The organism is Niveibacterium sp., assembly GCF_041909475.1.
In the GTDB taxonomy this organism is placed as follows: Bacteria; Pseudomonadota; Gammaproteobacteria; order Burkholderiales; family Rhodocyclaceae; genus Niveibacterium.
This window is the reverse complement of sequence record NZ_JAYRDJ010000017.1, coordinates 1-104,566: the sequence shown is the minus strand read 5'-3', so window position 1 is coordinate 104,566 and position 104,566 is coordinate 1. Positions and strand designations below refer to the sequence as shown.

General features: G+C 66.3%; 103 protein-coding genes. 39 read left to right on the top strand and 64 right to left on the bottom strand.

Annotated features, from left to right (window positions below):
* The first annotated feature begins 318 nt into the window (after positions 1–318).
* Genes ACE3P0_RS12725 through ACE3P0_RS12695 form a run of 7 tightly spaced genes read left to right on the top strand, consistent with a single transcriptional unit; the run spans position 319 to position 13,395 of the window.
* Complete coding sequence (locus ACE3P0_RS12725; RefSeq protein ID WP_374403009.1) at positions 319–1,989, top strand: hypothetical protein; 1,671 nt, start codon at positions 319–321, stop codon at positions 1,987–1,989.
* Entirely contained in the window at positions 1,986–3,299 is a 1,314-nt protein-coding gene (locus tag ACE3P0_RS12720; protein ID WP_374403008.1) for a hypothetical protein, read from the top strand. Before ACE3P0_RS12725 ends, ACE3P0_RS12720 begins: the two co-directional genes overlap by 4 nt.
* Before the next feature lie 10 nt (positions 3,300–3,309).
* Positions 3,310–4,494, top strand: coding sequence for a hypothetical protein (locus ACE3P0_RS12715; RefSeq protein WP_374403007.1), 1,185 nt, complete (start codon positions 3,310–3,312; stop codon positions 4,492–4,494).
* A 2-nt stretch (positions 4,495–4,496) separates the two neighbouring features.
* Complete coding sequence (locus tag ACE3P0_RS12710; protein WP_374403006.1) at positions 4,497–6,422, top strand: hypothetical protein; 1,926 nt, start codon at positions 4,497–4,499, stop codon at positions 6,420–6,422.
* A complete protein-coding gene (locus ACE3P0_RS12705; protein ID WP_374403005.1) occupies positions 6,419–8,386 on the top strand; it encodes an AAA family ATPase in 1,968 nt (655 codons plus the stop codon). Before ACE3P0_RS12710 ends, ACE3P0_RS12705 begins: the two co-directional genes overlap by 4 nt.
* Complete coding sequence (locus ACE3P0_RS12700; RefSeq protein WP_374403003.1) at positions 8,383–12,051, top strand: DUF4157 domain-containing protein; 3,669 nt, start codon at positions 8,383–8,385, stop codon at positions 12,049–12,051. Before ACE3P0_RS12705 ends, ACE3P0_RS12700 begins: the two co-directional genes overlap by 4 nt.
* Before the next feature lie 24 nt (positions 12,052–12,075).
* Positions 12,076–13,395 carry a patatin-like phospholipase family protein gene (locus ACE3P0_RS12695; protein ID WP_374403002.1) on the top strand — a complete coding sequence of 440 codons (1,320 nt, stop codon included), beginning with the start codon at positions 12,076–12,078 and terminating at the stop codon, positions 13,393–13,395.
* Between the two features lie 28 nt (positions 13,396–13,423).
* Here ACE3P0_RS12695 and ptsP read toward each other — a convergent pair whose 3' ends face one another.
* The 12 genes from ptsP to ACE3P0_RS12635 form a co-directional block, all read right to left on the bottom strand.
* Entirely contained in the window at positions 13,424–15,172 is a 1,749-nt protein-coding gene (gene ptsP / locus ACE3P0_RS12690; RefSeq protein WP_374403001.1) for a phosphoenolpyruvate--protein phosphotransferase, read from the bottom strand.
* Complete coding sequence (locus ACE3P0_RS12685; protein ID WP_374402999.1) at positions 15,172–15,441, bottom strand: HPr family phosphocarrier protein; 270 nt, start codon at positions 15,439–15,441, stop codon at positions 15,172–15,174. The genes ptsP and ACE3P0_RS12685 overlap by 1 nt, the downstream gene beginning before the upstream one ends.
* On the bottom strand, positions 15,428–15,835 hold the full coding sequence (locus ACE3P0_RS12680; RefSeq protein WP_374402998.1) for a PTS sugar transporter subunit IIA: 408 nt from the start codon (positions 15,833–15,835) through the stop codon (positions 15,428–15,430). Before ACE3P0_RS12680 ends, ACE3P0_RS12685 begins: the two co-directional genes overlap by 14 nt.
* A 78-nt stretch (positions 15,836–15,913) precedes the next feature.
* Complete coding sequence (locus ACE3P0_RS12675) at positions 15,914–16,966, bottom strand: FAD:protein FMN transferase (protein WP_374402997.1); 1,053 nt, start codon at positions 16,964–16,966, stop codon at positions 15,914–15,916.
* A 154-nt stretch (positions 16,967–17,120) separates the two neighbouring features.
* A complete protein-coding gene (gene gshB, locus ACE3P0_RS12670; protein WP_374402996.1) occupies positions 17,121–18,056 on the bottom strand; it encodes a glutathione synthase in 936 nt (311 codons plus the stop codon).
* On the bottom strand, positions 18,053–19,345 hold the full coding sequence (gene gshA / locus ACE3P0_RS12665; protein ID WP_374402995.1) for a glutamate--cysteine ligase: 1,293 nt from the start codon (positions 19,343–19,345) through the stop codon (positions 18,053–18,055). The genes gshB and gshA overlap by 4 nt, the downstream gene beginning before the upstream one ends.
* 61 nt (positions 19,346–19,406) lie before the next feature.
* Positions 19,407–20,675, bottom strand: coding sequence for an Eco57I restriction-modification methylase domain-containing protein (locus tag ACE3P0_RS12660; protein ID WP_374402994.1), 1,269 nt, complete (start codon positions 20,673–20,675; stop codon positions 19,407–19,409).
* A gap of 46 nt (positions 20,676–20,721) precedes the next feature.
* Positions 20,722–21,228 carry a nitrous oxide reductase accessory protein NosL gene (locus tag ACE3P0_RS12655; RefSeq protein ID WP_374402993.1) on the bottom strand — a complete coding sequence of 169 codons (507 nt, stop codon included), beginning with the start codon at positions 21,226–21,228 and terminating at the stop codon, positions 20,722–20,724.
* Positions 21,225–22,103, bottom strand: coding sequence for an ABC transporter permease (locus tag ACE3P0_RS12650; protein ID WP_374402992.1), 879 nt, complete (start codon positions 22,101–22,103; stop codon positions 21,225–21,227). The genes ACE3P0_RS12655 and ACE3P0_RS12650 overlap by 4 nt, the downstream gene beginning before the upstream one ends.
* Entirely contained in the window at positions 22,100–23,005 is a 906-nt protein-coding gene (locus ACE3P0_RS12645; protein WP_374402991.1) for an ATP-binding cassette domain-containing protein, read from the bottom strand. The genes ACE3P0_RS12650 and ACE3P0_RS12645 overlap by 4 nt, the downstream gene beginning before the upstream one ends.
* A complete protein-coding gene (locus ACE3P0_RS12640; protein WP_374402990.1) occupies positions 22,986–24,260 on the bottom strand; it encodes a nitrous oxide reductase family maturation protein NosD in 1,275 nt (424 codons plus the stop codon). Before ACE3P0_RS12640 ends, ACE3P0_RS12645 begins: the two co-directional genes overlap by 20 nt.
* Positions 24,261–24,270: 10 nt before the next feature.
* On the bottom strand, positions 24,271–26,424 hold the full coding sequence (locus ACE3P0_RS12635; protein WP_374402988.1) for a 4Fe-4S binding protein: 2,154 nt from the start codon (positions 26,422–26,424) through the stop codon (positions 24,271–24,273).
* A gap of 219 nt (positions 26,425–26,643) precedes the next feature.
* Here ACE3P0_RS12635 and ACE3P0_RS12630 point away from each other — a divergent pair, with 219 nt between their 5' ends.
* Positions 26,644–27,054: a hypothetical protein gene (locus tag ACE3P0_RS12630; protein WP_374402987.1), complete on the top strand. Its 411-nt coding sequence runs from the start codon at positions 26,644–26,646 to the stop codon at positions 27,052–27,054.
* Positions 27,055–27,076: 22 nt separating this feature from the next.
* On the opposite strand, the gene ACE3P0_RS12625 is transcribed toward ACE3P0_RS12630, so the two are convergent.
* Entirely contained in the window at positions 27,077–27,538 is a 462-nt protein-coding gene (locus ACE3P0_RS12625) for a hypothetical protein (protein WP_374402986.1), read from the bottom strand.
* Positions 27,539–27,640: 102 nt separating this feature from the next.
* Positions 27,641–28,879, bottom strand: coding sequence for a glycerophosphodiester phosphodiesterase (locus tag ACE3P0_RS12620; RefSeq protein ID WP_374402985.1), 1,239 nt, complete (start codon positions 28,877–28,879; stop codon positions 27,641–27,643).
* 187 nt (positions 28,880–29,066) lie between these two features.
* On the opposite strand from ACE3P0_RS12620, the gene thiL reads away from it, so the two are divergent.
* The 6 genes from thiL to ACE3P0_RS12590 all read left to right on the top strand — a co-directional run bounded on the left by thiL (position 29,067) and on the right by ACE3P0_RS12590 (position 33,551).
* Complete coding sequence (thiL, locus tag ACE3P0_RS12615) at positions 29,067–30,023, top strand: thiamine-phosphate kinase (RefSeq protein ID WP_374402984.1); 957 nt, start codon at positions 29,067–29,069, stop codon at positions 30,021–30,023.
* The gene (locus ACE3P0_RS12610) at positions 30,020–30,886 is read left to right on the top strand and encodes a DMT family transporter (protein WP_374402983.1); all 867 of its coding nucleotides are present in this window, start codon (positions 30,020–30,022) and stop codon (positions 30,884–30,886) included. The genes thiL and ACE3P0_RS12610 overlap by 4 nt, the downstream gene beginning before the upstream one ends.
* Before the next feature lie 18 nt (positions 30,887–30,904).
* Positions 30,905–31,387, top strand: a complete 483-nt coding sequence (locus ACE3P0_RS12605) for a phosphatidylglycerophosphatase A (RefSeq protein ID WP_172202612.1) — start codon at positions 30,905–30,907, stop codon at positions 31,385–31,387.
* Positions 31,384–31,881 carry a nicotinamide-nucleotide amidase gene (gene pncC, locus ACE3P0_RS12600; RefSeq protein WP_374403014.1) on the top strand — a complete coding sequence of 166 codons (498 nt, stop codon included), beginning with the start codon at positions 31,384–31,386 and terminating at the stop codon, positions 31,879–31,881. The genes ACE3P0_RS12605 and pncC overlap by 4 nt, the downstream gene beginning before the upstream one ends.
* A 9-nt stretch (positions 31,882–31,890) precedes the next feature.
* Positions 31,891–32,379: an N-acetyltransferase gene (locus ACE3P0_RS12595; RefSeq protein WP_172201352.1), complete on the top strand. Its 489-nt coding sequence runs from the start codon at positions 31,891–31,893 to the stop codon at positions 32,377–32,379.
* Between the two features lie 119 nt (positions 32,380–32,498).
* The gene (locus ACE3P0_RS12590; RefSeq protein WP_374402982.1) at positions 32,499–33,551 is read left to right on the top strand and encodes a two-component system response regulator; all 1,053 of its coding nucleotides are present in this window, start codon (positions 32,499–32,501) and stop codon (positions 33,549–33,551) included.
* A gap of 15 nt (positions 33,552–33,566) precedes the next feature.
* Here ACE3P0_RS12590 and ACE3P0_RS12585 read toward each other — a convergent pair whose 3' ends face one another.
* From ACE3P0_RS12585 to ACE3P0_RS12555, 7 genes are all read right to left on the bottom strand, one after another.
* Complete coding sequence (locus ACE3P0_RS12585) at positions 33,567–33,821, bottom strand: hypothetical protein (protein ID WP_172201349.1); 255 nt, start codon at positions 33,819–33,821, stop codon at positions 33,567–33,569.
* A complete protein-coding gene (locus ACE3P0_RS12580; RefSeq protein ID WP_374402981.1) occupies positions 33,818–34,438 on the bottom strand; it encodes a flavin prenyltransferase UbiX in 621 nt (206 codons plus the stop codon). The genes ACE3P0_RS12585 and ACE3P0_RS12580 overlap by 4 nt, the downstream gene beginning before the upstream one ends.
* Before the next feature lie 327 nt (positions 34,439–34,765).
* On the bottom strand, positions 34,766–35,626 hold the full coding sequence (purU, locus tag ACE3P0_RS12575) for a formyltetrahydrofolate deformylase (protein WP_172201345.1): 861 nt from the start codon (positions 35,624–35,626) through the stop codon (positions 34,766–34,768).
* Positions 35,627–35,673: 47 nt separating this feature from the next.
* Positions 35,674–36,282 (bottom strand): bifunctional phosphoserine phosphatase/homoserine phosphotransferase ThrH, encoded by a 609-nt coding sequence (thrH, locus tag ACE3P0_RS12570; protein WP_172201343.1) that lies wholly within the window; start codon positions 36,280–36,282, stop codon positions 35,674–35,676.
* Between the two features lie 71 nt (positions 36,283–36,353).
* The gene (locus ACE3P0_RS12565) at positions 36,354–37,049 is read right to left on the bottom strand and encodes a head GIN domain-containing protein (RefSeq protein WP_374402980.1); all 696 of its coding nucleotides are present in this window, start codon (positions 37,047–37,049) and stop codon (positions 36,354–36,356) included.
* A gap of 100 nt (positions 37,050–37,149) precedes the next feature.
* A complete protein-coding gene (locus ACE3P0_RS12560; protein ID WP_374402979.1) occupies positions 37,150–38,283 on the bottom strand; it encodes a PilT/PilU family type 4a pilus ATPase in 1,134 nt (377 codons plus the stop codon).
* A gap of 151 nt (positions 38,284–38,434) precedes the next feature.
* Positions 38,435–39,478, bottom strand: coding sequence for a type IV pilus twitching motility protein PilT (locus tag ACE3P0_RS12555; RefSeq protein ID WP_172201337.1), 1,044 nt, complete (start codon positions 39,476–39,478; stop codon positions 38,435–38,437).
* A gap of 89 nt (positions 39,479–39,567) precedes the next feature.
* On the opposite strand from ACE3P0_RS12555, the gene ACE3P0_RS12550 reads away from it, so the two are divergent.
* The 6 genes from ACE3P0_RS12550 to ACE3P0_RS12525 all read left to right on the top strand — a co-directional run bounded on the left by ACE3P0_RS12550 (position 39,568) and on the right by ACE3P0_RS12525 (position 43,522).
* Positions 39,568–40,275, top strand: coding sequence for a YggS family pyridoxal phosphate-dependent enzyme (locus tag ACE3P0_RS12550; RefSeq protein WP_374402978.1), 708 nt, complete (start codon positions 39,568–39,570; stop codon positions 40,273–40,275).
* Positions 40,276–40,283: 8 nt separating this feature from the next.
* Complete coding sequence (gene proC / locus ACE3P0_RS12545; protein ID WP_374402977.1) at positions 40,284–41,096, top strand: pyrroline-5-carboxylate reductase; 813 nt, start codon at positions 40,284–40,286, stop codon at positions 41,094–41,096.
* A 16-nt stretch (positions 41,097–41,112) separates the two neighbouring features.
* Positions 41,113–41,679, top strand: coding sequence for a YggT family protein (locus ACE3P0_RS12540; RefSeq protein WP_374402976.1), 567 nt, complete (start codon positions 41,113–41,115; stop codon positions 41,677–41,679).
* On the top strand, positions 41,676–41,966 hold the full coding sequence (locus ACE3P0_RS12535) for a DUF167 domain-containing protein (protein ID WP_374402974.1): 291 nt from the start codon (positions 41,676–41,678) through the stop codon (positions 41,964–41,966). The genes ACE3P0_RS12540 and ACE3P0_RS12535 overlap by 4 nt, the downstream gene beginning before the upstream one ends.
* A gap of 27 nt (positions 41,967–41,993) precedes the next feature.
* Complete coding sequence (gene pdxH, locus ACE3P0_RS12530; protein ID WP_374402973.1) at positions 41,994–42,584, top strand: pyridoxamine 5'-phosphate oxidase; 591 nt, start codon at positions 41,994–41,996, stop codon at positions 42,582–42,584.
* A gap of 332 nt (positions 42,585–42,916) precedes the next feature.
* A complete protein-coding gene (locus tag ACE3P0_RS12525) occupies positions 42,917–43,522 on the top strand; it encodes a response regulator (RefSeq protein ID WP_374402972.1) in 606 nt (201 codons plus the stop codon).
* A gap of 15 nt (positions 43,523–43,537) precedes the next feature.
* On the opposite strand, the gene ACE3P0_RS12520 is transcribed toward ACE3P0_RS12525, so the two are convergent.
* Genes ACE3P0_RS12520 through ACE3P0_RS12490 form a run of 7 tightly spaced genes read right to left on the bottom strand, consistent with a single transcriptional unit; the run spans position 43,538 to position 48,175 of the window.
* Positions 43,538–43,864 carry a nucleotide pyrophosphohydrolase gene (locus ACE3P0_RS12520; protein ID WP_374402971.1) on the bottom strand — a complete coding sequence of 109 codons (327 nt, stop codon included), beginning with the start codon at positions 43,862–43,864 and terminating at the stop codon, positions 43,538–43,540.
* Positions 43,861–44,463 (bottom strand): cyclopropane-fatty-acyl-phospholipid synthase family protein, encoded by a 603-nt coding sequence (locus ACE3P0_RS12515; RefSeq protein WP_374402970.1) that lies wholly within the window; start codon positions 44,461–44,463, stop codon positions 43,861–43,863. Before ACE3P0_RS12515 ends, ACE3P0_RS12520 begins: the two co-directional genes overlap by 4 nt.
* A 5-nt stretch (positions 44,464–44,468) precedes the next feature.
* Positions 44,469–45,743, bottom strand: coding sequence for a dihydroorotase (locus tag ACE3P0_RS12510; RefSeq protein WP_374403013.1), 1,275 nt, complete (start codon positions 45,741–45,743; stop codon positions 44,469–44,471).
* Positions 45,744–45,753: 10 nt separating this feature from the next.
* A complete protein-coding gene (locus ACE3P0_RS12505) occupies positions 45,754–46,713 on the bottom strand; it encodes an aspartate carbamoyltransferase catalytic subunit (protein WP_374402969.1) in 960 nt (319 codons plus the stop codon).
* A complete protein-coding gene (gene pyrR / locus ACE3P0_RS12500; protein ID WP_374403012.1) occupies positions 46,706–47,206 on the bottom strand; it encodes a bifunctional pyr operon transcriptional regulator/uracil phosphoribosyltransferase PyrR in 501 nt (166 codons plus the stop codon). Before pyrR ends, ACE3P0_RS12505 begins: the two co-directional genes overlap by 8 nt.
* Positions 47,187–47,624 carry a Holliday junction resolvase RuvX gene (ruvX, locus tag ACE3P0_RS12495; RefSeq protein WP_374402968.1) on the bottom strand — a complete coding sequence of 146 codons (438 nt, stop codon included), beginning with the start codon at positions 47,622–47,624 and terminating at the stop codon, positions 47,187–47,189. Before ruvX ends, pyrR begins: the two co-directional genes overlap by 20 nt.
* Entirely contained in the window at positions 47,624–48,175 is a 552-nt protein-coding gene (locus ACE3P0_RS12490) for a YqgE/AlgH family protein (protein ID WP_374402967.1), read from the bottom strand. Before ACE3P0_RS12490 ends, ruvX begins: the two co-directional genes overlap by 1 nt.
* 117 nt (positions 48,176–48,292) lie before the next feature.
* On the opposite strand from ACE3P0_RS12490, the gene ACE3P0_RS12485 reads away from it, so the two are divergent.
* From ACE3P0_RS12485 to nosZ, 3 genes are all read left to right on the top strand, one after another.
* Positions 48,293–49,534, top strand: coding sequence for a hypothetical protein (locus ACE3P0_RS12485; RefSeq protein WP_374402966.1), 1,242 nt, complete (start codon positions 48,293–48,295; stop codon positions 49,532–49,534).
* Positions 49,531–50,061, top strand: coding sequence for a response regulator transcription factor (locus ACE3P0_RS12480; protein WP_374402965.1), 531 nt, complete (start codon positions 49,531–49,533; stop codon positions 50,059–50,061). Before ACE3P0_RS12485 ends, ACE3P0_RS12480 begins: the two co-directional genes overlap by 4 nt.
* 137 nt (positions 50,062–50,198) lie before the next feature.
* Positions 50,199–52,136 (top strand): TAT-dependent nitrous-oxide reductase, encoded by a 1,938-nt coding sequence (nosZ, locus tag ACE3P0_RS12475; RefSeq protein WP_374402964.1) that lies wholly within the window; start codon positions 50,199–50,201, stop codon positions 52,134–52,136.
* A gap of 75 nt (positions 52,137–52,211) precedes the next feature.
* Here nosZ and ACE3P0_RS12470 read toward each other — a convergent pair whose 3' ends face one another.
* The 7 genes from ACE3P0_RS12470 to ACE3P0_RS12440 form a co-directional block, all read right to left on the bottom strand.
* On the bottom strand, positions 52,212–52,598 hold the full coding sequence (locus tag ACE3P0_RS12470) for a hypothetical protein (protein WP_374402963.1): 387 nt from the start codon (positions 52,596–52,598) through the stop codon (positions 52,212–52,214).
* A 174-nt stretch (positions 52,599–52,772) separates the two neighbouring features.
* Positions 52,773–53,909, bottom strand: a complete 1,137-nt coding sequence (locus ACE3P0_RS12465; RefSeq protein ID WP_374402962.1) for a type IV pilus twitching motility protein PilT — start codon at positions 53,907–53,909, stop codon at positions 52,773–52,775.
* Positions 53,910–54,070: 161 nt separating this feature from the next.
* Positions 54,071–54,643: a GNAT family N-acetyltransferase gene (locus ACE3P0_RS12460; protein WP_374402961.1), complete on the bottom strand. Its 573-nt coding sequence runs from the start codon at positions 54,641–54,643 to the stop codon at positions 54,071–54,073.
* Complete coding sequence (gene nusB, locus ACE3P0_RS12455; protein ID WP_374402960.1) at positions 54,640–55,116, bottom strand: transcription antitermination factor NusB; 477 nt, start codon at positions 55,114–55,116, stop codon at positions 54,640–54,642. Before nusB ends, ACE3P0_RS12460 begins: the two co-directional genes overlap by 4 nt.
* Complete coding sequence (ribH, locus tag ACE3P0_RS12450) at positions 55,113–55,586, bottom strand: 6,7-dimethyl-8-ribityllumazine synthase (RefSeq protein WP_374402959.1); 474 nt, start codon at positions 55,584–55,586, stop codon at positions 55,113–55,115. Before ribH ends, nusB begins: the two co-directional genes overlap by 4 nt.
* A 45-nt stretch (positions 55,587–55,631) precedes the next feature.
* The gene (gene ribBA / locus ACE3P0_RS12445; protein ID WP_374402958.1) at positions 55,632–56,729 is read right to left on the bottom strand and encodes a bifunctional 3,4-dihydroxy-2-butanone-4-phosphate synthase/GTP cyclohydrolase II; all 1,098 of its coding nucleotides are present in this window, start codon (positions 56,727–56,729) and stop codon (positions 55,632–55,634) included.
* Entirely contained in the window at positions 56,726–57,358 is a 633-nt protein-coding gene (locus ACE3P0_RS12440) for a riboflavin synthase (protein ID WP_374402957.1), read from the bottom strand. Before ACE3P0_RS12440 ends, ribBA begins: the two co-directional genes overlap by 4 nt.
* A gap of 179 nt (positions 57,359–57,537) precedes the next feature.
* Between ACE3P0_RS12440 and ACE3P0_RS12435 the strand changes: the two genes are divergently transcribed.
* On the top strand, positions 57,538–61,062 hold the full coding sequence (locus ACE3P0_RS12435; protein ID WP_374402956.1) for a transporter substrate-binding domain-containing protein: 3,525 nt from the start codon (positions 57,538–57,540) through the stop codon (positions 61,060–61,062).
* A 36-nt stretch (positions 61,063–61,098) separates the two neighbouring features.
* On the opposite strand, the gene ACE3P0_RS12430 is transcribed toward ACE3P0_RS12435, so the two are convergent.
* Together ACE3P0_RS12430 and ACE3P0_RS12425 are read right to left on the bottom strand one after the other, a co-directional pair.
* Positions 61,099–61,701 (bottom strand): 1-acyl-sn-glycerol-3-phosphate acyltransferase, encoded by a 603-nt coding sequence (locus tag ACE3P0_RS12430; protein WP_374402955.1) that lies wholly within the window; start codon positions 61,699–61,701, stop codon positions 61,099–61,101.
* Positions 61,702–61,790: 89 nt separating this feature from the next.
* Positions 61,791–64,286, bottom strand: coding sequence for a PAS domain S-box protein (locus tag ACE3P0_RS12425; RefSeq protein ID WP_374402954.1), 2,496 nt, complete (start codon positions 64,284–64,286; stop codon positions 61,791–61,793).
* Positions 64,287–64,464: 178 nt separating this feature from the next.
* On the opposite strand from ACE3P0_RS12425, the gene ilvA reads away from it, so the two are divergent.
* Complete coding sequence (ilvA, locus tag ACE3P0_RS12420) at positions 64,465–65,736, top strand: threonine ammonia-lyase (protein WP_374402953.1); 1,272 nt, start codon at positions 64,465–64,467, stop codon at positions 65,734–65,736.
* Positions 65,737–65,781: 45 nt separating this feature from the next.
* Complete coding sequence (locus ACE3P0_RS12415; RefSeq protein ID WP_374402952.1) at positions 65,782–66,330, top strand: hypothetical protein; 549 nt, start codon at positions 65,782–65,784, stop codon at positions 66,328–66,330.
* 6 nt (positions 66,331–66,336) lie between these two features.
* Here the strand turns inward: ACE3P0_RS12415 and ACE3P0_RS12410 are convergent, their stop codons facing one another.
* The 3 genes from ACE3P0_RS12410 to ACE3P0_RS12400 are packed head-to-tail and all read right to left on the bottom strand — an operon-like array spanning position 66,337 to position 68,982.
* The gene (locus ACE3P0_RS12410) at positions 66,337–67,560 is read right to left on the bottom strand and encodes a class I SAM-dependent RNA methyltransferase (RefSeq protein WP_374402951.1); all 1,224 of its coding nucleotides are present in this window, start codon (positions 67,558–67,560) and stop codon (positions 66,337–66,339) included.
* A 10-nt stretch (positions 67,561–67,570) separates the two neighbouring features.
* The gene (locus ACE3P0_RS12405; protein ID WP_374402950.1) at positions 67,571–68,014 is read right to left on the bottom strand and encodes a CopD family protein; all 444 of its coding nucleotides are present in this window, start codon (positions 68,012–68,014) and stop codon (positions 67,571–67,573) included.
* Positions 68,011–68,982, bottom strand: a complete 972-nt coding sequence (locus ACE3P0_RS12400) for an NAD-dependent epimerase/dehydratase family protein (RefSeq protein ID WP_374402949.1) — start codon at positions 68,980–68,982, stop codon at positions 68,011–68,013. The genes ACE3P0_RS12405 and ACE3P0_RS12400 overlap by 4 nt, the downstream gene beginning before the upstream one ends.
* 38 nt (positions 68,983–69,020) lie before the next feature.
* Between ACE3P0_RS12400 and ACE3P0_RS12395 the strand changes: the two genes are divergently transcribed.
* From ACE3P0_RS12395 to ACE3P0_RS12385, 3 genes are read left to right on the top strand one after another with little or no spacing between them, the layout of a single operon-like run.
* Positions 69,021–70,043: a CDP-6-deoxy-delta-3,4-glucoseen reductase gene (locus ACE3P0_RS12395; protein WP_374402948.1), complete on the top strand. Its 1,023-nt coding sequence runs from the start codon at positions 69,021–69,023 to the stop codon at positions 70,041–70,043.
* Positions 70,044–70,055: 12 nt separating this feature from the next.
* Positions 70,056–71,195, top strand: a complete 1,140-nt coding sequence (locus ACE3P0_RS12390; protein WP_374402946.1) for an EAL and HDOD domain-containing protein — start codon at positions 70,056–70,058, stop codon at positions 71,193–71,195.
* 5 nt (positions 71,196–71,200) lie between these two features.
* Positions 71,201–71,422 carry a zinc ribbon domain-containing protein gene (locus tag ACE3P0_RS12385; RefSeq protein ID WP_374402945.1) on the top strand — a complete coding sequence of 74 codons (222 nt, stop codon included), beginning with the start codon at positions 71,201–71,203 and terminating at the stop codon, positions 71,420–71,422.
* Positions 71,423–71,481: 59 nt separating this feature from the next.
* On the opposite strand, the gene ACE3P0_RS12380 is transcribed toward ACE3P0_RS12385, so the two are convergent.
* Positions 71,482–71,796, bottom strand: a complete 315-nt coding sequence (locus tag ACE3P0_RS12380) for a c-type cytochrome (RefSeq protein WP_374402944.1) — start codon at positions 71,794–71,796, stop codon at positions 71,482–71,484.
* A gap of 62 nt (positions 71,797–71,858) precedes the next feature.
* Here ACE3P0_RS12380 and ACE3P0_RS12375 point away from each other — a divergent pair, with 62 nt between their 5' ends.
* The 5 genes from ACE3P0_RS12375 to ACE3P0_RS12355 all read left to right on the top strand — a co-directional run bounded on the left by ACE3P0_RS12375 (position 71,859) and on the right by ACE3P0_RS12355 (position 75,876).
* Positions 71,859–72,092 (top strand): hypothetical protein, encoded by a 234-nt coding sequence (locus tag ACE3P0_RS12375; RefSeq protein WP_374402943.1) that lies wholly within the window; start codon positions 71,859–71,861, stop codon positions 72,090–72,092.
* 98 nt (positions 72,093–72,190) lie between these two features.
* Entirely contained in the window at positions 72,191–72,349 is a 159-nt protein-coding gene (locus ACE3P0_RS12370; protein ID WP_374402942.1) for a hypothetical protein, read from the top strand.
* On the top strand, positions 72,343–74,025 hold the full coding sequence (gene leuA / locus ACE3P0_RS12365) for a 2-isopropylmalate synthase (protein ID WP_374402941.1): 1,683 nt from the start codon (positions 72,343–72,345) through the stop codon (positions 74,023–74,025). The genes ACE3P0_RS12370 and leuA overlap by 7 nt, the downstream gene beginning before the upstream one ends.
* A 146-nt stretch (positions 74,026–74,171) precedes the next feature.
* On the top strand, positions 74,172–75,395 hold the full coding sequence (locus tag ACE3P0_RS12360) for an MFS transporter (protein WP_374402940.1): 1,224 nt from the start codon (positions 74,172–74,174) through the stop codon (positions 75,393–75,395).
* A gap of 4 nt (positions 75,396–75,399) precedes the next feature.
* The gene (locus tag ACE3P0_RS12355; protein ID WP_374402939.1) at positions 75,400–75,876 is read left to right on the top strand and encodes an N-acetyltransferase family protein; all 477 of its coding nucleotides are present in this window, start codon (positions 75,400–75,402) and stop codon (positions 75,874–75,876) included.
* Here ACE3P0_RS12355 and ACE3P0_RS12350 read toward each other — a convergent pair.
* From ACE3P0_RS12350 to ACE3P0_RS12280, 15 genes are all read right to left on the bottom strand, one after another.
* Entirely contained in the window at positions 75,873–77,243 is a 1,371-nt protein-coding gene (locus tag ACE3P0_RS12350; RefSeq protein ID WP_374402938.1) for an EAL and HDOD domain-containing protein, read from the bottom strand. The genes ACE3P0_RS12355 and ACE3P0_RS12350 overlap by 4 nt on opposite strands.
* A gap of 170 nt (positions 77,244–77,413) precedes the next feature.
* Entirely contained in the window at positions 77,414–77,989 is a 576-nt protein-coding gene (locus ACE3P0_RS12345) for a HupE/UreJ family protein (protein WP_374402937.1), read from the bottom strand.
* 19 nt (positions 77,990–78,008) lie between these two features.
* Positions 78,009–78,626 carry an urease accessory protein UreG gene (gene ureG / locus ACE3P0_RS12340; protein WP_374402935.1) on the bottom strand — a complete coding sequence of 206 codons (618 nt, stop codon included), beginning with the start codon at positions 78,624–78,626 and terminating at the stop codon, positions 78,009–78,011.
* A 931-nt stretch (positions 78,627–79,557) separates the two neighbouring features.
* Positions 79,558–80,241: an urease accessory protein UreF gene (locus ACE3P0_RS12335; RefSeq protein WP_374402934.1), complete on the bottom strand. Its 684-nt coding sequence runs from the start codon at positions 80,239–80,241 to the stop codon at positions 79,558–79,560.
* Positions 80,238–80,711: a GNAT family N-acetyltransferase gene (locus ACE3P0_RS12330; RefSeq protein ID WP_374402933.1), complete on the bottom strand. Its 474-nt coding sequence runs from the start codon at positions 80,709–80,711 to the stop codon at positions 80,238–80,240. The genes ACE3P0_RS12335 and ACE3P0_RS12330 overlap by 4 nt, the downstream gene beginning before the upstream one ends.
* Complete coding sequence (gene ureE / locus ACE3P0_RS12325; RefSeq protein WP_374402931.1) at positions 80,708–81,190, bottom strand: urease accessory protein UreE; 483 nt, start codon at positions 81,188–81,190, stop codon at positions 80,708–80,710. The genes ACE3P0_RS12330 and ureE overlap by 4 nt, the downstream gene beginning before the upstream one ends.
* 3 nt (positions 81,191–81,193) lie before the next feature.
* Positions 81,194–81,673, bottom strand: a complete 480-nt coding sequence (locus tag ACE3P0_RS12320; RefSeq protein ID WP_374402930.1) for a GNAT family N-acetyltransferase — start codon at positions 81,671–81,673, stop codon at positions 81,194–81,196.
* Positions 81,674–81,675: 2 nt separating this feature from the next.
* The gene (ureC, locus tag ACE3P0_RS12315) at positions 81,676–83,376 is read right to left on the bottom strand and encodes an urease subunit alpha (protein WP_374402929.1); all 1,701 of its coding nucleotides are present in this window, start codon (positions 83,374–83,376) and stop codon (positions 81,676–81,678) included.
* Positions 83,376–83,681 (bottom strand): urease subunit beta, encoded by a 306-nt coding sequence (locus ACE3P0_RS12310; RefSeq protein ID WP_374402928.1) that lies wholly within the window; start codon positions 83,679–83,681, stop codon positions 83,376–83,378. The genes ureC and ACE3P0_RS12310 overlap by 1 nt, the downstream gene beginning before the upstream one ends.
* On the bottom strand, positions 83,678–84,208 hold the full coding sequence (locus tag ACE3P0_RS12305; protein ID WP_374402927.1) for a GNAT family N-acetyltransferase: 531 nt from the start codon (positions 84,206–84,208) through the stop codon (positions 83,678–83,680). Before ACE3P0_RS12305 ends, ACE3P0_RS12310 begins: the two co-directional genes overlap by 4 nt.
* A gap of 2 nt (positions 84,209–84,210) precedes the next feature.
* Positions 84,211–84,504 (bottom strand): hypothetical protein, encoded by a 294-nt coding sequence (locus tag ACE3P0_RS12300; protein ID WP_374402926.1) that lies wholly within the window; start codon positions 84,502–84,504, stop codon positions 84,211–84,213.
* Positions 84,505–84,527: 23 nt separating this feature from the next.
* Positions 84,528–84,830 (bottom strand): urease subunit gamma, encoded by a 303-nt coding sequence (locus ACE3P0_RS12295; RefSeq protein WP_374402925.1) that lies wholly within the window; start codon positions 84,828–84,830, stop codon positions 84,528–84,530.
* Between the two features lie 16 nt (positions 84,831–84,846).
* Positions 84,847–85,755, bottom strand: a complete 909-nt coding sequence (locus tag ACE3P0_RS12290) for an urease accessory protein UreD (protein ID WP_374402924.1) — start codon at positions 85,753–85,755, stop codon at positions 84,847–84,849.
* Positions 85,756–85,912: 157 nt separating this feature from the next.
* The gene (gene queF / locus ACE3P0_RS12285) at positions 85,913–86,755 is read right to left on the bottom strand and encodes an NADPH-dependent 7-cyano-7-deazaguanine reductase QueF (RefSeq protein WP_374402923.1); all 843 of its coding nucleotides are present in this window, start codon (positions 86,753–86,755) and stop codon (positions 85,913–85,915) included.
* Positions 86,756–87,591: 836 nt separating this feature from the next.
* A complete protein-coding gene (locus ACE3P0_RS12280; RefSeq protein ID WP_374402922.1) occupies positions 87,592–88,188 on the bottom strand; it encodes an ester cyclase in 597 nt (198 codons plus the stop codon).
* 393 nt (positions 88,189–88,581) lie between these two features.
* Between ACE3P0_RS12280 and fhuE the strand changes: the two genes are divergently transcribed.
* Genes fhuE through ACE3P0_RS12265 form a run of 3 tightly spaced genes read left to right on the top strand, consistent with a single transcriptional unit; the run spans position 88,582 to position 92,116 of the window.
* The gene (gene fhuE, locus ACE3P0_RS12275) at positions 88,582–90,759 is read left to right on the top strand and encodes a ferric-rhodotorulic acid/ferric-coprogen receptor FhuE (protein ID WP_374402921.1); all 2,178 of its coding nucleotides are present in this window, start codon (positions 88,582–88,584) and stop codon (positions 90,757–90,759) included.
* Between the two features lie 5 nt (positions 90,760–90,764).
* A complete protein-coding gene (locus ACE3P0_RS12270) occupies positions 90,765–91,907 on the top strand; it encodes a PepSY-associated TM helix domain-containing protein (protein ID WP_374402920.1) in 1,143 nt (380 codons plus the stop codon).
* The gene (locus ACE3P0_RS12265; protein WP_374402919.1) at positions 91,904–92,116 is read left to right on the top strand and encodes a hypothetical protein; all 213 of its coding nucleotides are present in this window, start codon (positions 91,904–91,906) and stop codon (positions 92,114–92,116) included. Before ACE3P0_RS12270 ends, ACE3P0_RS12265 begins: the two co-directional genes overlap by 4 nt.
* Positions 92,117–92,165: 49 nt before the next feature.
* On the opposite strand, the gene urtE is transcribed toward ACE3P0_RS12265, so the two are convergent.
* The 6 genes from urtE to urtA form a co-directional block, all read right to left on the bottom strand.
* On the bottom strand, positions 92,166–92,858 hold the full coding sequence (urtE, locus tag ACE3P0_RS12260) for an urea ABC transporter ATP-binding subunit UrtE (protein WP_374402918.1): 693 nt from the start codon (positions 92,856–92,858) through the stop codon (positions 92,166–92,168).
* A gap of 85 nt (positions 92,859–92,943) precedes the next feature.
* On the bottom strand, positions 92,944–93,393 hold the full coding sequence (locus ACE3P0_RS12255) for a hypothetical protein (protein WP_374402917.1): 450 nt from the start codon (positions 93,391–93,393) through the stop codon (positions 92,944–92,946).
* A gap of 62 nt (positions 93,394–93,455) precedes the next feature.
* Positions 93,456–94,220, bottom strand: coding sequence for an urea ABC transporter ATP-binding protein UrtD (gene urtD, locus ACE3P0_RS12250; RefSeq protein ID WP_374403011.1), 765 nt, complete (start codon positions 94,218–94,220; stop codon positions 93,456–93,458).
* A 74-nt stretch (positions 94,221–94,294) separates the two neighbouring features.
* Positions 94,295–95,503, bottom strand: a complete 1,209-nt coding sequence (gene urtC / locus ACE3P0_RS12245; protein WP_374402916.1) for an urea ABC transporter permease subunit UrtC — start codon at positions 95,501–95,503, stop codon at positions 94,295–94,297.
* Positions 95,504–95,505: 2 nt separating this feature from the next.
* On the bottom strand, positions 95,506–97,107 hold the full coding sequence (gene urtB, locus ACE3P0_RS12240) for an urea ABC transporter permease subunit UrtB (protein ID WP_374402915.1): 1,602 nt from the start codon (positions 97,105–97,107) through the stop codon (positions 95,506–95,508).
* Positions 97,108–97,211: 104 nt separating this feature from the next.
* Positions 97,212–98,483, bottom strand: coding sequence for an urea ABC transporter substrate-binding protein (urtA, locus tag ACE3P0_RS12235; RefSeq protein ID WP_172201226.1), 1,272 nt, complete (start codon positions 98,481–98,483; stop codon positions 97,212–97,214).
* Positions 98,484–98,693: 210 nt separating this feature from the next.
* On the opposite strand from urtA, the gene nudC reads away from it, so the two are divergent.
* Together nudC and ACE3P0_RS12225 are read left to right on the top strand one after the other, a co-directional pair.
* Positions 98,694–99,557, top strand: a complete 864-nt coding sequence (gene nudC, locus ACE3P0_RS12230; RefSeq protein WP_374402914.1) for an NAD(+) diphosphatase — start codon at positions 98,694–98,696, stop codon at positions 99,555–99,557.
* A gap of 111 nt (positions 99,558–99,668) precedes the next feature.
* Positions 99,669–99,902: a hypothetical protein gene (locus ACE3P0_RS12225; protein ID WP_374402913.1), complete on the top strand. Its 234-nt coding sequence runs from the start codon at positions 99,669–99,671 to the stop codon at positions 99,900–99,902.
* 57 nt (positions 99,903–99,959) lie between these two features.
* On the opposite strand, the gene ACE3P0_RS12220 is transcribed toward ACE3P0_RS12225, so the two are convergent.
* Both ACE3P0_RS12220 and ACE3P0_RS12215 read right to left on the bottom strand, forming a co-directional pair.
* The gene (locus ACE3P0_RS12220) at positions 99,960–100,898 is read right to left on the bottom strand and encodes a response regulator (protein WP_374402912.1); all 939 of its coding nucleotides are present in this window, start codon (positions 100,896–100,898) and stop codon (positions 99,960–99,962) included.
* Positions 100,885–104,322, bottom strand: a complete 3,438-nt coding sequence (locus ACE3P0_RS12215; protein WP_374402911.1) for an ATP-binding protein — start codon at positions 104,320–104,322, stop codon at positions 100,885–100,887. Before ACE3P0_RS12215 ends, ACE3P0_RS12220 begins: the two co-directional genes overlap by 14 nt.
* Between the last annotated feature and the right edge of the window lie 244 nt (positions 104,323–104,566).

Here is a 104,566-nt window from a genome sequence, read left to right as displayed (position 1 = left end):
GAGCACGCGAGGGGAGTCAGGCGCTCTGAGCCTGACCGCGAACGCCGGGTCGCCTTTTCTTGGTTACTTCTTTTGGCGAAGCAAAAGAAGTAACACGCCCGCCGGGGGCGGGACCCCGGCCAAAGCACGTCAGCAAACCGCTAGCGCCAATCTCAAGCCGCGCCCGTCAAAGGTCGGGTCTTCCAAAGTCCGGCCCAACCGGCGCGCGCCAGACCATACACAGTGCGGCGCGCCTGAGTGCCGCACATCGGATATCCAAAACCCTGAGGCCCGACCGGCCTCCCCGTTCACCACAATCCCTCTCCGGGAGAATCGCTCATGAGTGATGCCGCCTTCTCCACTGCCGCCACGCCGTCGACGCCGGAAGCCGACAAGCGTGTGCGCTACAGCCTGGGCCAGATTCTTGGCGCCGATGAATTCGAGCAGGAGCAGTTCTACTTCCTCGAGCGCGATCGCCAGCACAACCGTGTGCTGCACGGCTACGGCACTGCGCTGGGCCTGGCGGTGTCGCTGTCGGGCAGCGAGGTGCGGGTCGAGCCCGGGCTGGCGCTGACGGTCGCCGGCAAGGTGGTGCGGGTCGATGCGCGGCAGTGCGCCGACTTTGCCGCCTGGGTCGGCGCGAATGCGGCGACGCTGCTGCCGGCGGACGACGCCGGTTTCCAGCGCGCGCATGTCGTGCTCGGCTACCACGAGTGCGATACCGACCGCCTGCCGCTGCCGGTCACGCCCTGCTGCGGCGAAGGCGAGGGCGTCGCGACGCGGATCGCGGAAACCTTCCATCTCGCCTTCGTCGCCGAACCGCCGGCGCAGGTCGAGGAATGGCTGACGGATCGCTTCGGTCGCCTGATCCGCGCGATCCGTCCCGCGCCCTCGGCGGGTACCGCGCTCGCGCTGGTGGATGTGCCGCCGCTGGTGCGCACGCTGATCGCCGGTGAAGCGGTGGGCGGGCCGTGGCAGGTGGCGGTGGCGGACTTCGATGCGGCGATCGCGCTGGCCGAGCGGGTGTGGGTGACCGAGGTGCGGCCGCAAGTGCCGGTGGACGCAGGCCCGCCTGCGGCGCCAACCGCGCTGCATCCGGAAGAACCGGTGCTGCTCGCGAGCCTGCATTTCCGCCTCAATGCCGGCGCGCTCGACGTCGCCTCGCTGACGCTGGACGACAGCGCCCGCCCGCTGCTGCTGCCGACCCGCACGCTGCAGGAACTCTACGGCCTCGGCCAGACCGCGCAGCCGGCGGCCGCGACCGATGTGGTGCCGGAGACCCTGTTCAACCAGACCCCTGCGGTGGGCGCCAGCCTCGCCTATGCGCGCGCCGATCACACACACGGTTCGCCGACGCTGCCGGCGACCGGCGGCGATCTGACCGGGGCGATCACCGCGGCGCAGGTCACCGCCCTGCAAGGCGTCGGCCTCGTCGCGACCGGCGCCGCGAGCGGGCAACTGCTGGGCTTCGACGGCAGCGTCTGGCGGCCGGTACCCGCGCCCGCAGGCGGTGGCACGCCGGTGGTGCTGGGCGGCGACGCGAACGGCCCGGCGGGTGACAACACGGTGGCAGGCCTGCAGAAGCGCAAGGTCTCCAACGCGGCACCCAGTAACGGCGACGCGCTGGTGTGGGATGCCACGATCGACGCTTGGCGGCCCGGTGCGGTGAGCGCGCCGCCCGCAGCTGCGGGCGTGAAGATCGTCGCGGCCGGCATCATCGGTTTCGAAGGCACGCGCGGGCCAGCGTTCGGCAAGCTTGAGCTTGTAGACCGCGCGCCCTTCACGATCGGTTTCGATGGCTACATCCAGCCCAATGCCGACCGCAAGCACATGTACATCCTCAAGGCGATCGCGGTGGCCAAGCTCGACAGCCCGGTGCTGACGGTGGGCTTCAGCAGCTTTGGCGAGAAGGGCATCGTCGTCACGCTGGCGCTCGGTGGCAAGCCAATCGGCTTCGACAACGGCATGGAGCTGATGGTCGAGATCAGCCAGTACGGGGAGCTGCCATGAGCGCGCTGGCTGAAGCCGCGGCACCCGGCTACTTCGATGGTGCGCTGCGCGCGGTGAACTTCTTCGGCGGGCGCCTGCTCTCCGGCCGCGACATGGCCGATGAGCAGGCCGCCAGCGCGGCACGCGATGCCGCCATCGCCAGCGCGGCCGGCACCGGTATCGCCCGTGGGCTGGTCGTCACCCGTGCGCGCAGTTCGAACGGTTCGCTGCTCAATGCGGTGGACCTGTCGCCCGGCACCGCGATTGCGCCGGACGGCAGCGTGCTGCGCCTCGCTGCCGCATTGCGCATCGCGCTGGTGCCGGATGACTCACGCGCGCCAGCAGCAGAGCTTGGTCCGGGCGAATTCCGCCTGTGTGGGCCCAAGCCCAGCGGCAACCCGACGCCCTCGGTGCAGTACGGCACCGCGCTGCAGGTGCTGCTGGTGGGCCCGGCGCAGGCTTTGTCCTCCGAACAGGCGCCCGGCGTTTCGGGTGAAGGCGGTACGGCGCTGAATCGCTGCGGTGCGCGCTGGCGCCTCTCGGGTCTGCGCTTCCGGCTGGCGACGATTCCCGGTGCGCTGCTGGGTTCGGATGCGCCGCTGTTCAACGACGGCAGCACGCTGGGCCGGCACCGCGCGCGCCACCTTGCGGCTTTTGCGGCCTTGGGCGGCAACGTGGTGGCCGAAGCGTTGGCTGATCCGCTCGGCGGGCTGGATAACCCGCTGCGCGCCTACGGTCTGCTCGATGCGGCCGGCGTGGTGGCGGACAACGAAGTGCCGCTCGCGCTGTTCGGCTGGCAGCCCGGTGGCCTGGCGTGGCTGGACATGTGGGCGGTACGCCGCAGCCTGCACGCGCCGGCCTCGGCGGCCGATCTGCTGCTGCTCGGCAGCGGTCGCCGCGCGGCGGAAGGCGAAGCTCACATCCGCCAGTTTGCGCTGCAGGTCGCCGAGCTGATCAACGCGGGCGACGTATTGCCTGCCGGTTTGAAGGCGGCCAGCGTATTCCGCTACCTGCCGCCGGTCGGCCTGCTGCCGCTCGCAAGCAGCACGCGCCGCGGTATCGACGCCGACACCTTCTTCAGCGGCTTCGCCGTCAGTGAAGACGACTTCCTCGATGGCGCCTTGCTCGAACCGCTGTGGCGCGGTGCCGCGATGCTGCCGCCGATCAACCTGACGAGCGAACCGGCGCAGCTGATCTGGCGCTTCCGCCTGCGGGGTGACGACGGGAACGCCAGTGGCGCACTGCTCTTCGGCCATCGCCACTTGCCCCTTCCGGCGGCGTCGCGCGAGAACCGCGCCCGCTTCGATCACGACCGCTACCCCACTTTCTGAGGAGACCACCATGGCCGACCTGATCAACAGCGTCACCAGCACTGCCCTCAATACCTCCGGCGTGCAGCGCGCGGCCGCTGCGGCCCTCGCGCAACCTCTTGCAAGCAGCGCCATCCGGAATGACCTGGTGGAGGTATCGCCGGGCTTGTTGAATACCGGAATCATCGGTGCGATCGATCCGGGGTATTTCCGGCCCACTGCGCCGGTGGCGCTGTCGCATGTACAGCCGGGTGAGCTGATTACCGCGACGCTGATGAACGCGATCATTGATCGCCTCAACGCGCTGGCCGGTGCAACGACGGGTGCCACCGTGCTGGCTGGTGACGTCACCGGCGCTGCATCGCAGACGGTCGTCGAACGACTGCGCAAGGTGCCAGTGGCGGATCAGACGCCCAGCGAAGGGCAAGTACTCGGCTATGCCAACGGTGCCTGGCGCCCTACGGCACCACAGACGCAAAGCGGCCCCAAAGTCGTGGCAGGAGGTCGACTCGTCGGCAGCCACCCACAGGGTGCCTCGACATTGACAGTCGTCGCCAGCTATCTCGGAAATCTCCAGGTTACCGAACGGCGCTACATCCGCTTTGATGGATTCGATCCCGCGGCCAACGACTATTTCGTGCAGGTGACGTACTTCCGGGCGGGCGACACTTACAACATGCCGGTCCTCGAGTCTGTCTCGGATAAGGGCATCACGATTGCCTTCTTTGACCCGAGCCGAAAGTGGATCGATCTAGGTGACGCGTCACAGATCGACATCCAAATCACTGCCTATCCCCGCACCATCCTGACAAACATTCTGCCGGGCCTGCTTGCCAGTGGCGTGCTCACCGTTAACCCCGGCGTCCTCGCGGCACTCAACGCCAACGCCGCCGGCGCTGCTTCCGCACCGGGTGCCTCTGCGACGCCTGCGGTAACGATTTCGCCGGAGCTGCTGGGAGCGCTCAACAACCTTGCGATCTCCACCAGACCGGCCGTTTCGGCGGCAGGGCTGGCCGATCTGGCAACACCGCTCGCTGCGGCGCCTGGCGCCGGCGTGGGGCCGGCGGCGGGCGTTTCAATTGTCGCCGAGAGGCCGGCCGCGACCATTGCGATCCGCAGCGCGCCTGCGAAGAAGAAGTCGCCTGCGCGCGCCGTACCTGCCAAGCCGGTACCCAAGCGCGCCGCACCGAAGAAGCCTGCGCCCAAGGGCGGCTGAGCATGGACGACCTGCGCATCGTGAGGGCGCGGGTGCGGGGCGGGGAGCCGGTGCCGGACCTCGACGCGCGCTTTGCGCGCCGCGCCGAATCGGCGCTGCGCGGGCTCGACCCCGGACGCGCGATCCTGTGCCTGCGCGAGGCGAGTGGTGTGCTTGCCGAGGACGCGTTCGCCGCACCGCTGTCGCGCACACAGACCGATTGGCAGCCCATCTCGCGGCAGGTGCAGGCACGTCTCGCGGCTGCACGCCATCCGTGGCGCGACGTGGTGATGCCCGATGCGATGGCGGTGTGTTTCGCCGATACCGCCGAATGGCTTGCCTGCGCGGCGCTGGACTTGCTGGCTCAGCGCATCGAGCGTTGCTGGTGGTGGTGCAGCTTGCCTCTGGCGGGCGCGGCGGGTGTTATCGCCGCCTGGCAGCAACATCCGCACGCGGTGCCGGCTGCGCTGGCGCTGCTGGCGGGGCGCGGGCTAGCGGTGCGCTTCGCGCAAGCGGTCGGCACGCAGGCCGCTGCGCTTCGCCAGGGTCTGACACAGCACTTTGCGATGGGCGGTGACGTCGCCGCCCCTGCAGATTCGCCTGCCGTCCAGACGCTGATTGCGGCCCTGTCGGATTGCACTGCGGCGCCGCCAGCGCAGCTACCCGAAGCGCCGCGCGCCTGGTTATGGCTCGCATTGGGGCTGGCCCGCGCGCCCGCGGCGGTGTGTGCGGCGCCGCTTCCGCCTGCTGTGTGGATGAGGCCGCAAGCCTTTGCCGCGAATGCTCATCGGAGGCTGACGTCCGACATGGCGGTTACACCGCCGACCTGCGAACCGGGGTTGCGCGAGCAAGCCTTGCCCGACATACCGCAGCGCCTGGATGAGGCTCCGACGCAGCCGCCGCCCTTCGCACCGATCCCTGTGCGGCATGCGATCGGCCGCAGCGTCGCGGCGATTCTGCAAGCCGCGAACGATCCGATTGTGCTGCCCCTGGCACCGGACGAAGCGCGAGCACCCTTGCCGTCGCAGACCACCGCCCGAGCGCGCTTGCGCTGGAACGACGTCGAGCCGATCAAGGCGCTCGAATCGTCGGCGCCTGTGCGCGCTGCTGACGCTGTGGGTGCGGCCACCGAAGTGCTCGCGGCCGGATCAATCAGCGTCCATGCGGCGCACACCGCAGCGCCGATCGCGGGTGCGCCGCATTCGTTTGGTGCCGCGCTAGAAACGGCCTATGGCGGCGTCTTCCACCTGCTGAATCTCGCGCTCGCGTTGGGCCTCTACCCGGATTTCACCCGCCCGGCTGAGCGCGGTATCGCGCTGCACCCGTGGGACTACCTTGCGCTACTGGCACGTGAGTTGATCGGCACCGAGTTCGAGGCCGATCCGCTTTGCGGCTGGCTCGCCGATGCAGCCGGTCGCCCTCTGGGTGTTGAGGCTGGGCTGTGGGCGTCGGCACCGGAAGGCGATTGGCAAATGCCGCCGCACTGGCTCGCACCGTGGGCGGCGCAAGCGAAGCCTTGGCGCTGTGTCGTGGCGCGTGGACGTCAGGCCCTGTGGCATCCCGCCGGCTTCTGTGTCGTCGATGTGGGGGGCGATGAAACCCTGCAGGGTGTGCAGTGGCCTGGTTGGGTTGCGCCGCGCCGCGCCGTACCGAATGTTCGGCCAGCGCCGCGCGCGATCTGCAGTTGGGCGGACTGGATCACCCGCTTTGCAGCCTTCGTGCGGGCGCGGCTCGCAGCTGCGACCGGCTGGCCGCAGGGCGATGCTGCGCAGCGGCTGCTGCGCGTGCCCGCACGGGTCTGCCGCAGCGCGGAGTATCTGGAGGTGCGGATGAGCCTTGCGGCACTGCCGATCGAGGTGCGCCTTGCGGGTCTGGATCGCGATCTCGGCTGGCTGCCGGCCGCGGGCTGCGACCTGCGCTACCGCTTCGACGCCGGGGGCCCGGAATGAACGCGCCGCGCGCACCGTTCGCCTTCGCCGATGTGCCGCCGGGCGCTGCCAACCACGCGCGGCTGTTCTTCTTCGGCGCGGTGCTCGCCTGGCTCGCGCCGGCCTTGCGCAAGGCCGGTTCGCCCGACGCGTTGTTCGCGCACCACCCCTTCCTGCAGGACTACCTCGACCAGATCGACCGCCCGGAACTTGAAGGCCTCGCGCTGGAGACCTGCTGGCACGCGTGGCACGAGGCGGCCGACGCCTGGGCTGGCGCGCAGGCGGGTCTGCCGATCCGTCGCTTGCAGACGGCGCTGGCGCTGGACGATGCGGCGATCGGGTTGGTCTTCCAGATCGGCCTGATCGAAGACGACCCGCGCTTCGCCGCGCTCGCCGCCGATCTGCAGGACGGCGCCGCCCGCCCCGCTTGGGGCTGGCTCGCCGCCTGCCACCCGACGCTGGAGCCGGACGCGGTGCGCGAACGCCTGCAGGCGCTGCTCAACGCCGGCCTGCTGCACGCCGAGCAGCAAGGCCCGCGTGCCGCATGGACGCTGTCGGTGCCGCTCGCGGTGTGGGATGCACTGTGCGCGCGGCGGGTCGAGGACGTGACGCTGCGCTTGCGGCCGCGCGAGGCTGCGTCGCCGCTCGATGCTCTGGTTGTGCCGGAGGCGGTGGCCGACGCCCCTCGGCCGCTTGTGCTGCGCGGGCTGCCTGGCAGCGGCCGCATGACGCTCGCGGCTGCGCTCGCGGCTGCGGCCGGCCACGCTTGCCTGAGCCTGCGCGCGAGCGCAGCGACGTCGGCTGCCGAACTGGCGTCGGCACGCTGCATCGCACTGCTGTCGGACGCCGCACTGGTGCTGGACGCGCGACGGCAACTACCGGAATCGCTGGCGTTGGTCGCGCCGCTTGCCGACATCTGCCTGTTGCCCTTGGCCGGTGGCGAGCTGCCGCCACAGGTGACGGTACGCCGCTTGGCGCCGCCCGCACCGCAGGCGCGTGCCGCGATGTTGCAACGCGCGTGGTGCAGTGCGGGGCTCGACGATTCCCCTGATTTGCTGGCCGCGCCGCATCGCTTGCCTGCCGGCATCTGGCAGCGGTTAATCGCGCGCGCGCTGACACGGCCCGAGCCGGTGCGTGCTTTGGCTGAGCTGCTGGCCGCGCGCAGTGACGCGACGCTGGCCTCGCTGGCCGAGGCCCTTCCGGGCGCGGGTGATTGGAGCGAATTGGCCTTGCCGCCCCGCGCGGCTGAGGAAATGCGCTGGCTTGAGTTGCGTTGCCGGCAACGCGAACGGCTCGCTGAAGGCGTCGGCGATGCGTTGGCGGCTGGGCTCACACCGGGCGTGCGGGCCTTGTTCAAAGGGCCGTCCGGCACGGGAAAAACGGCGGCTGCGCGCATCCTCGCCGCGCAGTTGGGCAAGCCTGCCTTCCGCATCGATCTGGCGCGCACCGTGAGCAAGTACATCGGCGAGACGGAAGCCAACCTCGCGCGCATCTTCGAGGCCGCCGAGGCGATCGACGCGGTGCTGCTGCTCGACGAGGGCGACGCGCTGATGGCCGGGCGCACCGGTGTCAGCAACGCCAACGACCGCTACGCCAACCTCGAAACGAACTTCCTGCTGCAGGCGGTGGAGCGCTTCCACGGCATCCTGCTGGTCACCACCAACAGCGCGGAACGGATCGACAGCGCCTTCCTGCGCCGCATCGATGTGACGATCGACTTCCCGGCGCCGGATACGGCGGTGCGCGAGCGCATTCTTGCGATCCACCTGCCGCGCGACCATGTGGTGCCGCCTGCGGTGCTGTCACGCTTTGCGGCACGCTGCGCGTTTGCTGGCGGGCAGTGGCGCAACGTGGTGCTGCATGCGGCGCTGCTGGCGCTGGAGGCCGGCGGCCGCATCGATGCCACTGCACTGGAGGCGGCGATCCGCCGCGAGTATCGCAAGAGCGGGCAGGTTTGCCCGCTGCGTGAGGAGGGCGAGACGTGAGCGCCGTTGCGCGCGCTGCCGCAGTGGCCAGGCCTGCGCCTGCCGCCACGGCGCGCGCGCGCCCGGCCGCTGGCTCAGCCCAGCGCATGCCGGGCCGCCTGGGAGCGGGTCAGCCGCTGGCAATGCCGCTGCGGCGTCGCCTGGAACAAAGCCTCAATGCGGATCTCGCCGCTGTGCGCGTGCACACCGACGCGGCGGCGCAGCGGGCCGCGGCACAGGCGGGCGCGCGCGCCTTCGCGTACGGCGAGGACATCGTGCTGGCGAAGGGCGAGCGGCCGGACGATCTGGCGCTGCTCGCGCACGAAGTCGCCCATGTGATCCAGCAACGCGGGCCGGCGCGGCCGCAGGTGCAGCGGCTCGGCCACGACGGCGGTGCGCTGGAGGTAGAGGCCAGCCGGGCGAGCGCCGCGGTGGTGGCGGGCGGCGGCTACGCCGTGGCCGGGCGCACAAGCGGCGCGACGGTGCAGCGCAAGCCTGGTCTGCTGGAGCGCGCGGGGGCTGCGCTCGGCAGCGCAGTGGATACGGTGAAACAGGCGGCGGGCGATCTGGCGATGGAGCTGGTCAACCGCTACGCGCCAGAACTCGCCCCCTTCGTGCAGAAGGGCCCGCAGGGCGTGCTGGATTACCTGAAGGAGCGCGTCACCAATGGCTTCAAGCAGGTCATCGACGGCGTGATGGCGCCGGTGTATGCGGTGGCCGGTGCCGGCAAGCAGCTCACCGCGCGCTTTGCGCCGATGCTGCAGTGGGTGCAGGAGGCGGCCGGCAAGATCGCCGCCAACGACTGCACGCCGCTGCGCCAGGCCGCCGAGAAGGTGGAGCAGCTTGCGACCAAGCTGCTGCAACCCATCGTCGAGAAGTTGCAGCCGGTGGTGAAGAAGATCGAGGACTTGTGCCAGTCGCTGTGGGACAAGGTTGGCGCGCCGGTGTGGAACTGGATCAAGAAGATCGCCAAGCAGCAGTGGGATCAGATCGAACAGCTTGCGAGCTGGGTGTGGGACAAATGCGCGCCGATCCGCAAGGCCTCGGCCGATGCGTGGACCTGGGTGAAGAACAAGCTCGGCATCGGTGACGGCCCCGAGGGCCAGAACGGCATCCTGCAATGGGTGCAAGGCAAGGTCGAGAAGCTGTGGGACGCGGTGAAGGAAGTGCTGGCGCCCTATCAGAAAGAGATCAAGACGGTGGCAACCGTGGTCGGCGCGGTGGCGGTGATGGCCTCGCCCGCGGGCCCGCTGGTGGCGCTCGGTGCGGCCGTGGTGGGCGTGGTGCAGGGCGTTCGCTGGATCAAGGCGCACTGGGGCAAGGGCAGCATGGTGGTGCAGGCGCGCGCCTACCTGCAGAACACGCTGATTCCCACGCTGCAGCGTGGCGCGCATCGATTCGGTAGCGGGCTGGTGAATCTCGCGCGCGGGCTCACCGGCGCGATCGGGCGGGTGGCGAAGGCGGTCGGCGGCTGGGTCGGTACGGCGGCCGGCGTCGGGCTGTCGTTCATCGTGTCGGCGACGCAGTGGGTGGCGGACCAGATCGATGCGCTGGCCGCCTGGGCCGGCGGCAAGCTGATGCAGGTGGCCGATGGCTTGCTCGCGATGGTAGATCGGCTCGGCGCCTTCCTCGGTCGGGCGCTCAACTTCCTGCGCCGCATCGCCAATGTGGTGCTGGATGTATGGGGCATCCCGATCCTGCTCGCCGAGAAGATCTGGGACATGATCCCAAAGTGCATCCGCGACCCCTTCGTGGACTTCCTGATTCCGATCATCCTGCGCCAGATCGAGCTGTTCGAGGCGCTGGCGCGCGATGGCGAGGCCTGGGCGCGCACGAAGACCGAGATCCGCGCGCTGATCAAGCTGGTATTCAAGAACCGCGATCTGATGGGCGCGGTGAAGGCGAGCTTCCGGCTGGTGTTGCGCGTGTTCGATGTGCCGCCGGAGTTGCTTGGCGAACTGATCAGCAAGGCTTTCTCGGTGTGGGACCGCGTGATGCGCGCGCCGATCGATTTTGTGCGCAATGCCGTGCGCGCCACCGGCGCCGGCTTCAAGCGTTTCGGCAACCGCATCCTCTACCACCTGGGTTTCGGCATCGAGGGCTGGTTGTTCGGCGAGCTTGCCGAGAAGGGCATCACCGCGCCTAGCAGCTGGAAAGACCCGATGGCGGTGTTCGGCTTCGCGCTGGATGTGATGGGGCTGTCGGTCAATCACATTTTCGATCTGTTGAAGAAGCGCTTCGATCCGAAGAAGGTCGACAAGCTGCGCACCTGGATGCGGCGCTTCGGCAGCGCGATTGCCTGGGTGCGCGGCGCGATCGATACCTCCAAATCCCCGGCCGAGAACACCAAGGGCATCATCGACAAGGCCAAGGACTTCGGTAGTACGGTGCTGCAGGGCGTGGCCGAGTGGGTGGCGGGCAAGGTGGCGGAGGAGATCGCGATCGTCGCTACCGCCGCTGCAGCATCGGGCGGCTTGTCCGAGATCGTCGACATTGCGCGCCGGGTGTACAAGGTCTTCAAGTCGGTAAAGCGCTATGCGCAGCAGATCATCCGCATCGCGATCAGCGCGCTCGATTCGGCCTCGGAAATCGCGAGCGGCGCCATCGACAAGGCTGGCGCGCGGGTCGAAGGCCTGATGCATCGCGCGATGCCGGTGGTGATCGGCTTCCTGGCTGAACAGGTCGGGCTCGGCGGCGTGGGCAAGAAGATCCGCGAGCTGGTTGACACGATACGCGCCAAGGTGGATGCGGCGATTCTGTGGCTGATCGACAAGGTGAAGGCGGCGATCGACGCGGTTCTGGCGGCAATCAAATCCACCGTGGCGGCCATCCTGGATTGGTGGAAAACCAAGGTGCCATTCAGTACAAAGGATGGCGCATCACACACCATCTTTCTTGAAGGCTCGGCGACTTCGGCGCATGTGGTCGTGCAGAGCGACCGCGCGCTGCTGGATGACCTGATTGCAAAGATTGACCCCGCGTCGAGCGAGCGCAAAGCGGCGAGCGCCCAGAAGAAGGTTGTGGAGGCGACGATCAGGCGACTGGAGAAGTATGACCCAGCGTCGCAGCAGGCCCAGATCGATACCGACAAGACCCAGCTGGAAGCGGATCTGAACGCCATGGCCACCATCCTCGACAACGCCGGTGTGCTGGACAGCACGGGCGCCGACGGATCGCAGACAAAACCCTATCCGATTGCGTGGCAGAAGCCGCCCGCCGCGGCCTATCCGCGTCTCTGGCTTGCGCCCGAAGATCAGGTTAGCGGCCGCACCCCGCAGGCGACGATCAAGACCCTGCCGGGCGCCGAAGTGTTCTCGCCAATCGGCTCGAAAGCCGTTCCCGGAGGGGCTCGCGTTATCGGCATTGGCGGTGGCTATCAGACCCGCCTTGGCATGGTGGTCGGCCCACGCAAGAGCGGACGTTCGGACACCGTCAAGAGTGCGTTCAACAAGCTCCTTGAGCGTCACGGCTACGACCGTAGCGAGTGGGGAACTGACGGCGACCATGTTGTGGAGCAGCAGGTATCCGGCATCGACGACTATCCAAACCTGTGGCCGCTCAATAGCTCCGAGAACCAGTCCGGCGGCTCCCGATTGCGGAACCTTGAGGTTAAGACCAAGGGCGGACAGATGAAGAAGGTCGGCGAGCTCGACGGCAAGTACTTCAAGATCACTTCGTTCGCCTGAATAACGCAGGCAAGGAGATCACTCATGCAGGCACAGCAGTTCTTCGATTGTGTCAAACCAACCGTTGCCGCGCTGAAGGCAAAGGGCCTTGATCAGCGGATCTACAGCGACGTGATCGACGACGCTGGTCATCAGTATGTCGACCTGGTGATGGAGGGCGGCGGCGTGCTGGGTGTGGCGCTGCTCGGCTATGTCTACATCCTTGAGCAAGCGGGGCTGCGCTTCTCGGGGCTCGGTGGTGCGTCGGCCGGCTCGATCACTGCACTGGCGCTCGCCGCCCTCGGCACGCCCGCCGAGGCGAAGAGCGAGCGCCTGACCGAGATCGTCGCCAACATGCCGATGGCGAGCTTCGTCGATGGCAAGGATGACGACGATGACGATGCGCCGGACTTCATCAACACCATGCTCAAACGGCCGGGGCTGGCCAAGGGCATCTGGAAGGCGATGCAGGTCGTCGACAACATGAACGAGATCCACGGCCTCAACCGGGGCGAGCGGTTTCGTGCCTGGATGCGCGATGTCGTGCTCGGCAAGGCAGTGTCCAGCACGACGGCGCTGCGCGAACGCATGAGCACCACGCCGGCCGGCTGGCGTCTGCGCGACGGCACCCGGCACCGCGTCTCACAACTCGAAGGGGCCGACACGCTGCCGCCGCTGGACCCTGCGAAGGACTACCTGTGCGTGGTGGCGGCGGATATCGCGACCGAAACCAAGGTCGAGTTCCCGCGCATGGCCGCTTTGTACTGGGACGACGTTGGCGCCGTGAATCCGGCCGACTACGCGCGCTGCTCAATGTCGATCCCGCTGTTCTTCAAGCCGGTTCGCGTGCCGCTGCGGGTGCGTGATGCGGCACACCTGAAGTTGTGGGAAAACATGGCCGGGCTGGTAGCTGACGACAACATGGGCTTTCCGCCGCCCGAGGCGGTGTTCGTCGATGGCGGTGTATTGTCGAACTTCCCGATCGATGTCTTCCACAGCACCTACAAGGTGCCGACGCGACCGACCTTCGGCGCCAAGCTGCAGTGGGACGAGCGGGCGCACACGATCAGTGGCCCGCTGAAGCTGATCACGCAGACCTTCAATTCCTCGCGTCACTGCCTCGACTACGAGTTCATACGCAAGAATCCCGACTTCCGGCAGCTCGTGGCCTACATCGACACAGCAGATCACGACTGGCTGAACTTCGAGCTCACTGACGACGCGAAGCTGGATCTGTTCAAGCGCGGGGCGAGAACCGCGCTCGAGTTTCTCGAGGGTTTTGACTGGGAGCGCTACAAGGACACGCGCGCAAGCCTGATCGGCGCTTACCAGGAGGCCTGGCGGCCGAAGGCCACTCCAGCGTGATCCCAGCGGCGCGGATGGCCGTTCGGCGCTACAGGCGCTGAATGGCCTCGCGCACCTTGTCCGGCTCGTCGAGCTTCATCAGCTTGCCGACTTTCACCGCCAGCTCACCGGTATGGGCGCGCAGGATCTCCTGCTTCACCTCGAGGATCTGCGCCGGATGCATCGAAAAGTCGCGCAGGCCCATGCCCAGCAGCAGCCGCGTGTTCGCAACATCGCCGGCCATTTCGCCACACACTGATACCGGCACGCCGGTGCGCAGCCCGGTCTGGATCGTGCGGTGGATCAGCAGCAGCACGGCCGGGTGCCAGGGGTCGTACAGGTGCGACACGGCGGCGTCGGTGCGATCGATCGCCAGCGTGTACTGGATCAGGTCGTTGGTGCCGATCGACAGGAAGTCGAGCTTGCGCGCGAAGAGGCCGACGGACAGCGCTGCGGCCGGGATCTCGATCATGCCGCCGACCGGCACGCCGTCGGCAAACTTCACCTTCTCGGCACGCAGTTCGGCCTTCGCGCGTTCGAGCATCGCGAGGCTCTGCGTGATCTCGTCGAGCGTTGCGAGCATCGGCAACATGATCTGCAACTGGCCGAACTGCGACGCCCGCAGCAAGGCCCGCAGCTGCGTCAGGAACATGCGTGGCTCGGCAAGGCAGTAGCGGATCGCGCGCAGGCCCAGTGCCGGGTTCTGGTCGCCGAGCACTTCCATGCCGCGCAAGGCCTTGTCGGCGCCGATATCCAGCGTCCGTATCGTGACCGGCTTGCCGGGCAGCGCTTTCAGCACGCTGCGATAGGCTTCGAACTGTTCGTCTTCGTCCGGCAGCTCGTCGCGACCCATGAAAAGGAACTCGGTACGGAACAAACCGACGCCGTCGGCTTCCACCTCGCGTACGCCCTGTGCGTCGCGCGGCAGTTCGATGTTGCCCTTGATGAAAACGCGCTCGGTGTCCAGCGTGCGCGCGGTGGCACCGGTGATGCGTTTGAGCTTGGAGCGTTCGAGGTCGAGCTGCCCCTGGCGGATGCGGTATTCCTCCAGCACCCGCTCGTCCGGCGCTACGATCACGACGCCACGCGTGCCGTCCACGATCAGCACGTCGCCATCATTCACCGTATGGCGCACATGCTGCAGGCCGACTACGGCCGGGATCGCGAGGCTGCGCGCAACGATTGCGGTGTGCGAGGTCGCGCCACCGATGTCGGTGACGAAACCGGCGATCTTTGCGTCCTTGAAGTGGATCGTGTCGGACGGCGACAGATCATGCGCGACGACGATGGTCGCAAAACCATCGCGTTGCTTCGGCGGCACATAGCCGGGGTGACCCAGCAGGTTCTTGACGAGGCGCTCGACCAGCTGCACCACGTCGGCCTTGCGCTCGCGCAGGTAGGCGTCCTCGATCGCGTCGAACTGTTCGACCAGTACTTCCATCTGCTGCACCAGTGCCCACTCGGCGTTGCAGCGGCGGGTGCGGATATGTTCGCGGGCTTCCTCGATCAGCAGCGGGTCCTGCAGCAGCATGCGCTGCAGATCGACAAACACCGCCACCTCGGAAGCGGCCGCGCTTTGCGTGTGGCGCAGCACATCGAGCTCGGCACCGACTGCCGCGATGGCGTCATCGAGCCGTGCCAGTTCCTTCGCGGTCGCCTTCGGCGACACCACGTAGTGATGCACTTCCAGCAGTGCATGCGAAATCAGGTGTGCATAGCCAATCGCGATCCCGTGCGAGACCGGCAGGCCGTGCAGCGCAAAGGAGACCGACTCCGGCCGTGCCACCGTCTGCGGCATTACTCGGACTCGCCGAAGCGGTTTGCGACAAGGGTGACCAGTGCCTGCATGGCGGCGTCTGCGTCGGAGCCCTCGGTTTCGATGACAACCTTCGAGCCTTTGCCCGCGGCCAGCATCATCACACCCATGATGCTCTTCGCATTGACGCGACGGCCATTGCGTTCCAGCCAGACCTCCGATTCGTACGCGCTGGCTACCTGTGTGAGCTTGGCCGACGCGCGCGCATGCAAACCGAGCTTGTTGACGATTTCGACTTCAGTTCTTGGCATCCCGATCCACTTTCATGTGCAGTACGCCATCACAACCACCGGCAATCGCCTTGGTGATCACGGTGTGGATGTCGTTCTTTTGGCGGTAGGTGAGGATTCGCAGCAGCATTGGCAGGTTTGCACCCGCCAGGCCTTCTACGACGCCGGGCTTGAGGAGCTTGAGGGCAATATTGCTCGGCGTGGCCCCGTAGATGTCGGTCAGCACGATGACACCATCGCCGCTATCCACGGTCTGCATCAGCGCGCGTGCGGTGGGCAGCGCGTCGAGCGGGTCGTCCGCCGCCGATACGCCCAGCTGCGCGATCTGCGCCGGGCGCCGATTCAGCACATGGCAGGCGCACTGGATCAGTGACTCGCCGAGCGTGCCGTGGGTGACGAGGAATATTCCGAGCATGCCTGACTCCGGTCTGCAGGGCAGAGGTACCCGCCGATTCTAAAGCACCCTGCCGCCCTCGGCATTGCGCCGCGCCAATTACTCGACGAGCTGGTCCGGCTTGCTGCCGTTGAGCCACTCGATGCGCCGCGCGAGCGCCCGGGTCACCTGGATGCGCCCTGTGGCGTCCACCCGCAGGCCTTCGTTGATACCGTAGGCTGCAATGCGCTCGCGCCAGTGCGCGCCATCGATGAAGGCCGGCTTGCTGGCCGCGTCCGACAGGGTGCCGGCGCGGGGGCGCGCGGTAATCAGGATCGTCAGGCTGCGGGTTTCGCTGGCTGGGCTGCCGGTGCGTGGGTCGATCAAATGGCAGAAGCGCTGGCCGTCGCGCTCGAAGAAGCGCTGGTAATCGCCGGAAGTACCGATCGCCTCGCCGTCCTTCAGCGGCAGCGCGGCGATCGCGCCAGCGCCGCGCGGATCCTGAATGCCCACCTTCCACGGCTGCTCACCCTTGGCCCCCAGCGCCAGCACGTTGCCGCCGATGTTAACCAGCGCGTTGCTGACACCTTGTTCGCGCAGGATCGCCGCAGCCCGATCCAGCGCCCAGCCCTTTGCGTAGCCGCCCAGATCGAGCTGAACCGCGCGGTTGCGACTGCTCACGCGGGTGCCGTCTATGGTCAGGTCTTCCATCGTCGGATGTGCGGTCACGGCTGCCTGCAGGGCCGCCGGATCGGGGGTCACCGGTTCGTACTGGTCCCGATGAAAGCCCCAAAGGCCGATCAGCTTGCCGATCGCCGGATCGAACAACTGGCCGCCCTGCGCCGCGAGGGTCTTCGCCTCGACCAGCATGCCCGCCAGTTCCGGCGACACGGTGGCGGTTTCGCCCTTGGCCAGCGCCTCGTTCAGCGTGGTCAGCTCGGAGGGCTGCCAGCCATGGTAAGCACGGTGCATGCGGTCGAACTCGCGCAACACCGCACCCACCGCCTCGCGGGCCTTCGCCTCCGGCACGCCCCAGGTCGTGATCTCGACGCGGGTGCCGAACACGAAGGATTCCTCATGGTGGGCGGTGTTGCGGGCGCAGGCGCTCAGTGTCAGCGAGAGAACGAGCAGGCTTAGGCGGAGCAGGGGCGCGATCGAGCGGGGAGTGGGCATTGGGTCTGGCGTTGGGGCGATTTGAGCTTGAAGACTCTACTGCGCAAGCAAGTCCCTTGCCTTGAGCGGGGTCGTGCCGGACATGGCCGAACTCGCACGAATGCGGCGCCTTTGGTGTCGCGATTGCGCCATCAGTGGGGCCGTGTGTGTCGGCTTATGTTCGCTCCAGCACATCAATTACTTTCGTCGCCACCGCGCAGCCCGTCTGGGCCTCGATCTCGACCATGCAGGTCGGGCTGGTGACGTTGACTTCGGTGAGGTAGTCGCCGATCACGTCGAGGCCTACCATCAGCAGGCCGCGCGCCCACAGCGTCGGGGCGAGTGCTCCGGCGATTTCGCGGTCGCGCACCGATAGCGGCTGTGCGACGCCACGGCCACCAGCAGCAAGGTTGCCGCGCGATTCGCCGGCCTTCGGGATGCGCGCGAGGCTGTAGGGCATGACTTCGCCGCCGATGATCAGGATGCGCTTGTCGCCTGCGCTGATGGCCGGGATGTAGCGCTGCACCATGATCGTCTGTGTGCCGAGCTGGCCCAGCATCTCGATGATCGAATTGCGGTTCGGATCGTCGCGGCGCACGCGAAAGATGCCGCTGCCGCCCATGCCGTCGAGTGGCTTGAGGATCACGTCGCCGAATTCGTCGATGAAGGCGTCGATGTCTTCGGTGGCGCGTGCGACCAGCGTCGGCGCGGTGAATTGCGAGAACTCGGTGATCGCGATCTTCTCCGAGTGGTCGCGCACTGCACGCGGGTCGTTCCAGATCTTCGCACCCTGCGCCTTGGCGCGTTCCAGTAGCCAGGTGGCGGTGATGTATTCGAAGTCGAACGGCGGGTCCTGCCGCATCAGCACGGCATCGAAGGCGCTCAGTGCGAAGTCGCCCGGTTCACCTGCCGTGTACCAGTCGTCATCGTCGTCGGACACCGTGAGCGGCACCGCGCGCGCGCTGACGATGCCGTCGCGCAGGCGCAGGTCCTTGCGCAGCATCGCGAACACCTGGTGCCCGCGTGCCTGCGCCGCCCGCATCATCGCGATGCTCGAATCCTTGTAGGCCTTGAGTGCTTCGAGCGGATCGACGATGAAGGCGATTTTCATGCGAGTTCCAGTTCAGCCGGGGCGGTTTCTTCCAGCTCGACCGAGGCGGCAAGCAGCGCCAGGCGGGCCACCACGCCATAGGCGTAGAAGCGGTTCGGCGCAGCGTCGGGCGCTTGCGCGCAGTCGGGCGTGTTGCAGCACGTCTCGAACGCCAGCGGCTCGAAGCGCATGCCCGGCGCGTTGAGGTTTTCGTCGATGCCGCGCTCGGTATTCACGCGGTAGAAACCGCCGACGACGTACTTGTCGAGCATGTACACCACCGGTTCGGCGACGCCGCCATTGACCTGTTCGACGGTATGCACGCCTTCCTGGATGATCACCTCGTTGACCTGCAGGCCTTCTTTGATGACCGACATCTTGTTGCGCTGCTTGCGGTTGAGGCCGGTGACCTCGGACGCATCGCGCACCGTCATTACGCCCATGCCGTACGTGCCGGCATCGGCCTTGACGATCACGAAGGGCTGATCCTCCACCCCGTACTCGGCGTATTTCGCGCGGATCTTTGTCAGGGTGGCATCCACCTGCGCGGCAAGGCATTCCTCGCCCACCCGTTCATGGAAGTCGATCTTGCCGCAGCGCCCGAAGTAGGGGTTGATCAGCCAGGGGTCGATCTTCAGCATCTTCGCGAAAGCCTCGGCAACGCGGTCGTAGGCGCCGAAGTGAATCGACTTGCGTCGCGTCGTCCAGCCCGCGTGCAGCGGCGGCATCACCCACTGCGAATCGAGGTCTTTCAGGATCTCCGGTACGCCGGCCGAGAGGTCATTGTTCAGCAGCACCGCGCAGGGATCGAAATCCTTCAGGCCGAGGCGGTCGCCCTTGCGCACCAGCGGTTCGAGCGTGAGTTTCTGGCCGTCCGGCAGATCCAACGTGGTCGGTTCGGTGATGTCGGGCAGCAGGCTGCCGATGCGTACCTTGAGGCCGGCATGGCCGAGGATGTTGGCGAGCCGCGCCACGTTCATCAGGTAGAACTGGTTGCGCGTGTGGTTCTCGGGCACCAGCAGCAGTTTCGATGCATCCGGGCAGATGCGCTCGACCGCCGATTGGGCGGCCTGCACGCACAGCGGCAGGAAGCTCTCATGCAGGTTGTTGAAGCCGCCCGGGAACAGGTTCATGTCCACCGGTGCGAGCTTGAAGCCCGCGTTGCGCAGATCGACCGACCCGTAGAAGGGCGGCATGTGATCCAGCCATTGTTGCCGCAGCCAGGCCTCGATGCTCGTGGCGTTGTCGAGGAAGCAGCGTTCGAGTTCCAGAAGCGGTCCGGTCAGGGCCGTCGTGAGATGCGGGACCATTGGGGTGTCTCCTCGGTCGGGGCGCCAAGTTTAACCCCGACCAGTCGGCGCGGGTCGGCGCTCAGGCGCGGTCGGGGTTGCGTGCAAACGCGGCAAACGCAGCCGGCAGGCGGGCGTTCTGCAGCGCACGCTGGCCGAAGATGAAGCGGCCGTCGCAGACGAAGCCCTGCTCCGCCCAGTCCACCGCATTCAGCATCGCGCACAGCGCATTCAGTTCTAGATCGGGGCGATGCGGGAAAAGTGCAAGTACCGCCCCGTCAAAATGGGGACTGTCGTGCAGGAAGAAAGGTTCCGCAACCCGGGTGCGGTGATTCACATAGATGCGCGGCGCGGTGGTCTGCGGGTAGCCGCGGCCCCAAAGCCACCAGTCCGCTTCGCTGAAGGGCTTGATGCGGCGCGCGAGCAGTGCGGCCTTGTGTGGCAGCAGTGCCGGGTGGGGCGATTCCGGCTGCCAGATCATGCGGCGCGTCTCGCCGCTGGTGCGGGTGTGCGAGCAGACGAAGTCGCGTGTGCCATGCAGCGGGTCGCTGAAGATCGGGTCGGCTCCCGACACCGCGCCGACGCGGACCGCGAACACCTCGGTCAGCGGCACTTCATGCGCGTCGCGAACGAAAGCGAGCTGCCCGGCGTGTTCGACGAAGTCCCGCATGTCCCAGTCGCCGCGCGCGGCGGCGGCGAGCGCGTCGTCCAGCGTGCGGTGGTGGGCGGCGTCGATCAATGCGGTGCGGCGTGAGAAGTCGCCCTCGACAAAACGCCAGATCAGGCAGTTGGGCAGGGCGCCATCGAAGCTCTTCTTGTCGCCCAGTTCGATCACATGCGTGATCGTGCCGCGCGCATGCAGCAGCCGGTTCAGCGGCCGTGCGCTGGTGGCCTTGAGGAAGTCGCGCGGCGTGATGAAGATCAGCTCGCCGCCCGCCGCCAGGTGATCCAGGCATTTTGCGATGAAGAACAGGAACAGGTTGCTGCGGCGGTCAAAGCCCAGTGCTTTGGGCAGCAGTGCGCGGGTACTGGCGGCAATGTCCTGATGCCGCACATAGGGCGGGTTGCCGATGATGGTGTCGAATTTCTCGTGCAGCGGCAGCGCGAAGAAGTCGCCGACCAGCGCACCGGCGGGCGCGTGGCGTGGGTCGAGCTCAATGCCGACCGCACCCGGCAGGCGGCGCAGGAAGGCGCCGTTGCCGCACGACGGCTCCAGCACCCGGCCATGGCGCTGGCGCAGCGCCAGCATCGCCTGCACGACGGAATCCGGCGTGAAGACTTGCCCGAGTTGCGCAACATCGAAGGCGGGCGAATCGGGGGCGGCGAGGGCGGGGCTGCAAACGGCGTTCATCGGGGGCGGATTGTCCCACAAGCCCGGCCGACGGCCCCGCGCGGGCTCACATCTTCTGATCGTGATCCATGCCGCCGTCCATGCTGGCCATGTCCGGCTTCAGTTCGGCGAAGGCGTAGACCTTGCCGCCGTACTGCTTGACGAACGCCTCGGCGGCGGCCCGCTCGGCGAATGTCGCCAGCGTCGGGCCCATGCTGCCGTTGCGCTTGGCGCCCTGCACGTAGAGCGCGGTCTTCGCGTCTATCCACGCGTCCTGCGGTTTGTCCCAGTCCGCCTTGCCCATGTCCTGCACGAAGGCGCCCTTCATCGCGCGCTGCTGCTCGGGCTTGAGCAGGGTCGCGACGATTTCGCGCGTGTCGCAGAAGAAGTCGTGCTTGCCGTCGCCCCACACGATCTGGCCCTTGGGCCCGGGGAAGTCGGCCAGCGTCATGCCGTCGAGCGAGCAGGTATCACTGCGGGTGATCGAAGCAGGCTTGTCGTCGACCGTGGCCTTGCCGCAGGCGGCCAGCGCGAGCAGCACACCGAGGGTCAGGATGCGGAGGTGGGTCTTCACTTGAATCTCCAGTAGGCGAGGGCAAGCGGCGCGGCGATCCAGCCGGCCATCACGCCGCCCAGCACGGCCGGGTTGGCGAGCGCGGGCGGGAACACGGTGGCCAGGCCGTAGAGCGCGCCGACCTGCTCCAGGCTGAACACGTTGAGGATGCGGAACACGTCGGTCGGGTTGGCGAGCAGCAGCCACGGCAGGGCCTCGCCGGTACTGCTGCCGCCCAGCGCGATGAGGCCGCCGAGCAGCACCAGGTCGAACACGATGACGAAGAGGAACCAGGTGCCGACCGCGTAGCCCGAGGCGCGGGCGCGGTCGCTGGCCACCACCGACAGCAGTACCGCGATGGCGAGGAACACCAGCCCGAGCAGGATCGCCGAGGCGACGAAGCCGGCGTAGTGGAACATCGCGTCGCCCCCGGCACCGACGAAGACCGCGCCAGCGAGGCCAAAGCCCAGCAGCGTGGCGACGCTGAGCGTGGCGGCAAGACCGAGGAACTTGCCGACCAGCACTTCGCCACGCGTGATCGGCAGCGCCAGCAGCAGCTCCAGCGTGCCGCGCTCGCGTTCGCCGACCACCGCGTCGAAGCCCAGCACCAGCGCGATCAGCGGGATCAGGTAGGTCACCAGCGAGACGAGGCTGGCGATCGTCACGTCGATGCCGCGAAAGCCGACCTGGCCTTCACCAGCCGCGCCGAAGTAGGCGATCGCGAGTGCGAAGCCAGCGAACACCGTGGCGATCACCCACACCCAGCGGTTGCGCACGCGGTCGCGGAATTCCTTGCCGGCGATCGCGCCGGTTTGTCTCAGCACGAGGCGCATCGCGCTCTCCGTTTTCACTTCAGCGGTAGCGGTGTCGGCCATGCGGGGCGTGGGCGCGCTCATGCGGCCTCCTCGGCACTGTGTTCGAGGAACACCGCCTCGAGTGAGGGTTCGACGATGCGCAGATCCTGCACGCCCGACTGGGCGGCGAGTTCGGCGAGGCGCGCGAGTTTGTTCTCGCGCGACACCTGCAAGGAGACGTGCGCGGCGTCTTCGGGCCGCGCATCGAAGCGCGCGATCAGCGCCGCGCGCGCCGCGTCGTCCACCCGCAGCATTACCCGCACCGGCAGCTCGGCGCGTTCGCGCAACTCGGCGACGCTGCCCTGCGCGACGATGCGGCCGTTGCGCAGGATCGCCACCTCGTCTACCCGCTGCTCGATCTCCGCGAGGATGTGCGAGGTCAGCACCACGGTCGTACCCTCGGCCTTGAGCTCCGCGACGATGCGGTAGAAGTCGTGGATCGCCTGCGGGTCCAGCCCGTTGGTCGGTTCGTCGAGGAACAGCAGGCGCGGCTTGCCGAGCAGCGCCTGCGCAAAGCCCAAGCGCTGCCGCATGCCCTTGGAGTAGCCGCGCACCTTGCGCGTGGCGGCGTGGGCGAGGCCGACGCGTGCTAGCGCAGTGTCACAGTCGCTGCGCTCGGCGCCTTTCAGGCGTGCGTAGAACTGCAGCGTTTCCAGCCCGCTGAGGTTGTCGTACAGCGCGACATGCTCGGGCAGGTAGCCGATCTGCTGGCGCACGGCACGGAAGCGCGCGCCGGTCGAGCGCTCGCCGAGCAGGCGCAGCTCGCCGGCGTCTGGCGTGATCAGGCCCAGCATCATGCGGAATAGCGTGCTCTTGCCGGCACCGTTGTGGCCGATCAGGCCGAAGCTGCGGCCGGGGGCGACGGCGAGCGAGACGCCGCGCACGGCTTCCACCTCGCCGAAGCGTTTGGTGACGGCGGCAAGTTCAATGGCGGGCGCGTTCAAGCCAGTGTCTCCAGTCAGGGTGGCGGGGGTGCATCGCGGGCGAGGGCTCCACCACGGTGGGCGCGCGCAGCACCGGGAACTGACGGGCTGCGAGGCGCAGGGTTTCGATCGCCGGGCTGTTGAGCAGCACACGCGCGGCGGGGTAGCGCCACATCAGGCGGTCGACCAGGTCGGCGGCCTCGAAGGGCACGTCGCCGCGGCCGTCGCCGTTGCGGTCCCAGCCGAGGTAGCCGCTCCAGTGGTTGCCGATTGCGTTCTTCGCGCCGCCCCACACCTCGTCCTTGGCGCCGACGTAGCGCACGCCTTCGTGGTTGTCGATGAAGTCGTTGCCGTCGACGGCGTTGTGCCAGGAGCCGGCCGACAGATGCACGCCGACCTCGTTGCCGACGACCAGGTTGCCAGTCAGCGTGTTGTCCTGTGCGTCGTAGATGAAGAAGCCGCGTCCGTTGCCGGCGATCACGTTGCCGCTGACCTCGGCGCGCTGCAGCGTGCGCAGCATGATGCCGTGGTCGGTGTTGGCCCACACCACGTTGTCGCGCACGGTCTGGTCATGCACCTCCATCAGCGCCAGCCCCCCGCGGTTGTGGTGCACGAAGTTCTTCTCCCAGGTGTTGTAGTAGGAGTTCATGTAGTGCGTGCCGTAGCGGCAGTCGTGGATCTCGTTGCCGCGGAACAGCGCGTGGTGCGACACGTCGACATAGATGCCGTCGCGCGCGTAGCTGATGCGGTTGCCGACGATCTTTGCGCCCTGCGTGTTGTAGAGCTGGATGCCGTTGCCGCGGTTGGGCGACAGGTAGTCGCGCTTGCCGACGATGCGGTTGCCCTCGACCAGCACCTCGTTGGCCTTCTCGACCCACAGCCCGAACAGGTTGTAGGCGAGCTGGTTGTTGCGCACCACCGCGCGGTGTGCGCCGGGCTGCAGGTAGATGCCGGCCTGCTGCTTCTCGAGGTCGTCGCCCGAGTCGCGCACCACGAAGCCCTCGATGCGCACATCGGGCGAAATCACGCGGATCACGTCGCCGGTCAGCTCGCCGCTGATCGTCGGCATGTCTTCGCCGATCAGCGTCAGCGGCTTGTCGATGCGCAGATGCTCGCGATAGAGGCCGCGCGCCACGCGGATGGTGTCGCCGGGCTGGGCCTGCGCGACTGCTGCGGCGATCGATCCGCTTGCGGCCACGCGTAGCTCTGCAGCAGCGACGAAGCCGAAGTGACAGAGCGTGAGCGACAGGAGGATCAGGCGTACCGCGGATCGCATGGGCTCAAGCCTAGGCAGCGTCGCTGCGCACTTCCTTGATCGGAATGAAGTAGCCATCGCGCCCGATCGGCGTGAGCTTGAGCCCCGCCTTCTCGCGGCGCTTGCGCTCGTGCACCAGCGGCGGGCAGGCATGGTCGTCGTGGTAGTAGACCATGCAGTCGAGGCACAGCAGGCATTCGCGCTGATCGATCTTGCCGTCCGCCGCGATCGCCAGTGAGCCACATTGCACCGCGCAGGCCTTGCAGGGGCCACATTCTTTTTTGCGGCGCAGGCCGAAGAAGCGGAAGGTCGTCGGAATCGCGAGCCCGGCGCCGAGCGGGCAGACGTACTTGCAGAAGGGGCGTTCGACGAACAGCGATACCCCCAGCACCACGGCAAAGAACAACTGGAACGGCCAGCTACGGTTCCACGGCCCGACCAGAAAGGTCGTCTTGAACGGCTCGACCTCGGCGAACTGCTCGGCCATGGTCATCGACCACAGCGACACCGCCATCAGCGCGAAGAACACGCCGTACTTGATCCATTTCAGCTTGTCGTGCAGCGGCTTCGGCAGGTGGCGCTGGAAGCGCTTCAGCCCCAGCTTGCCGGCGATCTTGTAGACCAGTTCGGAGAGCGAGCCGAAGGGGCATAGCCAGCCGCAGAACAGCCCGCGGCCCCACACGAACAGCGTGATGAAGATGAACCACCAGAAGATGAAGATGAAGGGGTCGGTGAGGAACAGCTCCCACTCCCAGCGCGAGATCAGCGAGTGGAACCAGGTCATCACATGTGTGATCGAGGGCTGCGCCATCAGCACGCCGCCGATCCACACGATGCTGATCGTCCAGAACACATACTTGGGCCACGCGACCCAGCGCTTGTCGCGGATCGTCGCCTGCGCGGTCAGCCAGTCACGGCGTGAGTAAGTGAAGGCGACGACGGCGAGGAAGGCGATGAAGAAACCGATGCTTACTGCCTTGTCGCGCCAGATCTTCTTCCACGGCGCCTCGGGCTCGCTCACGGCGGGGCGGCCGCCTTCGAGCCAGGCATCCGGCAGCCACAGTTTGGCATCGAAATTGATGAACTGGCGCTGGCCGGTCGCCTTGTCCTGCTTGTTGGCGAGGTACACGAAGCGGAACGGGTAAGCGGCCGAGAAGCTCGCATCGCGCAGGATGAAGATGCCCGATTCGCGGAAAGCCGGATGGCCCTTGGCTTGCAGCGAGTAGAGGTTGAGGTAGTCGAGGTCGCGGAAGGTGTAGGTGTCTGCGTCCTGCTTGACCTGCACGCGGTCGAAGATGCCGCCGCGCACGAAGCCCGAGCCCTTGAACGAACCTGCGCCACTCCCGATCACGAAGAGTGCCGTCTCATGCGGCTTCAGGCGCGCCATCAGGTCGTGCCAGCCGGTGGCACCGAGCACTGCGCGGCCGAGCGTCGGGTGGTTCAGTACGCCGAGCCACAGGTCCAGGTAGGGCATGCCGGTGTCGGGTTCGCCGACGTCTGCCGGCTGCACGGTCAGGCGCGACACCGCGCCGGCCTTCACCAGTGCGTCCCAGTCCGGCAGGTCGCCGATGTCCTTGTAGCGCGCCGTCGGGCGCTGCTCGGCCTTGAGGATGCCGACCTTGCGCGCCACCTGTTGCGCCGCGCGGGTGATGACCTGATTCTCGGCGACGACGGTCACCGTGGCACCGGAGATCGCATCCAGCCCCACGGTCTCCTTGTCACCCGAACCGACCTCGAAATGCTGCGCCACCGACTTGCCGTGGTACTGGCCGACGAAGGCCTCCAGCTTGGTTTCCGGAATGCCCAGCAGAAGGATCGGCTCCGAGTGCTTCAGCACGCGGATGCCGGTGAAGCGGCCCTGCGTGTCCATGCCGATCAGCGTGATCACCGGCTTGCCCGAGTAGGCCGGTATATCCACCAGATCGGTCGACAGGAAGACATAGCCGACCGCCTTGTCGCCCTTGAACCCCGTGACGAAGCGTGGCTGCCCGTCGCGCATCGAAAAGCGCTCGGCGCCGGGCAGCACCGTCTTGCAGTCGGTGTAGGCGCACAGATCGGGCGCGCTGAACAGTTCTGGCGGCAGGTGCGCTTCGTAAGCCAGCGCAAGGGCGGTGGCAGGCTGCAGGCACAGCAGCGCGGTGAACAGCGTGAGCGTGGCGCGAAGCATGGTGGTGAAACGGGGCATTGCAGGGTTCTCCCGACCTCTGGTGCGGCAAAGTGTCGCAGTCAGGGGTGGGGCGCTTCCTTGTCGCGGGGCAAGAAACGGAATCCGCTGCGGGTTTGTCCGGCTGCGCACCGGGCGGCTGGGCCGCGCGGGTGGCCAAGTGCCTGCCAACAGGGCCTAGAATCCCCTGCGCCGCACCGCGCTGATCGGCGTGAGTGCCCAAGTCGCCCCGGAGATTCCATGAACAAGTACGACCCTGCGTTTTCGCTGCTTCTGCTGGCGCTGTCCTCGACCGCTGCCGCAGGCGATTTCACGCAGCGCTTTTGCGCCGCGGATTCGCGTTACTACGTCGAGATGGCGCAGGCGGGGGAGGTGGTGAGTCTGACCTACGGCCGCCCGGAGGGCGCTGAGGTCGCGCGCTACACGGTGCAGACCGCGGGCCGGGTTGATGATCAACCGGTACTGCAGATTCTCGGCACCGAGGCGGATACTGCGTTGCGCGATGCGATCGGATTTAGCCTGAAGCCGGATGACGCCGCGAATGCGCCGATCGAGGCCTTTATCGGGCGGACCGCAGACGATCTGCTGTACTTCGAGCTGGGGCCGGATCGGGTGAACTACGGCGGCTCTGCGAAAGGCTGCGCCCGTTAAGCACCCGCAGCGCGAGGGCGCTTCATGGCTGCGGCGCCGGCTGGCGGTGACCAATCGGCGCCACATGCGGCGCGAAGCGCATGCATAGCCACACGACCGGCGGGGCGATTACCGCGGCCGTGGTCGCGATGTCGGCAAGGCTGTGATAGCGCTGATACAGCATCAGCGCGAAGTAGGCGAGCAGCGACGCGATCCAGGTCGGGCGAAGGCGCGGTAGCAGCGTGCCGAGTATGCCCACTGCAGCGATCGCAACCGCGCTGTGGGTGCTGTAGTCGAGACCCAACGCGGGCCAGATCCCGAGGGCCTTGTCGGCGAACATCAAGCCGTAGCACACCACCAGGGTTGTGAGCCCCAGCGCGATGCGCAGCGCGGCAAGCCGCCATTGCCCGCGCGGCAGGGGTGACACCGCAAGCAGCAGCCATAGCCCGCCGAGCAGGGGCGTGTAGGCGTCAGCGATCGCGTCGAGGGTTTCGTAGTCGAGCATCGCGCGGATCTTCCGGGTTGCGCTGCGGGCGTCAAGCGACTCGCGCGTGGGCCCGCGATCACGGTTCGCGTGAGCCGAACCGTGATCGCGTAACGCACGCGCTTATCGGCCGAGTTCCTTCAGATAAGCGGCGCGCGCGGTGACGGCGGTGTCGGTGAAGTCCGAGAACAAGCCGTCGATGCCGAGCCGGTAGTACTGCAGGTACTCGGCCTGCGGATTGCCCTTGTAGTCAAAGGCAAGCCGCCGTTTCTCGTTGCGGAAGGTGTAGGCGTGCACCATCAGGCCGGCCTTGTGCGCATCGGCAATCAGCGTGGTCGGCGTCTGCGTGGTTGCATCGGCATAGTTGATCTTGCCGTCGCCGTTCATGTCCTTGACGGCGCCGTTCGCATCCAGCGTGCCCTTCACCGGCACGATGTAGGGCTTCCACGGACCGATGCCGTCGGCGTAGGTGGCGATCTCGGCGAGGCCGGCCGGCGTCACCATGTCCTTGAAGCCGCGCGGGTCGCCCGCCTTGGCCCAGTCGTAAGGCTTGTCGTAGGGCGCCGCATAGGTGAGCTGGCCGGTCTTCAGATCCACGTCGTCGGCGTCGATCAACTGGATCAGCTTGGTGTTGAGGCCGTTTTCCTTCATGTACTTGAGGCTGCCCGGCTCGAAGCTCTGCACATAGATCGGCGCCGTCTTGCTGTTCCATCCGGCGGCATTGATCATCGAGATCAACGTGCCCTCCAGCGGCAGGCCCAGGTCGCGGTGGTAGCTCGGGTTCTTCGTCTCGGGGTACACCGCAATCGTGCGGCCGAGCTTGGCGCTCTGCGCTTTCGCGAGGTCAATGATCTCCTTGAAGGTCGCGATCTTGTAGAGGCCGTTGTACTGCTGGGGGCGCTCGGCGTCGGTCGAGATGCCGCCCAGCGTCTTGATTTCCGCCAGGGTGAAGTCGCTGGCGAACCAGCCGGTCTGCACTTCGCCATCGACCGTGGTGGTCTTCTTGCGATCGGCGAACTCCAGGTGACTGGCGACGTCGGTGCTGTAGGCGAGGTTGGGGTCGTGCCGCGCGATCAGTACGCCGTCCTTGGTCGACACCAGGTCGGGCTCGATCACGTCGGCGCCCATGTCGATCGCCATCTGGTAGGCCTCCAGCGTCTCCTCGGGCAGGTAGCCGGAAGCGCCGCGGTGGGCGACGACGATCGGTTGCGTGCCGCCGAGGGTGCGGAAGGCTTGCGGTGTCGGCGTGATGGCCGGCGAACTGTCGTCGCCACCACAGCCGGCAAGCGTGAGCATGCCCGCGATGGCGAGGGAAATGGCGAGGGTTTGACGGCGGGGGCGGCGCGAGGTGTGGATGTGCATGGAAGGATCCTGTGGTCGGGTGGATCGCCCGAGCCTATGCAGCGCCGATGACGCCTCCGTGAGCCTTTGATGGCAAACGCATGACAGGCCGCGTGGCGCGCGAGCGGCAGCGCCAACATCTGACGCGTACCCGGCTGCACAGGGGATAATCGCGCCTCGCGCTGCCACCGGACCTGCCCGTAGAACGATGACTTCCGAATTCGACTTGATCGCCCGCCACTTCACCCGCCCCACGCGGCATACCGTGCTGGGGGTGGGCGACGACTGCGCGATCGTGCAGCCGTCGGCTCGGCACGCCCTGGTGGTGACGACCGACATGCTGGTTGCCGGCACGCATTTCCTGCCGGATACCGACGCCGAACGATTGGGCTGGAAGACCGCGGCGGTGAACATTTCCGACCTCGCCGCGATGGGCGCGCAGCCGCGTTGGATCACGCTCGCCTTGTCGCTGCCCGCGGTCGACGAGCATTGGATCGCAGCGCTGGCGCGCGGCTTTGCCGAGTGCAGCGAGGCCTACGGCGTCGACTGGATCGGCGGCGACACGACCCGCGGCCCCTTGAACCTATGCGCGACCGCGTTCGGTGAGGTCGAGGTGGGCGGTGCAATCCGCCGCAGTGGCGCCCACGCGGGCGACGACATCTGGGTTTCCGGCTGGCCGGGCTTGGCCGCGCTGGGCCTGCGCCATCTGCTCGACGGCACGCCCCTCGACGCTGACTGGCGCGACACCTGTGTCGAGGCGCTCGAACGGCCTCAGCCTCGTGTGGCGCTCGGTCTGGCGCTGCGTGGTGTGGCGAGGGCGATGCTGGATGTGTCGGACGGGCTTGCCGGCGACCTGGCGCACATCCTCGAACGTTCGGCCTGTGGCGCGGTGCTCGACGAGGCGGCGCTGCCGCTGGCGCACGCGCAGGCGGCCTGTGGCGATGCCGCGCTGGCGCAGCGCTGTGTGCTGGCCGGCGGCGACGACTACGAACTTCTTTTCTGCGCCGCACCGGACAGACGCGACGCGATTACGGCCATCTCAAAACAGCTTGACCTGCCGCTGAGCCGTATCGGCACCTGCGTGGCCCCACCCGGCCTGCAACTGCGGCAGCGCGATGGCGCGATCGTGGCACTACCCCCTCGCGGTTTCGATCACTTCGCATGAACCGCCCTGCACTGACGCTGATCGGCACTGCCATGTGCTGGGCCGCAATTTGGTGGCCGTTCCGCTGGTTGCTGGAGCGCGGCCTCAGCAGCGCGCAGGCCAACACGCTTGCCTTCGCCTTTGGCGCTGTTGGCGCGCTGATCTGGTCGCGCGGGCGCCTGCCAGCTTTCCTGCGCGATCCGCGGCTGCTCGTGATGGCGCTTGCCTCGGCGATCTGCAACCTCGGCTACAACGCGGCCGCGACCCATGCACCGGTGATGAAAGTGGTGCTGCTGCTCTACACCGCACCGCTATGGACGGTGCCGCTTGCATGGTGGCTCTTGCACGAGCGCCCCGGCCTGCGCGGCTACGTAGCGCTGGCGCTGTGCAGCGGTGGCGCGCTGCTGATGCTGTGGCATCCCGCGCTGGGCTATCCATGGCCCGCCACGCCGTGGGAATGGGTGGCGCTGCTCGCCGGGCTCAGTCTCGCGGTCTACAACGTGCTGATCCGCGCGCTGCCCCATGGCGACGAGCGGCCGCGCGTGGCGCTGATCTTTCTTGTCGAGCTGGTGCTGGCAGCGGGCTGGCTGCTCGCCGAGGGCGAAATACCGGCCTCGGATGCGGCGCCGCTTGGCATGGCGGCCTTCGTTGGCCTTGCGATGCTCGGCATCATCGTGGCGATGCAGTGGGGGTTGCAGCGCCTGCCCGCCAACCTGGCGGCGATGCTGATGAGTACCGAGCTCGTGTTCGCCGCGCTGTTCTCCTGGTGGTGGGCCGGCGAGGCGATGGGCGTTCGCGAAATCGCTGGCGCACTGCTGGTCGCAAGTGCTGCGCTGGTGTCCGCCTGGCAGCCGGCGCCCGCAGCCGTCAGCGATGCGGCCTGATAGGATCGCGCCATGAGCATCCGCCCCACCGTCCGTTTCCTGTTTGCGCATCCGGCGCACTTTCTCGCGCTGGGCTTCGGGTCCGGCCTTGCCCCGAAGGCGCCCGGCACCTTCGGCACGCTTGCCGCATGGGCGCTGTATCCGATGCTGCGCGGGCTGTTCCACACCGAATGGAGCTTCCTGCTGTTTCTCGCTTGGTGCTTCGTGCTGGGGGCGTTTGCGATTGAAGTGACGGGCCGCAAGCTGGGTGAGATCGACCACGGTGGCATCGTATGGGATGAGTTCGTTGCGATGTGGCTGGTGCTGTTCTTCACCCCGGCAGGCCTGTTGTGGCAGCTGCTGGCCTTCGTGCTGTTTCGCGGTTTCGACATCGTCAAGCCGCCGCCGATCCGCCAGTGCGACGCGCGCTTCAAACACGGTCTTGGCGTGATGTTCGACGATCTGCTGGCGGCCGGTTATGCGCTACTGGTGCTGGCGATTCTGAAAAGGCTGATCGGCTGATGGAACACGAGCTCGAACGACTGTCGCAGGACACCGGCGACTGGCTCGCCTCCCGCGGACACACGCTTGCAACCGCCGAGTCCTGCACCGGCGGGTGGATCGCAGAAGTGATCACCGCAACCTCTGGCAGCTCTGCATGGTTCGATCGCGGCTGGGTCACCTATTCCAACGACGCCAAGCAGGAGATGCTCGGCGTGCGTGCCGCGACGCTCGCCGAACACGGCGCCGTCAGCGAAGCGGTGGTGCGCGAGATGGCCGAAGGCGCGCTTGCCCGCTCGAACGCGAGTCACGCGATCGCGGTCTCCGGTGTCGCCGGCCCGACCGGCGGTTCGCCCGAGAAGCCAGTCGGCACCGTCTGGATCGCCTGGGCGAGTCGCGCAGGCTTTACCCTTGCAGAACTGCACCGCTTCGACGGATCGCGCGAAGCGGTACGCCGCCAGACCGTGACTCGCGCGCTTGAGGCGCTGCCTCAACTCCCATTGACCCGCACCTGAACCGACACGATGAAGCTCGACATCTTCCGCGCCGACCTGCACCAACCCGAACACGCTGCCGCCATGCTGCTGCTGCTGGACGCCTACGCCCACGACCCGGCCGGTGGTGGCGACGGACTCAGCGATCAGGCCAAGGCACGCCTGCCGCGCGCGCTTGCCGATCGCCCCGGCGTTCATGTGTTGTTGGCCTATGTCGAAGAGCAGCCGGCTGGCCTGGCGATCTGCATGGAGGGCTTTTCAACCTTTGCGGCAGCGCCATTGCTCAATGTGCACGACTTTGCCGTGCTCCCCGCGCACCGCGGCTGCGGGGTCGGGCGCGCGCTGATGCAGCAGGTGATCGCGCTGGCCCAGTCGCTGGATTGCTGCAAGGTGACGCTGGAGGTGCTCGAAGGCAATGCGCCAGCGCGTGCGCTGTATCAGGCCTGTGGCTTTGCCGATTACGCATTGGACCCGGCGTGGGGCAAGGCGATGTTCATGCAGCGCTGGCTGGGCGAATGAGCGCTTGCTCAAGCCGGCGGCCACTCGCCCGTAAACCGGTCGTGAGGGCCGCGCGCAGGCCCGGATGAACCGCCGGCATCGGGCTGGCGGCAAATCGTTCGCGCGAGAAGGGTGCATCAATGCTTGACCTGCGTTCCCGGCCGACGGTGCTGATCGTCGATGATGCCGCCGACAACCTGGACCTGCTCTCCGCGGTGCTCAAGGATGAGTACCGCGTCAAGGTGGCCAACAGCGGCGAACGCGCGCTGCGGCAGATCTACTCGGATGCGCCACCCGACCTGATCCTGCTCGACGTGATGATGCCCGGCATGAGCGGCCATGAAGTGTGCCGGCGCCTGAAGGCGAATCCGGACCGCCGCCGTATCCCGGTAATTTTCGTAACGGCGATGGACGCCGCCGAGGACGAGGAATTCGGGCTGTCGCTTGGCGCGGTCGACTACATCACCAAGCCGATCAGCCCTGCGATCGTGCGCGCACGTGTGCGCACCCACCTCGCGCTGTATGACCAGACGCAGGAACTCGAGCGCATGGTGGCGCAGCGCACCGGCGAGCTGAGCGAATCGCGCCGCCAGTTGATCGGCTGCCTCGCTCGCGCGGCGGAATTCCGCGACAACGAGACCGGAAACCATGTGATGCGAATGAGCCAGAGTGCAAGGCTGATCGCGCTGGCTTACGGCCTCGGGCCGGCGACTGCGGAGTTGATCCTGATGGCGGCGCCGATGCACGACATCGGCAAGATCGGCATTCCGGACGACATCCTGCTCAAACCGGGTCCACTGGATCCGCAGGAGTGGGCGACGATGAAGCTGCACGCCACGATCGGCGCCGAGATCATCGGTATTCACGACGACGACCTGCTGCGCGCGGCACGTTCGATTGCGCTATCGCACCACGAAAAATGGGATGGCAGCGGTTACCCGGCCGGGTTGGCGGGTGAAGCGATCCCGATCGAGGGGCGCGTGGTGGCGATCGCCGACGTGTTCGACGCGCTGATGTCGGTGCGGCCATACAAGCCGGCCATGTCCCTCGACGAGGCGCTGGCCTACATCCGTGGCCAGTCCGGGCGGCACTTCGACCCTGCCGTGGTGGCCGCTTTTGAAGCCTGCCTGCCCGATATCCTGGTGCTGCGCCGTCGCTATCTCGACGTTGGCGATACGCGCGCCGAGTTGTAACGCCCGCGTTCGCGCCTACTTGAGGTTGTGCGCGGACATCAGCACGAGTTTGCCGGCGACGAAGTTCGCCTTCACATTGCGCGCTTCATCGCCCCAGGTGCAGGCGCGGATGCCCAGCGTTTCGTCGCAACTGCCGGCTGACCCGATCAGGGCTTCCACCTCTTGCTGCGTCATGCCGGTTTGCAGCTTCTGATAGTTCTGCATCGTCAGCTTGCTGCAGCCGGCCAGCGTCAGCGCGATCAGTGCGCTCGTCCAGATTACGCGTCTCATGCATCGACCTCCGGTGTCTCGCCCCAGCGGGCAATCAGCGTGTGCGCCACGCCGAGCTGATCGAGGACCCGCGCGACGACAAAATCGACCATGTCCTGCACAGTCTGCGGATGCGTGTAGAACCCGGGGCTGGGCGGCAGAATCACGACGCCCATGCGCGAGAGCTTCAGCATGTTTTCCAGATGCAGCGTGGAGAAAGGCGTCTCCCGTGGCACCAGTACCAGTGGGCGACGCTCCTTCAGGCAAACGTCCGCGGCACGCTCGATCAGGTTGGACGACAGGCCCGCGGCGATCGAAGCCAGCGTGCCCATCGTGCAAGGGCAGATCACCATCGCGTCGGGCGGATTTGAGCCGGAGGCGAGCGGCGCGAACCATTCTTCGCGGCCATACACGGCAAGCTGCCCTTCGGCGGCACCGAAACGTTCGGCAAAGAGGGCCTGCACTTCGGCTGGCCGCGCCGGCAGCGCGAGATCCATCTCCTGGCGCGCGACGATCTGGGCGACCTGCGAGTACAGCAACTCGACCTTCACGCCGGCCGCCAGCAGGCATTCGAGCAGGCGGATGCCGTAGGGCATGCCGGAGGCGCCGGTGAAGGCAAGGGCGATGCGGCGGGTCATCGGTTTACTCCGTGAGCGAGCATCGCGCAATTGTACGTGGCCCTGCGGCCGTGGTGCCCGCGCGTCGGCGCGATCTCGCCGTGTTGCGGTTCAGCCTGCCTCGCCGAGGGCTGCAAGCGTCTCGATGAGAACCTCGGCCGCTGTGTGGTGGAATGCGGGCTTGTCGTGCTCCTTCTGGTCGTGTGTGATCTATGTGCAGAGTTTAGGTAGCCACGAGCGTTGAGGCCAATCGACTGTCTCGATGCCGTCGATAGATGGCGGCTATGCGGCATCCCCAACAAAAAGGGCGCCCACTCGCGGGCGCCCTGATTGCGGTCGGGGGCAGGTTCAGCGGAAGACGACCGTCTTGTTGCCATGCACCAGTACCCGGTCTTCCAGGTGGTAGCGCAGGCCGCGCGCGAGCACCGCCTTCTCGATGTCCTTGCCGTAGCGGACCATGTCTTCGACCGAGTCCGAGTGATCCACGCGGATCACGTCCTGGTCGATGATCGGCCCCTGGTCCAGTTCCTCGGTGACGTAGTGGCAGGTCGCACCGATCAGCTTCACGCCGCGGGTGTGCGCCTGGTGATACGGCTTGGCGCCGACGAAGCTGGGCAGGAAGCTGTGGTGGATGTTGATGATCTGGCCCGGATAGTCGCGGCACATCTCCGGCGGGATGATCTGCATGTAGCGCGCCAGCACCATCACATCACCACGCACCTCCTCGAAGATGCGGCGCACTTCCGCATAGGCGGCCGGTTTGTTGTCGGCATTGACCGGCACATGGTGGAACGGGATCCCATGCCACTCGACGAAGCCGCGGAAGGTGTCGTGGTTCGAGATCACGCAGGGGATCTCGATGTCCAGCTCCTTGCTCTGCCAACGGCCGATCAGGTCGTACAGGCAGTGCTCCTGTTTGCTCACCATCAGCACGACGCGCTTCTTCACCGCGCTGTCGGTGATCTTCCAGTCCATGTCGAACTCGCGCGCGATCGGCGCGAAGCGCTCGCGCAACTCGGCCAGCAGGAAGGGCAGCGAATTGGCGCGGATCTCGATGCGCAGGAAATAGCGCTGCGCTTCGTGATCGGTGTGCATGTTGGATTCGAAGATCCAGCCGCCGTGCTCGGCAATGAAGCCGGTCACGCGGGCGACGATGCCGGCGCGGTCGGGGCAGGAGGCGGTGAGGGTATAGAAGCGTTGCGTGTGCATGGGGGGATGCGTCCAGAAGGGGCGCCGTCCGGCGCCCCGGGCAAGGCTCAGATGCGGGCGGCGGCTTCGTCGATGTAGCGACGCAGCGTGTCGTAGTCGCGCGCTACCGGATACTGCGGGAACTCGCGGATCACGTTCTCGGGCGGGTGCATCAGGATGCCGGCTTCGGCTTGGCCGAGCATCGCGGTATCGTTGTACGAATCGCCGGCGGCGATGCACTTGAAGTTGAGCCCTTGGAAAGCCTTCACCGCGGCGCGCTTCTGATCCGGCATGCGCAGGTGGTAGTTCACCAGCTTGCCGGTGGCGTCCGCTTCGAGGCGATGGCAGAACAGCGTCGGCATGCCGAGCTGTTCCATCAGGGGCTTGGCGAATTCGTAGAAGGTGTCGGACAGGATCACGACCTGATACTGCTCGCGCAGCCCGTCGAGGAATGCCTTGGCGCCTTCGAGCGGCGACAGGCCGGCGATCACTTTCTGGATCTGTGGCAGGCCCAGCCCCTTCTCGGCCAGGATGTCGAGGCGATACTTCATCAGCTTGTCGTAGTCCGGCTCGTCACGCGTGGTGCGGCGCAGGGCTTCGATGCCGGTGGCTTCGGCGAAGGCGATCCAGATTTCGGGGACGAGTACGCCTTCGAGGTCGAGACAGACGATCTTCACGGGACTTCCTGGCTAGGGTTGCGGGTAACCTGTAATTCTAACAGGCCGGCGCGCTAGCCTCGCGGCCTGGGTCACGGGTGGAAGTCGATCTCGCAACTGCCGACCTTGCTGACTTCGCGCTGTGTGGCGGGGCCGTACACATCGATATCGCCCGAACCGGTGCAGCTTGCCGCAGCGCGCTCGCCGGCGCGCGCTTCGATGTCGCCGGAACCGGCCAGCGTCAGTGTTGCCTCTCGCGCTTGCAGCGCCTTCAGCTTGATATCGCCGGAGCCCGAAAGCGCGGCCTGCAAGGTGTCGGTTTCGCCGTCTGCGGCCACGTCGCCCGAGCCGGACAAACGCACATCGAGACGCTTCGCCTTGACGCCGTGCGCGACCAGGTCGCCGGAGCCGGAAAGGCTGATCGTGAGCGCCTCGCCGCTCAGCGCGTTGAGCGCCAGATCGCCCGAACCGATCAGCCGTGCTTCGCGCAGGCCGGGCGAGCTGATGCGGATCTTGAGCTTGCGCTCGGCGCCGAACCAGCTGAAGTTGCCAGGGCGGGCGTCAACGAACAGTTTGCTGTCGCGTACCTCAAACCGCAGGCGTTCGATGTAATCGGCATCACCCTCGGCCGACACATGCGGTGGCCCCGCCTGCCAGCTCACGTCGAAGGGCACGCTCACTTCGATCCGATCAAAGGCAGGCAGCGCCTTGTCGAGCGTTCCGTTGTCGGCCCACGCGGCAGGCGCCGAGATCGAAAGCACGGCGGTGAAGAGCATCAAGCGCAGCATGTCGAGCCTCCGGGTAATGGGCAGGTCGGCATGCTGCGCTTGATGTGTATGCAGTGTGTGTCGGCGCCAAGTGCCGACACGATTCAGCGCGGTGCGGCGTTCAGACGATGTCGAGGTTCTGGATGCCCGCTGACAGGTCGCGGTCCGAGTGTTTGCTGTTGAGCTTGATCTGCAGGCGCAGGTCGTTGATCGAGTCGGCGTTGCGCAGCGCATCCTCGTAGCTGATCATCCCCTGTTCGTACAGCTCGAAGAGCGATTGGTCGAAGGTCTGCATGCCCAGCTCGCGCGAGCGCTTCATCAGATCCTTGATCTCGGCGATCTCGCCCTTGAAGATCAGGTCGGAAATCAGCGGCGAGTTGAGCAAGATCTCGACTGCCGGCACGCGGCCCTTGCGATCCTTCATCGGAATCAGGCGCTGCGAGACCATGCCGCGCAGGTTCAGCGACAGATCCATCAGCAGCTGGTGACGACGGTCTTCCGGGAAGAAGTTGATGATCCGGTCGATTGCCTGGTTCGCGCTGTTGGCGTGCAGCGTGGCGAGACAAAGGTGGCCGGTTTCGGCGAAGGCGACGGCGTAGTCCATCGTTTCGCGGTCACGGATTTCACCCATCAGGATCACGTCCGGCGCCTGCCGCAGCGTGTTCTTCAGACCGGCTTCCCAGCTGTCGGTGTCGATGCCGACTTCGCGCTGCGTCACCACGCAGTTCTTGTGCGGGTGGACGTACTCGATCGGGTCTTCCAGCGTGATGATGTGGCCGTAGCTGTTCTCGTTACGGTAATCGACGAGGCCGGCGAGCGAGGTGGTCTTACCGGTGCCGGTGCCGCCGACGAAGATCACCAGACCACGCTTGGACATTGCGATGTCCTTCAGGATCGGCGGCAGGCCCAGTTCGTCGATCGTCGGGATCTTCTGCGCGATCGTGCGGCACACCATGCCGACGCGGCTCTGCTGGATGAACGCGTTGGTACGGAAGCGACCAATGCCGGCCGGCGAGATCGCGAAGTTACATTCCTTGGTCGACTCGAACTCCGCCGCCTGCCGGTCGTTCATCACTGAGCGCACCAACTCCGCGGTGTGCTGCGGCGTCAGCACCTGATTCGACTGCGGCACGATCTTGCCGTCGATCTTGATCGCCGGCGGAAAGCCCGCGGTGATGAACAAGTCCGACCCACGCTTGCTGATCATCAGCTTGAGCAGGTCGTGCATGAATTTGAGTGCCTGATCGCGTTCCATGATGTTCAGTCCTTTTATTGTTCGCGCGGGAGACGTGTGCAGAAGCCGTCGCGAGCGGACCGAGGTCGAAATACGCAGCGCAGCGGTACATGCGGTACGGCGAGCAGCACAGTTTCGAGATCGGTTCGCGCAGCAGGCTTATGCACGCGTATCAGCCGGGGAAGTTGTCTTTATTGGCCGCACGCAGGCGGGCTTCGGCCGTGCTTACGATGTTGCGCTTCACGAGTTCCTGCAAGCACTGATCCAGTGTCTGCATGCCGTATTGCTGGCCGGTCTGGATCTGCGAATACATCTGCGCGATCTTTGCTTCGCGGATCAGGTTACGGATGGCGGGCGTGCCGATCATGATCTCGTGCGCGGCAACGCGGCCGGTAGCGTCCTTCTTCTTCAGCAGCGTCTGCGAGATCACCGCGCGCAGCGATTCGGACAGCATCGCCCGGACCATTTCCTTTTCCGCCGCGGGGAATACGTCGATGATACGGTCGATCGTCTTTGCGGCCGACGAAGTGTGCAGCGTGCCGAACACAAGGTGGCCGGTCTCTGCCGCGGTCAGTGCGAGACGGATGGTTTCCAAGTCGCGCAATTCGCCGACCAGGATCACGTCCGGGTCTTCACGCAGCGCCGAACGCAGCGCGTTGTTGAATGACTGCGTGTCGCGCGACACCTCTCGCTGGTTGATCAGGCTGCGCTTGGATTCATGCACGAATTCGATCGGGTCCTCGATCGTGAGGATGTGGCCGTATTCGTTCTCGTTCACGAAGTCGATCATCGCCGCGAGCGTGGTCGACTTGCCCGAGCCAGTCGGCCCGGTCACCAGCACGATGCCGCGCGGGTTCTGCGAAATGTCCTTGAAGATCTTCGGGCATTCGAGCTCTTCGAGCGTCAGCACCTTCGACGGAATCGTCCGGAACACGGCAGCCGCGCCGCGGTCCTGATTAAAGGCGTTGACCCGGAAGCGTGCGAGGTTGGGCACGTTGAAGGAGAAGTCGGTCTCCCACACGTCCTCGTACTGCTTACGCTGCGAGTCGTTCATGATGTCGTACACCATGGCGTGCACTTCCTTGTGCTCCATGGGCGGCAGGTTGATCCGACGCACGTCGCCGTGGACCCGGATCATCGGCGGCAGGCCGGCCGATAGATGTAAGTCGGAGGCCTTGTTCTTGACCGCGAAGGCAAGCAGTTCGGTGATATCCATGGCGTCTCTCTGGAAGCGGGGCGCAGACAGTGGGTGCCAAGCGCGCTGCTATACTTGGCCGGCCCGGTCGAATGACTCGAAACGATTATATGACAGCCCTTTCGGCCAATCTGCAAGCAGTTCGCGCAAGGATCGAATCCGCGTGCCATCGCGCGGGCCGCGATCCAGCTGAAGTGCGGCTGCTTGCAGTCAGCAAAACATTCCCGGCCGATGCGGTCGTCGAGGCAGCGGGCGAGGGCCAGCGGGCCTTTGGCGAGAACTATGTTCAGGAGGGCTGTGGCAAGGTCGAACAGCTCGCCGCGCTGGGCCTTGAGTGGCACTTCATCGGCCCGCTGCAGAGCAACAAGAGTCGCCTGGTCGCGACGCATTTCGACTGGGTGCATTCGGTCGATCGCCTGAAGATCGCGCAGCGCCTGTCCGAACAACGCGCGCCGCAGCTCGCACCGATCAACGTCTGCCTGCAGGTGAACGTGAGCGGCGAGGCCTCGAAATCCGGCGTCGCGCCGGGCGAGGTTGTCGAATTGGCGCGCGCCGTATCGGCGCTGCCGCAGTTGCGCCTGCGTGGCTTGATGGCGATTCCCGAGCCGACCGAGGATGAAGCCCTGCTGCGCAGCCGTTTCGCCCTGCTGCGCAGCTCGCGCGACCGGATCAACGACGTACTCGCGCTGGGTCTGGACACCCTGTCGATGGGCATGTCGTCTGACCTGGACCTTGCGATTGCCGAGGGAGCGACGATCGTCCGCGTCGGCACCGCCATTTTTGGCAGTCGTACTCCACCTCCTGATTCGAACTCCTAGAGAACCCTATGCGCATTAGCTTTCTTGGCGGCGGCAACATGGCGGCCGCGTTGATCGGAGGATTGATCGAACGTGGCTTCGCGGTGAGCGATCTGCAGGCTATCGACCTCAATGCCGACACCCGCGCAGGGTTGGAGGCGCGCTTTGGTGTGCGCACCGCCGGCAGTGTCGATGCGCAGGCGCTCGCGTGCGATGTACTGGTCCTGGCAGTGAAGCCGCAGAGCATGCGCGAGGCGCTCGCGCCGATCGCCGGGCGGCTGACAACGCAGCTGGTGCTGAGCATCGCCGCGGGCATCCGCGTTGATGCCCTGGTGCGCTGGCTGGGTGACTACCGTCGTATCGTGCGTGCCATGCCGAACACGCCGGCGCTCGTCGGCGCAGGTGCCGCTGGCCTTTTCGCCGACGCGAGCGTCACGGCGGACGAACGCGATGCTGCGGCGCGTATCTTGGGCGCGGTCGGCTCGGTCGCGTGGTTGACCGAGGAGGCACAGGTCGATGCGGTGACCGCGCTATCGGGCAGCGGCCCGGCCTACGTCTTCTACTTCATCGAAGCGCTGATCAAGGGCGGCGAGGCGATCGGCCTGTCGCGCGAGGTCGCGCGATCGCTGGCGATCGACACCGTGCTTGGCGCCGCCAAACTCGCCGCAGCGAGCGAGGACGATGCCGCAACACTGCGCGCGCGCGTCACGTCGAAAGGCGGCACTACGGCCGCTGCGCTTGCGTCAATGGAGCAGGATGGTTTCAAACCCCTGATCGCGCGTGCTCTGGCCGCAGCCAACGCGCGCGGCCGTGAGCTCGGCGACGAGCTCGGGCGCGACTAAACGGAGACACACAGCAATGCTTGCGGGTCTGCTCATTCTGGTTCTGAACGCCGTCGGGAGCTTTGTCAGCTCCCTGTTGCTGGTCCGTGCGCTGATGCGCTGGCAGCGCCTGTCCTTCATCAACCCGCTGGGGCACTTCATCCTCGCCACCACGGATTGGGTGGTGGTGCCGATGCAGAAGCTGTTCGGATCGCGCAGCGGGCTGGATCTCTCCTGCATCGTGCCGGCGTGGCTGATCGAATGTCTCGTCATCGCTGTCGTGCTGTTGCTCAAGGGCGTCTTTTCCGACCCGGCCGCACTGGTCGGCTCGGTGCTCGTCACCGGCAGCGTCGCGTTCATGATCAGCCTGGTGCGACTGATCATGATGGTGGTGATCGTTGCGGCGGTGCTGTCGTGGGTGAATCCGCGCGCGCCGATCGCGCCGCTGGTCAATGGCCTGTGTCGCCCCTTCCTGCTGCCGTTGCAGCGCCGCATGCCGCCGATCGGTGGCGTGGATCTGTCGCCGCTGGTGCTGCTGCTGATCCTGCAGGTGCTGGTGTACCTGCTGGCGAGCCTGGCGCCGGCCAGCCTCGCGCTGATGTGAGCTGGCTGACGCTCTGCGCCGACGGCAGCGCCTTGCTGGCGCTGCATATCCAGCCCGGCGCCAAGCGCACCGAGATTGCCGGGCTGCACGGCGAGGCGCTGAAGATCCGCCTCGCGGCGCCGCCAGTCGACGGCAAGGCGAACGAGGCGTTGCTGGCCTTCATTGCCACGACGCTGGGAGTCGCCAAACGCGCGGTGAGTCTGGAGTCCGGTGCCACGTCGCGCCAGAAACGCGTGCGGGTTGTTGATGCCGATCCGGCATGCCTTGCTCACCTCGCCGAGCCCTGAATGAACCCCTGATACGGAGACGCTGCCGTGAGTATCGCAGTCGATAATCCCTTTACGCTTTTTGGCGAGTGGCTGGCCGAGGCTACCGCCAGCGAACCGAACGATCCGAACGCAATGGCGCTTTCCACGGTCGGCGAGGACGGCATGCCTTCGTGCCGCATGGTGCTGCTGAAGGATTTCGACGAAGATGGCTTCGTCTTCTACACCAACCTCGGCAGCCAGAAGGCGCGCGAACTCGCTGCGCACCCGAAGGCGGCCCTGCTGTTCCACTGGAAGAGCCTGCAGCGTCAGGTGCGGGTGCAGGGCACGATCACGCCAGTCAGCAAGGAAGAGGCGGATGCTTACTTCGCCAGCCGTGCGCGCGATTCGCGCATCGGCGCCTGGGCCTCGAAGCAGTCGCAGCCAATGGAAGGCCGCTGGGAACTGGAAAAACGCGTCGCCGCCTTCGCGCTGAAATTCGGCCTCGGCGAGATCCCGCGCCCCGAGTTCTGGTCCGGATTCCGCGTGACGCCGCAGGTGATCGAATTCTGGCGGGCCGGTGCGTTCAGGCTGCATGACCGCATTCGCCTCGAGCGTCAGGCAGACGGCGGCTGGCACGGCACGCCGCTGTTCCCCTGAGGCACCAGCGCCGGCGGGGCGAGCGGTCGGCCTGACCGGGCTGCGCGAGGCACTCGTCGCCAGCCCATGTGACCCTTGCAGGCTTTATGCGGATTGGCCGATTGCATTGGTTTTCGCGTTTCCACCTCACCTTGCGTTGGCGCCCTGGCAGCACACGGCGGCGGCTTCGCGTGCCATGAGCTCGCTTCAACCCGGAAAGAACTGCAGTCGAATGTGACCTGCTTCGCGGCCGGCAATGCAAACGGCATTTCGCGCGCGCGTGAACGCGACCATGATTTAGGCGTTTTTGTCAGAGTTTCACGCCGTCGGCGCGACGCACAGGGGTCGATTCAATGCTCAACGTTTTCTCGGGCGCATGGTTGGAGAGCTGGAACGTGTTCGCGGACATCGTGTCGAGCTACGGTTACCTGATCGCAGTGTTGATGGGGTTCGCGCTGGTGTTTTTCTGTTCGGCGCCGATCTTCCGCACCCAGCCGCTAACGCCTACGGAACAGCGCGAACGCCCCGAGGCGCCGTCACGCCAGCGCTCGATCCTGGTTGTTGATGATTCCGCGGTGGTTCGCGCCAAGCTTGCCAAGCTGCTGCAACTGGCCGGCTACCGGGTGACGCTGGCGCAGGATGGCGTGGAGGCGGAAGAGGCGCTGGCGCGCGAGCGCTTCCATCTGATGATTACCGACCTTGAAATGCCGCGCATGGATGGCTTCGAGCTGATCGCGTCGGTGCAAGGGAGCCTCGCCACCGAGCAATTGCCGATCATCGCGATTACGGGCCATGAAGCGCTGCAGGGCCGCGTGCGTGATTGCGAGGGCGTGTTCGGCATCTTCCAGAAGCCCTGGAACGACCGCGAACTGCTGCGCCGGGTCGCGGCGCTGACGCAACTGAGCGAACTGACCTGGAATGTCGAGCACGGCGCGCCAACCCTGCTGGGCGGCGCCTGAGCGCGAGTCGCGCCGCTATCCCGCCAGCGGGGGGTACTTCTTCGCGTTAAGCGCGATCTTGTCGCGCACGGCGGCATCCACGTCGATCTTCAAGATCATCGCCAGCCGCATCAGGTAGAGCAGTACGTCGGCGACTTCCTGCCGCACATGCTCTGCCTTGTCGCCCTGCATGATTGTTTCGGCCTGCGCATCGGTGAGCCACTGGAAGATCTCGGCGAGCTCGCCGACCTCGCCGGTCAGCGCGAGGATCAGGTTGCGCGGGTTGTGGAAGCGATCCCAGTCGCGTTCGCGTGCGAAGTCGGCGAGCCGCGCTTCCAGTGCCGCGGTGTCGATCAGTTTCATGCCGAGCGCCGTGCGACGAGCTGCACCACCGCGGCAAGGCCGCTGTGCGCAGGGCCTTCGATGACCTCGCGCTCAAGCTCGACCAAGTGGTCGAAGCTCAGCGTCGCCAGTTCGGTACGCAGCGCTGCGGCTTCGCACAGCATGTCCGGGTCGCTCGGACCGCCGGTGCCGAAGGCCAGCTGACGCGGCGTGTAGGCTTCGAGGATCAGGCGACCGCCGGGAGCCAGCGCGTGCGCGGCGCGTTGGTGGACGTTGGCGCGCAGTGCGCTCGGTAAGTGGCAGAAGATCGACACGATGGCGTTCCAGCGTGCCGCGCCGAAATCAAACTCGGCCAGATCTGCGACCACCGCGTTGACCACCAGCTGCTCCGCCGCAGCGCGCTCGCGCAGCTTGGCCATGCCGACTTCGGATTGGTCCACCGCGGTGACGCGATGTCCCAGCCGCGCCAGATGCAGCGCATTGCGCCCTTCGCCTTCGCCGATGCACAACACCTCACCGATCGGCATGTCTGCGGCTTGCGCGCGCAGGAAGTCGTTCGGCTCTGTGCCGTAGAAGTAGCCAGGGCGGCCGTAGCGTTCGTCCCAGAACGTGCGCTGCATCGCGCTCAGCCGCCGAACATCACGCGGCCTTCGACCAGCGTGTGCTTCACGACGCCCGGCAGCTCATAGCCCAGGAAAGGCGTGTTCTTGCCCTGGCTACGCAGGCTTTCGCGCGTAACGGTGCGATGCGCGTCGGCATCGAAGATGCACACGTCAGCGCGGGCGCCCACGCCCAGATGGCCGCCCTTCGTGATGCCCATGATGCGCGCGGCGTCGGCGGTCACGCGCGACAGCGTAGTCAGCAGCGGCAGCTTCATCTCCGCGCCCCACTTGAGCGTCAGCGGCAGCAGCAGCTCCAGCCCGGTGGCGCCCGGTGCGGCTTCGGCGAAAGGCATCTGCTTCTCGTCGTCGTCCACCGGCGTGTGATCGGAACACACGGCATCGATCTCGCCGCTCGCCAGCCCCGCACGCAGCGCCTCGCGATCACGTTGAGCGCGCAGCGGCGGCACCAGATGCGTGAGCGGATTGAAGAAACCGATGTCGACGTCGCACAGGTGCAGGTGGTGAGCGCTGACGTCGCAGGTGACATCCAGCCCCTCGGCGCGGGCGCGCCGGATCAGTTCGAGGCCGGCGGCCGACGACAAGCGCGTGACGTGCAGCTTCACTCCGGTGGTCTTCGCCAGCTGCAGTTGCGTGGCCAGCGCCACCGTCTCCGCTTCGACCGGGATGCCGGTGAGGCCGAAGCGCGACGCGACTTCGCCATCGTGCGCTACGCCTTGCGACATGTAGGGGTCCAGCGGCTGCAGCCAGACACGGTAGCCGAAGGTGGAGGCGTACTGCATTGCGCGCAGCAGCACCAGGTTGTCCTTCATCGGGGTGTTGGCTTGGCCGAAGGCGACGCAGCCGGCTTCGGTCAGCTCGGCCATCTCGGTCAGGCGCTCACCCCTGAGGCCTGCCGTCAGCGCGCCGACCGGATAGACGTGCGCGCAGTTGAGCTTGCGAGCGCGGTGGCACAGCATCTCGACGAGGCCCGGCTCGTCCAGCGCGGGGTCGGTGTCGGGCGGGCAGGCGAGGCTGGTGACACCACCCGCCATCGCGGCCTGCATTTCCGATTCCAGCGTGGCGCGGTATTCGAAGCCCGGTTCGCGCAGGCGCGCGGAGAGGTCGACCAGGCCCGGCGCGACGACGAGGCCGCGCGCGTCGATCACGCGATCCGCGGTGAAGCCGGCGGGTGCCGCGCCGAGGGCGACGATCTTGTCGTCGGCAATGAACACGTCTTGCTGGGTGTCGAGCTTGTGGGCCGGGTCGACGACACGGCCGTTGGCAATCTGGATCTTCATCGTCATGGTCTCAGTGTCCGGCCAGCATGCTCATCACGGCCATCCGCACCGCGATACCGAAAGTCACCTGCGGCAGGATCACCGCATTGCCGCCGTCGGCGACGGCGGAGTCGATCTCTACGCCGCGGTTCATCGGGCCGGGGTGCATCACGATCGCGTCCGGTTTGGCGAGGGCGAGTTTCTCCGGCGTCAGGCCCCAGACCTTGAAGTACTCCTGGCTGGAAGGCAGCAGCGCGCCCTGCATGCGTTCGTTCTGCAGCCGCAGCATCATCACCACGTCGACGCCCTTGAGGCCTTCGCGCATGTCGTGGAAGACACGCACGCCCATACGCTCGACGTCGGTCGGCAGCAGCGTCTTGGGGCCGATCACGCGTACTTCGGGCACGCCCAGCGTGGTCAGCGCGGCAATCTCGGAGCGTGCCACGCGCGAATGCAGCACATCGCCCACCACCGCCACCGTCAGGTTGGTGAAGTCCTTCTTGTAGTGGCGGATCGTGTACATGTCGAGCAGGCCCTGCGTCGGGTGCGCATGGCGCCCGTCGCCGGCGTTGACCACGCTGATGTGGTCGCGCCCGGTGGCGCGCAGATGCTGCGCCAAGAGGTATGGCGCGCCGCTCGACGCATGGCGCATCACGAACATGTCGGCGCCCATCGCGCAGAGGTTATCCACCGTGTCGAGCAGGGTTTCGCCCTTGCTCGTCGAACTGGTCGACACGTTCAGGTTGATGACGTCGGCCGACAGCCGCTTGGCCGCGATCTCGAAGGTGGTGCGGGTGCGGGTGCTGTTCTCGAAGAACACGTTGAACACGCTCTTGCCGCGCAGCAGCGGCAGCTTCTTCACCTCACGCTCGGCGACCTCGGTGAAGGGCGCCGCGATGTCGAGGATCTCGCTCAGGATGCTCTTGGGCAGGCCTTCCAGCGTCAGCAGGTGTGCGAGCTTGCCGTCCTTGGTCAGTTGCGGGTTAAGCATGGATCAGCCTCAGGGTCAGTGCGCCTTCGCCGGCCTCTTCGAGTTGCAGGCTGTCGGTGGGGGCGAGCGGGTTTTCCAGCGTGTGGGCGACGAAGCGCGGCCCGATCGGCAGTTCGCGCCCGCCGCGATCGACCAGAACGGCGAGGTCGACCCGCGCCGGGCGGCCGTAGTCAAACAGCTCGTTGAGCGCGGCGCGGGTGGTGCGGCCGGTGTAGAGCACATCGTCGACCAGGATGATCGGCGCACCGGCCACATCGAACGGGATCTCGCTCTTGCGCGGGCTCGGGTGCAGGCCCTTCTTGCCGAAGTCATCGCGGTAGAAGGAAACATCCATCACGCCCAGGGGCTTCGTGAGTCCGAGCGCGGCATGCAGCCGCTTGGCGAGCCACACCCCGCCGGTGTGGATGCCGACCATGGCGGTATCGGCGGTGACATGGGGGCGGATCTGCGCCGTCAGGGCAGCGATCAGCTGCTCAGCGTCCGGTAGGGTCATCGGTGGCATGTGAGCTTTCAAACCAGGTTTGCAGAATGCGTTGCGCGGCAACGGCATCGAGGTGTTGCTTGCGTCCGCGCCAGCCGTGGCCGGCGTCACGCAACATCGTTTCGGCTTCGAGCGAGGTCAGACGTTCATCGACCAATACCACCGGCAGGCGGAAGCGGCCGTTGAGCTGGTTGGCGAAGCGGCGCGCGCGGGCAGTCATGTCGTGCTCGGTGCCATCAATATGCACAGGCAGGCCGACGACCAGCGTTTGCGGTTGCCACTCGTTGATCAGTTTGGCGATCGCGGCGAAGCGCGCGTCGTTGGCTTCGCCGCTGACGACCTCGATCGGCTGGGCCATGCCCACTTCGGTCTCGCCAACGGCGACGCCGATGCGGGCGGTGCCGAAGTCGAATCCGAGCACCGTGGCCATCAGGCGTGTCCGGCGACGTCCGAGAGGTTCGTGAAATCGACGCCGAGAAGCTTCATCGCGGCATCGAGCCGGTCTTCCGGCGGCAGGTCGAACACGATGCTCAGATCGGCCGGCACCGTGAGCCATGCGTTCTGCTTGAGCTCTTCCTCGAGCTGGCCTGCGGACCAGCCGGCGTAGCCAAGCGAGATCAACACTTCGCCCGGCTCGCCGTTCGCGCCGAGCGATTCGAGGATGTCCTTCGAGCTGGTCAGCGCGACGCTGTCGTTCACCTTGAGCGACGAGTGCCATTCCCCGGCCGGGCGATGTAGCACGAAGCCGCGATCGGTCTGGACCGGGCCGCCGAAGTACACCGGGCGCTGTGCCAGGTCCGCCGCCTCCAGCGCGATATCGACCTTGCTGAACAGCTCGCCCAGCGTCATGTCGATCGGCCGATTGACGATCACGCCGAGCGCACCGTCGTCGTTGTGCTCGGCGATGTAGGTCAGCGTGCGGGCGAAATTCGGATCGTCCATGGCGGGCATGGCGATCAGGAAATGATGGGTCAGGTTCATGGGCTCCACAGCTTCATTCTATCAGGCGTGCCGGCAGCTGCAGCGGCCGCCGCGGCGTGCGCGGAATTGTCTGCGCTCAAGGGCGGCAGCCCGGGGCGCAGGCTAGGCTGCGGCCGCATGATGATCCATTGCCTTCCTCCCGCTCGTTCGCAGCCAGAGCCCGCTGCGCGGGCGCGCCTGACGCTGTTGCTGCGACTGCGCTGGCTGTTCGTGGCCGCGTGTGGTGCGCTGACCGGGCTGGGGTTCTTGGGTGCGCAGCTTCCGCTGACCGGGATCGCGCTGACCGGGCTGGGCCTGCTCGTGCTCAACCTTGCCACGCGCTGTGCCCTGCGCCGACAGCTGCCCGCCTGGCTGACGCCGCGGGGCCTGTTCCTGCAACTGTTGGCCGACATGTTGGCCCTGTCGGTGCTGGTACAGCAGACCGGTGGGTTGGCGAGCCCGCTGGTAGGGGCTTACTTGGTGCCGATAGCGCTGGGTGCGAATCTGCTGCCGCCGCGCGGCTGCTGGGCGATGTTTGTCTGCGCGGTGGCGAGCTACAGCGCGCAGGCATTGCTGCCGAATCGGGTGCCGCATGTACATGGGGTGGCCGCGTTCGAACTTCACCAGGCCGGCATGTGGCTCACGGTGGTGGTCGCAGCGGCGCTGCTGGCGGGGTTTCTGGCACGCGCTGCCGAGTTGCTGCGCCGTTGCGAACGCGAACTTGCGGATGCACGGGAAGCCATGCTGCATCAGGAGCAGTTGGTCGCCCTGGCTGCGCTGGCCAGCAACGCGGCGCACGAGCTGGCTACGCCGCTTGCGACCATGAGCGTCACGCTCGAAGAGCTCGCCCGCGACGCCGCGCTGCCCGATGCGTTGGGTGGCGACGTGGCGCAACTCGGCCAACAACTGGTTCGCTGCCGTGCCGCGCTGGAGACGCTGGCGCGCGAGGCCGGCGTGGCGCGCGGAGAAGGGGCCCGACGCCTGCCGCTTTCGCAATGGCTTGCCGAGCTGGCCGATCAATGGCGGATTCGTCAGCCGCAGGTGCGGGTGGAGGTCGATTGCGACAGCGCGCGCACGGTCGTTGCGGAGCAAAGCCTTGGTCACACACTGCAATGGTTGCTCGACCACACGGCGTCGGCAGCGACGACGACGGTCGCGCTCGCCGCAAGAGTCGAGGCCGACACCCTTCAGCTCGCCGTGCGCGATTGCGGCACCGAGGTGCCGGAGGCTTTGCGCGACGCAATGCGTGATCCGACGCAAAGTCATGGTGAGTTGAGCCACGCTACCATCGCCCGCCTCGGTGGCCGTCTCGACGCGCGTCCGTTTCAGGGCGGTACCGAGCTGGTCGTAACCCTTCCCCTTGCTGTGTTGAGCCCATGACGCCGCGCCGTTTGCTGATCGTTGAAGATGACCCCGCTCTGTCGGAGGTGCTGAGCCGCGCGTTCGAGCGGCGCGGCTATCGTGTGCACGCCGCGATGGATGTGGCCGCCGGCTGCGGCGCGGCGCAAACTTTACAGAGCGATTGCGCCATCGTGGACCTGAAGTTGCCAGACGGATCGGGTCTCAAGGTCGTCGAGGTGCTTGCCGAGATGCAGCCAGATTGTCGTACCGTCGTGATGACCGGCTACGCAAGCATCGCGACCGCGATTGAGGCGATCAAGCTGGGCGCGACGCACTACCTGACCAAGCCAGCGAGCATTGCCGAAATCGAGGCGGCATTTGAGCGCACCGAAGGCGATGCCGAGGCCGAAGCGGCCGAGGGGCCGATGAGTGTCGACGCGGTTGAGTGGGAACACATCAACCGGGTGCTGGCTGAACAGGAAGGCAACATCTCTGCAACCGCGCGGGCCCTTGGCATGCACCGCCGCACCTTGCAACGCAAGCTCGCGCGCCCGCCCGAAGCCTGAGCGGCCCGGCCGCCTGCGACAAATTGTCGCGAGTCAATTTTTTCCCTCCCCGCGACGCATAGAGTCCGTGCGTCAAATTGTCGCACCCGTGCCGCACCGGCGCGGGCCGCGCCGACCATACCGGAGGAGAAGGAAAAATGGACAAGAAGCAGGAGCATCAAGAGCCGGGCAGCCCCGATGTCAGTCGTCGCAAGTTCCTCGGAAGCTCGGCGATGGCCGGTCTGGCCGGCGCGACCCTCGGCCTGGCCGGTTGTAACAAGGGCGAGCAGGGCGCGTCGCCGGCGCAGTCCGCACCCGCCAAGGCAGCCGCTACGGATGCCGGCGATTCGCACGAGATCAAGCCGGGCCAGCTCGACGAATACTACGGGCTGTGGTCGGGCGGCCACTCGGGTGACGTCCGCGTGCTGGGCCTGCCTTCGGGCCGCATGATCAAGCGCATCCCGGTGTTCACGCCCGATCCGCTGACCGGCTGGGGGACCACCAATGAGTCGAAGGCGATCGTCGGCACCAAGCCCGATGGCTCGCCGCTGTATCACGTCGGCGACACCCACCATGTGCACGGCAGCTATGCCGACGGCACTTACGACGGCAAGTATGCGTGGGTGAATGACAAGCTCAATTCGCGTATCGCCCGCATTCGTCTGGACATCATGGAATGCGACAAGATCACCGACATTCCGAACGTGCAGGGCTTCCACGGCATCTTTCCGGACAAGCGCGACGCGGTGGATGCCAACATCAACCGCACGACCCGTGTGTTCTGCGGCGCCGAGTTCTCGATCCCGCTGCCGAACGTCGGCAAGTCGTCCGATGATCCGACGACCTATCACTCGCTGTTCACCTGTGTCGATGCCGAGACGATGGACGTGCGCTGGCAGGTGCTGATCGACGGTAACTGCGATCTCGTCGCCACCAGCTACGACGGTGCGTTTGCCGCGACCAACCAGTACAACACCGAGATGGGCGTGCACTACCAGGACATGATGTCCGCCGAGAAGGATGCCTGCCTGTTCTTCCACGTCGCACGTATCGAGGAAGCGGTGAAGGCCGGCAAGTTTAAGACCTACGGCGACAGCAAGGTGCCGGTGGTGGATGGCACCAAGGAGGCCAACAAGGATCCGAAGACCGCACTGACCGCCTATGTGCCGGTGCCGAAGAACCCGCACGGCGTGAACGCGTCGCCCGACGGCAAGTACTTCATCTGCGCCGGCAAGCTCTCGCCGACCACGACGACGATCGATCTGGCGAAGATGCACGAGTGGTTCGACGGCAAGCTCGACAACATCAACAAGACCATCGTTGCCGAAGTGGAAGTCGGCCTCGGTCCGCTGCATACCGCCTTCGACGGCCGCGGCAATGCCTACACCACGCTGTTCCTCGACTCGCAGGTGGTGAAGTGGAACATCGACGCGGCGATCAAGTTCTTCGCCGGTGACAAGAACAGCAAGTACGTTGTTGACCGTATCGATGTGCACTACCAGCCGGGCCACATCAACGCATCGATGTCCGAGACCAAAGAAGCCGACGGCAAGTACCTGAACGTGGGCTGCAAGTTCTCGAAGGACCGCTACCTGCCGGTCGGACCCCTGCACCCCGAGAACGAGCAACTGATCGACATCTCGGGCGAGAAGATGCGGTTGATCCGCGAAGACCCGGCTTGGCCGGAGCCGCACGACTTCATCATTCTCAAGCGCGACATCATCAAGACCAAGCAGGTCTACAGCCTCGACGATTTCCCGCTGGCGACGAAGAAGGCTGAAGACTCTGGCGTCGAGCGCAAGGGCAACAAGGTCACCGTGCGCATCGCCTCGTATGCGCCGCAGTATCAGCTACAGGAGTTCAAGCTGAAGAAGGGTGACGAGGTCACGATCATCCTGACCAACCTTGATAACGTCGAAGATCTGACGCACGGCTTCGGCATTCCGAAGTACGACATCCAGTTCATCGTCAACCCGCAGGAAACCAAATCAGTGACGTTCAAGGCGGACAAGGTCGGCGTGTTCTGGATCTACTGTACGCACTTCTGCCATGCGCTGCACCTGGAGATGCGCTCGCGCATGATCGTGGAAGCCTGAACGCAGGCACCGCCGCCGCGGTGACGGCAAGAGAGTTGGGGAGCGCTGCGGCGCTCCCCTTTTTTTACCGCCTCGTCAGCAGGCGTAGCTCTCGATGAATTGATCCGGTTTCGGTGGCTCGCAGCTGACCTGAGCGGCCTGTACTGAAAGCTGGGTGCCGGAAATCAGGCGGAACTCCACCACGATCGATCCGGATGCATTCAGCGGCAACGCGAAACGTGTCTGGCGCAACCCATCAACCGACAGGCTTCCGTCCGCCAACCCGCCGATGCAGCGTTCAGGCTCGCCGCTCCAGCGGGCGTCCGAAAAACGCATCACAAGCTTGCCTGCATAGCCGGGCACGCGGGCGCCGCCGGGTGCGCTGCGATTCAGATGCGCGGCTGAGAAATGCACCCGCAGGTCGCCCGAGTCAGCCTCGATGCGCTCGATTTCTGAACTGTAGAACTCGAATTCGAATTGCATGCGGAGCCCCCGTTATGAATGGATTCCAATGCCGACACGATGGGCTGCGCGGTCTCGACTGGCGATGGCGCAGCGCGCGCGAAGGCGGCTTCTGTTTCGTGGTGCAGTAGCGCTACCACCATGCAACAACGGCGGGCATGATGCCCGCCGTTGTTCCTTGTCGCGAGCTGCGCGTCAGCGCTCGAACAGCTCGTGGAAGCGCGCCAGATCGGTGGTTGCCTTGCGGGCGTCAGCGAGGCCGACGCGCTTGGCTTTAAGCAGGATCTGCAAATCCGAGTTCATGGTGTGGGAACGCGAATCGGGCACGGCGTTCAGCTTGTCCAGCAGCGCGCGGACGCCGCCAACGTTGCGCGACGCGATCAGCGCCTGCGCTTCGGCGTTGGGCGTGAGGCACTCGGTCGCAAGGTAGTAGGAATCGCCCTTCAGCGACGGGATCAGCGCCTGGCAGATCACGCTGCGCAGCGAGCTGGCCAGCGTCTGCGCCTGGGTTTCGGTGTTGCCGAGCAGGCGCAGCATCTTCTGCAGGCCGAGCTCGGTTGTCTTCGCGTGCAACGTTGCGAACACCAGCGGGCCGGATTCCGACAGCGCGAGCGCTTCCTGCGCGGTTTGCGCATCGCGGATCTCGCCGATCAGGATCACGTCCGGCCGCTCGCGCAGCGCGTCGAGCGCGCCGAGGTAGTAGCTGCCGACGTCGCCGTCCTCGCCGACCTCGCGCTGCGTGATGATGCAGCGGCGTTGCGGGATCAGGGTTTCGACCGGGTCTTCGATGGTGATGATGTGGCCGGAGCGGGTCTTGTTGATCTCGTCGAGCAGGGAGGCGATCGTCGTCGACTTGCCCTGGCAGGTGTCACCGATGAACAGCACCAGGCCGCTGTTGAGCTTGACCAGTTCCTGGATCGACGGACGCAGGCCGAGGTCTTCCATCGGCATCGGTTCGGTCGGGAAGCGGCGGATCACGCAGCCGAGCCGCTTGCGGCCCTGGAAGGTGAAGCAGTTGGCACGGATGCGGGCGCTGTAGAGATCCTTCGAGCGATCGAAGGCGCGTTCCATGATGCGCTCTTCCCAGTTCGGTTCGATGACCTTGAAGAACTCTTCCAGATCCTCGCCGGTGACCGGCGTGTCGCAGGCGGCGACCAGTCGCTTGGGCTGGCGCAGCATCACCGGGCTGTTCTGGTGGATGATGATGTCGCTGAACACGATGTTCGAATTGAGCAGGTGCAGGATCTGCTCGACCAGCGTGCCGAGCGCAGGGTAGCCCGCGTTTTCGGCCGGTGTCAGCGTCTCGATCATCGAGTAGTTCTGGAATTCCATTCAAGCTCCCTGCGCAAGCATTTTGTTCGTGCGGGCGTGACTATATACCGCCGTCCGTACATTTCGGCGGGCGCGCCGACAGGCGGCCTCAGATTCGAATGCTGTACGGAATTTCAGTAGTCTAGCTGTTCGCGCTCGCGTCTGGGAACGCGTTGCCTCGATCAGGCTGTCAGTGCATAGACCGCGCATACCGGGCGCTCGTCGTGGGCGGTCTCGGCGCCGTGCGGCCGGATGTGTTCCAGCGTGAAACCGCAGCGCTCCGCGAGCGCGCGGCTGCGGTGGTTGCGGGCGTCGGTGAAGATTTCCAGGCGCCGCGCATGGAGCTGCCGCAAGCCCAGGTCGCGGATCGCGCACACCGCTTCGCTGAGGTAGCCGTGGCCAAGGCTGGGTGTGTGGCCCCAGTAGCCGATCTCAAAACGTCGAGCGAGCCAGTCGAAGCGGTGCAGGCCGCAGGCGCCGACCAACTGGCCATCGGCGCTGCGGCGGATCAGGAAGGTGAAGTCTTCGCGCAGCAGGAACTGCGCTTCGGCGCGCCGGCAGAAGGTTTCGAAGTTATCGAGCGCCGGTTCTGGCGCCGCCCACGGCAGGTTCGCGGGCCAGCACCGCAGTTCCGCGAGCGAGTCGCAAACCGCGGCGAGGACGACCGCGCCGTCGCCAGCACGGGGTGGGCGCAGCGTGAGGCGCGCCGTGTCGATCTGCCCGGGGAGTTCGAGCAGGATCGGCGCACGGCTCACTTGCGTGGCGCGCCCTTCTTGGCGTGTTCCACTTCCACCGCGCGCAACCGCGCAGCGCACTTGTCGAGCACGCCATTGACGAAGCGGTGGCCTTCGGTGCCGCCGAAATTTTTCGCCAGTTCGATCGCTTCGTTGAGGATCACGCGATATGGCGTTTCCGGGCAGTGCTTCAGTTCATACACGCCCAGCAGCACGATCGCGCGTTCGATCGGCGACAACTCGCCGATCGGGCGGTCGAGGTGCGGCACGAACTCGGCTTCGAGCTCGCTGGCGTGTTCGGCGGTGCCGGTCAGCAGCGCGCGCAGCAGGATGCGGTCGGAGCGCACCCAGTCGCCGGCGGTCTCTTCCGATATTTCGAGGTGCTCCTCGATCGCCGGGATCGAATTGCCGGTCAGCTGCCACTGGTACAGGCCCTGCAGCACCAGTTCGCGCGAGAGGCGGCGCGGCGTTTTGTTCGGGGTCGGGGTGTTCATGCGCGGAGTGCCCTTTGCAGGTTGGCCATCTCGATTGCCGCCTGGGCGGCCTCGGTGCCTTTTTGATGCATGCGGAATTCGGCCTGGTTGTCGTCTTCGGTCGTCAGCACGCCGTTGGCAACCGGGATGCTTTCGTCGAGCGTGACGCGGGTGATGCCCGCGCCCTGCTCATTCGACACCAGCTCGAAGTGGTAGGTCTCGCCGCGGATCACGGCGCCCAGTGCGATCAGCGCATCGAAGCGGCCGGAGCGCGCCATCGTCTGCAGCGCGAGCGGAATCTCCAGCGCGCCCGGCACGGTGGCGATCAGGATCGCGTCGTGCGCGACGCCGCGGTTGATCAGTTCGGTGGTCGCGGCCGACAGCAGGCCTTCGCACACATACTGGTTGAAGCGGCTCATCACGATGCCGACACGCAGGCCGGCGCCGTTGAGCTCGGGGGTGATCTCGGCAATCTTCTCGAAGCGGGGCATGTCAGTCCTTATGGGCGCCATGCAGGCGCCGTGCGATGGTGAGGTTCAGGCGGCCGGCGCGTCGTAGCCGGTGATTTCCAGGCCGAAGCCGGTCATGCTCGGGATCTTGCGCGGGCTGGCGAGCACGCGCATCTTGCCGACGCCGAGGTTGCGCAGGATTTGCGCGCCGATACCGAAGATGCGCGGATCCCACTTGACTGCGCTGCGGCGGTTGCCGTCCGGCGTCAGCTTCGCGATCAGCTCCTCGCCGGTTTCGGGGCGACGCAGCAGGATCAGCACGCCGTTGCCGTGCGCGGCGATGCGGCGCAGCGAATCGTCCACGCCGAAGCTATGGTGGCTGCCGGCGGGGTCGAGGAAGTCGAGCACCGACACCGGTTCATGCACCCGCACCAGCGCTTCGGTCTCCGGCCGGATCTCGCCGCGCGACAGCGCCAGGTGCACCTCGCCCGACACGCGGTCGGCAAAGGCGCAGAGCTGGAACGGGCCGTGCGCGGTATCGATGGTCTTCTCGGTCACGCGCTCGACCAGCACTTCGGCCTGTGCGCGGTATTCGATCAGGTCACGGATCGCGCCGATCTTCAGGTCGTGCTCCTTCGCGAACTCCAGCAGATCCGGCAGGCGCGCCATCGTGCCGTCGTCCTTGAGGATCTCGCAGATCACCGCGGCCGGTTCGCAACCAGCCAACTGCGCCAGGTCGCAACCGGCTTCGGTATGGCCGGCACGCACCAGCACGCCGCCGGGCTGGGCCATCAGCGGGAAGATGTGGCCCGGCTGCACGATCGAATCCGGCGTCGCGTTGCGGGCGACAGCCGCCTGCACGGTGACCGAACGATCCTGCGCCGAGATGCCGGTCGTAACCCCTTCGGCCGCCTCGATCGAGGTGGTGAAGGCGGTCGAGAAGGGCGAGCGGTTGTCCTTCACCATCAGGCCCAGGCCCAGCTGCTTGCAGCGCCGTTGCGTGAGCGTCAGGCAGATCAGGCCACGGCCATGCTTGGCCATGAAGTTGATCGCCTCCGGCGTGACATGCTCGGCTGCCAGCACGAGGTCGCCCTCGTTCTCGCGGTCTTCCTCATCCACCAGCACCACCATCTTGCCGGCGCGGATGTCTTCGATGATCGCGGTAATTGGTGCCAGCACGCTCATGATTGGCCCCCGCCAGTCTGCATTTCGGTGGCAGATGCTTCCTTTTCCCATGCCAGCATCCGCTCGACATGGCGGGCGATCAGGTCGACTTCGAGGTTCACCTTTGTTCCCGGCGCGAGGCGCTTGAGCGTCGTGACTTCAACCGTGTGCGGAATCAGGTTGATCGAAAAATCGGTGCCCTCGATACGGTTCACGGTGAGGCTCACGCCGTCCACCGTGATCGAACCCTTGCGTGCGATGTAGCCGGCCAGCGCGCGCGGCGCGCGGATCACCAGCTCATGGCTCTCGCCGATCGGTGCGAACTTCAGCACTTCACCGACGCCGTCGACATGGCCGCTGACAAGGTGGCCGCCGATGCGGTCAGCCAGACGCAGCGCCTTTTCGAGATTCACTTCGCCCGGCTCGGCGAGCCCGACGGTGCAGGCGAGCGTTTCGGCCGACACGTCGAACTGCATCCGCTGGCCATCCTTGGCGATCACGGTCAGGCAAACGCCGTTGTGGGCGATCGAATCGCCGAGCGCGACGTCGGAAAGATCCCAGTTGCCGGCGTCGGTCGTCAGGCGCACGCCTGTGTCGAGCGGGGTCACCGCAACGATGCGGCCGGTGGTGGCCACGATTCCGGAGAACATGCTTCGCTCCGCTTGGAAAAACCGCAATTCTAGCCGATCCACCTGCTGCGGCGCCGATCGCGGCAGGGCGAGCGAGGCGTTGCGGCACCGGGCAGGCGGCAGCGCGGCGCCGGGCTTCTGCCCGGATCATGCGAACTCTGCCGCGCCCGACCCAGCCGCCGCGCCGTTATCATCGTGCCATGTCACCCATCCGCCCCCCCCTCCGTGGTGCCTTGGCATGGGCTGCGCGCCTGCTCGCCGCCGCTTGCCTCCTGTTGGCCATGCCCGTGCCGGCTGCAACGATCGATGCCACTCCCGCCGAACGGGCCTGGCTGGCGACCCATCCGGTGATCCGCGTCGGCGTTGCGCGGCAGGACTGGGCGCCGATCGAACAGTTCAGCGCCGAGGGGCGCTACATCGGCATGTCGGCCGACATGCTCGAACTGATCGCGCGGCGTGTCGGCGCAACTTACGAGATCCGCGTCGAGCGGGACGCCGACACCTTGTTTGCCAAGGTTCGTGCGGGCGACATCGACCTCGTGCCGTCGATCGGCCGCACCGGCGGGCGCGAGCGCTTCATGGACTTCACGCAGCCCTACCTCGAGACGCCCGTCGTGATGATCGCGCGGCGCGACGCGAACGGCCTCTCGCCCGAAGCGACGCTGGAGGGGATGACCGTCGCGGTCGAAGAAGGTTATGCCGCGGCCGAACTGGTGCCGCAACGTTACCCGCGTGCCAAGCTGCTGAAAGTGCCGACCACGGCCGACGCGCTGCGCGCCGTGTCGGAGGCGCGTGCCGACGCCTATTTCGGCGCGCTGGCGCCCGCCGAGTACCAGGTCGAGCGAGGTCTGCTGTCCAACCTCTCGGTGCGTGGCCCGATGCCGATCGATTCCGGCTTGCGCTTCGGCGTCAGCCGTCAGGCCGCCGCGCTGGCGCCCCTGCTCGATCGCGCGATTACCTCGCTCAGCGCCGAGGATCGGGCGGCCATCGTGCGTCGCTGGGCACCTGTGCCGCTGCAACTGGCCCCGGTTGCGACGCCGCTGCAGCTCGACGCGGCGCAGCGCGCCTGGCTGGCCGCGCATCCGCGCCTGCGCATCGGCTACATCGCCGACTATGCGCCGCTGACCGAGCGCGGGCCCGATGGCCGCATGCAGGGCCTGTTCGCTGACAAGTTCGATCTGCTCGCGCGGCGGCTCGGGGTCGGCATCGAAACGCCGCGTGCGCTCACGCTGGCCGAGCTGCAGCGGGCGCTCGCCACACGCGAGATCGACCTCGCCCTCGGCTTGTCGCGCAGTGCCGAGCGCGAGGAGTTCGCGCGCTTCGCCGGCCCCTTGCTGACCACGGCCACGGTGGCCGTGACCCGCAGCGAGGGCGATTTCTTCCACGAACCCGGCCAATACCTCGGCAAGGTCGTGGCGATGAAGCGCGGGCATTTCCTCGTGCCGCGGCTCGCGCGCAACTACCCCGGCATCCATGTGATCGAGTTCGATACGCTCGAACAGGCGCTCGACGCCGTGGCGCGTGGCGAGGCCGAGGCGAGCTTCAACGACCTCACCTCGGTGGCGCCGCGGCTGGCCAAGGACTACGCCGGCGTGCTGAAGGTGGCCGGCAGCTGGGTCGAGGCGCCGAGCGAGGTGCATATCGCGGTGCGCAGCGATTGGCCCGAACTCGTGTCGCTGCTGGGGCTCGCGCTCGATTCGCTGACCCCGGCCGAAGTGCATGAGCTCAACGAACGCTGGCTGGTGCCGAAATACCGCTTCGTGTTGCCGTGGCAGAAGCTGCTGTCGGTCGGTCTGCCCATCCTTGCGGTGCTTGGCCTGGTGATCGGCATCATCGTGGTCTGGAACCGCCGCCTGCAGCGCGAGGTGGCGCGCCGGCAGGCGAGCGAGGCGGCGCTGGCCGAAGCGCGCGACGCCGCGCTGGATTCGGCTGACCGCAAGGCGGCCTTCCTCGCCGCGCTGTCGCACGAGATGCGCACGCCGATGAACGGCGTCACCGGCATGGTCGATGCGCTCGCGCACGGCCGGCTCGACGAGAACCAGCACTACCAGCTTGGCGTGGTAGCGCGTTCGGCGCGCGTGGCACTGTCGATCCTGAACGACGCGCTGGATTTCGCCCGCATCGAAGCGGGCCGCCTGTCGCTCGACCCGAAGCCGACCGACGTCCGCGCGCTGGCCGAGGATGTTGCGTCGCTGTTCGCGCCGATGGCCGCGGAGCGCGGGCTGGCACTGCAACTCTCGATCGCGCCGCAGGTGCCGCCGCTGGTGCTGGACGGCCTGCGCGTGCGGCAGGTGATGGCCAACCTCGTCTCCAACGCGATCCGCTACACCGAGCGCGGCGCCGTGCGCCTCAAGCTCTCTGCGGCGCCGCTGACGACGCGCCGCTGGCGCCTGATCGTCGAGGTTGAAGACAGCGGCCCCGGCATTCCGGATAGCGAACGCCACCGGCTGTTCCAGCCCTTCGAACCGCTCGGCGGCCCCGGCTCGCCCGGCACCGGGCTCGGGCTCGCGATCTGCCGTGCGCTCACCGACGCGATGTGCGGCCGACTCGACTACGCCGCCGGCGGTCACGGCGGCAGCCTGTTCAGCTTCACGGTGGAGGCGGACGCGGCGATGCTGGCGTCTGCCGACGAACGCAGTTTCGTCGGCGTCTGCGTGCGCATTGCGGTTGCCGACGCCTTCTGGCGGCAGGAGGGCGAGGCCTGGCTGCGCAACTGGGGCGCCCATGTCGTCACGCCTGAAGCGCGTGATTTCAGCCAGATCACTTTGTCGGACGGCGCGCCGGCACTCGAAGGCCAGCCCTGCGTGCGGCTGACGCGCGACGTCGGCGGTGTAATCCGCAGCCTGCGCGCTGGGGTCGTTGAACTGGCGGCTGAACCGCTGCTGCCCTCGCGCCTGCAGCAAGCGCTGGGTCGCGCGTTGGACCCCGCACCGCTGCGTGCGGTCGAACCGCTTGCGGCACCGAACGCCAACCGCGTGGTACTGGTGGTCGACGACGAACCGTTGAACCTGCGCGTTGCGAAGGAATTGTTGTCGCTGCTGGGCTTCGATGCGCAACTGGTAGGCGAGTCGCAGGCAGGCTTCGAGGCCTTCTGCACCGGCACTTACTGCGCGGTGCTGCTCGACTACCGCATGCCGGGCGAGGACGGCATCAGCCTCGCTGCGCGCATGCGCCAGCGCGAGCGTCTGCGCGGCTTGCCGCGCACCCCGATCGCTGCGGTCACGGCGGACGGCAGCGAAACCACGGCCAGTGCCTGCGCGGCCGCCGGCATGGACAATGTGGTCCTCAAGCCGCTCACGCTCGAAACCCTGCATGCCGCACTGACTCAGCTTGGCTGCAATCCGGCGATGCCACCGCAGGGGCTGGTCGCGGAAGAGGTGCATGACGAAGAGGCCGAGCCGCTTGCGCATCTGGCTGCGTTGCTCGGCTCGACCGAGCGTGCGCACGGTATCGCGCAGGGCTTTGTCACGGCGTCGGCGGAAGACCTCGTCGCACTGCGCGAAAAGCTCGATATCGAAGACCTCGAAGCAGTGCGCTTCCTCGCTCACCGCATCAAGGGCGGCGCACGCAATGCGGGCTTCGATCGGGTCGGCACCGCAGCGGCCGAGCTGGAGAGCGCGGCCAAGGCGGGCGACGCCGCCGCCACGCGCCGGCTGACCGTGCCGCTCGGCCGTGCGCTGGAACGTTTGCGCGTGCGCCTGGCCGAGATCGAGCCGAGTGTCTGAACGGGATGCGGCGCGGGTCGGGCGGTTGAGGCGGGCTCAGCCGCCCGGCGGGCGCAGCCGGATCGGGCTGGCGAGTTCGGGCCGATAGCCGACGACGCCTTGGTAGGCCTTGGCAATGCGCGTCATGTCGGCCTCATCATCGCCGCTCAACGCCATGTAACTGCGGATGCCGACGGTGCGCGTCGCGAAGTCGATGTAGGCGAGGCCCAGCAGCATGTCTGCCGCGCGGGCGATGCGCAGGAAGCCGGACTTCCAGTGGTCGAGACGCCGCCGCGTGCCTTCCGGAGCCATCGCGAGGATCAGCGTGTCACGGCGGCGAATGTCGGCCGCAAGGGTTTCGATGAAGCCGCCGGTCGCCGCGCGATTCACCGGAATGCCGCCCCAGCTGCGCAGCAGCCGGTTGAAGGGGCCGACAAAGATCGTGTGCTTGCCGATCCAGCGCACCGGCCAGCCACAGGCCCAGCGTGTCAGCAGGCCGAGCGGGAAATCCCAGTTCGAGGTGTGCGGATACACGATCAGCAGCACTTTTGCGGTCGGCGGCGGCGGCAGGTCGATGCGCCAGCCGATCAGGCGCAACAGGGCATGGGCCCAGCGGCGTGGGCGGGTGACAAGGCCGGGCATTGGTTCGGGCTGCGACACGGGCGGGTGTTCCAGAACTCAGGGTGCGCGACTATCCCAGCTTGCGGGCGCTGCGTCCATCGTGCACCGCAACCCGCATGGCTTGCGGCTCAGTGGGTGCCGGGTGGGTTGGCGGGCGCCGCGAGCGGTAGATCCACCGTGAGCCGGGTGCCCGTGCCGAGTGTTGATTCGAGCGTCAGCGTGCCGCCCAGCGGGGCTTCGATCAGGTTGCGCACGATGTAAAGCCCGAGTCCGGTGCCACCGTGCCCGACGCGCGTGCTGAAGAAGGGTTCGAATGCGTGCTGCATGGTTTCCGGCGCCATGCCGTTGCCGTCATCGGCGAACACGATGCGTACCTGTTCGTCACCCAGCGTCTCGGCGCTCAGACTCATGTGGCCATCGCTGCGGTCGTCGAAGGCATGCAGCAGCGCATTGTTGATGAAGTTCGTGATGACCTGTTCCAGCGGCCCGGGGTAGCTGTCCAGCTCGATGTCATCCGGCAGATCGAGTTCGAGTTTCTGCGGCACATGGGCGAGGCGCGGGCGCAGGGCTGCCACCACACCCTCGATGGTGTTCTTCAGGTCGAAGCGGCGGCGGCGCTCGCTGGTCTGGTCGGCGGCCACCTGTTTGAAGTTGGTCATCAGTTCCGAGGCTCGCCGCGCGTTGTGCTCGATCAGTCCGGCGACTTCGCCGGCGTCCTGCGTGAAGCCAGCGAGGGTGGATTTGCGCAGGCTGCCGTCTTCGAGCGAACGGGCGAAGCTGCCGATGCGCTGGCGCAGGCTGCTGGCGAGCGTGAGCGTGTTGCCGAGCGGCGAATTGAGCTCGTGCGCAACGCCTGCGACCAAACCGCCCAGTGCGGCGAGCTTTTCCGCCTGCACCAGCTGCTGCATCGCAAGCCCCAGTTCGGCGTGCTTGGCACGCAACTCCTCACTGCGATGGGCGACGCGCATTTCCAGTTCCTGGTTCATGCGTTCGACACGGGCCTGCAGCGCCCGCTGGGTGCTGACATCGACGACCGACGACAGGAACATCCGTCGCCCGTCCAGATCGAGCTGCACGCCTGAGAGTTCGCACACGCGCGGCTCGCCGTTGCGCGGCTGGCCGTGTACTTCCATGCGGCTGACCCGGCCCTCGCGCGCGACCGTGTCGAGCATCGCATCGCGTTCCTGCGGATCGAACCACAGGCCCAGCGCCAACGTGGACTGTCCGATCGCTTCGTCGGCCTCGATACCGAACAGTCCGCGCCAGGCCGAGTTCACCTTCACCAGCACGCGGCGGTCGAGATCAGACAAACTCAGGGCCACCGGGCTGTGCTCGAACAGGGTTTCGAACAGCGCGCGGGCGGAATTGGCCGACGCACGTGCGATTTCGAGATCACTGACGTCGGTGGCGGTCACCCGCAGCACCGGTTCGCGTTCGGCGCTGACTTCGAGATGCCCGCGCACCAGCAGATGGCGCCCGCTGGTGCTATCCACCGAGCAGCGGGCCTCCACCGCGATGCCGCTGCTCTGCAGCGCGCGCCACTGCGCGATCAGTTCGCGCCGGCATCGGCGATTGATGCGGCCGAGCAGGCGACGGATAGGCTGATCGACTTCACCGGGCGGCAAGCCGAGCAGCGAGATCATCTGGCTGGAGCAGTGCGCCAGCCGCGCTCCCGGCACCCAGCGCATCGAGCCGAGTGCCGCGATCCGCTGTGCTTCGTCGAGGTCGGCATGCTCGCGATGCGCCTTCTCTTCGGCGTTGCGGCGTGCGGTGATGTCCTGCACCACGCGGATCGTGCCCGAGAAGCTCTGGTTGCTGTCGTGCAGCGCCACACTCAGCACATGCAGCCACAGCGTCTGGCCGCGGATCGTCTCGCAGCGGATTTCCTCGCTGCGCGGCGCAACGGTGGCGGGATCGGCGTGGCCGAGCAGATGCTCGCCCAGCACGGCGGCAGCCATGGCGCCTTCCGCGTTGCGCGCGTCGCTGCGGCCGACGATGTCTTCGCGCCGCACGCCGAACAGCCGTTGCGCGGCGACGTTCCAGAGCTGCACCTTGCCCGCCGCGTCGAGCACCACCAGCGCCACCGGCAGCGCATCGAGAATTGCCGCGAGGCGTTGCTGACTTTCCTGCAGCGCCAGTTCCGCCTGCTTGCGCCGGGTTTCGTTGCGGGCGTAGCCGAAGTAGCCAACGAAGTTGCCCTGCTCGTCGTATTCCGGCCGGCCGCTGCTGACGTACCAGCGGAAGTCACCGTCCGCTTTGCGCACGCCGTATTCAAAGTCGTAGTAGGGCTGGTGGGCTTCCACCGTCACACGGTGGGCCGCCATCTCGGCAGGATCGCAGACGAGGCCGGGGATCTCCCAGCGGCGGTGACCGAGCAGATGTTCGACCGGCACCTGGTGGCGCGAGATCGTGCCGCCGAAGAAACTCGTGAATCGCAGTTCCGCGTCCTGCTCCCACTGCCAGTCGGCGGTGAAGGCCGAAATGTCGCGCAGACGGCGCAGTTCCCGCGCGCTGAGCTGCTCTTCGCCATCGGCCGCACGGAGGCGGCGATGTGCCTTGAACAGCGCCAGCGTGACGGCGCACAGCACCAGCGCGAGGCTTGCCACCAGCAGCCAGACTTGCATGCAGGCTCCGTCATCGGGGGAGGGAAACAACATTCTACTGCCCGGTCTACGGCGGGCATGACAACCGACTTGAGGCGGCCGACCAACGGTGTGCGGCTTGCTGAGCGCGGGGCGCCCGGCCCAGAATCCGCCCCGAGGCGGCGCCTACCCGGCGCGGCCACCTTCACCGCGAGCCGCCATGAGCCCCAACGCGAACCCGTGTTCACCCCATTCCCTGCCCACAGGATGCCCCGACCTCGCGCAGCTGCGCCAGGTGGCCGACAGCATTGCCGACGCCGTGATGCGCACCGTGCAATGGCAGAACGACATCCTGAGCGAAGAGCTCGGCGCGCCGGTGTGGCTCAAGATGGAGAACCTGCAGCGCACCGGCTCCTTCAAGATCCGTGGCGCAACGTACAAGATGCGCCGCCTGATCGCTGCGCGCCCTGATCTGCGCGGTGTGGTGGCAGTGTCGGCGGGTAACCACGCGCAGGGGGTGGCGCGCGCTGCGGCCAATGCCGGCGTGGCGGCCACCGTGGTGATGCCGGTGAACGCGCCGATCACCAAGATCCAGTCCTGCCGCCGCATGGGCGCGACGATCCTGCTGCACGGCGAGAATCTGGAACAGGCGCGCGAGTTGGCCGACCGCATCGCCACCGAGCAGGATCTGGCCTTCATGCACCCCTACGACGACTGGGACGTGATCGCCGGCCAGGCCTCCTGCGGGCTGGAGATGCTGCAGGACTGCCCGGACATGACCGTGGCCGTGGTGCCGCTGGGCGGTGGCGGCCTGCTGTCCGGCATTGCGCTGGCGTTGAAGCTGCAGCGGCCCGACATCCGCATCATCGGCGTGCAGACCGAAACCGTGGCGCCATACCGCCACTTCCTCAAGGATGGCCAGTTCGAGGCCTGCGCGCCGGGCGCGCACACGATCGCCGATGGCATCAAAGTGAAGGCGCCGGGGCGTTGCACCTCGGCTGTGATCGCGCGTTTCGTCGACGAAATCGTGACGGTGGACGACAACGCGATTGCCGAAGCGATCGTCGCGACGCTGGAGCGCACCCGCACGATCGCCGAAGGTGCCGGTGCGGTGGGGCTGGCGGCGCTGATGCGTGGCAAGGTCAAGCTGCGACCGGACGACCGCGCCGTAGTGGTGATCTCGGGCGGCAACGTCGACATGACGCTGGTCGGCCGTTCGATCGACTACGGTTTGGCCTCAAGCGGCCGCCTGATGAGCGTTGCGGTGACGATTCCCGATAGCCCCGGCCGTCTGTTGAGCCTGCTCAAGACGGTCGCGGCGCTCGGGATCAATGTTCGTCATGTGGAGCATCGGCGCGGCGAGCTGCATGTGCCGGTGGGCAAGACGGAAGTGATCCTGCAGATGGAAACGCGCGACTTCGCGCACCAGGCGGAGTTGATCGAAACCTTCGTCGCCGAAGGCCTGCACGTCCGGAATCTGATGGCCGATTGACATCTTGCGGGGCTACCATCGTCCGTCTGTAGCGGGGGTGATGGCATGAAGAAGAACAACGAACCGAACTGTTTGCGCCTCGAACTGCGCTCGGTGACCGCATTGCTGGCGCCGGAGGATTCACCGTTTGCCGGCCCTGCGCTGCATCCCGAGGTGGCGGATCGGCTGTTGGCCGAAGCCGATCTGGTGCGCCGCAAGGTGCCGTTGCGGATTGAATTCGTCGTCGACGACGATCAGCCGGGCGACGTGCAGCGCGTGGTGCGTGCGCTGCGCCAGCATTTCGAACTCGAGGCGCTGGCGGCCACGCGCGACCTTTCACGCGTGTTCCGCAACGGCCGCATCGCGACGCTGATCGGCCTCGCGGTGGTGGCCGTGCTATTGGGCATCGCGAACCTGATCGACCCGGAATCGCCCTACCGTCTCGCACGGGCCCTGCGCGAGAGTTTCACGATCTTCGCCTGGGTGGCGATGTGGCGGCCGGCCGAACTGCTGCTGTACGAGCACATGCCGATCCGGCGCCGCCGCACCTTGTCGCTGCGGCTGGCGGCCGCCCCGGTCAGCCTGATCGCGCGCGACGGTACGACGGTCGCCTGATCGCGCTCAATCTTCGGCCGGCGGCGCTTCCCGCAGACGGCGGTTGGAGCCGGCGACCACGTCGTAGGCGAAAAGGCGGCATTCGATGTCGCCATTCATCAGCGGTGTGCGGCGGCTGGCCTTGAGCCCGATCTTCTTCGGCAGGGCCGGGTCGCCGCTGAAGAAGAAACACTGCCAGCCGGCAAACGCCTGCTTGAGATGGTCGCCGAGCTTCGGATACCAGGCCGCGAGTTCGCTTTCCTCGCCATCCGCAACCGGTGCCGGCGCATCGCGGCGGCCCGCTGCCGCCCGCGGCGCCGTCAGCCGCACACCGTAGGGCGGGTTGCACAGCAGTACGCCGCGCGACTCCGGCGCTTCGAGTTTCAGAAGGTCGCTGGTGCGGAGCTGCGCCAGGTCGTCCAGCCCGGCTTCGCGCAGGTTGTAGCGTGCTGCGTCCACCGCGCGCATGTCGATGTCGGCGCCGTACAGCCGCACGTCGTCGGCCGGGCGGCGGCGTTGCAGTGCCATCGTGCGTTGCCGTTTCCACGCCACCGGGTCGAAGCTGTGCAGGCGTTCGAAGCCGAAGTCGCGCTCGGCGCCGGGCGGAATGTCCAGCGCCATCAGCCCCGCTTCGATCAGGAAGGTGCCACTGCCGCACATCGGGTCCAGCAAGGCTTGGTCGGGCTGCCAGCCACTCAGTTTCAGGATGCCGGCAGCAAGGTTTTCCTTCAGCGGCGCTTCATGTTTGGCGCGCTTGAAGCCGCGCCGTGACAGCGGTTCGCCCGAGGTGTCGAGGTACAGCGTGCTGGTCTCTGCCGTTAGGAAGGCATGCACCCGGACATCCGGCGCCTCGGTGCTGATCGAAGGGCGGCGCCCGCGCACGTCACGGAAGCGGTCGCAGATCGCGTCCTTCACGCGCAGCGTCGTGAAGTTCAGGCTGCGCAGCGGCGAGCGGATCGCGGTGACGTAGATGCGCAGCGTGCGGTCCACCGAGAAGCACTTCTCCCACGCCTGTTCGCGCGCCAGCGCGTAGATGTCGTCCTCGCTGCGGTAGCCGCGTTCGGCCACGCGCCAGAGCACGCGGGTGGCGATGCGACTTTCCAGGTTCGCGCGCCAGCACAGTGCCCAGTCACCAGCGAAGGCAACGCCGCCGTGCACCGGCTTTACATACTGCGCACCGAGCGCCGTCAGTTCGTCGGCGAGCAGCGGTTCGAGCCCGCGCGGGCAGGGGGCAAAGAAGTTCTCGCTCATCGGCGCACGCTCAGAAAGGTTTGACGATCACGAGGATCACGACGAACAGCAGCGCCACCGCCGGCAGTTCGTTGAACACACGGAACCACACATGGCTCTTGGTGTTGCGGCCGGCCGCGAAGTTGCGCAGCAGGCGGCTGCAGTAGCCGTCGTAGCCGCTCAGAAGCAGCACGATGAACAGCTTGGCATGCAGCCAGCCTTGCGTCATCCAGGCATATGCCGCTTCCCGGCCACCGTAGAAGATCATCGCGAGGCCGAAGATCCAGGTGCCAATCATCAGCGGCAGCATGAAGCGCTTGAGCTTGCCCGCCATCACCAGCAGGCGCTCGCGTTCGGCGTGGCTGTCGGCTGGCACCATCGCCAGGTTCACGAAGATGCGTGGCAGGTAGAACAGGCCGGCGAACCAGCTGACGACGAAGAAGACGTGAATTGCCTTGAGCCACATGTACATCATTGTTTGTTTTCCTTGTGTTGATCGAACCAGGCGCGCGCATGGGCGAGCCCCGCGTCGACCGTCGGATAGCGAAGCTGCACGCGGAGTTCCCGGTGCATGCGGGTGTTGTCGAGCCGGCGCGATTCGGACATGAAGGACAGCATCATCGGGCTCAGCACGGCCTCGATCTCGCGGCGCGTGGCGCGCGGTGGGCGCGGCAGGCCGAAGGTGTCGGCCATGCGGTCGTACCACTCGCCCATGCGCAGATCGGAATCGTCGTTCGCGTTCCAGGCGCGGCAGTTGCCGCCGCGCGTGAGGGCCGCGATGGCCAGACGCGCGAGGTCGTCGGCGTGAATGTGGTTGGTGAAGACGTCTTCGCTGGCGTGCAACACCGGGTCGCCGCGTTCCAGCCGCGCGAGCGACAGGCGTTCGGCGGCGTAGATGCCGGGCGCGCGCAGGATCGCAAGCTGGCAGCCGCTGCGCCGTGCAAAGGCGCGCAGCGTGCGCTCGGCCGCAATGCGGCGCTTGGCGCGGGCCGTGCCGGCACGTAAGGGGCAGGTTTCCGGCACCGAGGCGCCACCGCAATCGCCGTAGACGCCGGTGGTGCTGATGTAGACGAGGCGCGCCGGCAGACTGCGGCGCCCCAGTGCGGCGACGAGGTGACGGCTGCGCGGATCGCCCTCGCCACGATCCGGCGGCGGCGCGAAGTGCAGCACCGCCGGTGCAATGCCGGCCAAGCGGCGCAGGCTGCGGCCATCGTCGAGATCGGCGCGCAGCGGCAGCGCACCGAGTGCGCGCAGCGGGGCGCCCGCCTCGGCACGGCGCACCAGTGCGAAGACGCGGGCGTGCCGTACCAGCAGCGGAATCGCCCGTGCGGCGACGTCGCCACTACCGACGATCAGCACGCGGCGGCGCGCGAGTCGGCCGGACGGGCGCAGGCCGGTCGTGGCTCGGGCCGATCGGCGTTTCGGGTTGCGTTGGGCTACCATCCCCGGATTATCGCATTGCCTTCAAGCTCAACACTTCCATGTCTTATCAGGTCAAGCTTCAACCCGCCGGTCTCGACTTCTCCGCCAATCCCGATACCTCGGTCCTGCAGTCCGCACTCGATGCCGGGCTGATGCTGCCCTACGGCTGCCGCGATGGCGCCTGCGGATCCTGCAAGGGGCGGGTGCTGGAGGGCTCGGTGGATCATGGCAAGTCGCCGGAAACGACGCTGCCGGTGGCCGAACGCGAGACGGGCTTTGCGCTGTTCTGCTGCGCCAGACCGATCTCCGACCTGGTGCTGGAAGTGCGCGACGTACGCCGCATCACCGACATCCCGATCAAGAAGCTGCCTTGCCGTGTGCAGAGCATCGTGCGCGCGGCGGACGACGTGATCGTACTGACGCTGAAGCTGCCGGCGAACGACAGCTTCCGCTTCTTGGCCGGCCAGTACATCGACTTCCTGCTGGCGGGCGGCAAGCGCCGCAGTTTCTCGATTGCCAACGCGCCAGAGCGCGAAGGCGAGATGGAGCTGCACATCCGTCTCGTCGAGGGCGGCTGCTTCACGACGCATGTGTTCAACACCATGAAAGAGCGCGACATCCTGCGCTTCGAAGGCCCGCTGGGCAGCTTCTACCTGCGTGAAAGCAGCAAGCCGATCGTGATGGTGGCCGGTGGCACCGGCTTCGCGCCGATGAAGGGCTTGATCGAACACATGATCGCGACCGGCAATCATCGCCCGGTCACGCTGTACTGGGGGGCACGCGACCGCGCCGGGCTCTACCTGTTCGACCTCGCGCGCGAATGGGAAACGAAGCTGCCGGGGTTCAAGTTTGTGCCTGTCATATCCGATATGCCTCCGGAGGGCTGGCAGGGCCGTACCGGTCTGGTACACCAGGCGGCGCTGGCAGATTTTCCGGACATGAGTGGCGTGCAGGTCTACGCTTGCGGGGCGCCGCCGATGATCGACGCGGCGCGGGCGGATTTCACCGCGCGTTGCGGTTTGCCGGCCGACGCCTTCTTTGCCGATGCCTTCAGCTTTTCGTCCGACAGCAGTTCAACCTGATACCGTGCCGATATGAGCCAAGCCGTACTGATCACCCGCGAACCGGTCGTCAACAAGCAGCGCGCGATTACCGCCAACCGCCTGGTGGTGCATGCCCCCAGCGTGCCGGCTGCCGTGGCCGCACTGAACGCCTTGTCCGCCACATGGCCGAGCAACCACACGGTGTTCGTCAGTCTGGGGCGGCTCGTACCGACCGCCGAGCTGATGGACTGGCAGATGCCGCCCAACACCATGGTCGAGATCCCGGCCCCGGCGCTCGCTTACGATCAGACCAAGGCGCTGATCCCGCAGCTGCAGGAGGCGGGCATCAACGTCTGCCTCTCGTGGTTCCAACCGGGCATGGCGCTGCCCGAGGGCGCCGAGTTCCGTTTCGTGCTCGCGGATGCAAACAAGACACCCAAGCCGGCCGGCTTCCCCGGCATCGCGATCGCGACCGGCCTGCCTGATCTGCCGGCCTTCGCCACCGCGGTGCAGAACGGCTATGACGGCGCGTCGGGCTGGTTCTTCCTGAAGGGCGTCAAGGCGGCGAAGGAACTCGCCCCCTCGCATGCCCAGATCGTTCGGCTGCTGAACCTGGTGCGCAACGAGGCCGAGGTCAAGGAGATCGAGGCTGCGCTGAAGCTCGATGTGGCCCTGTCGTACAAGCTGCTTCGTTACATCAATTCGCCGGCCTTCGGTTTGATGGTCGAGGTGCAGTCCTTCCGCCACGCGGTGACGATCCTCGGCATGGACAAGCTGAACAAGTGGCTGTCACTGCTGCTGGTGTCCGCGAGCAAGGATCCGCTGGCGCCGGCACTGATGCAGGCCGCGATCGCGCGCGGGCGTTTCATGGAACTGATCGGCGCGGCTTTCGTCGAGAAGCGCGAGGTCGACAACCTCTTCATCACCGGTGCTTTCTCGCTGATCCATGTGCTGCTCGGCACCACGCCGGAAGCGGTGTTGAGCGAAATGACGCTGCCTGAGCCCATCAACGACGCGTTGCTGCGCGGAGAAGGGATCTATCGCCCCTTCCTCGATCTCGCAATCGCGTGTGAGCGACTCGACCCGGCGTTGCTTGGCGAACAGATCAGCAAGCTGCAGCTCCGCGCGGAGGATGTCAGCAAGGCGCTGGTCGCCGCGGTGGCATTCGCCGATAGCCTTCAGTTCGGGTGATTGCGATGGAACGTCTATGCCCCGTCCATGCCACGCCGCTCGAATCGCGCGGCAAGCTGTGGCACTGCGAAGCCTGCACTGCGGATTACCGAGTGCGCGGCGAATGTGCCGACTGCGGCAGCGAGCTGGAAAAGATCGCTGCCTGTGGCGCCAGCAACTGGTGGTGCAACCGCTGCAACGAGCTTAAATCCAAGACCAAGGTAAAGACCGATCTGGTCCGCGCCTGACGCGCCCGTAACAAAAAAGGCCGACTTCAAGTCGGCCTTTTTGCTTTGCGGCGAGACGCTTATTTCTGGCTCAGTACCCACTGCACCAGCTGCTTCGCTTCGGCGTCGTTCACCTGCGGGTTCGGCGGCATCGGCACATTGCCCCACACGCCCGAGCCACCCTTCTTGATCTTGTCGATCAGCTTCGCTTCGGCGCCCTTGTCGGCCTTGTATTTGGCGGCAACGTCCTTGTATGCGGGGCCAACGACCTTCTTGTCGACAGCGTGGCAGGCCAGGCAGTTCTTGGTCTTCGCCAGATCAGCGCCCGCGTCGGCAAAGGCCGCGCCGGAAGCCAGCAGGCCGGCAATGGCAGCGGCGGTCAGGATTTGCTTCATGTCTCTTGTCCTCTCTCGGATGGTTAGAGCAGCCGGGCCAGTCTAGCGCATCGATTGCGTGAATGACTACCGCCACGGATGCCGGGGCGGCGATCATTGAACGGCAAGCCGCTATCGGCCATAACGCGGATCAAGTTTGCCACGTTGACTGCGATCAAACCCACTTGACGGATCGGCGCCGGGCCGCTTATGGTTACCCCATGCAACTGCAATCGGCCCTCGCTCTCCTGCTGAGCCTGACCTCCCTGACCCTGTTCCTGGGTCTGGGCCGACTGCTGCGCCCCGCGCGCATCTAAATCCCAACCCCTCCTGTTGAGTTGTACCCGTCCGCCTTGCGGGATTCGTGCGTCTTCGCGCGTCCGCCGGCGGTGTCCCCGATCCCGAGGAGACTCCCATGCTGACCCTGATTCACCTGTTTTCTGCGCTACGACTGCTGACCGACTGCCGGGCCGTGCAAAGCGGCAGCTCGGCAGTCCGGGAGTCCCTGATCGGGGCCCGCGCCGCGACTCGAAATGTCCGTATCGAAAGCGCATCCAGGAGAAAACGATGTTGAAGCAGCCCGCCACCAAGTACCGAGCATTTGAACCTGTCCGCCTTGCCGACCGCCGCTGGCCGGACAAGGTGATCACCGAGGCGCCGATCTGGCTCTCGACCGACTTGCGCGACGGCAACCAGGCCCTCTTCGAGCCGATGTCCGGCGCCGCCAAGCTCAAACTCTTCAAGACCCTCGTCGCAGTCGGCTTCAAGGAAATCGAAGTCGCGTTCCCTTCCGCCTCGCAGACCGATTTCGACTTCGTCCGCACGCTCATCGAAGGCGGCCACATCCCGGACGACGTGACGATCGGCGTGCTGACCCAAGCGCGCGAGCACCTCATCCGCCGTACCTTTGAGTCGCTCGCCGGCGCGCGCCGCGCGATCGTGCACTTCTACAACGCCACCGCGCCGAACTTCCGCCGCATCGTGTTCAACACCGATCGCGAAGGCACCAAGGCGATTGCCGTAGAAAGCGCACAGCTCGTCCAGCAGCTCGCCGCCGAACGGCCGGAAACCGACTGGACTTTCCAGTACAGCCCGGAAGTGTTCTCTGGCACCGAGCTTGAATTCGCCAAGGAGATCGTCGATGCGGTGACCGCGGTGTGGGCGCCGACGCCTGCAAAGCGCGTGATCATCAACCTGCCCGCGACGGTGGAGGGCGCCACGCCGAATGTGTACGCCGACCAGATCGAGTGGATGCACCGCAATCTCGCGCGCCGTGACGGCATCATCCTCAGCGTGCATCCGCACAACGACCGCGGCTGCGCGGTGGCGGCGGCGGAACTCGCGGTGATGGCGGGCGCCGATCGCATCGAAGGCTGCCTGTTCGGTAACGGCGAGCGCACCGGCAATGTGGATCTTGTGACGCTCGCCCTCAACCTCTACACCCAGGGCGTCGATCCGAAGCTCGACTTCTCGGACATCAACGCTGTCGCGCGCGTCGCCGAGGAAGTGACGCAGTTGCCGATTCACCCGCGCCATCCCTACGTCGGCGATCTCGTGTTCACCGCCTTCTCCGGCTCGCACCAGGATGCGATCAAGAAGGGCCTCGCGGTGCAGGACCCGAACGCGATCTGGGAAGTGCCGTATCTTCCGGTCGATCCGAAGGACCTCGGCCGCAGTTACGAATCGGTGATCCGTGTGAACAGTCAGTCGGGCAAGGGCGGCATCGCCTACCTGCTCGAAGAGCATTACGGCGTGGCGATGCCGCGCCGCATGCAGGTGGAGTTCGCCGCCGAGGTGCAGCGCCATCTCGATGATGTCGGCCGCGAAGTGACCGCGTCCGAACTCTGGCGCATCTTCCGCGAGACCTACCTTGCGGCGGAGTCGCCGGCCTATGTCGAGCACCACTTGTTTGAATCCGGCGAGCAGCAGGGCATCCGCCTCGTGACGCGCGAATCGGGCGTGGAAACGCGCCGCGAAGGTACCGGCAACGGCCCGCTTGATGCGGCGGTGCATGCGCTGGGCTTGCCAGTGAAGGTGGTGTCGTTCGAGGAGCGCTCGCTGACAGCGGGCTCCGACGCGCGCGCGATCGCCTTCGTCGAGATCACGATGGACGGCGTACCGGGCAGCGCGTTTGGCGCCGGCTTGCACGGCAACGTCACGACGGCGGCGATCCTCGCCCTGGTCAGTGCGGTGGCCCGCGCACAGCAACGTATTTCAAGCTTCGAGCAACCTGCACCTGCCTCGGCGTGATCCGCCGCATGCAGGGCCCACGGCGGTGCCCGCGCTACCCGCGCGGCACCGACCGGCTCGCCAATCCGGCGATTGTTGAGTAAAATACTCAACAATTAAATGAGCCAGCGCCGCGATCGCACAACGATCGGCGGCGCTTCCAATTTATGCGTCACCCGCGCCTGGTGTTGTTCTCTGTCTGCTGCGTCGCCCTGATGTCCACCGTGGGCGTCGCGCTGCCGTACCCGATTCTCTCGCCGCTGTTCATCGACGGCCAGGTCAACGGCTTCACCCACTGGGCCGGGCTCAACCCGAAGCTGCTGCTGGGTATCGCGATTGCGCTGAACCCCTTCGGCATCTTGCTCGGCAGTCTTGTGCTTGGCCCGATGTCAGATCGCTACGGCCGCCGTCGCATCATGCTTGCCACGCTGACCCTTGCGATCCTTGGCTACGCGCTGAGCGCATTCGCGCTGGTCAGCGAGAACTTCCCGCTGTTCGCGCTTGCACGCTTTGCCACCGGGCTGTGCGAAGGCAATGCCGCGATTGCACGCGCGATCGCGGCCGACTTGCATCCGCAGATCGACAAGACCCGCTCGTTCTCGATGGTCAATGCCTCGCTCTACATTGGCTGGCTGGTGGGGCCCTTGCTCGGAGGCTTTCTGATGCCGCTGGGCGGCTGGGTGCCTTTTGTGGTGGCTGCAGCGATGATGCTGCCCGCCCTTGTGCTGTTGGCATGGCTGGTGCCCAACACCGGCGCGAAAGCGGACCTCGGTGGGCGTGGTTGGGTCGCCTTCGCGCGCGAGCAGCATGCGTTCCGGCTGCTGGAGGACCCGGCGGTGCGGCGTGTATTCTGGCTGCAACTTGCCTTTACCTTCGGTCTGAATGGCTTTTACGAGTTTTATCCCTTGTGGCTGGTCGAGTTCGCGCGGCTGGGGCCGAGCGGCATTTCATGGGTCACCGCCGGTATGTGCTTGCTGATGACACTGATGAGTGCGCTGGTGTGGCCGCGTGTCGGTCAGCGCTTTGTGCCGCTCGCTGCCGCGCGCAGTACGGCGTGGGTGGTGGCTGCCTGCTTCGTGGTGCTGGCGACCGGCTGGTCGACGCTGGGTATCGTGGTGATCGTGCTGATCGGCGTGCCCCTGTCGATCTACAGCACGTCGATGCCGGTGCATTGGTCGCAGAGTTTCGACCAGCACGGCCAGGGTGCAGTGATGGGGCTGCTTTCGACGACCTTCTGCCTCGCCAACGTTGCTGTGGCCCTGGTCGGCGCCGCGCTGATCCTGCTCGACACGCGGCTGGTGCTGGCATTGAGTGCAGTCGCTTGCAGCACTGCAGCGTGGCGCTTCGGCGGCCTGCTGCGGCATACCCCGCCTGACGCCGCGACGGCCTGAGGCGATGCTCAACATCCGCCCTGCGGTGCGGCGTGACGCGAATGCGGTGGCCGATGTGCTGCTGGCCTCGCGCAAGGCGCTGATGCCTTCGATTCCGCTCGCGCATGACGATGAGTCGGTGCGCAAATGGGTCGCGCTGCACCTGATCCCGTGTTCCCGCGTACTGGTCGCGGAGCGCGGTCACCGCATCGTCGGCTTCTGCGCGCTTGCGGAGCGGGGCGGCTGCGGTTGGGTCGACCAGCTCTATGTGCGCCCGGATGCGGTCGACTCCGGGGTCGGCAGCGCACTGCTCGGCTACGCGGTATGCGAACTGCCGTTCCCGGTGCGGCTCTGGTGCTTCCGTGACAATCCGAGGGCCTGCCGCTTCTATGAGCATCGCGGGTTTGAAGTGCTGTTGCGTCGCGAGGGCGCTGCGGTGGACAACGAGGAAGGCTTGCCGGATCTGCTCTACCAGTTGCCGGACCGGCGAATGGATCTCTAGGCCGGCGGCACTTCGGGCGCTGCGGCGAGGCTGTGCACCCACGCCAGTGCGGCGATGCGTGCGCTGGCGGCGCGCATCGCCGGGATACCCAGCTTGCGGCATGCGATGAGCAGCGCGACAGGGTCACCGTTGTCACCGGCTTCGGCGACCGCCAGCCAATCCGCGCAAGGGCCGCTGCGTTCAAGCAGCGCTTCGCGCACTGCTGGCGTGAGCGCGAGCGGTTCGAGCGCCGTCTCCATCGGCACCTGCAGCAGCATGTCGAGCTGCGAAAACAATCCGGTTACGAACAGATCGTCGCGCGCTTCCGGGGCCACGCGGTCGGCCAGCACTTCGAGCATCCGGGCGCGCACCAGCGCGTTCTCCATCATCGCGTCGCCTTCGCCGCGCTGAGCGCTGGCGCACACCAGGAGGGCTAGCCAGCGGTAGAGCTGCTCACGGCCGAGCAGCAAGAGCGCCTGCTCGATCGAGCCGACCGCATGTTGCAGACCGCCCGTTGCCGTATTCACGAAGCGCAGCAGCCGGTACGAAAGGGCCATGTCTTGCTTGAGTGCCGCAGCGATTTCGCGGTTCTCGGTGTCACTCCCGATGCGCGCGAGCAACGCTGTCACGCGCAAGGGGCCGGGCGCGATGCGGTTGCCCTGCCAGTTGCCCCGAAGCTGAGCGAAGGCGCCAGCCGCCTCGCTGCAGCCCAGCTTCCAGGCAGCATCGAGGGCGTCGAGCGTGTCGACACCGGTGGCGACACGCGGGATCAACGGAAACTGGGCGCCAAGTTGGGCCTGGTAGCGCTGCAGCGTGGCGGGTGCCTCGTGAAAATCGAGCAGAAAGACATCGGTGAGCCAGGCGAGCGACTCGAACCATGGCGAGCCCGGCGCCGCGTCGAGGCCGATGCGGATGCCCTCACGCTGAAGGCTGCGGATACGGCTGACCACCTCCGGCGCCGCGGCCTGTTCAGGATCGACTGCTTGGACATGCAGCACCGTGCGCAGCGCAGCCAGTCGCGGCAGCGATCCGTGCGCCAGCGACGTGTCGTCAATCGCGATCCATGCGCAGCACTGCGCGGGCCAGTGGGGTGCGAGCGTCAGCAGGCGCGCAATCAGCAGATCATCGAGCAGTGCCCGCACGCGCGGTGACTGATCCGCCAACTGGCCGCTGCGCCCCGCTTGCAGCGAGAACAGGTAGCCGGTGGCGCGCCGCTGCTTGTCCAGCAGCACCTGTTGCAGCAACGCGCCTTCGGCGGCAGGCGCCGGTTCGATCTCGGGTACATGGGCCTTGGCTGTCTCTGGCTCGGCAGGCGATTCGGCTGCCGCCTCTGTCAACGGGCGGGTATCGGAGCCCAGGCCGAACAGTCGCGCGATCCAAGCCAGCATGCCAAGCTCCACGCAATGGGTTAGCGCAGCATCCTGCTGCGTGTGCGCAGATGTCAATCGTGCGCTTGAGAAGCCCGCCCGGTGCTGGTTTGAAGATCAAGCGCAGCCCTAGGCTGGCGCTTGAGGCGTCTTACAGGGGGTGCCGTTTCGCACCCCCTTTGGTGTACCGGTCAGGTGCCCAGCAGCAAGCCACCTGCCACGGCCAGCACGCCCCCCGCGGCGCGCTGCAGGCGGGCACCGGAAGTGGTTTCTGGGATGCGGCGCCCGATCAGCCAGCCGCAGCCGTGCAGGGCCGCACTCGCCAGTGCGAAGCCCGCGGCGTAGGCGAACAGTCCTGCGTCACCTTTTTCCGCGACGTGTGCGGCGCCATGGAACATCGCAAACATGGCGACCAGCGGTGCAGTGAGCGCCAGCGGAAGGCGCGCGGCGGCGGCAATCAGCAGCCCGAGAATCAACACCGACGCAGCAACGCCGGCCTCGATCAGCGGAATGTGCGCGCCCGCGTGTGCCAGCCCTGCCGCCGCGAGCATCGCTGCGACAAAGGTGGCCGGCAGCGCCCAGCGGGCCTTACCACCCTGGCGGGCCGCGTAGAGCCCGACCGCCAGCATCGCGAGCAGATGATCCACGCCACCGAAGGGGTGGCTGAACCCGCTGGCCAGGCTCATCGCCTCATGGCCGGGGTGGGCGAAGGCTGCGCCGGATGCCATGACAAGACCGGCAGCGAGCAGGGGGCGGATGGGTCGCATGGGTGTTCTCCTTGGAAAGTCAGGCTGGGGCGAGCATGCCCTGGGTTTCGATGAAGGCGATGATGTCCGAAAGTCCCTGCCCGGATTTGAGATTGCTGAAAACAAATGGCTTTTCTCCGCGCATTTTTTTCGCATCGCGATCCATCACCTCAAGCGAGGCGCCCACCAGTGGCGCCAGATCGATCTTGTTGATCACCAGCAGATCGCTCTTCGTAATGCCGGGCCCACCCTTGCGCGGGATCTTGTCGCCGGCCGAAACGTCGATCACGTAGAGGGTGAGGTCCGAGAGTTCCGGCGAGAAGGTTGCCGCGAGGTTGTCGCCGCCCGACTCGACGAAGATGATCTCCAGCCCCGCGAAGCGCTGGTTCAGGCGATCGATCGCTTCAAGGTTGATCGAGGCGTCTTCGCGGATCGCGGTGTGCGGGCAGCCGCCCGTCTCGACGCCGATGATGCGGTCTGGCGACAGCGCCTCGTTGCGGACGAGGAACTGCGCGTCCTCGGCGGTGTAGATGTCGTTGGTGACGACGGCGATGTTGTACTTCTCGCGCAGTGCCTGGCACAGCGCAAGGGTCAGGGCGGTCTTGCCGGAGCCGACGGGGCCGCCGATGCCGACGCGGAGGGCTTGTTGGGTGGTCATGATTTTCGTTTCTTCAATGTGGCGGACGTCGCCACGCAGACGGGCGCGGGGAGTAGGTTGGGCTGAGCCTTGCGAAGCCCAACGCTGGGTGTACGGTTTCGCGCTTGCGGCTTGCGATTGGCGCAGTCGGTTTGCTGGCGTACGTTGGCCGGGGTCCTTCCACGGCAGGGTTCAGCACACCCTGCCGGCTTCAGCGGCGCGAAGCATTGCTTCGCGAAACCCCGCTTACGCCCCCCGGCGGGCGTGTTACTTCTTTTGCTTCGCCAAAAGAAGTAACCAAGAAAAGGCGACCCGGCGTTCGCGGTCAGGTGCTGCGCACCTGACTTCCCTGCGCTGCTCGCGAAATCGGGCGGCTGCGGAACTCGCGCCGGGCTACGCCCGCCGCTCAGACAGTCCTCGCCGTCGTCGCTGCGCGCCGATTCCCCGAGTTCGCTGCGCTGCTCGGCGCTCTCGACGGGACCCAAAGTCAAAACCATCGGTTGAGCAACGCGTGTGTGATCTTCGTAGCTTGGATGAAGGAGAGCGGAATCCGGGGTGGACGTATCCAGATGTTCAAGCGCACCTGCCGGATTCCGGCCGGCGGCCTGGATCCGGGCTACGAGCAGCCTGCAACGGGCGATCGTCGACGTTTTTCGATCCCCCTCTGAAACGCCGAGCAGCGCAGAGGCATCGGGTTCCGACGCGCAGCGGCGGTGGCGAGGACTGTTTGAGGCCCGCAGGGCCGAGTTCCGCAGCCACCCGATGTTTCGAGCAGCACAGGGCACCCCTTGCGCAGCAAGGGGCGTTGAAGCGGGGCGACTTTCTTTGGGTACTGTCTTTGTTCGTACAAAGAAAGTACCCCGCCCGCAGGGGCGGGACCCGGCTTGAACGGACCAGCCGCAACATGGCGACAAATGCACCGAAGTCGAAAGGAGCGAAACATGCTCGCCGTTCATGACCTGAACAACCTCGTGTATTGCCCCTCATGCATCGCACTTGCCCACGCCAACCCAGGCGTGAAGTTCTCCCATTCATCCGGCCCGATCGTCATCGCCGCACGTGCGAGCGCGGGGATCGGTTCGCCGAGGGCAACGAGTAGCCGCTGGCCAGCGCTCTGGCCGAGCGGCACGATCTTGACTGCGCCCATCACCTGGTTTTCAAGCCACGCCCAAAGGTAGGCTACCACCGCGTCTTCCGGTGGCAGACCCCAGGCGGCCGCGGCAGCGGACCACGCGGCGGGGTAGGAGAGTTCGCCGATGCCCGTCAGCGCCTGGCGAGTGAAGGCCGGCAGGGTGTCGAGTTCGCGCAGCAGGCGCGCGCAGGAGTAGCCCATCTGCACGGTCTCGGCGCGCAGTTCCATGGATTCGCGGGTGGCGAGGAACTCGGCGTCGAGCCGCAACACTTCGCTCACTTCGCCGGTGCGCCAGGCACGCATCATCGCGACCAGCGCGGGGGCTTCGCAGCGCGCGATGCCATAGCGCATCAGGTCGCCGATCCAGTCGCGCGCCTGCGCTTCGTTACTGACCCAGCCGCACTCCACCGCCCACTCGAGCCCTTGCGAATAGCTGAAGGCGCCGACCGGCAGGGCCGGGCTGGCGAGATGCAGCAGGCGGGTCAGCGCGGCGAGCGAGCTCACGTGGCGGCCTCGTTCGCGGCAAGCGTCTTGCTGAAGCAGATCGCCTCCGGCCGGCCGATGTAGCGGCCGTAGTTGGGGATCTCGCGATAGCCGTGGGCGCGGTAGAAGGCGACCGCCGTGAGGTTCACGCGCCGGGTTTCCAGCCACAACTCGCGATAGCCATCGGCGGCGGCGCTCCGTTCCAGTTCAGCAAGCAGGTCGCGTCCGATGCCGCCGCCGCGTGTGCGCGCGAACATGCGCTTGAGCTCGGCGATGCCCGGCTGCAGCGGGCGGTAGGCGCCGCAACCCACGGCTTCACCGCTCGCGTCGCGGGCGATCACGAAGCGCGCGCCGGGCCCGCGTACGTCGGCGGGGTCGAAGCTGCTGCGGCCACTATCGCCGGTGATTGCGGCGAGCGTGTCGGACAGCGCATTGAGCAAGGCCCGCGCGTCGTCCGAATCCGGTGCGGCAGTGTTAATGCTCAGGCTCATGCGCCGGCCATCATGTGGATCTTGGCTTCTGTGGCGCCGCGTTCGCTGTGGTGGTGGCCGTGGGCGTAGGCACCCGCCTCCGGTTCGAAGGCCGCGGTCACCGGACGCACTTGCGCGCCGAGCCCGATCAGCATGGTTTCCAGCACATGGTCGGCCTGGATGCGCAGCCAGCCGGCGCCCACCTGCACCGCCACATGGCGGTTGCCAAGGTGATAGGCGGCGCGGGCAAGCTCAAAGGCGCCCGCGCATTGCGCCTCCAGCAGGGCTTCGGGGGCCGACACCACCTCGACGACCCGGCCGTCCTTCGCTTGCAGCAAATCGCCGCCGCGCAGGATCGTGCCGCGTGGCAGGAACAGGCCGACTTCCTCTCCGCTCGCGAGCTGCGTGCGCAGCCGGCTCTTGGTGCGGGCGTCGAAGTTCAGAACCAGTTTTTCGGTCGGCGTGGCGTCGCCGGTGTAGAGCGATTCAATCAGCAGCATGATTCAAGCGGGCGCCAGATGCAGCGCCTTTTCCATGAAAACGGAGAGCGGATCTTCAGCGTAGTCGCCGAAGGGCGGGCGTGTGCGGTAGCCGGCGCGCTCATAGAGGCCCAGCGCTTCCGGCTGATGGATGCCGGTTTCGAGCCGGGTGAGCGGCAGGCCAGCTTTCACCGCGTCGGCTTCGAGTGTGGCGAGCAAGCGGCGGGCGATGCCCAGGCCACGGCAGCGTGGGGCTACGAACATGCGCTTGATTTCGGCGTAGTCCGAATACGCGACGTAGGCACCGCAGCCGACCACATCGCCCGCCAACTGCGCGGCGAGAAAGCGCACATGCGGCTGCCGCAGCGTTTCGAAGTCGAGCAAGTGATTGCTCTCGGCCGGGTAGAGCGCATGCATCAGCGCGTCCAGCTCGGCGATCAGGTCGCGGATCGCCGGCTCGCCGGGGTCGGCGGGCGCGATGCGAAGGTCGGCGACGGTGACCATGGTCAGAACAGGAAGTAGCGCTGCGCCATCGGCAGTACGCTGGCCGGCTCGCAGGTCAGCAACTCACCATCGGCACGCACCTGGTAGGTCTCGGCGTCGACGTCGATGCGGCCGCACCAGTCGTTGTGGATCATGTCGGCCTTGGTGACTTTGCGGATGTTCTTCACCGCCACCAGCGGTTTCGACAGACCGAGCTTCGCGACGCTGCCGTTGTCCAGCGCGGCCTGCGACACGAAGGTGACGGAGGTCTTCAATGCGCCGCCGAAGCTGCCGAACATCGGGCGGTAGTGCACCGGCTGCGGCGTCGGGATCGAGGCGTTGGCGTCGCCCATCGCGGCAGCGGCGATCATGCCGCCCTTGATGATGAGACTGGGCTTCACGCCGAAGAAGGCGGGCTTCCACACCACCAGGTCGGCGAGCTTGCCGACCTCGATCGAGCCGACCTCGTGCGCGATGCCGTGCGCGATGGCGGGGTTGATCGTGTACTTCGCGATGTAGCGCTTGGCGCGGAAGTTGTCGTTGCGCTCACCGTCGCCCGGCAGGGCGCCGCGCTGCACCTTCATCTTGTGCGCGGTCTGCCAGCAGCGGATCACCACTTCGCCGACGCGGCCCATGGCCTGCGAGTCCGACGAGTACATCGAGATTGCGCCGATGTCGTGCAGGATGTCTTCGGCGGCGATGGTCTCGCGGCGGATGCGGCTCTCGGCGAAGGCCACGTCCTCGGCGATCGAGGCGTCGAGGTGGTGGCACACCATCAGCATGTCCAGATGCTCGTCGATGGTGTTCACGGTGTAGGGCCGCGTCGGGTTGGTCGAGCTCGGCAGCACGTTGGGCAGGCCGGCGAGCTTGACGATGTCCGGCGCATGGCCGCCGCCCGCCCCTTCGGTGTGGAAGGTGTGGATGGTGCGGCCCTTGAAGGCGGCGGCGGTGTCTTCGACGAAGCCCGATTCGTTGAGCGTGTCGGAATGGATCGCGACCTGCACGTCGTACTGCTCGGCCACGGCGAGGCAGTTGTCGATAGCGGCCGGCGTCGTGCCCCAGTCTTCGTGCAGCTTGAGCCCGATCGCGCCGGCTTCGATCTGCTCTGCGAGCGGGCCTGGCAGGGATACGTTGCCCTTGCCGAGGAAGCCGAGGTTCATCGGGAAGGCATCGGCCGCTTCGAGCATGCGTGCGATGTGCCACGGGCCCGGCGTGCAGGTGGTGGCGAAGGTGCCGGTGGCCGGCCCGGTGCCGCCGCCCAGCATGGTAGTCACGCCGCTCATCAGCGCTTCGTCGATCTGCTGCGGGCAGATGAAGTGGATGTGGGTGTCGATGCCGCCAGCGGTGATGATCATGCCCTCGCCGGCGATGATCTCGGTGCCGGCGCCGATGGCAATGGTGATGCCGGGCTGGATGTCCGGGTTGCCGGCCTTGCCGATCGCGGCGATGCGGCCCGCCTTGATCGCGATGTCGGCCTTGACGATGCCCCAGTGGTCGAGGATCAGCGCGTTGGTGATCACCGTGTCGGCCACTTCATGTGAGAGCTTCTGGCCCTGGCCCATACCGTCGCGGATCACCTTGCCGCCGCCGAACTTCACTTCCTCGCCGTAGAGGGTGTAGTCCTTCTCGACTTCGATCCAGAGTTCGGTGTCAGCGAGGCGCACGCGGTCGCCGGTGGTGGGGCCGAACATTTCCGCATACGCGCGGCGCGAGATTTTCGCCATTACAGATCTCCCATCACGAGGCCGCGGAAGCCGAACACCTTGCGTTCGCCCGCGAGCGCGACCAGCGTGACCGTGCGGGTCTGGCCCGGCTCGAAGCGCACCGCAGTGCCGGCGGCGATATCGAGGCGGTAGCCGTGAGCGGCGGCGCGGTCAAAATCCAGCGCGGCGTTGGTCTCGGCGAAGTGGTAGTGCGAACCGACCTGGATCGGGCGGTCGCCGGTGTTGGCGACGACCAGGGTGATCGTTGGCCGACCGGCGTTGAGTTCGATGTCGCCCTCGGGCGTGTCGAGTTCTCCGGGAATCATGTGGCGCTCCTGCGGAACAGGGTCTTGTAATAGATCGCGTTGGCGGCCCAGACGCCGTCTGGCGAGCAGGCGAACTCGGGCAGGCCGCCGATGTACTGCCAGCCCTGCGCGCCATAGAAGTCTTCGGCCGGCGAACCGGCTTCGGTGTCGAGGAACAGCAGGCCGCGCTGCAACGCATGTGCGGCTTCTTCCAGCGCGGCCATCAGTGCGCGAGCAATGCCTTGGCGACGCGCACCGCGCATCACGAGCAGCTTCTGCACTTCGGCGCGGTTGCGGCCGTTCTGGCGCATGGCGAGTTCGAGTCGCACGGTGCCGAGTGGGCTACCCGCGTCATGCGCAAGCCACACCAGCCGTGAGCCATCGGCAATCGAGTCGGCGAGGCCGTCAACCCACGCCAGCGCCGTGTCACGGCTGATCGGCAGCACGAATCCGACCGATGCGCCGCCCTCCACCGCGTCGATCAGCAGCGCGGCGAGCGCCTCGCGGTACACCGCGAAGGTGGCGGGCGTGAGCTGTTCGATCTGCACGTCTACCAGCCCCGGGCGCCGAATTTGTAGTTGCGCGATTCGGCCGTCTTCGGCGGCGGTGCCAGCTCGGCCGTTGCCGCCGGAGCCGCTTTGCGCGGCACGAGGATCTCGCGCAGGGTCAGCAACATCACCAGCAGTTCTTCGTCCTCGGCGAGGTCTTCGATTTCGGCCAATCGGGTGCGCGCGTAGTCGGGGTCTTGAACCAGTCGGTCGAGGTCGATGCTCTGGTCGAGCTGGCGACGGACCTGCAGCTTGAAACGGGCGAGCAGACGGGCGTGTTCGATCTTGTCTTCCATGGCGTGTCGTGAGTACGTGAGCGTCAGATGATCGGGTGGTGCACCGTGACCAGCTTGGTGCCGTCGGGGAAGGTGGCCTCGACCTGGATCTCGGGGATCAGCTCCGGCACGCCGTCCATCACGTCGTCCCGACTCAGCAGCGTGGTGCCGTAGCTCATCAGTTCTGCGACGGTGCGGCCGTCGCGCGCGCCTTCCATGATTGCGGCCGAGATGAGGGCGACGGCTTCCGGGTAGTTCAGCTTCAGTCCGCGGGCGCGGCGGCGCTCTGCGAGCAGCGCGGCGGTGAAGATCAGCAGCTTGTCTTTTTCGCGGGGCGTCAGTTCCATGGGTCTCTCGCGGAAATCAGGTGTTCCAGATGCGGGGCGGGCAGGCGGGGCGGTTCAGCAGCGCCGGCCGTACGATGGCCCAGACGGCGGCGAACCAGTGGCGTGCGGCCTCGGCGTCGTCGCCGCGGTAGCGCGCCACCAGCAGGCCGGGCAGGCGGGTGACGGCGCCTAGCCCGGCCGTGGGGCACTCAAGTCGACAGGCTTCCACCAGCGAAGCATCGATGTTGGGGGCGGCAGCCAGCAGGCTGCCAAAGACGGTGGCGCCGCCGAGTACCGCGGCGGAGGCGAAGCGCGCATCGTTGCCGCGCAGCTTTGCCTGCTCGGCGAAGACCGGGCGGCCATCGCGTGCGACGCGCAGGCGGGTGTCCATGCGGCCGTGTTCGAAGCGCTCTCCACGTGCGCGGCGGCCGAGGCACCAGAGGTCGAAGCCGATGAAACGGGCGTCACCCGCCAGTTGCACATCGAGCGTGGCGTCGCCGTCTGCGCCGTCGAATACCATGCTTTCCTGCGGCAGCCATTCGAGACTGGCGCCGGCAGCGACGCTCAGTTTGATTTTCTGCTCAGCGGGGCGGCCGTCGGCGCGGTACCACTTGCCGGCACCGGGGGTGGTCAGCAGCGCGCTGGCGGCTTCGCCGACCGATACGTTGATCGCGAGGGAGTCTCCGCCCGCGATACCGGCTGGCGGATGCAGCAGGATCGCGTGGCTGACCGCATCACCTTCCGGGTACAGCGCTTTCTGCACGCGCAGCGGTCCAGTGTGTTCGCGGCGCGCCAGTACGCTGCGTTCGCCGCGGCGTTCGAAGTCCAGCGCCAGGCGGGCGCGCCAGCCATAGGAGGGTGCCGCGTGGCCGGCATCGCGCTGGGCGATGTCCGGCACGCAGTCGCTCTTGTCGTCTCTCTGCAAGGATTGGGAGTTCGCCCGCATCCCCAGGCTTGAGCAAAACTCGGGCCAAGCGCGGGGTTCGTCGGTATCTCAGGCAGGAAGGCGGCGACCCGCACCGCGGCTGAGCCGACATGCACCGCCGTGATGCACGAAAAAAGAGGCTGCAAATTGAGCGCACCAGGTCGGTGCGATACGCGGTTTATTGCCGGACTTCGCCCAGGTTGCCGGGGCCACTCATCGCTTCGCTGGCGCGCCAGGGGTTGATGTCCAGCCCGCCTCGCCGCGTGTAGCGGGCCCAGACTTCAAGCCGTTGCGGGCGGCATTGGCGCGTGAGGTCGACGAAGATGCGCTCCACGCATTGTTCGTGGAATTCGTTGTGCGTGCGGAACGAGCAGATATAGCGCAGCAGGCCGGCGCGGTCGATTGCCGGGCCGCGGTAGCGGATCACCACCATGCCCCAGTCCGGCTGGCCGGTCACAAGGCAGTTCGATTTGAGCAGGTGCGAGTAGAGCGTTTCTTCAACCACCGGGCCGCTCGCCGCAAGCAGTTCCGGCGCGGGTTCGTAGGTGTCGATATCGATGTCGAGCGTGTCCAGCAACACGCCATCCGGCGTGCCGAGTGCGCGGGCTGGCCGCTGATCCAGCGATTCGAGTTGCACGGCAACCGGCGCACCGGCGGCGGCTGTCAGGTCGCGCGCAATCGTGTCCTGAACGGCTTGCACCGATTCGAAGCGCGTCTGGTTGAAGCTGTTGAAATAGAGCTTCAGGGACTTCGATTCGATCAGGTTCGGCGATGTGGCCGGTACCGTCAGCGTGCCGATCGCAACGACCGGCTTGCCGCGCGGGTTCAGCCACGACACTTCGTAGGCGTTCCAGAGGTCGTGCCCGGTGAAGGGCAAGTCGGCGCCGACGCCGATTTCGGCCCGCTTGCCGCTGCGCGGAATCGGGAACAGCAGTTCGGGCGTGTAGTGGTCGCAATAGGCCACGGCCTTGCCGAGCGGCGAAGCTTCCGGGGCGTTCAAAGGGGTCTGGTCGGTGCTCACGGGGGCGATTTTACGGGATGTCACATTTTTTATAACTACGAGGCACGTCGTACCCTGCACAAGTTCGCTGGGGTGCCTATAGTGAAGTCAGGCCGATGACTTCGTATCGGTCGGTTCAGCGAAGGAGGGTCAATGGAGGTAAGTCCCCTTTCGGGGAGCGTCGTCCAGACACCCGATGCGCAGCAGGCTACTCAGGCTAGGGAAGCCGCCTCTGCCCGTCAGGCGCAGCAAGCGGAGCGTGCAAGGGCAGAAGAGCGCCCGGAACAGGCTCAGCAAGCTCAGCAGGTCGCCCAGACGACGAATCTCAATGGACAGACTATCGGACGAGTGATCAACGTCAAGGCGTAGCACTTCACCATACGGCCCTTCGAGGGCCAGTGGGGGCGCAGCCCCCGGCGACCTTGAGTCGCCCGCGCGCCCAGCGCGCAAACCCCGGTTCCGAGAGGCGGCTGCCTCAAGAACGGAACCAAAAGAAAGCCCGCCTAACGGCGGGCTTTCCATTTATGCGGCAGCGCCTTTCAAGAGGCGCTCTTTGGTCGGGGGCGCTTATTGCGCGCGGTCTTCCTGATCCAGCTTTTCAATGAATTCGGCAATGTCGTCGCGCTTCGGCCAGGCAGCCAGGATCACCATCGGAACAGTCAGTGCAAGCATCATCATGTTGCGTTCTCCTTCGTCGTCTCAACTCGTTTTCTCTGAGACGTACTCTACGCAAGTCCTTGTTGCATCACACAAAAGCTTTTGCATCGAATGATGAAATCGCTTGATCGCAAGTTTGGTCAAGTCGGCGGCCGGCCGAAACCGACTCCGTTCTGAAGTGGGGCCCGGCGCCGTGCCGTTCAGCGTTTTACGAGGCCCAGTTGCTGCATCAAGCTGAGGTTGTCCTCCAGGTGCCAGTTTTCTGCGATGCGTCCGTCGGCGATGCGGTAGAGATCGAAGGCTTGGAAATCCACCGTCTGGCCGGCGCCCTGCAGCGCACCGAACTGGCCGGTGAAATGCCCGCGAAAGTGCAGACGCACGCTGACGCGGTCACCGGCGACGACGAGGTCCTCGACCTCTGCGTTCAAGTCGGGCACCGCGAGGCGGAAAGCCTTGGACGCCTGCAGCGGGCCAACGACGCCCTGCGGCCGGCCGCTCGGTAGTGTGCGGTCGGTGAAGTCGGCCGCGAGGGCGCGATGCGCGAAAGCTCCGTCCCCGGTGTTCCAGAACGCGGCGTACGTCAGGGCCGCCTGGATCATCGGTGTGGCGACCGTTGCGTCGCCAGATACGGCCATGTGTCGGGCGACCGGCAAATCGCTCGCCGTTGCAGTACTGGCGAGCCCTCCAACCGATACGACGAGACTGGCGACGCAGGGAATGAGCGAGGGTTTCAACATCGTGAGTGCTCCTAGAAATGGACTGAACGGGGTGGAGTCCATTCTGGAGTTGTGATTCATGTTTGATAATCCGGCTTTAGAAAGAATGATTTTCTATTCTGATTAGAAAATAAGGTGCTTGTCGCCGATCTGCATGGCGTCGCCGCGGTATGGGTGGGCTGCGCGAATCGAAGTTCATCGCGGGCGATCGGCGGTAATCGCGGGGTGGAACTCCGCCTTGCTGTGAAGCGACGCGCCCGCTCGGCGGGCTGAGCGTCATGGGCGGCGAGCGGATCGGCCGACGCCTGAGGATGGGGCCGCGCCCCACAGTGATGTATCTGCTTCGGCGGCACGTTTGCACAATTAAATGCAAATCGTTATCATTTGCGAATGCGGTTGGTTTGGTGCGTCGTCAAAGGTCGGCGTTTCAACCGGGCCGCCGACCGACCCATTCAGATAACAAAGGACTCTGGCGTGCAAGCACTGAGCACATCCCACCACTCGAGCAAACTCAAGACCCTCTCCCTGATGATGGCGCTCGCGCTGCCGACGCTGGCGCGCGCGGCGGACGTGGCTACTGAAACGGTGCTGCCGGAAGTGGCGGTGCGCGCCGGGGTGATGGGGGAAACGACGGAAGGCACGGGTTCGTACACGACGGGTCGGGCCAGGACCGCCACGCCCTTGAGCCTGGCGCCGCGCGATACGCCGCAGTCGGTGTCCGTCGTCACGCAGCAGCAGATCGAGGACCAGGGGTTGCAGACCATCACCGACGTGCTCAACAGCGTGACCGGTGTTTCGGTGAACCAGTACGAGACGCACCGGGCGCAGTTCACGGCGCGTGGTTTCGACATCAATGCGTTGATGATCGACGGCGTACCGACCACCTGGGAGCAGTCCTGGAGTTCGGGCGAGGCGATGAGCAGCCTCGCGATCTACGACCGCGTGGAAGTAGTACGCGGCGCGACCGGCCTCACGACCGGTGCCGGTGATCCGTCCGGTGCGGTTAACCTGGTGCGCAAGCGCGCGAGCAGCAAGGAGTTCAAGGGCACGGCGGAAGTGGGCGTTGGCAGCTGGAATGCGCTGAGGACGACGGTTGATGTGTCGACGCCGGTCAATGAGGCCAAGACGGTGCGCGCACGGGCTGTCGGCGAATACGCGAGCAGCGATAGCTGGGTCGACAATCTGAAGGAGCGTCGTCAGACGCTGTTTGCCACCGTGGAAGCCGACCTGACCGATCGCACCCTGCTGTCGGTCGGCGTCAGCCGCCAGGAAAACGACCCGAAGGGCTCGATGTGGGGCGGCCTGCCGGTGTGGTACAGCGATGGCAGCCATACCGACTGGGATCGCTCGAAAACCACCGCGGCCGACTGGACGCGCTGGAACTCGGTCTACACGAACTACTTTGCGTCGATTGAACATCGGCTCGCCAACGACTGGACGATCAAGGCCAGCTACAGCTACGGCGACCGCAGCGCCGATTCTTACCTGCTGTACATGTACGGCGCGCCGGATCGCACAACCGGGCTGGGCATGTACACCTGGCCGGGTTCCTACCAGGTTCATACGAAGCAGAGCGACGCGAGCATTCAGGTCGGCGGGCCGTTCGAGCTGTTGGGGCGGCGCCATGAACTGGCGGCGGGCTACGCCTATTCGAAGCAGGATTTCAAGGCCGACAACCGCGCTGCAGCCGGCGGTGCAGCGCCGGATTTCAATGCCTGGAACGGTGCGTTTCCCGAGCCGGTGTGGGGGCCTCTGTCGTACTACGGCGATGCGACGACCAAGCAGCAGGCGATCTACGCCGCAGCCAGTTTCAGCCTCGCCGACCCGCTCAAGCTGATCCTCGGCTCGCGGCTGACGAAGTACGAGCGCGCCGGCGACGACGCGTTCAGTGCCCCGTATGCGATGCAGTTCGATCACGAACTGACGCCTTACGCCGGTGTGGTCTTCGACCTCAGTGCCAACACCTCGCTGTACGCCAGCTACACCAGCATCTTCCAGCCCCAGCAGAAGCGCGACATCAACGGCCAGTACCTCGATCCGATTGTCGGCAAGAGCACCGAGATCGGTGTGAAGGGCGAGTTCTTCGAAGGGCGCCTCAACGCCTCGGCGGCGCTGTTCCATATCAAGCAGGACAATCTGGCGCAAAGCACCGGCGAAATGATTGCGGGCACGACGCCGCCCGAGACCGCCTATCGCGCTTCGGAAGGCGCGACCAGCAAGGGCTTCGAGCTTGAAGTCGCCGGCGAACTGGCCAAGGGCTGGAACGCCAGCGCCGGCTACACCCAGTTCAAGCTCAAGGATGCAAGTGGCGCCGACATCAACACGATATACCCGCGCAAGTTGCTGCGCATCTTCACCAGCTATCGCCTGCCGGGCGCGCTCACCGGCCTGACGCTGGGCGGTGGCGTGAACTGGCAGGGCGAGACCTACACCTACGCCGTCAACCCGCTCGGCGTGACGGAAAAGATCGAGCAGAAGGCGTACGCGCTGGTAAACCTGATGGCGCGGTATGACATCAACAAGCAGTGGTCGGCGCAGCTGAACGTCAACAACCTGCTGGACGAGACCTACTACGGCATGTTCGACGCGTACAGCCAATTCACCTACGGCGCGCCGCGCAACGCGACGCTGTCGGCCACCTATCGCTTCTGACACCCATGCAAGCGAAGACGCTGCAGCGCTGGTCCTGGCTGCATACCTGGAGCAGCCTGATCTGCACGCTGTTCATGCTGCTGCTGTGCCTGACCGGGCTGCCGCTGATCTTCCACCACGAGATCGGGCATCTGCTCGGCACCGAGGTGGAAGCGCCGAGCATGCCTGCGGACACACCAAGGGTGAGCCTGGACCGCGTGCTGGAGGCCGCGCGCGCGCAGTTCCCGGACCGCGTGGCGCAGTACGCCTCGCAGCCCGAGGACAGCGAGGACATCTGGTTCGTCACGATGACGCCAACGCCCGCGCCGACCGATGACTACCGTTCGGTTGCGGTCGACGCGCGCACCGGCGCGTTGCTGGCGCAGCCGCGTGCCGATCGCGGCTTCATGTGGGTGATGTTCAAGCTGCATGTGGATCTGTTTGCGGGCCTGCCGGGCAAGCTGTTCCTCGGCTTAATGGGGCTCTTGCTGCTGGTCGCGATCGTCAGTGGCGCGGTGCTGTATGGCCCCTTCATGCGCAAGCTGGCGTTCGGCACCGTGCGGCGCGAACGCCGCGCGAGCGTGAAGTGGCTCGATCTGCACAACCTGCTCGGCATCGTCACGCTGGTGTGGCTGTTCGTCGTCGGCGCGAGCGGCATGATCAACACCTGGGCCGATCTGCTGATCAAGTACTGGCAGCACGATCAGCTCTCGACGCTGCTCGCACCCTACGCGGGCCAGCCCACCGTACCGCAGGCCGAGCGGGCGTCGGTGCAGCAGGGGTTGGACGTGGCCTTGCAGCGGGCCCCGGGCATGAAGCTCTCGTTCGTCGCCTTTCCTGGCACTGCGTTCTCCAGCCCGCACCACCACACCTACTTCCTGCGCGGCAGTACGCCGCTGACTTCGCGGCTGCTGCAGCCGGTGCTGGTGGATGCGAAGACGTCGCAGGTCACCGCGGCGCCAAAGCTGCCGTGGTACCTGACGGCGCTGCTGGTGTCGCAGCCGCTGCACTTTGGCGACTACGGTGGGCGGCCGATGCAGATCGTCTGGGCGGTGCTGGACCTCGCCAGCATCGTGGTGCTGGGCAGCGGGCTGTACCTGTGGTTGCGTAAGCGGCGCGCTGCCTCGCGGCATGGGGCGCAGGTGGTCGTTGGCGAGGTGGCGGCATGAACGCGCCAGGAAGTCTGAGCAAGGCGGCGATCTGGGGCTGGCCGATCGCGCTGGGTGTGCTGACGTGTGTTGGGCTGGTGGCCGCGCTGTTCAGCGACGGCGGCCTTGGCGACCAGATCGCTGGCGCGTGCCTGTGGGTGCCGGCGCTGATCGGTATCTGGCACGGTTGGCTGCGGCGAGCGCCTGCGGTGTCCGCTGCCCAGAAATGAAATCAGCGCCGGCCCGGAGCCGGCGCTGTGCTTATCGAGACCTGGATGTTCAGACCGACAGGCGCTCGCGCACGCCGTCGGCATCCATATTCTTGCCTTCGCCGCGCATGACGATTTCGCCGCGTTCCATCACGATGTACTGGTCGGCCAGCGAGCGGGCGAAGTCGTAGTACTGCTCGACGAGCAGGATCGCCATTTCGCCGGATTCCGCCAGCGCGCGGATCGCGCGTTCGATGTCCTTGATGATCGAGGGTTGGATGCCCTCGGTTGGTTCGTCGAGGATCAAGAGCTTCGGGCCGGCGGCCAGCGCGCGGCCGATCGCGAGCTGCTGTTGCTGCCCGCCGGAGAGGTCGCCGCCGCGGCGCTTCATCATCTGCCGTAGCACCGGGAACATCTCGAAGATGCGCTCGGGTACCTGTGCGCTGGCGGGCTTTACCGCGAGGCCCATCTCCAGATTCTCGGCCACCGTCAGGCGCGGGAAAATCTCGCGCCCCTGCGGCACATAGCCGATACCGGCGCGCACCCGCGCATGCGAGGCGCTGCGCGTGAGGTCGGCATCGCCGAAGCGCACGCTGCCGGTCTTGGCGGGCACCAGGCCCATCAGTGTCTTCAGCAGGGTCGTCTTGCCGACGCCGTTGCGGCCGAGCAGGGTGGTGACCTTGCCGGTCGGCACTTCGAATGAGAGGTCGCGCAGGATGTGGCTGCCGCCGTAGTACTGGTTCAGGTTCGAGACGGTGAGCATGGTCGGGCTCCAACGTGCGGACATGGGCGGGCACCGGTGTGCCACAGCGGCAACCGGGTCTGCGGGGTGTTGCGGGGAGCGGCGGTCAGGCCGCCGGGGGCGTTTCGCTGGGCGGGGGCGGCGCTTCGCTGCCCGCGATCAGCAGCTTGCGGAACACCGCGTGATTCGCATGGGGCAGCAGCGATGCGAGCTCGTTCGGGTCCAGCTTGGCTGCATCGATCGGCTGACCATCGGTGAAGGTCAGTCGGAACTTGTCGCCATGCAGCCTCACCAGACACAACAGCAACAGCGCGCCGAGCGGATCGCCGACACGCGGCACCGAGCCGCGCAGCGAATCCTCGCGTAGTTGGAAGAAGGGCGCCGCGGTGGAGCCGTGACGCACGATCCACACCGCGTCGCGCTTGTCCGTGGTGGTCACGAACGGGGTCAGGGTGTTCCAGCGTTCGATCACCGCTGCGGCCGCGGCAACCGCATCCTCCCACTTGAGGGAGGTGCGCCAGAGGAAGTAGTCGAACTTGCCGGTGCCGGTAACCATGCCCGTAGCGTAGCAGGCCGCGGGCCGCCACGGCAAAGGGAGGCAAGCGCAGCGCGGCGTGCTCAGCGGCCAAGATAGACCTCGATCACACGTGGGTCGTTCTGCACGGTTTCCAGATCGCCTTCGGCCAGCACGCTGCCTTCGTGCAACACGGTGACCTTGCCGCCCAGCGCCTTCACGAAGGCCATGTCGTGCTCGACGACCATCAGCGAGTGCTCGCCGGCGAGCGACACGAAGAGTTCGGCGGTGCGTTCGGTTTCTTCGTCGGTCATGCCGGCCACCGGTTCATCCAGCAGCAGCAGACGCGGCTCCTGCATCAGCAACATGCCGATCTCCAGCCATTGCTTCTGGCCGTGTGACAGCAGGCCTGCAGGGCGGTCCGCTTCGCTCGTGAGGCGGATGCGCTTGAGCGTTTCGGCCACGCGGTCGCGCTGCTCGCCGCTGAGTTGCGCGAGCAGGCTGCGCCATACGCGCTTGTCCGTCTTCATCGCAAGTTCGAGGTTCTCGAACACCGTGTGCTGCTCGAAGATCGTCGGTTTCTGGAACTTGCGGCCGATACCGGCATGTGCGATCTCCGGCTCGCGCATGCGCGTCAGATCCATCGTTTGGCCGAAGAAGGCACGGCCGCTGTCGGGGCGCGTCTTGCCGGTGATCACGTCCATCATGGTGGTCTTGCCCGCGCCATTGGGACCGATGATGCAACGCAGTTCGCCGACGTCGATGTTCAGCGTCAGCGCGTTGAGCGCGCGGAAGCCATCGAAGCTGACGGTGATGTCTTCGAGGTACAGGATGACCTTGTGCGAAACGTCCAGCTCGCCGGGCGTCATCACACGGCCGGTGGGTGCGCCGTCCTCCCACTGTTCGCGCTGGGTCGGATCGGCGTGTTCGAGGGTGCCCACTTTCATGCGGATGCTCCTTCTGCTGCGGCGTCGGGCGCTGTGTTGCCGGTCTTGTTCGTCGCGGGGGGCGGGGCTGGTTTCGTAACGGCTTTAGGCACGGCAGGCGTGGTGTCGCGGGCACTGCGAATGCGCCGCCATAGCCCTACCAGACCTTCCGGCAGGTAGAGCGTGACCAGGATGAACAGCAGGCCGAGGAAGAACAGCCAGTACTCGGGGAAGCTCACCGTGAACCAGCTCTTCGCCAGGCTCACCGTGAAGGCGCCGAGCACCGGACCGATCAGCGTGCCGCGCCCGCCGACCGCCGCCCAGATCGCGATCTCGATCGAGTTCGCGGGGCTCATCTCACCGGGGTTGATGATGCCGACCTGCGGCACGTACAAGGCGCCGGCCAGCGCGCACAGCACCGCCGACAGCGTCCAGATGAAGAGCTTGTAGTGCAGCGGGTTGTAGCCGATGAACATCACGCGCGATTCAGCGTCACGGATCGCGGCGAGCACGCGGCCGAACTTCGACGTGACGAGGTAGCGACCGAGCAACAAGGTGCACATCAGCAGCAGCGCCGAGAGGCCGAACAGCACCAGCCGGGTTTCAGGCGCGGTGATCGAGTAGCCGAGGATGCGCTTGAAGTCGGTGAAGCCGTTGTTGCCGCCGAAGCCGGTTTCGTTGCGGAAGAACAGCAGCATCGCGGCGTAGGTGAGCGCCTGCGTGATGATCGAGAAATACACGCCCTTGATGCGCGAACGGAAGGCGAAGTAGCCGAACACCCAGGCAATCGCGGCCGGCACCACGACCACCAGCACCATCGCCCACAGAAAGCTGTCGCTACCCACCCAGTACCAGGGCAGTTCCTTCCAGTCGAGGAACACCATGAAGTCGGGCAGATCCGCGTGGTAGCTGCCGTCGCGACCGATCTGGCGCATCAGGTACATGCCGAAGGCGTAGCCACCGAGCGCGAAGAAGAGCCCGTGGCCGAGCGACAGAATGCCTGCGTAGCCCCAGATCAGATCCATCGCTACCGCGACCACGGCGTAACACAGCACCTTGCCGGTCAGCGTCACGAAGTAGTCCGACACATGCAGCGGGTGGCCTTCGGGCAGGGCGAGGTGGGCGACTGGCACCAGCACCCAGGCGACCAGGGCAAACAGCGCCAGCGCGATCCAGCCGTTGCGTGGCATGGCGGTGAGGAATCGAATGGTGAGTGGCGTGCGCATGCTTAGTTCTCCACGAAGCGCCCTTTGAGGGCGAACAGGCCTTGGGGACGCTTCTGGATGAAGACGATGATGAAGAGCAGCACGAGGATCTTTGCGATCACCGCACCGGCCCAGCCTTCGAGGAATTTGGTGACGATGCCGAGCCCCAGCGCTGCCCACACCGCACCGGCCAACTGGCCGACACCGCCGAGCACGACGACGAGGAAGGAATCGACGATGTAGCCCTGGCCCATGTCGGGCCCGACGTTGGCGATCTGCGACAGCGCCACGCCGCCGAGGCCAGCAATGCCGGAGCCGATGGCGAAGGCCAGCGTATCGATGCGCCGCGTCGGCACACCGACGCAACCGGCCATCGCGCGGTTCTGCGTTACGGCACGCACGAACATGCCGAGCCGCGTCTTCTGCATCATCAGCCACACGATCAGCAGCACGAACAGCGCGAAGCCGATGATGGCGATGCGGTTCAGCGGCAGCATGGCGCCGGCATACAGCTCGATGCCGCCGCTCATCCAGCTCGGGTTGGCCACTTCCTGGTTCTGCGGCCCGAAGATCACGCGCGCTGCCTGGATCAGCACCAGCGACAGGCCCCAGGTGGCGAGCAGGGTCTCGAGCGGGCGGCCATAGAGGTGGCGGATCACGAGGCGCTCCATCGCGACGCCGACCAGTGCGGCGACCATGAAGGCGAGCGGGATTGCGGCCAGCACGTAGGCGTCGAGCCATTGCGGGGCGTAGCTGCGGAACAGGCCTTGCACGACCCAGGTGGTGTAGGCGCCGACCATCAGCAGCTCGCCGTGCGCCATGTTGATCACGCCCATCACGCCGTAGGTGATCGCGAGCCCGAGCGCGGCGAGCAGCAGGATCGAGCCGAGCGAGATGCCGGTGAAGATGCGGCCGAGGTTCTCGCCCACCGCGATGCGGCGTTCGATCTGGGTGAGTGAGGCGACGGCGGCGATGCGCACCGCCTCATCGGGTTCGGTGTAGCTGCCGCTGCTCTTGTCGAGCATCGCGGCGAGCAGTTGGCGCACCGCCGGGTCGGCGCTGTCGGCGAGTGACTTGACCGCCTTCAGGCGCGCAGCGGCATCCGGCGAACCGAGGCTGGCTTTGGCCTGCGCGAGTACGAGGAGTTGCTTGATCTGCGGGTCGGCCTCTTTCGCGAGCGCCTTGTCGAGCAGCGGCAGGATCTCGGCGCTTGCGTTGGCGCTGACGTCCTTGGCGGCGGTGAGTCGCACGTCGCGCTCGCTGGCGAACAGTCGCAGGCCGGCGAGTGCGGCGTCCAGCGTGCGGCGCACGCGGTTGTTGATACTGACCGCTTCGGCGTTCTCCGGTGGCGCGGTCAGCGCTTTGCCGGTCGCGACATCAACGTAGGTTTCGCCATCCAGGCGCAGCAGCTTGTCGCCCGCAACGAGCAGTGCGTCTTCCGACAACGCCTTGAAGATCGGCAGCACCGCTTCGGGGTCGGCGCCGGCGAGGGCTGCGATCGCGGCGATCTTCTCGTCGGAATCGTCCGCGCCGAGGCGCGCCAGCTGGGCGGGATCAAGCGCAGCGAAGGCCGGCGACCAGGCGAGGCGGGCGAGCAGCGCGAGCAGAATGAGGAGTCTGACCATGGGAAGGCCGTTCCGTGTGCGTGGTGCCGGCCGGCGTGCCCGTGGGCGCACCGGCCGGGAGGGCCGCACCGCGCGGCGGTGCAGCGTTCAGGTGCGTGCCGGGCTTACTTGCTGTCCGGCTCGTCCTTCTTCTTGTCGTTGCCGGGGATGTACGGGCTCCACGGCTGGGCCTTGATCGGGCCCTTGGTCTTCCACACGACGTTGAACTGGCCGTCGGCCTTCACTTCGCCGATGAACACCGGCTTGTGTAGGTGGTGGTTCTTCGGGTCCATCTCGACCTCGAAGCCAGACGGTGCCTTGAACTTCTGGCCGCCCATCGCGGCGATGACCTTGTCGACATCGGTGCTCTTCGCCTTCTCGACCGCCTGCTTCCACATGTAGATGCCGATGTAGGTGGCTTCCATCGGGTCGTTCGTCACGACGGTGTCGGCCTTCGGGAGGTTGTTCTTCTTCGCCCAGCCCTGGTAGGCCTTGATGAAGGCGGCGTTGGTCGGGTTCTTGATCGACTGGAAGTAGTTCCACGCGGCGAGGTGGCCGACCAGCGGTTTGGTATCGACGCCGCGCAGCTCTTCTTCACCCACCGAGAAAGCCACGACCGGCACATCGGTCGCCTTCAGGCCGGCATTGCCCAGCTCTTTGTAGAAGGGCACGTTGGAGTCGCCATTGATCGTCGACACGACAGCCGTCTTTTTGCCCTCGGAGGCGAACTTCTTGATCTTGGCGATGATGGTCTGATAGTCGGAGTGACCGAAGGGGGTGTACTCCTCCATGATGTCCGCATCGGCGACGCCCTTGCTCTTGAGGAAGGCGCGCAGGATCTTGTTGGTGGTGCGCGGATAAACGTAGTCGGTCCCAAGCAGCACGAAGCGCTTGGCTTCACCACCGTCCTTGCTCATCAGGTATTCGACTGCCGGGATCGCCTGCTGGTTAGGCGCGGCACCGGTGTAGAACACGTTCTTCTCCAGCTCTTCACCCTCGTACTGCACCGGGTAGAACAAGAGGCCATTGAGTTCCTTGTAGACCGGCAGTACCGACTTGCGCGACACCGAAGTCCAGCAACCGAAGGTCACCGCGACCTTGTCCTTCGACAGCAGCTGACGCGCTTTCTCGGCGAACAGCGGCCAGTTCGAGGCCGGGTCAACGACGACCGGTTCAAGCTTCTTGCCCAGCACGCCGCCCTTGGCGTTGATCTCTTCGATCGCCATCAGCGCGGTTTCCTTCAGCGCCGTTTCCGAGATGGCCATCGTGCCGGACAGCGAATGCAGGATGCCGACCTTGATCGTGTCGGCGGCTTGCGCGGCCAGCGAAGTGAAGCCGCACACGGCGAGCGCGGCGGACATTGCTGTCATTTTCACGAAATTGCGACGGGTGCTCATGGACGCTCTTCCTCGAATCAGTTGGGGTCACGGGGTCAGTGGGATGCTGCGGTGCCACATTAGGGCCGCGCCCCGGATCGAGGAATACGTCAGATTGCGTAGGTCGCGCGGGTACGGTCTTCGGCTCGCGCCGCCCGTCGCGCGTGCAGCGTGACCCGACACGGCCGCGCCGGCGCGTTATGCTGTCGTCCCCCGAACGGATTTAACGCGATGCAACTTCCCATCGACTTTCAGCCCGGTTGGGCGCCTGCAGACATCGAAGACGCGTCGGCGCACCGTTTCCTCTTCCTGCAAGGCGCGCTGGTCGTGTTACGCGATGGCGATAGCGCGCGCCTGCCTGATGCTGCTTACCGTGATCTGCCGATCGGGGCGTTGCACTCGGTCGGCGTGCTCGATGGCCGCGCCTGTCACATGGGCGAGCTGCTCGCAACGGACTTGCCCGAAGGGTTTGAAGCGGTGCCGCTGCGGCAGTTGTTCAATCTGCTTCCTGAATCGCTGCTTGCGGTTGCCGGCCGCGCGCAGCAACTGCTCGATTTCGCGCGCAGCCATCGCTTCTGCGGCGCTTGCGGGCATGCCAACGAATTGTTTGACGAGGGCCGCGCCAGGCGCTGTCCGGCTTGCGGGCAGGTCGCGTATCCACGCCTCGCGCCGGCGATGATGGCGCTGATCAAGCGCGACGGCCCGAACGGGCGGGAGCTGTTGCTCGCGCACGGCGCCCGCTTCCCGGGCGTGATCTACAGCGCGCTCGCCGGCTTCGTCGAGCCGTCCGAATCGGTCGAGGATTGCCTGCACCGCGAGGTCTTCGAGGAAGTGGGCGTGCGGGTGAAGAACCTGCGCTACTTCGGCAGCCAGTGCTGGCCCTTCCCGCATTCGCTGATGATCGCCTTCGTGGCGGATTGGGCGAGCGGCGAAATCGTTGCCGACCCCGCCGAGATTCTCGATGCCGCGTGGTTCCACATCGACGCGCTGCCACCGTTGCCGCACCAGATCACGATCGCACGGCGCCTGATCAACGCGACGATCGCAGAGGTCGCCCCGGATCATCCCGCGCTGACGGTCTATGGCACGGGCTGAGGGCTTAAGTCCGGCTTAATCCGGGCTCAGTCGGGCTTAAGGATCGCACTCGCAGAATGCAGCCATGCCTTCAGCGAGAAGGCACTTAACCCGAACACAAGGAGCCTGACCATGAAGAAGCTGATCCTGACCCTGAGCGCCCTCACCTTCGCTGCCGGCGTGTTCGCCGCAGACGCACCGGCTGCGACCCAGTCGGCCCCGGTTGCCAAGCCGGCCGCCGAGGCGAAGACGACCAAGTCGACCAAGCAGACCAAGCACAACGCGAAGAGGGCGCCGGCCGCTGCGCCTGCGGCAGGCACAGAGGCCAAGCCCGCTGCAACGCCGGAAGCCAAGCCGGCCAAGTAATCCCGGTTTCGCTGCACCGAACAGAAGCCCCAGCAAGTCGCCGGGGCTTTTCCATTTCTAGGCGCCGCCGCTGTCTGCACGCAGCCGGATCCGCTTGAGCGCCATGTTGGCCGCTGCCGTGCGGGTTTCGACGCCGAGCTTTTCGAACACATGCTCAAGGTGCTTGTTCACCGTGCGCGGGCTGCTGCCGAGGATCGCGCCGATGTCCGGGCTGGTCTTGCCCTGTGCGACCCAGTAGAGCACCTCGGCTTCGCGCGTGGTCAGCCGGAAAGCGGCAATCAGTGATTCGATCGCGGAGGCGTCGTTTTCCTCCCGCAGCACCACCAGCCATTCGTCGTCGCCGGTCTGGTCGTGGAAGGTGGCGAGCAGGCGGCGTGCGTCGTTCGCGATCAGCAGCGTGCTGTGCTCACGTCCTTCCCGGCGTGCGGTTTCTGCGGCGGCAATCCATTCGAGCAGGCGCGGCGGTGTTTGATCGCGCTCGGTGCCGAAGTGGGCGTGCAGCAGTTCGCGTGCGAGCGGCGTTTGCCAAACCAGTTTGCCGTCCGCTGCGCGCACCGCGACGGTCGCCTGGCCGAAGGCATCGAGCGCACTGCGTGCCTGGCGCATCTGGCGCGCGTTCTGCAGGTGCGCGGCGATGCGGGCGAGCACTTCCTGTGGCCGGATCGGTTTGGTGACGTAGTCGGCGCCGCCGGCCGAGAAGGCGGCGACGACATGCTCGGTTTCCGTCAGCCCGGTCATGAATACGATCGGGATCGACTGCGTCGCGAAGTCCGCCTTCAAACGCCGTGCGGTTTCAAAGCCGTCGATGCCGGGCATCAATGCGTCGAGCAGGATCACATCCGGCAGGCTCTGGCGCGCCCGCATCAGTGCATCGTGGCCGTTGGTCGCGACCAGTACGGTGTAGCCGGCCTCGTCGAGTGCGTCGTGCAACAGCGAGAGGTTATCCGGTACGTCGTCGACGATCAGTACGACGCCGGGGCGTTCACTTGCCGGCATGCGCGGCTCCGTGTTCTGCGCTGCGCGCCTTGCGAATGATCTCGTGCATGGGTTCGAACTGGAACTGTTTGGCGAGGCCGCGCATCACGCGGACAAATTCGATGTGGCGCGCATCCTGGGCTTCGAGCGTGCTGAGGGTATCGAGGATGCCGCGCAGGTAGCCGAGCGTGATCGCAGACTCCAGCGTGCTCAGCGCCGCCTCGTCCGGGTAGTACATCGGTGTCTGGGGTGCCGCTGCAACCGACGATGGCCTCGCCGGTGAATCGGTGCAAACCCATTCGAGCGCGAGCTTGTTCCCGATCCAGTCGAGCAGGTGCTGTACCCGAAGCGGCTTGACGAGGAAGTCCTCAGCCGGCAAGCCGACGTCGTTCTCCAGCCCGCGGTCGAAGGCATTTGCGGAGAGCACCGCGAGCTTCGCATCGCAGCCCTGTGCGCGCAGGCGACGCAGCGTTTCCCAGCCGTCGATGCCCGGCATCGCGAGATCCATGAAGATCAGGTGCGGTTTGAATTCCGCGACGCGCTCCAGGCACTCGTAGCCGCTGGCCGCTTCCGCCAGCTCGAAACCCAGCGGAGCGAGGATGCTGGCGAGCAGTTCGCGATCCACGCGTTCGTTGTCGACGATCAGGATCCGCCGCCGCACACCGACATAGCCGATGCGCAGTGTGTCGGATCGCGCACGCACCGCCTGCAGGCCATGCACCTGTGGCACGAAGAGTCGCACGAGGAAGGTGCTGCCCTTGCCGGGTGTGCTGCTGACCGAGAGTTCGCCGCCCATCAGGTCGGTCAGCATGCGCGTGATCGTCAGGCCCAGCCCGGTGCCGCCGGCGCCGCCCTGGCTTGCCGCACGGCCGCGCGCGAAGGGCTCGAAGATGTGCTCGATTTCGTCCGGCGCGATGCCGGGGCCGCTGTCGATGATTTCGCACAGCGCCATCTCGCGCTGGTAGCGCAGGCGGAAGCGCACCTCGCCGCGCTGCGTGAATTTCACGGCGTTGCCGAGCAGGTTGATCAGGATCTGGCGCAGCCGTTTCTCGTCGGCCCGTACCACCGGCGGCAGTTCGCCGAGTTGCTCGAAGTGGAAGGCGAGGCCCTTGTTGCGCGCTTGCAGTTCGAACATGCCGACGATCTGCGCGATGAAGTCGGGGAAGTCGAGCGGGCGGATGTCGAGCGTGAGCTTGCCGCCCTCGATGCGCGCGAGATCCAGCGTGCCTTCGATCAGCGAGAGCAGATGGTCGCCGCTACGTCGGATTACCGAAACGGCCTGCCTTCGGTGCACTGGAATCGATTCGTCGCCGTCCAGGATCTGCGCGTAGCCGAGGATGCTGTTGAGCGGTGTGCGCAACTCGTGGCTGATCGCGGTGATGTGGCGGCTCTTCGCAAGGTTGGCCTGTTCCGCCACCTGCCGCGCTTTCTGAAGTTGCTCGTCGGTGCGCTGGTGCGAGGCAATCTCCTGCATCAGTGCGGCGGTCTGGCGGTTGGATTCTTCCTGCGCCACCTGCCGGCTCTTGTGCGTCAGCACCATCCACCAGGCGACCACGCCGCTCACCAGCAGCAGTGCAGCGAAGGCCTTGATGAAACTCTGCTGCAAGTGCGGCAGCAGGGCGGCGTGCTGACTGCCGACGACGACCCACTCGTGGTAGTACAGCAGGCCCATCAGCAGCGCGAGAAAGGGCACGATGCCAGCCATCAGCAGCAAGTAATGCCCGAGGCCGGTTTCCACATACGGCAGTGCGGCGCGCGGCAACAGGCTGCGCAGCACGCCGTTCCACTGCGACGAGAGCCGCGCATGCGGCTTGCACAAGTCGTTGCAGCGCGCATCCAGCGAGCAGCATAGCGAGCAGATCGGCCCCTGGTAGGCGGGGCAGTGGGCGGTGTCGTCCGATTCGTATTCGCGGTCGCAGATGCAGCAGCGATGCGCGCCGTTGCTGCGTACTTCGGCCTTGCGTGCGAGGTAGTACTTGCCGCCGGTTGCCCACGCGATCAGCGGTGAGCACACCATCGCCGCGCCAATCGCGATGAAGGAGGCGAAGGGCTGCAGGGCGGGGCCGAGCAAACCGATCCAGGCCGAGATGCTCAGCGCCGATGCGATCGCCATGCTGCCGACGCCGACCGGGTTGATGTCATACAGGTGGCTGCGCTTGAACTCGATACCGCGCGGCGACAAACCCAGCGGCTTGTTGATCACCAGATCCGCCACCACTGCCATCATCCAGCTGATCGCGATGTTGGAGTACAGCCCCAGCACCTGCCCGAGCGCCTGAAAGACATTCAGCTCCATCAGCATCAGCGCGATCAGCGTGTTGAACACCATCCACACCACGCGGCCGGGGTGGCTGTGCGTCAACCGCGCAAAGAAGTTGGACCACGCGAGTGAGCCGGCGTAGGCGTTGGTGACATTGATCTTCAACTGCGAGATCACGACGAACAGCACCGTTGCCCACAGCGCCCAGCCCGGCGCGCCGAACACATGCGAGAAGCCGATCAGGTACATCTGGTTCGGGTCCACTGCCTTGTCAGCCGGCACCGCATTGCGCAGCGCCAGCCACGCGAGCAGCGCGCCGCCCAGCATCTTCGCCACGCCCAGCACGACCCAACCCGGCCCGCCGATGATCACGCCGGCGAGCCAGCGCTTGCGGTTGGCAGCGGTGCGTTCGGGCATGAAGCGCAGGTAGTCCGCCTGCTCGCCCATCTGCGTGATCAGCGCGATGCCCACCGTGAGCGCTGCACCAAACAGCGGCACGTTGAAACTGCCGCCACGGCCATCGGCACCCGCGTAGTTCATGAGCCCCGCCAGCACGGTTGGCTCCTGCCACAGCACGAACACGAAGGGCAGCGCCAGCATCAGCAGCCACAGCGGCTGGGTCAGCGTCTGCAGCCGGCTGATGGTCGTCACGCCGTGCGTCACCAGCGGAATCACCACCAGCGCGCACAGCACATAGCCCCATGCGGGCGGAATGCCGAAGGCCATCTCCAGCGCGTAGGCCATGATCGCCGCTTCGAGCGCGAAGAAGATGAAGGTGAAGGAGGCGTAGATCAGCGAGGTGATCGTCGATCCGATGTAGCCGAAGCCTGCACCACGCGTGAGCAGATCCATGTCCAGCCCGTGGCGGGCGGCGTAGAAACTGATCGGCAAACCGGCCAGGAAGATGATCAACCCGGTCGCGATGATCGCAAACAGTGCATTGATGAAGCCCGCCTGCACCAACATGGTGGCGCCGACAGCCTCAAGCACCAGAAAGGACGCTACGCCGAACGCCGTGTTCGCCACCCGCAGCTCGCTCCAGCGACGGAAGCTGCGCGGCGTGAAGCGCAGCGCGTAGTCCTCCATCGTCTCGCGCGCGACCCAGCTGTTGTAGTCGCGGCGGATCTTGATCACCCGCTGGACGGGGGCGGCGTTGGCTGTGTCTTGGTTGATTTCGGGCGGCATGGCTTAGTGGGACTAGCAAGCGGCGCGCCGGCTGTGGTCTTTGGGTGTGTGTGTTTTGTTTGGCGCAGCGTTGGGGCTTGCGGTTGGGTTTGGCGGGTTGCGGTCGCTTGTCCGCTAAAGCCGGGTCCCGCCCCGGCGGGCGGGGTACTTTCTTTGTGCGAACAAAGAAAGTACCCAAAGAAAGTCGCCCCGCTTCAACGCCCCGCCAGCCGCGGGGGTCCCCGCGCGGCAAGGAGCAACCGGT

Excerpts from the sequence above, each read along its gene's own strand:
- gshA (WP_374402995.1), bottom strand. The coding sequence starts at position 19,345 with ATGGTCCCGCATCTCACGACGGCCCTGACCGGACCGCTTCTGGAACTC.
- ACE3P0_RS12590 (WP_374402982.1), top strand. The coding sequence starts at position 32,499 with ATGCTTGACCTGCGTTCCCGGCCGACGGTGCTGATCGTCGATGATGCC.
- ACE3P0_RS12220 (WP_374402912.1), bottom strand. The coding sequence starts at position 100,898 with ATGCCGGCAAGTGAACGCCCCGGCGTCGTACTGATCGTCGACGACGTA.
- nosZ (WP_374402964.1), top strand. The coding sequence starts at position 50,199 with ATGGACAAGAAGCAGGAGCATCAAGAGCCGGGCAGCCCCGATGTCAGT.
- ACE3P0_RS12345 (WP_374402937.1), bottom strand. The coding sequence starts at position 77,989 with ATGCGACCCATCCGCCCCCTGCTCGCTGCCGGTCTTGTCATGGCATCC.
- urtA (WP_172201226.1), bottom strand. The coding sequence starts at position 98,483 with ATGAGCACCCGTCGCAATTTCGTGAAAATGACAGCAATGTCCGCCGCG.
- ureE (WP_374402931.1), bottom strand. The coding sequence starts at position 81,190 with ATGCTGCTGATTGAATCGCTCTACACCGGCGACGCCACGCCGACCGAA.
- ACE3P0_RS12675 (WP_374402997.1), bottom strand. The coding sequence starts at position 16,966 with ATGCCCACTCCCCGCTCGATCGCGCCCCTGCTCCGCCTAAGCCTGCTC.
- ACE3P0_RS12520 (WP_374402971.1), bottom strand. The coding sequence starts at position 43,864 with ATGAAACTGATCGACACCGCGGCACTGGAAGCGCGGCTCGCCGACTTC.
- ACE3P0_RS12355 (WP_374402939.1), top strand. The coding sequence starts at position 75,400 with ATGCTCAACATCCGCCCTGCGGTGCGGCGTGACGCGAATGCGGTGGCC.
- urtD (WP_374403011.1), bottom strand. The coding sequence starts at position 94,220 with ATGACGCCCGGCGAGCTGGACGTTTCGCACAAGGTCATCCTGTACCTC.
- ACE3P0_RS12280 (WP_374402922.1), bottom strand. The coding sequence starts at position 88,188 with ATGAATCACAACTCCAGAATGGACTCCACCCCGTTCAGTCCATTTCTA.
- gshB (WP_374402996.1), bottom strand. The coding sequence starts at position 18,056 with ATGAAAATCGCCTTCATCGTCGATCCGCTCGAAGCACTCAAGGCCTAC.
- nusB (WP_374402960.1), bottom strand. The coding sequence starts at position 55,116 with ATGAACACCCCGACCCCGAACAAAACGCCGCGCCGCCTCTCGCGCGAA.
- nudC (WP_374402914.1), top strand. The coding sequence starts at position 98,694 with ATGCAACTTCCCATCGACTTTCAGCCCGGTTGGGCGCCTGCAGACATC.
- ACE3P0_RS12295 (WP_374402925.1), bottom strand. The coding sequence starts at position 84,830 with ATGGAACTGACGCCCCGCGAAAAAGACAAGCTGCTGATCTTCACCGCC.
- ACE3P0_RS12650 (WP_374402992.1), bottom strand. The coding sequence starts at position 22,103 with ATGAGCGCGCCCACGCCCCGCATGGCCGACACCGCTACCGCTGAAGTG.
- ACE3P0_RS12505 (WP_374402969.1), bottom strand. The coding sequence starts at position 46,713 with ATGCTTAACCCGCAACTGACCAAGGACGGCAAGCTCGCACACCTGCTG.
- urtE (WP_374402918.1), bottom strand. The coding sequence starts at position 92,858 with ATGCTCACCGTCTCGAACCTGAACCAGTACTACGGCGGCAGCCACATC.
- ACE3P0_RS12375 (WP_374402943.1), top strand. The coding sequence starts at position 71,859 with ATGACTACCGCCACGGATGCCGGGGCGGCGATCATTGAACGGCAAGCC.
- ACE3P0_RS12660 (WP_374402994.1), bottom strand. The coding sequence starts at position 20,675 with ATGAACGCCGTTTGCAGCCCCGCCCTCGCCGCCCCCGATTCGCCCGCC.
- ACE3P0_RS12705 (WP_374403005.1), top strand. The coding sequence starts at position 6,419 with ATGAACGCGCCGCGCGCACCGTTCGCCTTCGCCGATGTGCCGCCGGGC.
- proC (WP_374402977.1), top strand. The coding sequence starts at position 40,284 with ATGCGCATTAGCTTTCTTGGCGGCGGCAACATGGCGGCCGCGTTGATC.
- ureG (WP_374402935.1), bottom strand. The coding sequence starts at position 78,626 with ATGACCACCCAACAAGCCCTCCGCGTCGGCATCGGCGGCCCCGTCGGC.
- ACE3P0_RS12405 (WP_374402950.1), bottom strand. The coding sequence starts at position 68,014 with ATGATGTACATGTGGCTCAAGGCAATTCACGTCTTCTTCGTCGTCAGC.
- ACE3P0_RS12635 (WP_374402988.1), bottom strand. The coding sequence starts at position 26,424 with ATGCCCCGTTTCACCACCATGCTTCGCGCCACGCTCACGCTGTTCACC.
- ACE3P0_RS12555 (WP_172201337.1), bottom strand. The coding sequence starts at position 39,478 with ATGGATATCACCGAACTGCTTGCCTTCGCGGTCAAGAACAAGGCCTCC.
- ACE3P0_RS12320 (WP_374402930.1), bottom strand. The coding sequence starts at position 81,673 with ATGGTCACCGTCGCCGACCTTCGCATCGCGCCCGCCGACCCCGGCGAG.
- ACE3P0_RS12410 (WP_374402951.1), bottom strand. The coding sequence starts at position 67,560 with ATGAGCGAGAACTTCTTTGCCCCCTGCCCGCGCGGGCTCGAACCGCTG.
- purU (WP_172201345.1), bottom strand. The coding sequence starts at position 35,626 with ATGCACACGCAACGCTTCTATACCCTCACCGCCTCCTGCCCCGACCGC.
- ACE3P0_RS12715 (WP_374403007.1), top strand. The coding sequence starts at position 3,310 with ATGGCCGACCTGATCAACAGCGTCACCAGCACTGCCCTCAATACCTCC.
- ACE3P0_RS12470 (WP_374402963.1), bottom strand. The coding sequence starts at position 52,598 with ATGCAATTCGAATTCGAGTTCTACAGTTCAGAAATCGAGCGCATCGAG.
- ACE3P0_RS12225 (WP_374402913.1), top strand. The coding sequence starts at position 99,669 with ATGAAGAAGCTGATCCTGACCCTGAGCGCCCTCACCTTCGCTGCCGGC.
- ACE3P0_RS12710 (WP_374403006.1), top strand. The coding sequence starts at position 4,497 with ATGGACGACCTGCGCATCGTGAGGGCGCGGGTGCGGGGCGGGGAGCCG.
- ACE3P0_RS12550 (WP_374402978.1), top strand. The coding sequence starts at position 39,568 with ATGACAGCCCTTTCGGCCAATCTGCAAGCAGTTCGCGCAAGGATCGAA.
- ACE3P0_RS12465 (WP_374402962.1), bottom strand. The coding sequence starts at position 53,909 with ATGGAATTCCAGAACTACTCGATGATCGAGACGCTGACACCGGCCGAA.
- ACE3P0_RS12425 (WP_374402954.1), bottom strand. The coding sequence starts at position 64,286 with ATGCAAGTCTGGCTGCTGGTGGCAAGCCTCGCGCTGGTGCTGTGCGCC.
- ACE3P0_RS12440 (WP_374402957.1), bottom strand. The coding sequence starts at position 57,358 with ATGTTCTCCGGAATCGTGGCCACCACCGGCCGCATCGTTGCGGTGACC.
- ACE3P0_RS12270 (WP_374402920.1), top strand. The coding sequence starts at position 90,765 with ATGCAAGCGAAGACGCTGCAGCGCTGGTCCTGGCTGCATACCTGGAGC.
- ACE3P0_RS12415 (WP_374402952.1), top strand. The coding sequence starts at position 65,782 with ATGAAGAAGAACAACGAACCGAACTGTTTGCGCCTCGAACTGCGCTCG.
- ACE3P0_RS12390 (WP_374402946.1), top strand. The coding sequence starts at position 70,056 with ATGAGCCAAGCCGTACTGATCACCCGCGAACCGGTCGTCAACAAGCAG.
- urtB (WP_374402915.1), bottom strand. The coding sequence starts at position 97,107 with ATGGTCAGACTCCTCATTCTGCTCGCGCTGCTCGCCCGCCTCGCCTGG.
- ACE3P0_RS12400 (WP_374402949.1), bottom strand. The coding sequence starts at position 68,982 with ATGGTAGCCCAACGCAACCCGAAACGCCGATCGGCCCGAGCCACGACC.
- ACE3P0_RS12255 (WP_374402917.1), bottom strand. The coding sequence starts at position 93,393 with ATGGTTACCGGCACCGGCAAGTTCGACTACTTCCTCTGGCGCACCTCC.
- ACE3P0_RS12370 (WP_374402942.1), top strand. The coding sequence starts at position 72,191 with ATGCTGACCCTGATTCACCTGTTTTCTGCGCTACGACTGCTGACCGAC.
- ACE3P0_RS12490 (WP_374402967.1), bottom strand. The coding sequence starts at position 48,175 with ATGAACCTGACCCATCATTTCCTGATCGCCATGCCCGCCATGGACGAT.
- ACE3P0_RS12610 (WP_374402983.1), top strand. The coding sequence starts at position 30,020 with ATGAACCGCCCTGCACTGACGCTGATCGGCACTGCCATGTGCTGGGCC.
- ACE3P0_RS12560 (WP_374402979.1), bottom strand. The coding sequence starts at position 38,283 with ATGGAACGCGATCAGGCACTCAAATTCATGCACGACCTGCTCAAGCTG.
- ACE3P0_RS12300 (WP_374402926.1), bottom strand. The coding sequence starts at position 84,504 with ATGGAAGACAAGATCGAACACGCCCGTCTGCTCGCCCGTTTCAAGCTG.
- ACE3P0_RS12395 (WP_374402948.1), top strand. The coding sequence starts at position 69,021 with ATGTCTTATCAGGTCAAGCTTCAACCCGCCGGTCTCGACTTCTCCGCC.
- ACE3P0_RS12435 (WP_374402956.1), top strand. The coding sequence starts at position 57,538 with ATGTCACCCATCCGCCCCCCCCTCCGTGGTGCCTTGGCATGGGCTGCG.
- ACE3P0_RS12695 (WP_374403002.1), top strand. The coding sequence starts at position 12,076 with ATGCAGGCACAGCAGTTCTTCGATTGTGTCAAACCAACCGTTGCCGCG.
- ACE3P0_RS12380 (WP_374402944.1), bottom strand. The coding sequence starts at position 71,796 with ATGAAGCAAATCCTGACCGCCGCTGCCATTGCCGGCCTGCTGGCTTCC.
- ACE3P0_RS12585 (WP_172201349.1), bottom strand. The coding sequence starts at position 33,821 with ATGAGACGCGTAATCTGGACGAGCGCACTGATCGCGCTGACGCTGGCC.
- ACE3P0_RS12565 (WP_374402980.1), bottom strand. The coding sequence starts at position 37,049 with ATGCTGCGCTTGATGCTCTTCACCGCCGTGCTTTCGATCTCGGCGCCT.
- ACE3P0_RS12485 (WP_374402966.1), top strand. The coding sequence starts at position 48,293 with ATGATGATCCATTGCCTTCCTCCCGCTCGTTCGCAGCCAGAGCCCGCT.
- ACE3P0_RS12385 (WP_374402945.1), top strand. The coding sequence starts at position 71,201 with ATGGAACGTCTATGCCCCGTCCATGCCACGCCGCTCGAATCGCGCGGC.
- urtC (WP_374402916.1), bottom strand. The coding sequence starts at position 95,503 with ATGCGCACGCCACTCACCATTCGATTCCTCACCGCCATGCCACGCAAC.
- ACE3P0_RS12480 (WP_374402965.1), top strand. The coding sequence starts at position 49,531 with ATGACGCCGCGCCGTTTGCTGATCGTTGAAGATGACCCCGCTCTGTCG.
- ACE3P0_RS12290 (WP_374402924.1), bottom strand. The coding sequence starts at position 85,755 with ATGCGGGCGAACTCCCAATCCTTGCAGAGAGACGACAAGAGCGACTGC.
- ACE3P0_RS12360 (WP_374402940.1), top strand. The coding sequence starts at position 74,172 with ATGCGTCACCCGCGCCTGGTGTTGTTCTCTGTCTGCTGCGTCGCCCTG.
- ACE3P0_RS12215 (WP_374402911.1), bottom strand. The coding sequence starts at position 104,322 with ATGCCGCCCGAAATCAACCAAGACACAGCCAACGCCGCCCCCGTCCAG.
- ACE3P0_RS12540 (WP_374402976.1), top strand. The coding sequence starts at position 41,113 with ATGCTTGCGGGTCTGCTCATTCTGGTTCTGAACGCCGTCGGGAGCTTT.
- ruvX (WP_374402968.1), bottom strand. The coding sequence starts at position 47,624 with ATGGCCACGGTGCTCGGATTCGACTTCGGCACCGCCCGCATCGGCGTC.
- ribH (WP_374402959.1), bottom strand. The coding sequence starts at position 55,586 with ATGCCCCGCTTCGAGAAGATTGCCGAGATCACCCCCGAGCTCAACGGC.
- ACE3P0_RS12310 (WP_374402928.1), bottom strand. The coding sequence starts at position 83,681 with ATGATTCCCGGAGAACTCGACACGCCCGAGGGCGACATCGAACTCAAC.
- ACE3P0_RS12580 (WP_374402981.1), bottom strand. The coding sequence starts at position 34,438 with ATGACCCGCCGCATCGCCCTTGCCTTCACCGGCGCCTCCGGCATGCCC.
- ACE3P0_RS12510 (WP_374403013.1), bottom strand. The coding sequence starts at position 45,743 with ATGAAGATCCAGATTGCCAACGGCCGTGTCGTCGACCCGGCCCACAAG.
- ribBA (WP_374402958.1), bottom strand. The coding sequence starts at position 56,729 with ATGAGCGTGCTGGCACCAATTACCGCGATCATCGAAGACATCCGCGCC.
- ACE3P0_RS12720 (WP_374403008.1), top strand. The coding sequence starts at position 1,986 with ATGAGCGCGCTGGCTGAAGCCGCGGCACCCGGCTACTTCGATGGTGCG.
- ACE3P0_RS12620 (WP_374402985.1), bottom strand. The coding sequence starts at position 28,879 with ATGCACATCCACACCTCGCGCCGCCCCCGCCGTCAAACCCTCGCCATT.
- ACE3P0_RS12640 (WP_374402990.1), bottom strand. The coding sequence starts at position 24,260 with ATGCGATCCGCGGTACGCCTGATCCTCCTGTCGCTCACGCTCTGTCAC.
- ureC (WP_374402929.1), bottom strand. The coding sequence starts at position 83,376 with ATGGCGAAAATCTCGCGCCGCGCGTATGCGGAAATGTTCGGCCCCACC.
- ACE3P0_RS12725 (WP_374403009.1), top strand. The coding sequence starts at position 319 with ATGAGTGATGCCGCCTTCTCCACTGCCGCCACGCCGTCGACGCCGGAA.
- ACE3P0_RS12515 (WP_374402970.1), bottom strand. The coding sequence starts at position 44,463 with ATGCAGCGCACGTTCTGGGACGAACGCTACGGCCGCCCTGGCTACTTC.
- ACE3P0_RS12630 (WP_374402987.1), top strand. The coding sequence starts at position 26,644 with ATGAACAAGTACGACCCTGCGTTTTCGCTGCTTCTGCTGGCGCTGTCC.
- ACE3P0_RS12625 (WP_374402986.1), bottom strand. The coding sequence starts at position 27,538 with ATGCTCGACTACGAAACCCTCGACGCGATCGCTGACGCCTACACGCCC.
- thiL (WP_374402984.1), top strand. The coding sequence starts at position 29,067 with ATGACTTCCGAATTCGACTTGATCGCCCGCCACTTCACCCGCCCCACG.
- ptsP (WP_374403001.1), bottom strand. The coding sequence starts at position 15,172 with ATGCCGCAGACGGTGGCACGGCCGGAGTCGGTCTCCTTTGCGCTGCAC.
- ACE3P0_RS12265 (WP_374402919.1), top strand. The coding sequence starts at position 91,904 with ATGAACGCGCCAGGAAGTCTGAGCAAGGCGGCGATCTGGGGCTGGCCG.
- ACE3P0_RS12685 (WP_374402999.1), bottom strand. The coding sequence starts at position 15,441 with ATGCCAAGAACTGAAGTCGAAATCGTCAACAAGCTCGGTTTGCATGCG.
- ilvA (WP_374402953.1), top strand. The coding sequence starts at position 64,465 with ATGAGCCCCAACGCGAACCCGTGTTCACCCCATTCCCTGCCCACAGGA.
- ACE3P0_RS12680 (WP_374402998.1), bottom strand. The coding sequence starts at position 15,835 with ATGCTCGGAATATTCCTCGTCACCCACGGCACGCTCGGCGAGTCACTG.
- ACE3P0_RS12525 (WP_374402972.1), top strand. The coding sequence starts at position 42,917 with ATGCTCAACGTTTTCTCGGGCGCATGGTTGGAGAGCTGGAACGTGTTC.
- ACE3P0_RS12595 (WP_172201352.1), top strand. The coding sequence starts at position 31,891 with ATGAAGCTCGACATCTTCCGCGCCGACCTGCACCAACCCGAACACGCT.
- leuA (WP_374402941.1), top strand. The coding sequence starts at position 72,343 with ATGTTGAAGCAGCCCGCCACCAAGTACCGAGCATTTGAACCTGTCCGC.
- pyrR (WP_374403012.1), bottom strand. The coding sequence starts at position 47,206 with ATGACCCTACCGGACGCTGAGCAGCTGATCGCTGCCCTGACGGCGCAG.
- ACE3P0_RS12350 (WP_374402938.1), bottom strand. The coding sequence starts at position 77,243 with ATGCTGGCTTGGATCGCGCGACTGTTCGGCCTGGGCTCCGATACCCGC.
- ACE3P0_RS12330 (WP_374402933.1), bottom strand. The coding sequence starts at position 80,711 with ATGAGCCTGAGCATTAACACTGCCGCACCGGATTCGGACGACGCGCGG.